This window comes from Desulfosarcina widdelii (assembly GCF_009688965.1).
Taxonomy (GTDB): domain Bacteria; phylum Desulfobacterota; class Desulfobacteria; order Desulfobacterales; family Desulfosarcinaceae; genus Desulfosarcina; species Desulfosarcina widdelii.
On sequence record NZ_AP021875.1, the window covers coordinates 6,450,878 to 6,565,583 of the forward strand.

The following is a 114,706-nucleotide window of genomic DNA, read 5'->3' on the forward strand; positions in this document are numbered from 1 at the left end:
CTTTGGGTTTGAGTGGAAACATTATCGCTGCAGGAGTATCCCGACCATGGATCGTACCAGCAATAGCCCTCAGTCGGGCCATTATGGATATTGATGTCCCCCCAGGTATAACCGACCATGGCCGAGATGAAGGGGGTGAAATTTTTATCCATGAAATAATACGTCCCATTCAGTGCAATGGTCGTCGTTTCCATTTCATTCCCATACTGGAATCTCTCACCATCACTGCGAACCACAGTGGCGTCATAAGTGCGGGAGTTCCAGTTGAACCATCCGCCCAATTGGAGGCGATTGTTGAAATTATAGCCGGCACCGAAACCAACCCCGATATCATCATTGATCTCCGCGCTGGATCCGCCCGGGCCGTCTATGGTGGTGGCCTCGGTATAGGTAATGGGCACATAGAAGTCCCATGTGCCTTCGCGATCGGCCCTGCGGATGGCGCCTCCAGCCGCCCCGGCCGTTATGGGCATGGCGAAGCCGACGGCGGCCATGAGACAGGCAATCGCCATAAATTTTTTTGCAGGGGTCATTTGTTCGTCTCCTTGTCTGGGATATTTTGGGAAGCTACCATTGTGACCGTCTGTGAAGCAGGATTTCAAACGTATTAAAACCGACAGAATGCCTATTCGAAGTTCAATATTGGATATTCGATTTTCGATGTTCATTGGTGGCTTGAATTTTGTCCTTTTCCAGGGAAGCTTCATCAAACAATACGCTCTGAGGGTGGTCGGTAATTTCTCGTCGGCATCGGGCGTCGAAACGTCAGAAGAAAGAATTCCATGCGCTGCCGACCGTGATGTAGAAGGCGGTATCTTCCGGTCCCCAGGCAACGTCAGCCCCGACTTGCATGCCGAACTTGCGTGCGATCTCGTAGCGGAAGCCAATTCCTTTGGATGAGCGCCAGTCCGCATCCGAGAAATCGACCTTTTGCCTCAGCTTGTTTTTCCCAAAGGCCTTGCCGGTGCCAATAAAACCGATCAGATGCCAGCGCTGGTAGACGCGCCAGTTCAGTTCGGCTTCGCCAACGGCCACGTGCTGCCCCTGATACCGCTTGTTGGCAATGCCGCGAATCTGCACCGAGGGATAGATGAAAAACGGGGCATCGCTGCCGACCGTATCCCCTTGCACCCTCAGCGCCAGATCGAAGTCGTCGAACAGGTGCAGGTATTTGAAGACCTTGCCGCTGTACGCCATAAAGTCATCGTCGCTGCCCAGCCAATCCGCGTAGGTTCTGGCGACCAGCTTGCCGTACATCCCCCGGGTCGGCGTGAAGATGGTGTCGCGGCTGTCGTATTCGAGAACGGCGGCCAATCCGCTTAGGGCGTAATTGCCGTTGATCAGATCCTCCACCTGCGGCAACGCTTGGTTTTCGAAGGATGCATCGAGTTTGAGGTAGAGGTAGTTGGCCCCGAGCAGGAAATCGCTTTTGCCCAGGCGCAACTTGGCTTCCTCGTAGAAGGACCAACCCTCCAGATTCACGTCGACCGTGTACTCCCTGCCGTCGATGTTTGGGTAGAAGTCCAGGTTTACGTCCGGGCGGCCTACGGCGGTGGTGGTGCGCAGGCGATCGTCGAACCAGAAGCCCAGGTTGTAAGCACCCGCAATTTTAGAACCGTTCTCGGTCGCAGCGGCGGCAACCCCGGTGATGGTAGGCGGCACATGACGACCGTTCGGGGCTACGGTCCCGGTCAGGCCGCCGTGCAGGAACATCAGGTTCAGCCCGCCGCCGGCACCGAGGGTCGGGCCGGTGATGAGAATGGGCACGGGCAGAAACCCGTGGCGGGACGCCAGAAAGTTGCTGATGTCGAACTGACCGTCCTTCTCATCGTGGAACAGGGTTGGATCCAACCATCCATGGCGTTCTTTGTCCTGGATCGCATCTGTATCCTTGCTTTCTTCGGCAGCGTCTGCGGAAATTGCTATCCAGTTCAACAGCAAGCAGACGATGCTACACAAAATAAATGTTCTCAACATACGCTCCCAGATTCTAAATCATAGGTGAGGTTGACTTGTAATGGATTTGTCCGCATTATTTTCCCTTGCATGAATTACTGCCGAGTCATGCGAACAAAGATCACGTCATAGTTCTGCCGTTGGACGGCTTGGTAATAAGTGCCGAGCAGGATGTCTTTCTCGGGATCGTAGATCAGGGTATAGGTCGAACCGGGATAACCGACGTCGCTGAGTTCAAGAAAAATTTTGAGATATCCCTTCAGCGTGGACGCGTTGGCCTGGGAGACATTGATTGTGCGCGGATTGAGATAACGGGCGTCGATGCTGCCATCCGGCTCCACCTGCCGGACATCGATTACATAACCGCCGTCGATGCGCTGCCAGCGGCCGATCAACGGACGGTAGTCGGCGGCGCAACCAATCCCGGCGGTGGCAATGAGTGCCAGCCATCCCGTGAGCAACAAGACCAACGCACGTAAAGCGCTTTTGCACCGGCATTTCATGCTAATTTCTCCTTCATTGGTTAAAGTAGGCTTTGGGATCGCTGTTCAGCTGATCGAGCTTGCTTTCCAGTTCCTTAAGCTGGTTCTCCCGCATTCCCTCGGTAAAGTTGGGACCCAGTCCTCGCGCCCGGACATTGTTCATCTCGGTTTTGAGTCGCTTGCGTTCCGCCTGTACGCGTTTGTCATCAGCAGAAGATGCCTTTTCTTCCGCCTGTTTCGCTGCCTCGCGTTGTTCTTTTTGTTTCTGCTGCACATATTCGTCCGCCTCGCGTGTCGCCTCTTCAACCATTTTGTCATAGGCTTGCCGCTGTTCATCGGCGGCGAGAAGCGGATTCACTATTCCACCAGACAGAATTGCCAGTAAGAAAAAGCCAAGACATGCCGTTGTTTTCACTGAACGCCTCCTTGATGGGATGGGTTCCTTGTCCGTTTCAGCGGCGAGTGCCTGCAGATGGGTTGGCGCACCCATCCGATTGTCTGCCTAACTGGCCGGCACGGCAAAAAGCGTGATGAAGCCCAGTGCCATTGCCACCAATAAAATATGGAATTTCTGGATCGGACTTTTACTGACGCTGAACGCCACCAGGCACTGCAGCGTGTAATAAAAGGCAAAGGCCCGGGATGCCAACGCCAGGACCGTCAACGTGTTGAAGAACGCCACCAGGATGGCGACGCCGCAGATCAGCAGATACGCGTGGCGGGGATCCACATGCTGCCTGGTGGCCTCGACCATGTTGCCCCCGCCCCCGATTGTATCCTCCACAGCAGCACTGAATTGGCTCAACACCACCGCGATGACCAGCGGCACCGGCAACAGCGCCGATGCTTTACCGGCGAGCATGATCAGGGCATTGTCCTGGACCTTTTCACCGAGGAAATGCATCAGCGGTGTCGCCAACAAAATGAAAACCACATAAACCACCGTAGAGAGGATCTGAGACAGCCGGCACGATCGGATGCGGGTGTCCGTATCGAACTCTTCCTCGAGGTAGCGCGAGGTCTCGAATCCCTGGACAACGATGAGCGTTCCACCCACAAGCGTGAGGATTTGCCACCAGCCGTGCTCCGGCATGTTGGGCATTTGAATGCCGGTTCCGTTGACGGTGTTGATATCGAAAACGGCAAAACCGGCCAGCAGGGCGACAATGATCAGCAGGGTGACCCCAAGGGCAATCTTTTCGAGGTTCTGCAGCATGTCGAGCCCTTCGGTATAGCCGACAATGCCGATGACGCCGATAACCGCTACGGTGACGATGTGCTCACCGATGGGCGTGTCCATGTCCAACCCGCCAAGCAGAAAGGATGCGAGAATTCGGATATACAGGCACACGGAAATGGCATACGCCACGACCAGCGCCAAGTCGGACGTCTTCTCCAGGAGGACGGCGCGTTCTGGCGTGGTTCCCGCTTCGAGCATGGGCTCGGTATGGCGAATGTTGAATCGAATCACACTGCCCACGGCGTAGGCCAGACCGCATACGCAGATCATGGCCAGCCAGGCATACGGTCCCACAGCGCCGGCGGAGATCGGGACAATCACCAGAAAACCGCTGCCAAAGATCGACGCCAAAGGGGTGGCCGTGGCGCTCATCATTTTTTTCGTATTTCCGATCACAGCCCCATTTCTTTTTCGGCTGCCTTTTGATCTTCCGGCGTGACAGCCTTCAAGATTCTTTTGACATGCCTGTACCGGTGTGTACCCCAAATCAAAAAAGCGCAGGCAAGACCGATAAAAATCCACCCGATCACATCGTAAGCCAGGTGATCCAGATATTTGATCAAACCGATTCCTGCAGCGCAAAACGCCAATGATGTTCTGAAAAATGCGAGCATTGTTCTATCATTGGCCATAATGGTGCGGCCAATGGTCAGAAGATTGGAAGGATCGTGTTTGGAGCTGTCTGAATTCTCCATTTTTCGCTCTGAATTTTGTAATTACCCTCCCGGCCGGCCCTTGCTTTCTCTATCTTTGTTTTGACTGCCAAGAGGTTGAAGCTGTCGGCGCGCTGCGTGGGCGGATGGTTTTACGGCGAAGCCTTGGACAGCTTCCCCATCTTATCGGTCGGGAAAGATAGCCTTCCAATCCTTCTTCATATTGACAACTGTCCAGCCATTCGCATTGGCTTTATCGAGCGCTTTGTCCAGCGTGCCGATGTGTGATTTGCGGTCGTATGCCCATTCACGGTCGGCATCGGTGTGATGGACCAGGAGCGCGAACCGCTCACCGTCTCCGGCAGTGGCCCATTGGAGCATCTGCAGATCGCCGTCGGAGTTGCCGAAGGCCGCAATGGGCCGGCGTCCGATGTGCGTGTTGATGCCGACGGGTTTGCCTTCCTTGTCGTCAATGAAGTTTATCTTCGGCAGCCGCACGAGCACCGGTCCGTCGGCACGCATCTCGAACCTGGTCTGGATGCTGCTGCCGACGACCTGCTCGGGAGGGATGCCATAGACGGCCTCGGTCCAGGGCCGCATGAACTCGATGCCGCCGCCGGAAACGATGAAGGTCTTGAAGTCGTTCGCCCGCAGGTAGCTGAGCAGTTCCAGCATGGGCTGAAAGACCATCTCGGTATAGCGCCTACCGGTTTTGGGATGCTTGGACGTGGCGATCCAGTCCTTGACGATCTTCTCGAACTCCGTCGTAGTCATCCCCGCGTGGGTGGCCATGACGATCTCGAGAATCGCTTTTTCCCCGCCGGAAAGTGCTGCCTTCACATCCCCCTTAAGAAGCGATGCAAAGGGTTCTTTGTCTTTCCATTCGGGATGCTGGGGTGCGAGTATCTTGACCCGGTCCAGGGCGAAGAACAACTGAAAATACATCGGCTGTTCGCTCCACAGCGTGCCGTCGTTGTCGAAGGTGGCGATCCGATCGGCGACAGGCACGAAGTCGGGGGATCCTGACGTCGTCACCTTTTCCACAAACCTCAAAATAGACTGTTTGGTTTGGCCGTCGTTCCAGGATGGCAGCGGGTCCGTGGCCTGGGCTACCGCCAGGCCACCACAGACAAGTATAAAAATAATAGTGAATAGACAGAATGAAGCAAGTTTCAATCTCATTGGGTTGTCGTCCTCCTCTAACGTCTTAAACATCGCTCCTGTTCAGTATGCGGGTTCCCACCTATGGAATTTTTCATGATAATCGTCCATGGTATCCAGAAACCATGTGAAGGTATTGAGCTATCCTGACGAACTCCCCCGGGTCTTCCGCCGCTCACCGGTTTCAGTAGCGATCTAAAAATTGAGCATGCGGAGAATGAAATCCATACGCCAGACATCGAAGTCGGTGGTCCCACCTGAATCCAGGTCGATCCAGCTCTTATTGTAGCTGCATTGCATACTGAAACGTTGGTTAAAATCGTACCGCACACCCAATCCCCCGCCATAACTCCAGTTGCTTTGGGTTTTGGTGGGCACATAATAGTCACATACGTAACCCCACCACGGATCCCACCAGCAATACCCCTCGGGCGGGCCGTTCTGGATATTGGTATCCACCCATGTATAGCCGAGCATGGCCGAGATAAAAGGCGTAAAATTTTTGTCTAGAATGTAGTATGTCCCGTTCATCGCGATCGTCGTTACGTCCAAGGAATTTCCGTATTGATAGCTCGACCCGTCGTTCCGGACCACCGTGGCGTCATACGAGCGGGAGTTCCAATTAAAATAGCCACCCAATTGGAAGTGATTGTTGAAATTATAGCCAGCACCAAAGCCAATTCCAAAATCATCATTGATATCCGCTCTGGATCCGCTCCCGCCATCGACGGTGGTTTCCGTGGCATAGGTAATCGGCAGCATGAAATCCCACGACCCACCTCGATCCGCTTTCCGAAGGGTGCCTTCTTCCGCTCCGACGGCCAAGGGTATGCTGCAGCAAGCCGTGATCATGACACAGACAAAAACCAAAATTTTTTTTGTAGTGTTCATTTTCCTCCTCCTCGTGTGTAAAATACGGTTGCACAAAGGCTTACGATGTCAAAGATGGTGGATTGTTCCGTAATCGTTACTGGGCCGCCTCTCTGATCAGCGTTCCGTTTTCTACGGACTCTTTTCAGTCCTTTTTCTTCTCGCTGGAGGCTATACGACGTCGACCGTATTCCTGCTACATAGCGTGTTTGTTCCAGCACTGATTTTCTCGAGCCAGGAGTCTCCTTCGACACCGTCGCCAAGGACGGATGCTGAAAAGAATCCAGGCAAACCAGACCGATAGGGTCATCCGCAGCTTTCCTCACATCAAAAGAAAGAATTCCAGGCGCTGCCAATCGTGATGTAAAAGGCAGTGTTTTCAGTCCTTCAGGCACTTCAACCCCGGTCTGTGCGCCAAACTTGAGCTCGATCTCATAGCGGAACCCGATCCCATTGGATGAGCGCCAGTCGGCGTCGGGAAACTCAACCTTTTGCTTCAGTTTTTTTGGCTAAAGGCCTTGCCAATCAGGAATGTCCGCAAACCTCAATAAAGGTTTGCGGACATTCCTTCTGCTGCAGTCCAGGCATCATCTTTGGTTCGTCACTTCAGCTTAATGACTGCCTGTTCCTGTCGATTCCAGTTGAAACAGCGCTTTCTTCACTCCGTCAACCGTGAAACTGCCGGGCAGTTGTACCGGTGGAAATTCCTTGAAGGTTGCCATCAGGCCGCCGAGTTCCTCATGCAGCGGGTAGATCAGGAAAGCATGATTGATATACCAGTCCCAGTAGGTGTTGGAGGTGATGGGCGACCGCTCGAACGGATCCATCCGCAGGTTGATGAACAGCGGGCAACGCAGGTTGCGGAATTCACGCTGCCAGATCTCCAGGGTTCCGGCCTGATCCTGGACCATGAAGTGCAGCTTCCAGTTATTGTAGCGTGCAGCCAGCAGGTCGAATTCGTCGGAGAAGTACCACATCGTGTTGCGTCGGCCTTTACTCTCCTTGCCGGTCAGGTAGGGAAGCTGGTTGTAGCCGTCCAGGTGGTTCTTGAACTTCTTGCCGCCGGCCTTGTAGCCTTTTTTCAGCTTGTCCGCGATATCGGGGTCACCGGCTGCCGCGACCAGGGTGGGGAACCAGTCCATCCCGGAAAAAATCTCGTTGGAAACCTGTCCCGGTTTGATGTGGCCGGGCCAGCGTACCATGGCCGGCACCCGGAAGCCGCCTTCCCAGCCGGAAGTCTTCTCGTTGCGGAACGGGGTCATGGCGGCGTCGGGCCAGGAGTTCATGTGTGGGCCGTTGTCCGTGCTGTAGACAACGATGGTGTTGTCCGCAATCCCCAGTTTGTCGAGGGTATCCAGGATGGCGCCCACGTTTTTGTCGTGGTCGATCATGGTGTCATGATAAAAGCCCTGGTCCGGACCCGCCTGGCCTAGGCTGGATGGCTTGGTGTGGGTACGGAAGTGCATATGGGTGTAATTTATCCACACGAAAAACGGCTTGTTGGCCTTGACCTGGCGCTTGATGAAATCCTGGGAACGGGCCTGGATGTCGTCATCTATGGTCTCCATCCGTTTTTTGGTCAGCGGACCGGTATCTTTGCAGAACTGCTTACCGACCACGCCCCACCGCGGATCCTCGGTCTTGTCGAATTTGTCGGTCGCCACACAGTCCATCACGCCGCGCGGGCCATATTTTTTCCTGAATTCAGGATTTTTCGGATAGTCGGGCAGCTCCGGCTCTTCCTCGGCATTGAGGTGGTAGAGGTTGCCGTAGAACTCGTCGAATCCGTGAACGGTCGGCAGGTATTCGTTCCGGTCGCCCAGATGGTTCTTGCCGAACTGGCCGGTGGCATACCCCATACTCTTGAGAACCTCCGCTATGGTGACCGCCAACAACCATAGAAACCAGTTGCGGACTAACGCCTGCTTTCTTAGCAATTGATACGTTGGTGACCCCTGCTTTTACTTGCCAAACCCGTATTTTTAGCTTCTGAGTCATGGTTCCCTCTCTTGATTTTACCTGCTGCCGCAATCTCAAAGCTGGAAAAAGGCCATTGAATATCCAGGCAACTCTGTGTATGTATAAACAAGATGTTTCGTAGGTAACATAATGTTGCCTTTGTGTCAACAAAAAGTTGCCTGTCCGCATTGCGTCCAAAAATCGATGGAAATGAAATAAAAACAATTTATTGGAAAGATTAAAAGCCGGAGAGCAAATAGTTTGGAAATAATAAATATCAATGAAAAGTTGCCTGCTGACGATTTTGATAAAGTTTATGGCCGGTTAAAAATGGCGTGTGGCGTCCATACGGATAAAGAGTTTGCAGACGTTCTTGGAATTAAAAGGCAGGCGATTACAGCAGCTCGAAAGCGAGAAAGTGTTCCCTCTAACTGGATTGTTGCAATTGCGGACAAGTTTTCCGTTTCTCTCGATTGGTTAAAATATGGAATTTTTCCTGAATGGAAAAGAAACACTGCACTTCAGATAGAGAGATTAAAAAAAATATGTAATGTAGAAACAGATGAACAATTTGCAAAGTTTTTAAATATTACTAAAGCAACAGTGGAAAAGGTACGGAATAATGATGAGCCTGTACCGCATAGTTGGTATCTCAAAATAACTAAAAAAACGAACGTTTCTTTCGACAGACTTACATTTGGAATTGGTCCACATTTTAGCAGTGAATTTGAGAAAGGCCTTATTGATGACGTTCTAGAAAAGGAAGAGATATTTTCATCAATTGATGTTTTACCAATCAATGAAAGTTGGATCGAAAAAATAGTGGTCCAACTTGAAAAGCGTCTGGCAGAAATGAAGTGCGCTTTGTCTCCTAAAAGAAAGGCGTATGTTATATCTGCAAGCTATGAATCATTCTGGCATGATGATCAGAAAAGAGCTGATCTAAAAGTTGTTGATGCCTGTTTAAGAACAGCATTGAAATCAGAAAATGATAGTGTGAAAAAGTAGACAGGTGGTCGGTGTTTTTCTCAAACTAAGTTTCAATAGTTCCGCAAACGGATTATTTTTCTCAAACTAAACTTCAATCTTATATGAAACGAAATTAAGATAACCGATCCCTATCAAGCGCCACTAAATACCAGTAATACCGCACGATATCCCACCTTATCCCACCACATCCCGGCCAATCCCGGCCCTCAGCGGCCCAAACCGTTGTAAATTTCCGCACAAACTCAGAAATATTTCCACACAAACTCAGAAAAATGAAAACTATTGATACCCCTGATGCCTTCAGGTGCCAATTATAGAAGGTCACCCCAAAAATTTTCTTTAAAGGATTTGTCTGATCTGACGACCACGGATGGTCGTATGTTTAATCACATCATCTATCTGGCTGCCATCTGGGAAAATGGAAGCACTCTGGGTAGGAGATGCCCGTGATATGTTACTGTAATGCCAATAAATAAAATCACGGATAGCACGGTCGTTCATAGCAGTAACATTAAATTGGCTATTCACACATGTACATTTCCTAAATCACACAAGCCTTACACCAACAATCATTGTTTTTCAGATGCTGAAGGATTTATAGCGTTTATCTGATCACTACTCATACTGTAACCAAAGGTATCCAATATTTTTTTCATGGTCTTTGTTTTTTCTTGACAATTAAGATTAAGTAACTTAACCAAAAATTGTGGTAGCAAATTTTAAAAGAATTTTGCGAATCCAATCATAAAAGGTCTTAAAAGATATATAAACATAAAAAAATGTAATAGTTGAAAAATTTTAGAAGTTCGCTAAAGGCTAATGATAGTTCGAATTAGTAGTTACGAAACTAAATTAAAAATGAAGGCATATTAATGCTATTTCGATATGTTAGAAATTAAGAATTGAGAACTTGAATAAAGGTGGACTTCACCAAATGAAAATAATTTTGATGCCAGACTATATTTCTTTGCAATAAGGAGGCGGGCGCATGTACAGCTTGGGAGCGGATATCGGATATACTTCTGTAAAAATAGTTTTGATTGATGAAAATGCTGCTGTTCAACATGTGTATTACAAAGAACATAAAGGGGACAGCATAGGTGTTGTCCAGGATTTTCTTGAGGAAATCGGAAAGGACTATCCTTGGCCGGATATTAAATACGGAGCCGTTACGGGCACCGGCGCAAAAATTTTCGATGGGAAAGATAAAATTCACAGAATAAACGAGGTGGCTGCCCTTGTCGAAGGTGCCGAAGCATCAACCGCCTGTGCCCGTTCAATTGCGGAAATTGGAGGGCAAAGTGCCAAATACATAACCGGAATCGGTGAAAAGGACAGATCTGGTATCAAGGTTGCCATGAATTCCAATTGTTCCGCTGGTACCGGATCATTTTTAGAAGAGCAGGTATCACGGCTTAAACTGAGACTGGATGATTATTCACAGTATGCTGCCAAGGCAAAAACGATTCCCCGAATCGCCGGTCGCTGCAGTGTATTTGCGAAAACAGACATCACCCACCACCAGCAGGAAGGGGTGCCGGTAGAGGACATTCTTTTGGGGCTTGCCTATGCGCTGATCCGAAATTTTCGGGCATCGGTTATCAGGAAGTTGAAAAAAGAAACCCCGATACTGTTCGCAGGAGGCGTAGCCCGCAACCAGGGCGTTGTTATTGCATTTAAAGATCTCCTGAAACTAAAAGATAATGAATTGATTGTCCCGGATCATATGGACAGTCTCGCAGCGCTGGGAGCGGCCATGATCGCCCTGCACAAGCGGATTCCTGTAGATCTTGAACAGGCTTTCTCCAACCTGGATCGGCCGGAAGCGATCATTTCTGTCGATGAAAATGAAGTGCCGCTGGAACCGCTTGCCGGCTTCGGCAGCAACGACGATCTAGGCAAACATGAAATCGCCTTAACAGACAACCGTAGCGACAAATTGTTATGCTACCTTGGCGTGGATGTCGGATCCACGAGCACGAATCTGGTGCTCTGCGACCGAGACGACCGGATCATCGACTATCGGTATTTGAGGACGTTGGGTGACCCCGTGGAAGCCGTCCAAGGGGGGCTGAAATCGCTGAAGCAAGCTTATGGTGACCGGCTTCGTATTTTAGGGGCGTGCACCACCGGTTCCGGCCGCCAGATGACAGGGCGACTGATCAGGGCGGATGTGGTCAAAGATGAAATAACGGCCCAGGCCAGGGCCGCCGTTGCCATCGATCCGGCGGTGACTGTCATTTTTGAAATCGGGGGCCAGGATTCAAAGTATATCCGCCTCCAGGAAGGCGTGGTAACAGACTTTCAAATGAACAAGGTCTGTGCCGCGGGCACAGGCTCTTTTATCGAAGAGCAGGCAAAAAAATTCGATATCCCCGTCAATAGAATTGGCGACCTGGCATTGCGTAGCCTTTCGCCCGTCAATCTGGGGGAACGATGCACCGTGTTCATGGAAACGAGCATCGCCGGCTGCTTGGCGCGTGGAACGAAAATTGAAGACATCACCGCGGGGCTTTGTTACGCCATCGTTAAAAACTATCTAAGCCGGGTCGTTGGGCAGAAACCGGTCGATGGGACCATATTTTTCCAAGGGGGTGTTGCTTATAATCAGGGGGTTGTCAACGCGTTCCGCTGCCTCACAGGGAAAAAGATCGTTGTGCCACCTTTCTTCAGTGTGACCGGCGGATACGGCGCCGCCATTCTCGCCAAAGAGGCTATGGCCGGACGACCAACCACCTTTAAAGGATTCGACCTGGAAACAAAGGAACACTTCTTACACAGCGATAAAAAGATAACAGTCGAGAAAAAGACCGTTTCGAAATTCGACACAATCATCGAAGACCTGGTTTTCGAAGGATACCGGATCAAAATCGATCCTGATCGGCAGACCATCGGCATTCCGCGGGCGCTGTTTACCTTCGGCATGTTTTCCATGTTTCACCGGATTTTCACGGAACTTGGTTTCAACGTACTACTGTCCGATCCGACCAGCGAAAAGACCATTGGCATGGGCCAGGAGTATTCTCTAGATGAGACCTGTTATCCGGTAAAGCTGATTAACGGGCATGTGGCCGAACTCGTTCAAAAAAAGGTGGATTTTATTTTCTTTCCGGATCTTTACACTGTGGATCACCCGGGATCGTCCTCGCGGAAGAACTATGGGTGCGCTTACATGCAGTTGGCGTTCAAAGTGGTCAACCAGGCCATGGACCTGTCCAGAAAAGGCATCGGCTTGTTGTCACCCACCATTGCGTTCAGTCTGGGTAAAGAATTCATGGCAAAAAGTTTTTCGGAAATGGGACGACAGCTCGGCAAAACTCAGGCAGAGACGATGCAAGCTCTCCAAAAAGGGGTTAAAGCCTTCCACAATTTCGAATCGAAGATCGAAAAAGCCGGAAAAATAGCACTGAAGAAGCTCGATCCAGACAGAAAAGTTTTCGTTATCATATCGAAGATATACGGCGTCGCAGACCCGATATTGAACATGGGCATTCCGGACAAATTGATGGAAATGGGATTTCAGGTCCTGCCTTTCTTCTTTTTACCGGAAGGGGATCTGTCTAAAACGCATCCCAATATGTATTGGCCTTTTGGGCAGCACATTCTGGAACCTGCCCAGTTCATCCGTGAACACCCCAATTTCTATGCAATTTTGCTCACCCACCATGGATGCGGTCCGGATTCTGTCCTTGCCCATTTTTTCAGGGAAGAGATGCATGGAAAATCCTACCTGCATATCGAAGTGGATGAACATACATCCGGCGTCGGCGTTATCACACGTCTGGAAGCTTTTGTTAACAGCCTGGACCATCCGGATAGACATCGTACCGAAAGCGGAGATACCGATCAAAACAAAGTTGTCCCCAAGGATGAAAATATCAAGAAAGATATCCTCGAACTAAGGCCGGACACAACGCTATTTCTGCCCCGGATGCATCCCTTTGCCGACATTTTCAAAGCGCTTCTTTTATCAAAAGGCGTATCAGCGGAGGTTCTGCCGACAACCGACCGCCATGCGGTGGACATTGGCCGGCAATTCACCATTGCCGAAGAGTATTTTTCGCTTACCGCCCTAATGGGTACGGTCTTCAGTCAATGCCGGTCTAAAACGAATGGGAATCACATGACCTTTCTCGTTCCGAGGACGGAAGGGGCTGAAGTGGATGGACAATACAGCCGCATGCTCCGGATGAAATTGGATGAAGAGGGGTATGCCGGCCTGGATATCTTTTCTCCATTTCTGGAGGATTTACTTGATCTGGAAGCGACTGCCATATACAGCCTATTTCTCGGCATTCTCGCTGGCGACGTAGTCCAAGCCGCTGCGGAACCGACCAGGCATACATATTTTCAGCGCATGCTCAGCCTCATTCGCGAAAACCGGTTGGGAATTGAATCGTTGAAAGCCATGGCCCGGGAAATTTCCAGGGAAGCAAGCCCCCGGCATGGGTTGAAACGCCTGCTCGTAGTGGGCGAGCCCATAGTTCTTTACAACGATTACATGAACGATTTTGTTTTTAAAAGCATCGAACAGAAGGGACATCGTGTTTGCTATGCACCTTTCAGCGAGGCGATGTGGCTGTTCTGGCATGACTATGCGATCCAAAACGGCAGACGCGAAGAACACATCCGCTCGCTGAACCGCTTCGCAGACGATATCCGAACCGTTTCGGATTGCTTGGGACAGGAGAGCCCGTTCGAAAAAAACATCGACTTTCTGGTGAACAGTGCGGACAATACCGTAGGATATTATTCCGGCGCATTCGGTCGCTTCCGGGCTGCCAAAGTTTCAGGTGGCCGGTGCCGTTTCGACGGGATCATAACGGTGGCCTCCACCTATGAGAATACAGGTATTTCGTTGAATATCCTTCACAATGCGTTTGCCCAAGAAGGAGCCAAGCCGGTCCTTAACCTGACATTCGACGGCAACCGCAATGAAAACGATATCACCAAATGGGATTCCTTTCTTTATTATTTATGAACAACTGAAATTTTGCTTGACATAGTAATTAAGTATCTTTACCATTTTGGATATGGAAAATAAAACAGATATGATTGATTCGATTTCGCGCCAATTGCTGCGTATTATCAACAAGCAGGGTCGCATTGAAAAGATACCGGTCCGCTTAACGGCAGGTTTCGAACTTACCCCTACCGAAGGCCATACGATCCAGGCAATTGGAGATTACGGACCGCTCAACGTAACGGATCTGGGCGCTCATTTCGGCGTTACTAAAAGTGCGGCGTCTCAAATAGTAGGCAAGCTTTCAAAAAAGGGATTTATCAAGAAAGCTTTTTCCGAGCACAACAGCAAAGAATTGAGACTGCAACTCACCCCTACAGGAAAGAAAGCCTTTGAGGCCATCAAAAAATACCGGGGCCAACATTTCAACGACATTATCAAACGGTTGGGGTCCTTTTCTCTTCCTCAGATAGCAACGGCCTCTGTTTTGCTGGATGTAATAGAAGATGTGATGAATGAACGGTTAAAACAACGTTAATTTTTTTGACCATAAAGTTAAGTAACTTTACCATATATGGTTGTAAGCGATAGGGCTGTCGAGGATATCGGCAACAGATCGTTCGGCAAACAGAAAGCCTATCGCAGTGGAAGGAACCGCCGTGCTGTCGGTAATCGATTTACAGGTCTCTGTTCGGGGCAAAAGAATACTCCACGATGTAAACCTCCACATACCGAGAGGAGAAGTGCACGCCCTCTTTGGTCCCAATGGCTCTGGCAAAAGTGTGATGATGATGACCATCATGGGATATCCTGAGTATGAAATTCGCAAAGGCCGGATTGTTTTTGACGGGCGTGATGTCACCCGGATGTCTCTTGATGAGCGGTCAAGGCTGGGGATTGGTATATCGGAACAACGCCCTCCGACGATCAAGGGGGTTAAGCTAAGCAACATGGTCAAATTGATTGCATCTGTAAAACAACTATCCGATGCCCACACTAGTTCAATTGCATCTGCTGTCGATATCAACCGGTTCCTTAATCGGGATATCAATGACGGCCTCTCCGGAGGCGAGAGCAAACAGACTGAATTGTTTCTGTTGCTACTTGCAAATCCGCAACTGCTCATACTGGATGAACCGGATTCCGGAGTGGACCCAGAGCAGCTTCTAAAAATTGGGCGATTGATCCATACCTCCCTTCGCAATAACCCGCCGGGAGGAGACAAACGAGGGGGATATCCGGATGCCCGTATAAAAGCCGGTCTGATCTCCACCCATTCGGCCGAAATTCTTGAATACGTTCAAACAGACAAGGCCCACCTGATGATGGACGGAAAGATAAAATGCAGTGGCAGCCCAAATTTGATGATGGACCACATAAGAAAGCAGGGATACGCTTATTGCGTCAGTTGTCTGGAACAAGAACAATGCAGAGACAAAAACAATTGGATCACGGAAAATTGATAGGCGGAAAGATCGTTTCCGAAGCGTATGATGCCCTTGATACGCAACATCTGGGTGACTTTCGGTTTTCACTTCGGCGTGGGGGCGATAAGGTTGGTTTAGGATCCCCGGATCATTTGGAAGATCATGAAAAAGCATCCTTATTGTCAGTAGGAATCAATTTAGACAATCAGCCAAGGGCAGGACGATTCCTTTTACATGACAGAAGCTCAATGGTTTTGCCATCTTTCATTGAAGGAATTGAAATTTTCCCTATTCAAACCGCTTTGGCACAATTTCCCGAAGTCCGGCGTGACTATTATTTCAAGGCAGTTGGCCAAAAACAAGATCGATACACCAAGGCTGTCGCGGATACCCAAACAGGCGGTTACTTTATCCGCGTTAGGAAGGGGGCCGGCACCGATATCCCGGTGGAGGCGGGTCTTTTCATGCCTGATGAAATGGGCGCCATGCGTGTTCACAACATTGTGGTGCTGGAAGAAGGCGCTCGGCTGCACTTGGTGACGGGGTGCACGGCTGGCAGGCATCTCAGGTCGGGCTTACATGTCGCCGTCAGCGAGCATTTTGTCGCGAAAGACGCTTCTTTTACCAACACGATGATCCATCGTTGGGGGCCTGAATTCATTGTCAGACCCCGAGGTGCAACTGTCGTGGCGAGCAACGGCACCTATGCGGAAAACTATTATTCGGTTCAACCGCCCAAGAGCATCGAGACGAACCCGGTCACCTATCTTAAGGGAAGAAACGCATCGGCCAGGTATACGGCAGGACTCATCTGTCTGCCCGGGACACACTGCGAGATCGGCAGTACCATCTATCTGGAAGGAGAGAGTTCAAGCGCCGAAATCGCCGCGCGGGCAGTAAACCATGGCGGCACCGTGATCCAGAAGGGGTTGCTTGTTGGCGCCGCCGAAGGGGTCAGAGCCCATGTAGATTGCTCCGGTTTAATGCTCAGCGATACGGGTGTCATAGAAGCGGTGCCCGGTCTTCGGGCCATGCATCCGGAAGCAAAGATGTCACACGAAGCAGCCATTGGTAAAATAGATACCGGTGCGGTCAATTACCTACGGGCCAAAGGGCTGACCGAGATGCAGGCTGTTTCCTTAATTGTCAGGGGGTTTCTGAATATCGATAGTGAAATTATAGGGCTGAACACCGAATTGGAACGGGCCATACGGGAAATGGCATCGATAACCAGTCACGACTGATTTACCGCCGATTTCACATGCCCAGTTCCCGGAAAGAGAAAGCCGTCTATTCTCGAAAACGATATTACAATTAACCAATAGTGAGGCTGCATGTGTATTGCAAATGCATATTTGATCCGGCATGGCACGCCAGAAATGATCATGGAAAACGTAGAAACAGTTCAGGCTATTGAAACGAATGTCTGGAACCTGTCCAGTCTTTTCGGTGAAGAGAAGCGCATTGTGGGCCGCTTGAAATGCTTGCAGTTGCTGGAGAATCAGCTTTTTTTTGAAGAATTGCCATAACAAGCCATGAAGGCGAACATCCTGGAAGATAGATCAAGCGATCACTGCAGTGATTTATCCGGGCTGTGACAAGGAGCTATGGAAATGAAAATCGCAGTGTGTGGCAAAGGTGGATGCGGCAAAAGTACTGTCGTCGCAGTCCTTGCTTATGAATTTCAGCGTCGGGACCAGCAGGTATTGGTGGTTGATTCGGATGAATCCAACTCAGGGTTGCACTGGATGTTGGGAATTGAAAACCCGCCGAAACCGCTGATTGATTTTGTGGGTGGGAAGCAAGAAATACAAAATAAAATGTTCACAGGATTCACTGCCGGATCAGGAGACGCAAGCCTATCTCTGTGGCGGCAAAATGAAATCGCCATGGACGATATTCCAGAGGCACACATTGAAGGGACGAATCGTTCCCGGCTGGTGGTAACCGGGAAGATTGGCCGGATTTTCGAAGGGTGTGCCTGTCCGATGGGTGTGGTGACGCGTGAGTTTCTTAAGAAATTGCGAATCGACGACAACGAAATGGCCATTGTGGATATGGAAGCCGGGATAGAACATTTCGGCCGGGGCATCGAATCCAGTTTGGATGCGGTGATCGTTGTTGTCGAGCCTTCTCTTGAATCATTATCGATAGCGGAAAAAACCAAGAAACTGACCGAATCCGGAGGCGCACGCTTTGCCGGGGCCGTTATCAACAAGATTCGGTCAGAAGCAAACCGGAAACGACTGATTCAGGAATTGACGCGCAGAAACATTATCGAGTTGGGTTGTCTGCAATATCATGAAGCACTTGTTGCCGATGGATTGTATGGATCACCCGTAAATTCGGAAGTAACCAAAATTGAGGCTGGCACCATTGTTGATCGTCTTCTGGATGTTATTCGAATCAACGCCCGGTCAGTTTAAAAGCAATTGGAGCTCCCACACAGAGCATGGGAGCGAGGCGCGAAATCACTGGTGCTTTTTATAGAGAAACGGATAAAAAAATGGACACAGCAGAAATAGATAAATTGAAGCAAAATCCCAGGAAAAACTTCATACAAGCAGTTCGCGAAAAAGATACTTTACGATGCCTGGTAAAGGCTGCAGAACTCCACGGCCATTTCTGCCCGGGAATTGCACTCGGCGTCATGGCATCCGTCTACGGCCTGTGGGAACTAGGCGTACAATCGATATATTTTGACGGCATCATGGAGGATCTCGTGGCGATTGTGGAGGTAAACGCCTGTTTTGCCGATGGCGTGCAGGCCGTGTCCGGATGTACCCTCGGAAATAATGCGCTCGTTTACCGGGATCTTGGACGCCTTGCCGTAACTTTCGCCAGAAGAGGAAAGGAAACAGGCGTACGCGTTCGAGTCGGGCACGATTTCGTTTCCTTGGTAGCACAAGCCGCCCCCTCGTTTTACTCGTTACTGGAAAAAGTGATTAAAAACAGGGAAGGCAGCAATGAGGATATGGACGCGTTCAGGGAGCAGGCCAAGACGGCTGCATTTTCGCTCGTGCAGGAATCCTTTGAAAAACTGTTGGTTGCGGAACCGGTTAAACCAATGCTTCCGGCAATGGCACCGGTAAAACCGAGCAGTGTCTGCCCTGCGTGTGGCGAGGAAATCATGGGAACTAAAATTGTGCGGGAAGGGCAGGATCAGGGACTCTGTTTCACCTGCGGCCATCATCCGTATTTTGAAGTGGAGGGTCGGGGAATCGTGAAAATCGATAACAATTGTACCCCAACTCGAGAAAGAGCGGTCGTTGAATGAATCCCGAACATAGAAACGATTGTCCGCAGGCGCATCATGGTAGAAAAGGGCGCAACGGCCGCGGTCCCAGCAGCGCATGGTTGCATGAACCCCAAGTGGTGCTAGGCCGTCTACCGCTAAGCGCCGGAGATGTGTTTGTCGATTTGGGTTGCGGTGCCGGTGATTACACAATCGAGGCGGCAAAAATCGTCGGCCCCGGTGGCAAAGTCTATGCGTTCGACAAATGGCAATATCTGATCGATGGCCTGGCGAAGATCGCAACCTCTCTGGGGCTCAGCAATATTGTGGCCTTGACCGCGGATATTACCTCCCCGTTGCCGATGCAGAATAGTAGTGTGGATGTCGTGTTTGTCTCCACGGTGCTTCATATTTTCGAACTAAAAAAAACGGGGCCGTCAATTTTTTCAGAGGTATCCAGAATACTCAAACCGGAAGGCTGTCTGGCTATTGTCGAGTGTAAAAAGGAGGAACAATCCTTTGGTCCGCCCAAGCACATGAGAAATACCCCTGATGAAGTCGAAGCGGTGGCGGTCTCCTGCGGTTTTAGAAAAATCGACTACACTGACCTGGGATACAATTACATGCTTCAGTTCGCCCCTTCGGAAAAAGAGTCGATGTCGGGGAGATAATTATCATGAAAGAAGGACCCGTTGAATATAAACATGCAAGCATAATGGACATCACCGCGACCATGGAGGACTATCTGAAAGTTATTTTTGATTTGAATAAAACCAAAAAAATCGTCCGCGTGAAGGACATCGCAAAAGTACTGGGCGTAAAGATGTCATCTGTGACCAGTATGCTCAAGAAACTAGCGAAGTACGAACTCGTGAGATACAGGAAATACGAATATGTGGAGTTGGAAGAAACGGGAATGTATTTTGCCCAAGAGGTGTGTAAGCGGCATATGATATTGGTACGATTCCTTTCGGACATCTTGACGGTTGATAAGAAAACAGCTGCAAAAGAGGCGTGTAAGATGGAACATTTACTTAGCCCAGAGACCCTTGGCAACCTGAATGATTTTACGAATTTTGTGGAATCCTGCCCTAACGATCGCGTAAGTTGGCCGGTTCGATTCAAAAAGTATCGTGAAAACGGATGCAGACTTGGTTTGTGCAAACAGCCAGGTACGAACGCAACAAACACATAGGCAGTGTTTTAATTTTCTATTCTGACAAGGGAATCCGAGAAATAAAATTAGTCAGGAGGTGTTGTATGAAATGCAATCGTTGCGGTGTTGAAATAGCACCCGGTGAAGAAAGAGAGCATTTAGATCAGATAATTTGTGAAGATTGTTATATGGATGCCCTATCACCGATGCGCACTTGCGATCCATGGGCGGTGCATAGTGCCAAATCATTCGAGAAGCATTCTGGCGGCAAGGAGGTATTGACACCGGTACAATCAAAGATTCTTAGTCTTCTAAAAGAGACTGGAGGGTTAGAGTCTTGTGCGTTACTGGAGGCGCTTGACGTCAAAATGACAAGTAAAGAACTTGAACGGGAAATTGCTGCTTTGCGACACATGGAAAAAATCGGGGGCGAGAGAAAGAAAGACCGTATCATCTGGCGGTTATATGAAGCGGTATCGAGTTAATCTGATGTCGTTGGATACCTGAGCCACTCGTTGGCCGCAGGCGGCTCTTGTTTGGGACATAAAAGCAGATATTTACACAAGATGACGCTAACCGCATGAATGGGCCGCCTTCCCTCTGCGTCTAGTACGCCTTTGCTCGAGACGCGATGTGGAATACCGTAAAATGGGATAATCGCCGTATCTCCATCTATCTGAATACCGAGGCGTTTGCCTGCGAGACTCAGATCGATCGCAGATACTTCAGTGAGGTAATTCTTATAAATTTCGTCGAAAACCGGTGCTTGTTTCATAACGCCTCCCCGTTACCACAATCTCCAAAGGACCTTTTCTCCCTGTTTTTCGCCTCGTACCTTTTCCATATGCCGAAGCGTGGCGAATTCGCGCTCCAGATCTTTGATTTGTAGGTCTGAACCCAATTCGACGAGCAACTGTGCAGGCTCCATGGCTCCCTTTTCTTCCAGAAGCTTCAACATCTGCGATTGAATCGGCGTCAGCGTGCGATTTTTCCCAGCGCTTTTTTCGAAATTCTTGGCACTGTGAACCGCCCATGGATCACAGGTTTTCAAAGGCGAAAGCGCGATCATGCAGCAATCCTCGCAAAGCGTTTTTCCAAGATGTTCATGCTCGTCTCCGGGCTTGATATCCTGCTTGCATCGATCACACTCCATTTTGACCTCCAGTGTTGGCGTTGTTCAGTTCGTCCATCAGGTATAAGGCGCAGTAGGCGGCCGTGGGGCCGCCACCGATCAGGATCGCCACGCCGGCGGCTTCCAGAATTTCTTCACGGCTGGCACCCAGTTGCAATGCTCCTTTGACCTGCTCCCTCATGCATGGCTCACAACGAAGCGCGGCAGTTACCGCAACCATCATGAGCTTTTTGGTTTTCGCATCCAGCACACCATTAGCTGTTGCGGCTGCCTGCAGACTGCGGAAAGCGCCCATTACATCGGGAAGCTCTTTATCCAGTGTTTCCAAGGCATTTTTCAATTCCGGTTTCATAGACAATCCCTCCAAAAAAAAAGACCATCAAGCCAATTGGCCGTGATGACCTTCGTGGTCAAGGGTTGGAATAACAAAACGGCGTCAACGTTATTAATGATGCATCAAAAGGAATTCAGCCTCTTCGATGACATCGAACCGGTGCTCCTGTAGGGCCTTGAATCGTATGGCCATGCCCGGTCCCAGTTCATGGATCTGCCCGCCAACGGACATTTTTATTCTGCCGGAGAGAACTAGGCAGACTTCGGCTGTGTTTTCATGATGCTCGGGTTCCGCGATCTTCCAGGCGCCACTTTTGGCCTGGACTCGAAAGATCTCGAAATCGGGAAACCAGATATGGGAAACCTCGATTCCCTTTTGTCGGAATGTTTTGACGGTGGGCTGCTCACAGTGGGCCACTTCTCCAAGCCGAATTAATTCGCTCGCTGTAAGATGGAAAACACGGCTAAGTGATTCGATGGTTTCCAATGTCGGGTTTCCGACGCCGCCCTCGATCTTCGTGACCGTCGCCCTTGTAATACCGGCCTTCGTGGCCAACTGTTCTGCGGTTAAACCCCGCTTCAGGCGTAGGGTGCGAATGACTGAAAAATCGAATCTTGTTGAATCTGCCACCAGTCCCTCCGTTTTTGGCTATTTTAATAGTCCTTTTGTAAACTTTAGTCAACACTGTGTTGAAGGGAGAATATTTTACGAAGTGGCGACGGGGTCGGTCATCTTAATGTAGCTCTTTATCTGATATTCATCTTACATACTTAAATTACATATAATTATTCCAATATCTAGAAATGCATTGTTTAAAAATAAAGCTTGACATCGCCACTGAAGTTGTCTAATCATGCCAATCAGATCCAAAATTGGATCCAAAATCGGAATCTAACAAAGGATCTATAACGCCACACCAAAAAAGGGAGGGAAAGATGAGACGAATCGCTTGGTTAACCTGTTTTGTTGTTGTTCTTGCAATGGCTTACGTTCCTTCGGTTATGGCAAAAGAATCCGCACCGCTTGACCTCGACACGAAAAACGCAGCTTTACTAATTTTGCACTATCAGAATGATATCGTGCATCCAAAAGGCAAAATCGCTTCCTCATATGCCCAAAGGATTTCCGATGCCGGGAATGTCACTCACACGAAAGCAGTTCTCAACGCATGTCGACAGAAAGGTGTTCCGGTGATCCACGTCAGATTCGCCCTTAGACCTGGAGCCCCGGAGGTTTCTCAAAAACCAGGTCCCTTATTCTCAGCATTCACAAAAGCTGGGGTCCTTGTAGATGGAACATGGGGCGCAGAAATTATCGATGAGTTGAAGCCAATTGATGGTGAGCCGGTCGTTTCACATGCATCCAAAAATGGATTTTGGGGGACCGACTTAGATATCATTTTGCATTCAATGGGCGTCACCGATGTTATGATGGCAGGCATTGCAACCGCACGTTATGTCGTTTTGGCTACAACGCTTGCAGCTAGTGACAGACAATATTATCCAATCGTTCTGCAAGACTGTTGCAATGACGCCTCTGACGAACTCCATGATTGGATTATCGATAACGTTTTAAGCTATATTGCGATAATTTCAGATTCAAAAGAAGTGGTTGAAAAAATAAACACATCAAAATAAACGGAAACAATTCCCTTGGAGACGAAGGGTTTAAAAGAAGATAAGAAACGGTCCATGAGAATGTTAGAACATAAGGCGAGAAACAGCAAAGAATCGGTTTTGGAGACGGACGTTGTCATCGTAGGGGCAGGAATCATCGGTATGAGCCTCGCACGTGAATTAGCACGTTATCACGTTAACGTCACCGTGATAGAAAAAGAAGCCGATGTCGCAATGGGAATCAGCAAAACCGCTGGCTCTCTAGTTTATATGGGTTTATTTCAAGCTTTATCGCTGGTGATAAAAGACCTTGGACAAGGCATGGATCTTGAGGAAGAAACCAAAACCGAACGTATGAAATTGCTCTGGGAAGGGTTCCAAGAGTTCGACACCATCGCTCATGACTTGGACATTTCCCATAAGCACGTTGGGGTTCTTTTAATCGCTCGAAATGAAGCCGAATTAAAGAAATTGAGAAAACTCGAGCAACTTGCGCAATATGTCCCCGGTGGTACGGTGCGCAAAGTCGAGCGATCAGAGCTTTTCGAGTTGGAACCCAACCTTACCCCAGACGCAATCGAAGGTTTACACGATTCAACTGGTACAATTTCCATGTTTGGGCCAGAGTATGTGATCGCAATTTACGAAAACGCTTGCGAGAACGGTGCACGTGTTCTTTTTAACACAGAATGTTTGAACATTGAGAAAGACAATGAGTACCATTTAGTACAAACTAGTTCGGCCAAAATACGAACTCGCTACATAGTTAATTGTGCTGGTAAGTACGTGGACAATATTGCGGACATGGCCAATGCCCGAACGGGATGGAACCTGCTGTTTTATCGCAGCCAGGCATTGCTGCTTGACAAGAAATTGGCTGGAACCATCAATCATATTGTTGGAATACCCCCGGACGCCGGCAAGATAGATTTTATTTACCCTATGGGAGAAGGAAATCTTCATGTTTATGGAGGATACTATGATCCCATAAAGGATAGAGAGTATACAGATACCACAGAAGAAAATTTTGATGATGCTATAAATCGAATGAAGCAGTTGATCCCTTGCCTGTCCGAAAGGGATATTATCACCTCTTATGTGGGCGTGCGGACGTTCAACGACAAGGAATTCGAAGAGAATTTGATTGAACATTCACCACACGATCCAACATTCATTAACGTATTAGTTAGGATGCCGGGGTTTACTCCATCTCCAAGAATTGCAGTTAAGGTCGCCGGAATGCTGGCCAATGCAGGCTTAGAACTGAAAGAAAAAGAAAAAATTATAACTACAAGACAAGCTATTCCGCGCTTTCGATTTCTTTCGGACTCTGAAAAAGAGAATCTAATTGCAAAGGATAAGCGTTACGGTCGAGTTGTTTGTAAATGTGAAACTGTCACTGAAGGTGAAATAGTGGAAGCGATCCGCCGAGGAGCGACAACCTTGCAAGGTGTTATGTTTAGGACTCGTTCGGGAATGGGTAGATGCCAGCGCAATTGGTGCGGACCAAAAATTTTAGAAATTTTAGCCCGCGAATCAGGAAAGCCGAAAGAATGCGTCACCTTCAAAGGTGAAGGGTGCAGCCTTTTGACCGGTTTAGTCTAATAAGGAGGAGTCATGAAAAAAGGAATGACCATTTGGATGTGTTTCATTTCAGCCATTGTCTTAATTTCATGGGTAGGCATGGTATCAATTGCACAGGCCAAGACTTTGAAATACTCGAGTCCGTATGGTGAAACCAATCCCATGACAAGTTCAATGCAGTGGTTTGGTAAGGAACTGGAAAAGCGTACCAACGGTGAATATAAGGCCAAGTTCTTTTTTTCAGGAACAATGGGAAAGGCTCCTGATATGCCGGAGATGTGTAAGAATAGAGCCGTAGACTTTATTTTCACTGGAATGGGCTACACGCCGCATATTTTCAAGCTAAATCGCGGATTTGAATTAATGTATATCACTGAAAATCCCCATGCCAATGGCGCTGCTCTCTGGGATTTATACCATAATTACAAGCCAATCCGGGACGAGTGGGAAAATAATGGTTTGATGATGGTGTTTCCGGCAGGTATCGATATTATGGCCTGTCAAGGGAGGAAAGCAACGCGTAGTGTAGACGATTTAAAGGGTCAAAAACTACGAAGCTACGCAGGTGTAGCCGAGATGATCAAGCTTTGGGACGGCAACCCAATAGCGCTATCTTATGCAGAAATATATGATGCTTTGAACAGGGGTGTTCTCGATGGGGCTTTTGGGATCCCTTCATTGAACGTGTATGCTTCACGCTTTTGGGAAGTTGCACCACACTTGTACAACACTGGTGCCGGAATTTATGCTTGTACCTACTTTGCCATGTCGAAAAAAACATACGATAGCTTTCCAGAGAATGTCAAAAAAGTTGTCGAGGATTTAAGAATTGAAGGAATGGCTCGGCACCGCGAATGGATGGCCCAAACAGAGAAAGAAGTATTCGAAAAGCTGAAGCAGGAAAAGACAATTCAAATTATCAACTGGAGCCCAGAGGAAAAGGCTAAAGGGAAGAAACTGGCCGTCCCTGGAATTTGGCAGGCTTGGCTTGACGAGATGGAAAAAGGGGGTTTGCCAGGGAAGGAATTCATAGAGAAATACCGCAACTTAGTTCAAAAGTACGAAAAGAAATATCCGTATCAGAATCCTTACGATTTTTAATGCGAATACAAACTGTCCACCTCGATGGCTTTTATTTCCGGAAGGGTGGACAGTAAGCCTATCCTTTGAAAAGGAAAGGTTAAGTGAATAATTTTCGGATATGGGTGAATGCTTTTAGGAAATGCAGTATTCGATTCTTGACTTGCTATCTGGACTGGACCTGAATCATGAAAATCATTTATTCCATAACAAAAAGCGTAATAGTGTCCTGCCTGGCGTTAATGGTGGTCCTCGTCGTCATTGACGTTGCTGGCAGAAGCATGACGGGTTCGGGACTTCCAGGGACTGTAGAAATTAACGAATATCTGCTTGTGGTCGTGGGTTTTATGGGGATTTTTCAAACCCACCACGAAAAAGGGCATGTGGACGTTAACCTCCTGTTTTCAAAATTTCCCCTAAAACTACAAGTTCTAATGGATAGATTTAATAATATTCTGATCATCCTATTTAGTATGCTTTTTATTTATGCGGGAGTTGAACGGCTTTGGGGCGCTTTTCAATCTGGAGAAACCAATTGGTTCGGCGCCTATGTTCTGCCAGTATGGTTTGTTAGGATCGTTGTTCCTATCGGCTTTTTTGCCACAGGCCTGCAAAGCTTGATCAATCTCTTATCACCTAATATCTCGAGCGATGAATTCGGTTCTTCTTGATAGTCAAATATTGGGTGATGCCAACATAACATACATATCTCAAACTATATTATCAGAGAAGAATAAAAGCCATGGGGCCGATTGAAATTAGTATAATAGGTATTTGCGGATTGCTCATCCTGCTGGCGATACGTGTCCCGATTGCTTTTGCTTTATGCATTGCGGGCATTGTAGGAATCATGGCACTGGACGGCTGGACTGTAGGAATATTTAGCCTGGGTAACTATCCATTTGCTTTTTTGAAGAGCTGGCTTCTTGTGGCGGTGCCTCTGTTTATTTTGATGGGATATTTGGCTTCTTCAGCCGGAGTAACCACGCATGCGTTTACCACCGCCTACCGTTGGCTGGGGGAATTGCCCGGCGGGCTGGCAATGGCAAGTATTGCCGCGTGCGCGGCCTTTGCGGCGACTTCGGGTTCCAGTGTCGCAACCGCCGGAATGCTCGGTGCAGTTGCTATTCCCGAAATGCAAAAATATGGTTATGACCGAAAACTGGCTTCGGCTTCAGTGGCAGCGGGGGGACTTCTCGGAATTCTAATCCCGCCTAGCATTGTGTTGGTGATATATGGATTCATAACAAGAACCTCTGTAGCGAAACTGCTGTTGGCTGGAATTCTGCCTGGTATTCTTACGGCACTGACATACTTTGTCGGTATTTATTTGATGGTGAAATACCGCCCTTCTATCGCTCCCAAAGCTATGAAATTCACGTGGACGGAACGCATAAGGTCCCTACCCAAAATGTGGGGTGTATTTGTGCTCTTCTTGGCGGTTGTCATCGGCATCTATGCTGGCATTTTTACACCTACCGAAGCCGCCGCAGTAGGTACGTTCATTGCTTTTTTGATGAGCTTGCTAAAAAACTTCCGTTCGCCGGTGAATATAATCAAGGCTTTCGCAGATACAGGAAGAACCACTGGGATGATCCTGGCCATTTGTGTAGGAGCATCTTTGTTCACACAGTTTATTACCCTATCAGGCCTTCCGGATTTGGTGGCCGAGAAAGTGGCCAGTATTCAGGTGGCCCCCATTTGGATTATGCTGACCATGTTGGCAATTTATTTGCCACTGGGGTTGTTCCTGGATACCATTTCGATGCTTCTCATAACGGTACCGATATTTTTTCCTATCGTTGTAAGTCTTGGTTATGATCCAATTGTCTTCGGAATACTGGTCGTAAAAATGGAGGAGATTTCCCTTATTACACCACCAGTGGGGCTGAATGTATACGTCATCAAAGGTGTAGCACCTGAAATTCCATTAAGCGATATTTTTATCGGGATTGTGCCGTTTCTGATTATGGAGTTTGTTGTAATGGCGATTTTGATTGCATTCCCAGAAGTGGTAATGTTTTTGCCTAATTCCATGATTGCTAACTAATCGAGTACTTCCTGGAACACTAAGGAGCAAAGTTTGACTGCATTAGAAAAACATGTTGATGTTGCGGTGATTGGGGGCGGCCCGGCTGGCATTTCAGCTTGCTTGGAGTTGGTTAAAGTCCCGGGAATTCGAATTGCCCTGTTTGAAAGTGAGGCCGAGTTGGGTGGAATGCCACGATGTTGCCACGTTTTTTTCGGCATGCGGGACATGAAACGATTATACAGCGGGCCACAATATGCTCGCAAGCTATCCCAATTGGTGAGAAAGACGCGAGTTGATATCCACACCAACGCAACTGCCTTGCAAATCATAGAAGGAAAAGAGAAATCAAGGCATTTAGTAAAAATCGCAACTCCAGAAGGGCTGATTACATGCAAATGCAAATATCTGCTTTTGGCAACTGGATGTTTCGAGAGCTCACGTGAATCTCGCAGAATTCCGGGGACAAGACCGGCGGGTATTTATACTACCGGCTCGTTGCAGCAGGTGGTTAATCTGCAAAAACTAAAACCTGGCCGAAAGGCTCTCATTCTTGGAAGCGAGAACGTCGCCTTTTCGGCTGCTCTCACCTTGCATCGTGCCGGAATAAAGATAGCTGGTCTGGTTAGCGAGGATTCCCGTTTGCAAACTTATCCCTTGGCTGCAAAGGCTATAAGTATCGCAATGGGCTTCAAAATATTTGATGACACTGATATAGAAAACATATTCGGCAAAAAACGTGTTGAAGGCGCAACATTAATCCGACGAAGCGACCGTCGATCTTTCGAGATTGATTGTGATACCGTAGTTTGCACGGGAAAATTCCGTCCTGATGCAGCTCTGATTTATCAAACCTCTATCGCTGAGGATCAGGATAGTAGAGGACCGCTGGTGGATATGAACTACATGACTAGCTCGCCGCGAATTTTTGCTGCCGGCAATGTACTGCGTGGGGCTGATATGCACGATATCTGTGCCCTGGAAGGCCGCCAGGTTGCGGTAAGAATTCTTGATCATCGGAGAGGAAACGAATTAAATGATACCAACCGTGTCACACTCAGTGTAAGTGCACCATTAAGATATGCAGTACCGCAGGTTATTTTTCTAAACAGGGCGCGAACTACCAGAACTTCCTGTTGGAGTCCAGGAGTATCAGTGCAGTCAGCCTTAACGCTCAAGCGTGTAACTATCGAGGCTTGGTCCGGAGACAGAAAGCTATATTCCAAGCGCTGTTCGCGGTTAATTGCAAACAGCCGGTTCCCGCTGCAAGTTGAAAGATTTGATTGGGAAAAGGCTGACCTTTCCAAACCAATAATGATTAAGGTTGTCGAAGATCAATTTTAAACAAGGACTAATTCATGGCAGCTAAAGACCGACACGAAAATGCTTACGATGCCATTAAGGAATTACTTTTCCGGAGGGTGATCAATCCAGGCCAAAAATTGCCTTATAAGGATTTGTGCCAGTTGATCGGCCTAAGTAAGACCCCTATCATTAATGCCTTAAACCGTTTGGTGTATGAGGGATTTGTTTCTTACGAGCCAAACAAAGGGTATCGTATTACTCCTATCGATGAAAAATCGATTTCCCATCTCTTCGAAATCCGGCTTGAACTCGAATGTTTAAACGTACGCAATGCGGTCAAGAATTTTACCCCTGAAGGATATGCCAAGTTACAGGAAAGATATAATCAACTACAAGGCTATACTCCTGAATTTACAGATAGAAAAAAATTGAGTTTTGATATGGAGGTCCACCTCGAAATTGCTCGTATGGGTGGAAATCCCTACTCTTTGACGTTCCTTAAGACCGTTCTGGAGCATATCTTTTTCATGTATCAACTGGAAAGGGGTGTGGAGAGAAGGAAGGAGAAAATCGAGTACGAACATAGCAAGGTGGTAGAAAACATAGGAAAGCAAGACATCGTAGCTGCCGAAAAACATATGCGCAAGCATATCGAGGCATTGCACAGGCTGATGCTTGATTATCTTAAGGAATTGAAACAGAACGAAGAAAATTTTTGGGTGTGAAGACCTTTAATAAAGGATTTGAAATAATTTTACATTCTAACTGAAAATAAATGTGAAGATACTTACTATTTAGGTGAATATGGAGGTTTAAAGTGAGCAAGGAATTGAGTACTGATCAAGTTGCTTATGCAAAGGGACTCATCGAAAAGTCTCAGTCGGCAATGGAAAAGATTGCAGATTATACACAGGAAAAGGTCGACAGGTTGTGCCAGGCTGTTGGTTGGGCAATCTCAAATGAGATCACATTTACACGTTTGGCGCAAATGGGGGTTACGGAAAGCGGCATTGGGGATTTTGAAGGCCGTCCAAATAAACGTTTCAAGGTTCATGGGGTATTGAGGGATTGTCTACGACAGAAAAGTGTCGGAGTTATTGAGGAAATCCCGGAGAAAGGTCTTGTAAAATATGCCAAACCAGCTGGAGTGGTTGTGTCCTTGGTTCCTACAACCAATCCGGCTATGACGCCGGCGACGACTGCCGTTTTTGCCGTAAAGGCCAAGGATGGCGTCATTTTTTGCCCACACCCACGAGCAAAGAAAACTATACGACAAACAGTACAAGTCTTGCGCGACGCGCTGGAAAAACAAGGAGCACCCCCTGATTTGTTCCAGTGTGTCGAACAACCAAGTTTTGCTCTTACCCATGAATTGATGGCACGTTGTGATTTGGTTATGGCTACTGGTGGACCTGCGATGGTAAAGGCAGCCTATAGCTCTGGGACTCCAGCTTTTGGGGTCGGTGCCGGGAATGCAACAATAATTATTGATGAAACTGCAGACATCGAGACTGCAGCCAATTATGTAAAAACCAGCAAAATGAACGATAACGGATCTGGCTGTTCGGCCGATGGGAATGTACTGGTTGCTGACCAAATTTACGACAAATTTTTAATAGCATTACAAAATGAGGGTGGTTACCTCGCAACTGACTCAGATAAGGCAAAGCTGCTAGAGACCATGTGGGATTCGCAAGGACACAGAACGATCGATACTGTCGCCTGCCCGGCAAGACAGATTGCAGAGCGGGCCGGATTTGATTTGCCGTCAGATAAACAATTCATAGCCGTCAAGCAGAAAGAGGTTGGACCGCAGCATCGTTTTTGCGGCGAGAAACTATCTCCGGTTCTTGCAATCTACAAATTTTCAAATTTCCAAAAGGCTCTCGAAATGATGCAAGGCATTTTCCGTGTAGGAGGTCGCGGGCATTCTTGTAGTATCTACTCGCACGATGATGAACATATACATTTGTTGGCTTCCTCGGCCCCCGTAAGCAGAATCATGGTTCGACAGCCAACCTCCTTGGCGAATTCAGGATCGTTCACCAACGGAATGCCGATGACCGCCAGCTTAGGATGTGGTATATTGGGAAATAATATTACTAATGAAAATATACATTTAAAGCATTATTTGAATGTAACCTGGGTGAGCCGACCGATACCTGAAGATCGTCCTGCAGAGAAAGAGCTTTTTGGAGATTTTTATCAAACCGAGGTTTTTTAAGTGATTAAAGGGCTAGACCATATTAACATCGTTGTCAGTGACTTGGAGCGTTCCCAAAAGTTTTTTGAATGCTTCGGGATGGTTGTAATTGATTCTTCTGAACTGTCTGGCTCATGGATCTCTTCGATAGTAAGACTTCCGGAGGTTTCTGCACGGTATGTACGTTTGGGATTGCCTGGAACGGAAACAAAAATCGAATTGATCTCATACGATTATCCTCCCTCTGGAAAAAGTAATGAGGTTAGCCAGGCCAATCGAATCGGGTATCGACATCTGGCTTTTGAGGTTATTGATATTGAAAAAATCGTCTATAATTTCAAGGAACAAGGTATAGAATTTCTTAGCGAAATTTTTGTATACGAAAAGCTTGGAAAGAAACTTGTATATTTCTATGGACCAGATGGCATACTGCTGGAGCTATGCGAATATGTAAAAGCTAAGTAATGAGCCCTCTTGCAGGATTGTAAGACATCAAGTTGCGTTGATTGCTAAGCAGGATTTTTAATATATTTTAGCTACCGCCATTTGGAGCATTTTCCTGAGAAAAGCAAGTTTGGACCTCACAGGCATAATCCTCTTATTTTAGAGATGCGAACTGTACTAGTTTAGGCAATTATTAAGGATCTCAAGATGTCTATAGATCGAACAGTCACTATACGTGAAGTCGGGTTGAGAGACGGCCTGCAATCTGAGACGGTTTTCGTTCCAACCGTTAAAAAACTTGAGCTGGTCAAGGATCTCTCACGGGCAGGAATTAAAATCCTTGAAACAACGTCCTTTGTTAATCCAAAGGCGATACCGCAGCTGGCAGACGCTGCTGAATTGATGGCTCAGGTGGATCGTGAGGGAATTAAGCACGAAATCATGGTGCCCAACCTTAAAGGTGCCCAACGGGCTCTTGAGGCTGGTGCTGACCGGTTGGTCGTCTTCATTTCCGCTACGGATGCCCATAACCAGGCTAACGTGAAACGTAGCGTCAAAGCCTCTCTAACAGATTTGGAGGGTATTTTTAACCTTGCTCGGGAAGGGAATGTTCCTGTCACTGGAGTTATCGCGGTGGCATTCGGCTGTCCCTATCAAGGCCGGGTTCCAGTCGTGGATGTACTTTCCATTACTGAAAATTTTATCAGTCGTGGGGCCGATCGCATCAGCCTTGCTGATACAACTGGGATGGCAAACCCATACCAGATTCGTTCTATGGTGAAGGAAATGCAAAACAAATTGTCCACTGATTCCTTGTGCTTGCATCTACACAATAACCGCGGTATTGCCATCGCTAATCTTTATGCTGGATATTTGGCAGGCGTTCGAATGTTCGATGCTTCAATCGGGGGCATTGGTGGGTGCCCGAACGTTCCTCAGGCGGCCGGAAATTTAGCTACAGAAGACGTAGCATTTATGTTTGAAGCCATGGGCATTGAGACTGGTCTGAACCTAATCAAATTAATCCGGTGCGCCCATGAGATGGAGAAGCTATTACAACATCCTTTACCCGGCCAAGTGATGAAAAGTGGCCCGGTAGATCCCCAGTGCGATCGTGAGAATTGCAGCATTAGATCATGAGTCTAATTAATTGCGGGACAAGCCATCCAGGCACCTCCTCCTTCCCGCCATGGACCGAGATAGTCTTAACGTTCAACAGATTGTCTCGGTCCTTTTAAATTTTGAACTGAGTCTACCGATATTTAAGATCTTATACTATCAGCTGATTCAGGATAGATGACAAAAACTCAATCTATTCGGTCCAATTCTTTTGCCAAGTTGTTTTCCGCGCCTTGAAAAAAGGATCTTACGACGTCGAGTTGCAGATATGAAAAGGAGAGATGGTGGATTGGTCAGACAGAGTGGAGCCAAAATTATTGGCCACCCTGCCTGACATTAGAGTAGGAAACTACGGTAGATTTTTACTCGGCTTGAATGTCACAACGCTGCGCCCTTTGATTTTAATCGCTTCGCCGGTCTGTGGATTGCGACCCATCCGGGTTTTCCGATAAACGTTTTTAAACGTCCCGAATCCAACCAAAGTGACCTTGCTGTTCCTTTTCTTGAGTCCTTGCTTGATGCCACCCAGTGCAGAATCAAAAGCCACTTTGGCTGTGGCTTTGGGGATGTCGGCATCCTTGGCGATTTTTTCGATGAGTTCGGCTTTGGTCATGTTGTCTCCTCGGTTGGGGTTGATGGTTATCGGATCGCCTCTTGTTCGAGGCATGAAAGGCAACAGACGACACGGGGCTTTTAGAATTCAACGGTCGACCCGTTCCTTCAATTCCTTGCCCGCTTTGAAGAACGGCAGCTTTTTCGGCTGGATCTTGACGTTCTCTCCGGTTTTGGGATTCCGGCCAATGTAGGATTTATAGTCCTTCACGAAAAACGAACAGAATCCTCGGATTTCAACCCGTTCCCCCTTTGCCAGTGCATCGGTCATTTCATTGAATAAAGTTTCCACGACGGCAGTTGCTTTGGCTTTGGTTATATCGGCAGTGTCTTGCAGGTTTTGAATCAACTCGATCTTGTTCATGGGGATGAGGGGCTCCTTGTTATCTACAGGCCTAGTAAATGGCTTTTGGCAATTTTGGACAAAATAGACCGAAAAGGAAAACGATGTCAAGAAATCTGTTTGATTTCAAAAGGATGGGTGTATGGCCAAAACGAAGGAACACATTTCAGATATACTTCTCAATAGTTCGTGACCACCAATTCCCGCCCCTTGATCTGCTTTCCTTTCGAAACCGTGTACTTCAGGCTGATCGGCCGGACCTTGAATTCACCGAACACCTCCCGGATATCCGGATGGTCGTTGATACTCAAAATGAACTTGCTTTTGATCCCGGCCAGCACCTCGGCCATTCGTTGAAAATCCGCCAGATCGAGGTTATGGGCGTAAAACGGCTTTTTGTAATAGGGCGGATCGCAATAGAACAGCGTCCCGGGCTTGTCATAACGCCGGATGAAATCCTCCCAGGGCAGATGCTCGATGGTGACCCCCACCAAACGCAGGTGCACCGCGGACAACTCCTCCTCTAACCGCAACAGGTTGATCCGGGGAGCGTGCATCGGTGCCGTGCCGTATACCCTTCCTTTGACCCTGCCCCCGAAACACAGCCGCTGCAGGTAATAGTACCGCGCCGCCCGCTGGATGTCGGTGAGACCACCGGCGGTCTGCTGGCGCATAAAATCCTCGAACTGCTCCCGTGAAGACAGCAGCCACTTGAACTGGCGCAAGAATTCCTCGAGATGATTCTGCAGCACCCGGTAAAACACCACCAGGTCCGAGTCCAGATCGTTGATCACTTCAAATTTGGAAGTCGGTTTTCGGAAAAATACCCAGGCAGCGCCGGCGAATACCTCGCAGTAGGCTTTATGAGGGGGGATCATGTCGATGATGGTGGAAGACAGTTTGGACTTTCCGCCGATATAGGCAAGTGGGCTGTTCACGGACGCCTCCTTGTGCGTAAAACGCCATCTGTGATAATAGCCCTGTTGCTATTTCCCGTAGCAGGGCCGTCTGATATCAGATGTCTGGTTGTGCTCCGTGCAGCCATTCGCCCCGGGGATGTTCGCTGCATCCACCGGGGCGGCCCTTAGTTTTTCTTTTTTTCTCCCGAATTGCTCATTGCTCCGGCCGTAATTTGCTCAGAACCGCGTTTAAATCGGCCCAGGATCGTTTAACGCCTTCGAGAACGACCCGATACCCGTCCCAAAGAGAGATCGTCCGAATCTGGGCCTCTCAGGCCGAATTCACGATAGACCGGATCCAGGTGACCGTCAAACCATACTTGTGGGCCAGCTCGCGATGGTTGCGACCGGTAAACTCCTTGCGGATGGCCCGGTCTCGTGCCGCTCTTAGTACCTTCTCCGGCTTGGGGATATACAGCCCCTCGCCACCGCGGGCTTCGATCAGCTTCACGGTGACCTCGAAACCGATGGTCTCGGCCAGTTCCTGGAAATCGGCCGGCAAATCCTCGAACTCGATATGGTTCATGTCCAGCATGGGTGTGCCTTTCATTACCGCTTAATCCCCAGAATCTTTCTCTTGATCTCCTCGGCGGCATCGTCACTGAGACCTTTTTGCTTGACCGACGAACCGGCCACCTTTGCCGCCGCCTCCAATGCCTGGCGCCGGATCTGTTCGTCGCGCCTGACATTCTCACTGGCTGCTTTTTCCAGCTTCTCGATGGCTACGGCCAGATCCCGGAGCATTTTGGGCTCCACCGGATCGTCCTGGTCGGCCATGGCCAGGGTGGCGTCGAAGGCCAGGTTACGCACCATCTCGTTGAGCAGCTTGCCCACTTCCCCCTGGGGCTCGGCCCCCAGCTTGCCGATCCACATGCGGGCGACCTCCCGGCTCTGTTTCAGGCGGGCGCCGATTTTGTCCATGCGCAGCTTGTATCTGTTGACTGCGCTGTAGCTCAGCCGCTGTGGGTGACCATCCTCTTCGAGGATGGCATTGATCTTTTCTCTAACCGCCACCTGGGTGAGGCGCGGATCCCGGAGCATGGCCATCAACTGATCCCTTATGGACTCGGGCAGCCGGTCGATGCTCGATTGCTGGTCTTTGGGCATGGCTATCCTTTCGGACGGGGACGCTTGACCCCGTCGATCCATGCCCGGCCGCTGGCTACCTCGATCCCCCGGCCGGTCAGATTGGCCACCAACACCCCGGACACGTCCTCAATGACCACCAGACCCTGCTCCTCGAGCCAGCGCATCTCAGTGCGCACCCGGTCCCGGGTCACCATGTGGCCGTACAATTCCAGGACCGACTGCAGCATGGACTCGTTGAGGGAATACCCGTCGTCGGCGATGCTGCGCAGCATCGCCAGCCGCATGTCACTGGTTTTCAGATCCTTGAAGTTCATGAGGTCTTGCCACCCTGTTTGATGAGAAATTCGTTGATCAGGTCCACCGCCCGGTTGATACCGGATAACCTGCCGTTGAGTTCGCTCAAGGTCCCGTGCAAAAGATCGATGCGCCCGGACAACTCCTTGATGTCCCGATGCGTGGGCAGATGTTCGATCTTCAGTTCCTGGGCCTGGTCGGAACGCTCCAGTGCGGCGATGGCCTTTGCCTGCCGGTCCATGCCGGTATCGATGCCGGTATGGCGTTTGTCACAGCGTTCCCGGATCTGTTCCCGGTGATCGGACAAGGCCAGGAAGATACCGGCCTCGATCTTTTCGAAGCGCTTGTCCAAAGCCTTTTTCCGGGTCATGAAATAGACGTACACTCCGATCAGGATGGTACCGACGGACTGGGCTACGTCGAACCAGAATTTCCAGGCGGCATAATCCATGGTCGACATCGGCTATTGCTCCGTCAGGCGAACTTCCTGCCGGATCGCATTGACCAGCAGCATGGCGGATTTTGTCGGATCGGCGGCAATGGTTTTGGCCACGGCCTTGATGGAAACATCCGGATCCGCCCCGGCCACCTCCCGCATGATGGTTTCAACCAGAGCTTTCTCATCGGCCACCACCGGTGCCACGGCTTTGACCCGCAGCAGCATTCTTTTCAGGGTTCGATTCACGGCATCTTCTCCCGGCAAAAAAAAGGCCCGGCCTTCCGAAAAGGATCGGAAGACCGGGCCGGATACACAAGACAAGCCCTTGTCAAATCAGGCGGGGCCGGAAACGCGGACAAGCCCCTTATGTTGCTTAATTTCTATAAAAACAGGCTGGTTTTGTCAACCGGTTTTTACTTCCAAAAAAAGCTGTCGATCGCACAGTAATGCCTGTAGCTACAAACTCTTAGATAGCCAGTTGAAATATTAATATGGATAGAACTTGAGGGTAGGTATTGGTATATGTACCGGGGCCTTGAATGAATTAGGACGAACGAAATGTGGATATATGTAATCGGGACTGATTGGTAATTCGTTTGAGATTTCTTTACCTGCTCACTTTACATGGGGTTGTCTTTAGCGAGAACAAACATGCAATCTGAACATGGCCACATTTGCCGAGTCGAATCGAAAGATATGGTAGTAGCCAGATACAACGTCTTATATGTCGGAGGTGATTTTCATATCAGGATACAATTCTTTTATACATTTTGGGCAGAGGCTATGGCTAAATTGGGCATCGGATCTGTCCTCAATATATTTCTCGATTTTTTGCCAGTAGCCCTTATCATCCCGAATGTTTTTGCAGTTCGCACAAATTGGAATAAAGCCCCGTAGTGTTTTTATTTCTGACATTGCATTTTGCAGTTCCTTGATAATTTTCTCACGTTCTATTTCGAGCCTTTTTTGTTCAGTGATGTCGATAAGAAATAGGTTTATCCCTATAATCTCGCCATCTTCATTTAAGGTTGGATTGTAATGGTCCAAATAATATCTGCGCGAAACAGATTCGTCTCCGTATTCTTCCAAAAGCACGAATGATTCGCCTGACAAGGTACGGTCAAAATTGTTTTTGGCTTTCACGCGGTCCTCTGGGTTATTGATGTATTCGAGCATACTGTTGCCTATGGCGATATCCACCCCCCAGATTCGCTTCATGGTTTGATAGTGAATCCTATTGAAGGCTAAGTATCGATACTGACGATCAAGAGCAAAGATGACCACATCCTTGGAGCTTTCCAAAATACCATTCAAAAGGGCGTATGATTTTTTTAAGGATTGAAGAAGGTTGCCATCGGATATAGACCTTTTTTTCTCGCTCATAGGCATCTTTCAACACATTCAAATCATTCAAAATAATTTTGGGCAGATACCCGCTTTGTTTCCGGTATCGGTCGTTTCTTTATAAACTAAAGGATATAAAGTAGGAAAAACGGGCAAAATGGCAATGAGTCAGTTATGAAGAGCAATTTTACGTTTGGCAACTATATAGGGTGCGGCCCCAGAAAGGAGTGGCTGGATCTGGTGATTAAATGGATACCTGCCGTTTCAGGGCACCCCGAAAACGTTTATCCGCGTCTATCTGACATAAATGTCACTTTGTGGTAATAGCCATACCAAATCCAGATATGGGGCGAATTTAATTGTAGGTATTGGTACCTGTCGTTTTAGCCTTGTCGGATTATTTCAGGATTGGAATGGTTTCAAACAGTGTTGATAGAAAAAAGGCGCAAACGGGATATATGCTTTTTAGACCGCTTGCGCCTATTAATATATGAATCCCAGCTATATTAGAATTCTATGGCCAGTTGCGCGATGAAAGCATCTTCTTCGTCATTGTTTTCATATTCGCTGTGGGAGTATTCAACGGCCAGGTTTGTATACTTGAAGATCTCCAGGCCGAAGGTGCCCAAGTAGCGGGTCTCGGGAAGGCGATTTTGGGCATTATCCGTTCCCTGCAAGGCAACTGCGGCCGCGGCCTCTCTTTCCCCGATGGCGAAGGCGTACCCCACCTCCAAGTTCCAGGCGGAGATTTCGCCTTCATTGATCCGGGCATCGGTCCCGTCGATCCACTTGATATCATCCAGGGCAGTGATGTATTCACCGATAAACGTTATCGGACCGACACCGACGATGGCATAGGTCCCAACACCGGCGGCATACTCGTCGAGCGTCAATCCTTCCTCATCGATCACATCCCCCCAGTTGTCCGCATCCACCAGATTGTTGATGTAGCTGATCCCGGTATAGATGGTGAAGGTGTCGGTTTCCATGGTGTAGCCGGCATTGGCCCCGAAGTTGTCGATGTGATTGTCGTCTTCGCCGGCCTCGTCCACGTCGCCGTTGAAGATAAAGGCCGAACCATAGAATCCGCCGGTTTCCATGCCCACCTGGATGGCGGATTCACGGGTTTCGGCAATTGTCTGCGTCAGCGGATCGGAGATCATGTGGGTTTCAAAGTTGCCGAAGGGGACATACATCTTCCCGGCCGTCAGATAGGCGGGAACCACGTCTTCACCGCTGAAGGTAATGGTGGCTTCATCTACAAATACATCTTCGTCGTCTTCGTATTTAAACAAGACATGTCCGAAAACATGTTTGACGACCTTGGCATTGATGCCCAGTTCCACGGAGGATACGGCAATGTCGCTTTCGTCGGTGCTGTCGCCAACTGCAGGGTCCGTGCTGACATAGCCGGCTTCCAACTCGATAAGGCCGCTCAGGGCGATGCGTTCACTCCACTTGTCCGGCAGAATCCCGCCTTCTTTGCCCATTTTCTTTTCCAGTTGTTCAACCCGCATGGACAATTCCTCGTTGGACAGTGTTTCTGCATAAATAGTAGATGTACAAAAAACCATGCCCATAACCAGAACTGCGAATACTAAAACTCCTTTTTTCATCCATCTTCTCCTTTTGAAAATAAATATTAACGACAGTATTAAAAACAATTTTAAAAAATTGTCACCGAGCTGGAGGTAAAGGCAACTCGTTCTATGTGTGTAAAATTTTAGCCTTAGAAATGCCCTAAAGGGCCGCCCACATGGTCTACCCAGATATCAACGAATTCAGCGAATTCAGCGGTTCCCTTGAGAATGGGGACACATTTGATGCCTGCCTGTGTGAAGATGGATTGCCAGGAGTCTTCTTCGTCGCCGGCCATGTCATTCTTGGCATGGTCACCGGCCACGGACATGAAAGGGACCAGGTAGGCCTTTTTGATCTTTTTCTTGAGCATCATGCTTTTAATCAACTCGACATCCGGGTATCCTTCGACGGTCCCGACGAAAATATTGGAATCCTTGAGTTGCAGTTGAAACATCAAAGCGGCGTAAAAGGCATTGGAAGGGTGGTGGGTGCCATGCCCCATGAGCACCACGGCCTCGTTCTTTTCCCGTTTTTTCGGAAGGGTCGCCAAAATGGCATCCACGGTACGCTCCATGTCTTTTTGGGTGGCCATTAGGGGGTAACCCAAAATTACCTTCTGGAATCCGTCCATGCTCTTGAAAGCGCCTACTGTTTTTCGCAAGTCATGGTACTCCGCACCGCCGATAGTATGCAGGGATTGGACGGCAACATGGGTAAACTTCTCGTCCAGCATTTTGGCAAGAGCAACTTCAGGTGAGTCCAGTTGCTTTCCCTGTTTGGCGAGTTTCTCACGGATGATATGAGAGGTGTAGGCCCAGCGCACGGGAATGCTTGGGTAGGCGGCCTTAACCTTTTTGTCTATATTTTCGAAGGAAACCTGCGCCGACGCTTCGCTGGATCCAAAAGCGACTAATAAAATACCGACCTTTTTTGGGTCCTTGTGTCCATGTCCGCTGGACGCCAAGGCAATACCAGCTGTTAGAAAAACACTCATAACCAAAACCATCCAACTCCACTTTTTCATGATTTACGCCTCCATTAAGATAATTGTGTGTGATGCCCCATGGCATAAAAAAACCCTTCATGCAGAAAGTAGCATGAAGGGTTGCACCCAGTTTTCTTGGCCCAATCAAATATGTTACCGTCCCCTTCCATCGGGGGAATTACGGCTTTCCTAAAGGCAGGTCTTCTGGCTTTCGGATCGTCCTACTTTCCGCGCCTTCCCATTTCGTTCACCATCGAAACAGTGGCATTACGGATTTCGTCCCCGATTACAGCGGCGGGACCGCTCCCGATTCAAACGGGATTCCCTATTAAGCCCCTGATGGGCACCTTACGAGAATAAGTTCATATCCAATTGAATTGTCCTTGTCAATTGTTTGTCTTTTTTATTAAGGATTGCGCCCCTGTGTGAGGGCCTTTATCGTGTTTGTTGTAAACCCTGAAGAATGGTTTTTCATGCCTTATAAGACGATAATCATTTGAAATCATAGAAGACACTTGGCCAGTCTTCGAATTTCCAAAAAAATGGGTGATGCCAGTCCTTGCATGAAGATGATATTGATAGATAATCGAAATTTCATCAGGTTGTAACGCGGATGCTTCTTCGGGAGTTAATTCGAATAAAGGTACTTTTACTCCAAATCATATTAAAGATTAATTGAGATAATCCCACGTATTGCCTAACTTGAGATAGGTAAATGGATACCTGCCTATCACGCCCGTCTCGAAAATGTGCTATTACCAACAGCTACTTGGTGGTATCGTGAGTACGAGCACCCCAGGGATAGGTACCCATAAAGTAAGGGTTTCCAGTCCTAATACTGATTCCAGTTACCAATTTCCTGGTTAAACCTTTTAATCACAGCGCCGCCAGATCCAATGCCACAGGCACCCACCGGTCATCGGCCGACGCCCGCTCATAAACCCGCAGATAGGTTTTGGAACCCACCACCTGCATGCTATCACTGATCGCCTCCATGGCCTTGAGCCAGTTGGAATCATCGATGGCCAGGCGGCGTAAACCAATGATCCGTCCGGTATTGAGCTTGCCCTCTTTGTCCACCTGGAAGGCGTCCATGACAATGGTCTTGATTTCGTCCCGGCTGCCCTCGGCCCAGGCGGTGATGCACTCGTCAATGAGGGCCTTGGCCGCCTTGAGACGCTCGTCAAAGGTCAGGTGCTCGTTGATGGCAATCTGGACCTTGAGCCGGCCGTCGAAAGAGACCAGACTGGTATTGCCTTTGCGGCCGCCTAAAACGACATCGTACTTTTCGGCAGACAGATCCACGAACGCCTGTACATCGCCCATGGCCCGGGCCTTGAACTCCACCATGGCCTTCTGAAGATTCTTGGCCGCATCGACAATCTCGTTCACCAGATCATGGCGCTCCCGGTCGATCTCCGGGATCATGGTTTTGGGTACCAGACGCCCGCGGGCGTCCATCATGAAATCGTCCATCTTCAATGTTTCGGACATGACTGTCCTCCTTGTGAAAGACGCTGCCTGCGCCGTTGTCTGTCGATCCAGTTCTGGCGGGAGAGCACCGACACGGCCACATTCCGGCAGGTGTCGACACTGATCACCAGATCCCAATCCGGATGCCAGTACAACGCCAGACGCTTGTAGGGCCGGCCATCCTCGAGCTGGAACACCCGGCAATCCTGCAACGGAACGCTCTCCTCGATGATGGCCTGTACCGTCGGCTCGAGCGGTTCCCCTCCAACCCGGATGCGCCAGTTATCGCAAAAATGCTTCGATAACTGCATTACCGTCCAGCCTCGGCCCGCTTGCGTTTCTGATGATAACTCAACGCCGCCACCAGCTTGTGCAGCTGTTTGGCGTCCAGCCAGCGGTAAGTAGGAATGCCGAACATGTTACGGGCCATGCCGTTGACATACTTTTCGGTCAAGCCCAGCTCATTGCAGATGGCCGATATCTTGGCGATCAGCCGGGTCTTGCTTCCGGCCGGGCGATAAAACTTCGTATCCGGAACAAACCCCAGACGCTTAAAATGATCGAGCACGGCAACGAAAGTGCGGTCATTGAGATCACGGCTGCTCTGGGCGCCGTTACCATAAGTACCCAGGATATCCAGGTACTCGGCATCGGTCAGACCCAGCCGGGATTTGGCAACATGAATGAGGGCTTTTTTGCCCTTGCTGATGGTCATGGGTATTACTCCTCCTCGATAGCGGCAACGGCAGCGACAGCCCTGTCCAAACTCTCCCGAACCGACGAAAGCGCCTCTTCGGCCAGGGCCTTGGCTTCGCGCAGCCTTTTCAACTTCTCGGCGTTGGCTTCGTTTCTGAGCAGGTTGGGACCCGGATCGTGGATCATCATGAATTTGGCCGGCGCAAGACCCGGCCTTTCGATCCGGCGCAAGACTCCGCGCTTAACCAAAACTCGCAGGTATTCCCGGGCGGTGGACTTAGTGACACGACAATTGGCTACCAGATCGTTGATCGTTACACTGCCGCTCCGGTTGGCCCGGATCAGCTTGAACATGCAACGGGTCTTATCAGCCGGCCGCACCTCGTACTCCCGGTCCCGATAAGAAAGCAGCCCCGGTTTAATACGCACCACTTCACCGCGCTTCAAAAAGTCCAGCATGGCTTTGTAGAGCCGTCTTCTCTCACCACCGGAAACCATGTCCAACCGCAGGGCGATGTCGTCATAGGTAAACGTCTCCCTGTCTTTTAGATCGATGCGCATGATGTCCCGGATCTGCTGGGCGAATGTCTTTGCCATGGCAACCTCTTATCTTTTGGCCCACCTGATGGCGGAGTCGACCGCGCTCTTGGCAATCTCCGGGGTGACCTCCCCGGTGTTTTTGGCATTGGCATACTGAACCGAATACAGCAGCGCCCGTTTGACCAAACGGAAATTGCCGTCCGTAGTCCTTTTGGTTCGGGTGCGGTGCAAGATGGCAGCAATGTCCGCACCCATGCGGATACCGGCGGCCTCCCGGGCATAGATGATCACGTCGCTGGGCTTCATGGGGGTGAACATCACCGGCCGGAACGTGCGCGTCCAGACCCGCTCGTTTCTCTGCATGAACGGGATCAGCTTGCTCTCGCCGATCAGAATGATCGGGCACATGGTCATGCGGGTGATGTCCCGCATCAGCTCCAAATGCATGTTTTTGAGCCGGTCGACCTCATCGATGAAGATGACAGTTTCGGGATTGTCATAAAGATGATCGACGATATCGCGAAAGCAGGGGCCTTTTCTGTGGGCGATATCCTCCATGCCCAGCTCGCGGCATAAGTCTCTCAAGAACTCCAGCTCGGAGGAATACCAGATGGCCGTGGACTCCAGGTAAACCGTATGCTTGTGATTGGCGTGGTACCATTTAACGCTTTCGGACTTGCCCAGCCCGGCGCCGCCGCAGATCACACCGAATCGGCCCTCGCCGAGATCCATGCGGATATCGTCCATCATTAGAACGACATTACGAACGTTCTGGGTCTGAATGAATTGCGATCGGGACATATTCAATGCAGCCATGGGGACTCCTTTCAGTTCCGATTCATCAAGAGCGCCTGCTTGCGCTGCCTCATCTCATGGATGGCTTCCTGCAGCTTGCCGATGGCGATCTGACGGATCTGGTCGGAAGTGGCCACCCGGGCGCCCTCGGGGCCGATGATCACCTCGGCCGGCAAGAGACTGCCGGTGATGTGATGGATGGCGAACAGGTAGTAGGCCGGGATTGGGTACTGGCGCGGCTTGCTCAGGTAGTGATTGAACATGTGCAAACTGAGCGGTTTGCGGCAGAGCGAAGGATCCGCGTCGGCACCATCGACGCTGCGACTAAAATAGTCGTTGATGGCATCCACCACCTGGTCGCGGCTCAGGTCGGTTTTGCGGATGGCCTGTTTGATGGCGAGGGCAACAGCCTCGCAGGCCTCGAACTCGTTTTTTTCGGGTTGCTGGTTCATACTGTCCTCCTGTTACATGGCCTCGGTCATGACGATCTCGTTGGTGCGCACCTGCTCCCAGTAGCCGCTCTCCTCCAATCTCATGTACTGGGGAGTCTGCTCGAAGTAGCGCATGAAGGCGGCCCACTTTTTAGGGATCATCACGCCGCGGGCGTCGAAGCGGACCAGCTGTTCGTAGCGGTCGGGCTCGTCGAGCTGGTCCAGGCCGATAAATGGTTTGGGAGTTTCTCGATCCTGACGGTCAAAGTATTGGGCCGCTTCCTTCTCGATGAGCCGTTCGTCGGCCTTGGTGAGCTTTTTGGGCTCGGGCTCTTTGACCGGTCCGGTGGCCGTGACCCCGTCCCGGGCCAGACGCTTTTGATGGGCCGGCAGGATCTCGGACTCCAAAAGTTTTCTGGAAAGGCCGCCGGCAATCTTCTCCTGGCGGCGCTTGATCTCGCAGTATTGGGAGAGCAGTTCCCGGTCCTGATCGGTACCCAGGTAATTGGCCATGGGGTGGACCTGGTCCTGCTCCGGGGCCATGCAAAGAAAGTTGCCGTCCTCATAGACGGCGATGTAACCTGGATCCTGAAGATCGTAGCGGACTTCCACTTTATGATGGCGGCCGTAAAGTTCGTCGTGATAATAGTACCGTCCCATGTGGGAGATGCGGCTGGCCCGGATCACGGCATCCTTTTTGGCCCACATCAACGCGGTGAGAGCCACCGGATCTACTCCATCACCCCGTTCTGGTTCGAACAAATCCTTGGGCGCCCAGCCCTTGAGATACTTGCTGCGCGGCTGGGGCCGGGAGACGTACTCGTCGAACCAGGCCGCCACAACACGGTGAGCCATCTCCAGGGTGACGGTTTCTCCGCCGACCACTTTCTCGTAGACTTTGCGGTGCAGCTTTTCTCCACGGTTCAGCCGGGGAGGTTTCTTTTCGATGCTGGTGCCGGTATAGGAAGGGGACTTACGCTCCAGTTCGGCCAGGGTGCCGAAAAAACGCTCAACGGTTTTTGACTGACCGTGATACGCCCAGGCGAACACGGTCTGAATGCCCAACTGCTGGTACAACCCGTGCAGTCCGGACTGCTCCAGGTCGGTATTCTCGAAATATTTGGATCGGAAGGCCTTGCCGTTGTCGAGATAAATTACACGGGGGAGCTTACCTAAAACCAGTATGGCCCGTCGCAAAGCTGCAGAAATGGCTGCCGTGTTCTCCGTGGGCATGATCTCCCAGCCGCAGGGATAATTGGAGCGCATATCGAAAAAGGTGATCAAAATCATGCGCTGGGGCTTGCCGGTCCACGGATTGAGGATGTTGAAATTGAGTTTGTGGCCGTCGGCCACAAGAACGTCGCCCACTCGGATCAGATCGGGATCGCGCTCGATGGCCAGACAGCACTCGTCGTTCCACCGTTTTTTACCGCCGCGCTGAAAACACCAGATATCGTAATTGTGGGTTTTGAAATCCTGCAGCCAGCGCCGGTACGTCGAAGGGCTATGGCCGTTGTCGATCCCTGCCGCGGACATGCGCTGTGTCGCCTCCCGGATAATCTCGGTAACCAGCAGGGCGTTGGGATGCAAGGCCACTTCTAACAAGATCCTGGCCTGCTGTGCGGTTACGATGGATTGGCCCCGTTTCCACTTGCCGCGCTGGTCGGAAAGACTGCCGCCATCACGAAGGGTGCGCTTCCAGCCCTCGATGGTCTTCCATGAGACCTCCCCCAAAACGCTATAGATTTGTTGCAGAATCAGGCCGCTATTATAGGCCAGCACAAAGTTCTCACGGGCCTTGGCCTTGTTGCCGTGTCCGGCGGCATCCAGGGTGCGCAGGTAGTGCAATAGCAGGTCGGTTTTGGCTGAGAACTTTTCTCGCTGGCTATCGTCCATAGTCGTGAGACTGGGTGATTTGGGGGCAGGGACGGGGACGGTGGAGAGTGAAGGAGAGGGGCGTTCGGTCGAATGTTTATAATAAAGGTGACGGACTTTTTTTGGAACTTCATCCAAAATATAGTCTTTTTGATTTCCTCCGCTTCCTTTTCTAATAAGAAATGGCCAGTTTTCTTTTACAGCGATTCTGGCGACGGATCTTGGAGTAATACCGAGCAGTTTCGCGATTTGTCGCTTAGTGATGGTAGATACATCCGCCATTTTAATCTTCCAAAAGATTAAGCAATCCCTGCAGACGGGCGCGCAGTTCGTTCCTGACGGCTCTGGAGATCTTATTTGAGCGGGCTTCGCGAACATGCTCGATAAGCTGCCACACCAGTTCCTTGAGGTAATCGGGCATGGTTTTTGACTGGCGAGTCTTGTCCTGTTCGGACTTTGCCCGCTTCCGGATCTGTTCGCCGAGAATGTCAGCTACCACCTTGGCCACGTGAGATGCGGTCACCTTGCCGTCAGGGGCCGTGTCGACAATCATCTCCCAAACTTCTATCTGCCGGGTCTCCTCCAGCTTGGATAGTGGGAGAACGTGCGACTCCCTGGCAGGAAGGATTTCAATTTGTGCGTAATTACGCACATTCTCAAATATCGATGCGGCCTCGATGTGCTGATAGGCGGTCCTTCTGGCGATATCGAAACGATCGCGAACATATTTTTCGAAGGTGTCGTGAGTCTCGCGGTAAAGGCGTTCATCCCGGATGGATCTCAACGCCATACCCACAGTGACAAATGCCGACAGATTTTTTTCCACAATGGCTTCCAGTTCATTGCGTCGATCGATCTCCTGCCGGGTGATTGGCTCGGTGATTTCCATATTCTCAGCCTCTATTAATAAAGGTGTCCCTGTTGATCGCCTAACCGGCAGCCTTCATGGGAGGAAGGGTCGGAAGATGAAAACGGCGGCATTGTGTAGACATTGCCGATTCCGGAACTCCAACCAAATGACGCGCCATATCCAGACACCCTTCGCAGCCGGTCTGACAGCCGAACAGAAGATTGACGTAAATGCGATTGGCATTTGCACCGTCGATGCTTTTGATCCTGTCTTCCAGTTTTGCCTGGCATTCTCCGCACGGCACGTTCCATGGGGCATCGTCAAAGACGTCCGCGTCCTCTTTCCTGAACCTGAAGACGGAAGTCGTGCGGCAAACCGGACAGATATTGATGATCTCGATCATTGCTGGACCTCCTTTTCGGGCCAGAACGTTTCTCCCAGACGCTTTTCGATGTGGCTGCGGATCCGCTGATTTTTGCGGGTCCCTTTCACAACCTGGTAGATGTACTGGCGGGATACCCCCAGTTCGCGAGCCCACAGGGCCATATTCTGGTCGGCGACCATGGCCATGACCCGGATCCTGTAACTGGTGGGCAGATTGTCGAGCTGTAAAACGCAACTGTCTTGTCCATTGGTGTCCATTTAAAGCTCCGATTCGATTTTACGGATTCTGCGGCCCTGTTCCTTGACGACCATTTTGGCCTTGGCCCAGGCTAACAATTTCTGATCCCGGTCTCCGATCACCCGCAGCCCCATGGGCCGGGTCAACACATCCATAGCGGAACATTGACCCACCGCAGCGCAGAACACCGGCAGGGCCTTTAAGGGGATCTGCCGCTTCAGGTCGTTGGGGTTGAGCCACTTTTCGAAAATCTCGATGGTCAACCGGCGATTATTGCCCCGCGCCAGGTTCACGCCATAGCGTTCGGCAAACATGTTCATCCGGTCGACGATCTGTTCTCTGGAAAGGCCGCTGGCGCGCACATCATCATTCAATGCTTCTTTGACAGGACGGGCGACGTTCAAGGTGGGCTCGTCAAACAGGCTGAGTTGGATCGCTCGAGGCATTTTGTCCGGCCATTCGCTTTGGATTGTCCGAAATTACAACGAAATCGGACGTTGACATGGCAAGCTAAGCCGTTTTAATCTGCGGCTGAAATACGTTACCTTGTTATCATTGATACTAAATAATAATTAATTTGTCAATATAAACCACTTGAAAAATTTAGTTGAGTAAAGTGGTTTTCTGAGGCGCTTTATCTAAACGTTTAGACATAAACGGTTATAAATAAACGTTAAACATGAATTTAGGCTATTAAATCAATGACAAAGAAGACTTTTTCAGAACGATTAAACTATATAATTACAAAGTCGGACGTTACAAAAAAAGATTTTGCGAGGAAATGTGGAAAAAGTGAGCCGCAACTATATGCTTATTTGAATGGAGCGCAGTTGCCTGGGACGGATTTTTATCGAAAACTGAAGGAGGAATACCCACAAGTAAATCTCAACTGGCTTATTTCTGAAGAGGGCATGCCATTAATAGAACACATGAATGTTGAAAACTCCCTACCTATCGATCCCGCAGTAAGTTTTGTTTTTGAAGTAGAGAATGAGTTAGGTATTGAACTGAAAGATAAGCAGAGACAGGCCGTGCTGGCTATTTTGCGACGAGATGTGAATCGCTGTTTGAAGGAGCAAAAGAGCGATATTTTAAACCTAATTTCATCCTTCTCAGAAGAGCAATTGGAAGACCAAGAAAGGAATTCCCAATAAAAAAGCAGTATGTGAAAACTGTTTTAAGGTTACCGAAGAAAAGCAACTCGCCTTGATATTTTCCTGAAACGTAGCTGTCCAACGTCATCTTTCCTATATAGTTTTGTATAAGTGTAACATATAGATATTACACCGACATTCCTGTCTGTCCAACGTTGGAAAAACGTGTCCAACGTTCTGTCCAACCTTTATAAGGAACGTTGGACATAGGATTTATCAGAAGTAGGAGGGAATTTATTTAAACAACAGAAGGTTATGATAATTTTTGGCAATTCAAATTTCTGATTTTGTGTGGAAATGGTTATAGTCTTTGGTTGCTTCGCCACGATTTTTCTGATTCTTAAAAATCATCTAAAAATCGTTCTCCAAAATGCACGCTTGAACCCACAACTACCAAGAATCACGTCGAATTCTAACCACTCATCACCGCGAATAACCGGCAATCACCGCCCAAAAGTTTTTTCTGAGTTTGTGTGGCAACCCATAATTGGTTCGGGTCAGTTTTGGGAAAAAGTCTCACACAGACTCTCACACAGAAAGAAAAAGGGGTTAACCCTTTCGAGCTAACCCCTTGTTTTGTTTGGCTCCCCAGCACGGACTCGAACCGCGGACCCAGTGGTTAACAGGCATTGCCTCCAAGTTTCCTACATTCCTCAAAATAAAGTATCTTACAGAAATAACAGGACATTACGATTATCAAGTTTAAGCGATAATAATCAGTTTTATCCGATTTTTTCATAAAAACCCCACACAAAACCCCACACAAAGATCATCCCGCCTTTGTTCCCACCAATAAATCGAGCATTCACTCTAAACCTTTCCGCCTAACCGCCGATACAACCAAAGTAGCCAACCATCAAGTTCCATAGCCACCAACTCAAAATGCCGAGGGGTGCTATGCTCGACAAAGTCAAAGTTGAAGAAGTGCCGGCAGTTGTCGCCCTGCCAGATGACCTCGCAAACCCCGATCACATCACAATCATCAAGGGTTCAACTGACATCCTGCTCATTGCCCCTCACGCTTGCATCCGAGACGGTAAACCCAAGGACGATGAAAACACGGGACCCATTACCGAAGCGGTGGCCAGACAAATCGGGTGTTCCGCCATCATCAACACGCACTATCACAAGCCCGACAAGAAGAAATACCGTAAGGGCCACAAGCCCAAAATCGACGAATACCCATACGGCTCGGAATACGACAACCTAAATCTGAATGTCATTGCCCATGCCGAGCAGGTACCGGGCTACTTGGGTGCCATTCGCGATGTAGTTGGCGAACCTGGACGGCCTGGTAAAACAACAGTGATCTGGATTCACGGGGCTGATGACATAAAAGCCAAGGTAGTGGCTGACGCAGGCACATACGATTCCCCGCCGGCAGAAATCGATGCCTTCATTGGCTACGGACAAGGCGACGAACCAAAGACGAAAACCGGTGGGGATCGGCATACAGCCGAACCGGAAACGGTAGAGCGATTTCGAAAGGCCCTCATCAGCAACGGAATGAACGCAGTTCCTACCGATGATAATGCCGACAACTACCGGGGCCGTAGCGAAGCGGGAATGAACCAGTGGTTTAGGAATGAAGGTTATACCTTTGGCCAAGTGGAATCCATCCAGCTGGAAATCCGCAAAGGTGGTTTTCGGGACCTTCATCATAACATCGAAAAAACGGCTGGCATCCTGATCGAGGCATTGAGCCAGGAAATTTTGGTTCCAAATAACCAAAAGGAAATCAAAGCCGACGAACGCCTGGTGGAAGTCGCCTTTACCCATCTTCAAGGCATTTTCGCCAAGCACATTCACGAGGCGATGCTACATGGCGGCCGGTATTTGGTGCGGACCTTTTACGGTTCTTACAAGAATGCCCGAGAAAACAATAAGATTCGTAAAGAATCACTCCACCAGTTGATACAGAAGTTGAGCGAGGTTTCCGGCAAGGCCCCGAAGAAAACCTGGATTTATGACGCGGTCAAACTTGCGGTTGACGATCACCACTTTCGGTCCACAAAATTCCGTTTGTACGGAAAGATTGGACATTCCCATAAGGTTCTGCTTACCCGTGTGCCTGAAATAACGAGAAAAAAACGATTGGTGAAGGAGATCGCCAAAGCCAACGGGGTATACACTGTCGAAAAACTTCGTCAACGTATCAAGGAAACTGCTAAAACCAATCGGGTCTTCATCACGCCTGAAAATGTACCGGCCGACGCGACATTGGAACAACAGGAACGAAAAAAGTTGGAGGAGTTGTTAGGAAACCTGGATCAGCGTATTGCCAACCGCCAGAATGAACTTGTCCGATACAATGCCGATAGGGAACGAGTAGATCGGATAATCAAATCCAAACCAAAAGATAAACGGAAACCTCGAAAAGTCGGTTTCAGAGATTGGACCGATCCTTCCTGTAATGTCAACATCCAAACCGGATGCTCGAATAACTGTCGCTATTGTTATGCCAAGACACAGGCATACCGCCGGGAGCAAGTGGCACTCGGCAGTTGGGCAGACCAATTCATTCGCAGGCACGACGTTGATAAGCATCGCAACCTATACCACGGACTGGTTGGGTTCCCTTCGACACACGACATCACACCAAAAAACTTGGACGAGTATCTGTATGTCCTGGGAAAGTTGCTGCGGGCGGGCAATGAAGTCCTGATCGTATCCAAGCCCCGTCTGAAATGTATAAAGGAAATCTGTGATGCCTGCCGGTTCTTCAAGGATAAAATCCTGTTCCGTTTCACCATCGGGGCGATGGAAAATGACATTCTCCGGTTCTGGGAACCAAACGCCCCGGCTTACGAGGAACGCAAGGAGTGCCTGGAATATGCCTATGACAAAGATTTCAGAACGTCCCTGAGTATGGAACCTTTGTTGGCGATGAACCAGGCAGACCAGATGATAGCAGACCTTTATTTTTCAGTAAGCGAGGACATCTGGATTGGGCCGATGAACCATCTAAATGAGATGAAAAAAGACGCAGATACGGACCTGTTGGCCGAAATCGCAACGATAGAAACCGGACAGACAGCGGAAGCACTCCGAACACTGTACGATTCCTACAAAGGCGATCCGCTTATCAAGTGGAAAACGGGAGCACGGGACCTTATCAAGCCCGATGAAATGTAATCGTGCTGGCCGTCATCAAAGATTACCGTGTGTAGAAACGACCCGCTTATCAAGTAAAAAACAGAAGCGTTGAAAATAATCACAGACCAAAACTAAACGAAAGGAAAACCAATGGGTGATTATTCAGATTTGGAGACCATTTATTATGCTTACAGAGACGCCAGGGATTATATTGAACAAGCCGACGCAAAAATAAAGGAACTTGAAGACCGCTTTGGCAATAAAGATGTCATCAAATCAATCTACAAGCATAATGAATTGTTGAGGAAAATCGCACATAATTTGGCTCATTTTTTTGAAGAAATGGAAGAGGAAGGTGAAGGGCAATACCAAGAAATAATCCCTATAAAAGACATAGAAGAACACCTCAAAGGCGTAGTCCTTTGGGGATAACGTTTTTAGCCAAATTTTTAGGAACCGTGATTCGAAAAACGATTACACCACAGAGTGCGTGTCACCGGTACCCGTGACAGTGTAATAACAAGCGTCACGAAAAGTGTAATGAAACGGCCTAATAGTGTAATAGTATAATGATTACAGAATAATAGCGATTACACTTTGAAAGCCGTGGCGTTCGCTATTCATTACGGCACCTGTCGCAATAAATGGCCGTAAAACCCATTGAAATAGCATAGAAAATACACCGAAAAGCCTGACCTGCTATGGTTGGGCTTTTCGTTTTTCAAAATCATTTGACAAATGATAGCAGCAAATGTTACTATGTTACAAAAATTCATAAAGGAGGGCATCATGAGTCAAGTGATTCGAATACCTGAGCATCTATACAAGAGATTGGAAACACACGCAAAAGGATTTGATACGCCAGCGGGTGTGATTGAAAGGGTTTTGAGCTTTTATGAAAAACATCGCGGACAAGAGATAGGATACGACAATAGTCTAGAGTCTAGTACGCCAGATGTAACTAGACGTGAAACTAGTTCTGCTATATTTAAAAGAAAAAATAGTAGTGCTTGTGCCACCGAAAGGTTCAGGCGTGAGATTGAAAATGGAATTTACACTATTACAAGCCCAGGTGGTATTTCAAAGTCATTTAACCTTCCTAATGTAAATGATAAACAAGCAATACAAGAACTTACTCATAGAGTAGAAGATTTTGTCAAAGATCAAGGTGGAAAGATCGGGCAAATAACTTCTGCTAGGAAGAAACTCACTGAATTTGGATATCACATTACAAAACAATAAAGAGTCAATACGATTGTACTGGCAGTGTTTAGAGGAGGAAAAAATGATAAGAGCATTTCAAATAAGGCGGATTATCTATAATCGGATGCCAAAAAACCGCTGGGTATCAATAAGAGAAATTTACCATCTTGTTGAAAAATTTGGTGATTTGGATAATGAGGATTTTTACCCCTCCGCCCCTGATAATAACGAGCCAAAGTGGAAACGAAATGTCAGAAATGTTCTTTTGGCGGATAAAAGAAATGAAAGATTATCTTGGAAGGTTGGCGAAGAAAAATACCGTCTTTCTGGATAATCGGACCGCCTTTCAAAGATTTATAGGAACTACCTTATCCTTAGTTTCAAAAATATAGCTTCCTAGTCCCGAAATGTAGTGCTATTTGTTCAATACCACAGTGAATAATGTAAAAATCAAAGGAGAGTGAAAATGGAAAACGAAAGATTGATTAGATTAATTTCTTTGGCTAATCTGGCTGGGTTACCAATCATTGATGTGCGAGATGATATAATAAGAAATTTTAACGATTCTGAAACTCGGGGAAGAATTTTAAGAAATCTGGAAAAAATCCACAAGGCAATATTAAATATCCCTCGTGATTTGGACAAAGAAAAAATTTCTGAATTTGAATATGAATGGCCACATTCTACCATATGACGTCTCTATACAATCTAATATAGATGCTATACTCACTATCTTTTAAATATATAGGGATACTAATGAAAATAAAAAACGTTATTATATTTCTTTCCCTTTTTATTATTCCAATACAAACGGTGAATGCTGATACTCCAACAATTGATAATAAAGGATGGAAAGGTAGAAAAACTTACGCAATACTATTAATGAAGCATATTGAAAAAATCGACCAATGCTTTCCAGAACTAACACCTGATGAAAAGCAATGGTTAGATCACGAGTTTGAAGAATATAAAAAAAACAATAATGTCAAAAGGTTTTATTTAAATGTAAAAAAAAGTAAAATTTTTAAAATTCACAAAATTAAAGAATGTAATAAAATAATGAACTCCGCTTTACACACAATATGTGATGAAACGCTCCCTGAAATAAATGAAATTAAAATTTGGCTAATAATTGCCAGTTCTCTGATGGAATCAGAATACTGGCAATTCATTTATGATTTTACAATTGATGGTATTATTGAAAAAGAAATTACATTTAATAATGAATTTACTGAATTCGCTATATACGACAAAGAAACTGTTTATCATAATAATGGGATTGTTCCATCAAGGAAAATTCTACAGGCGATTTTTACAAATTATTAGAAATTTATAGGAATTAAAATGATAGTTTGCCAACATAAAAAATCAAAAAAATATTTTATTGTTGTCAAAGACGATGGCTCACCCAACAAAACATTTATTACCCCAGAAGGAAATATTAGGACTGGCATAGATATTAATTTCTTCCAAGAAGAATTCGAAGTCGGCAATAATTTACCAATGCCTAACCAATACATCAATGAAAAGCAATTAAAATCTTACGTATTTTACAACTGTTGTATTAATGAAGAACCCATCGAAAAATATGAGATATTAATCGATGAGATGACAGATGGTGAACGTAGGATTCTGATTAACCAACTTAAGCACAAACTTGGTAAAAAATAAATGCTATTTTATGGTAATAATCTAATCGTGGTCATCAATAAAATCAGTCCATATTGATAGCCGATTCCTCCCTATGAATGTGGCAGGGGGGTAATGGCCCTGTCGTATTTTATAGCCCGCCGGCACCCCTATTTCCATCGCCCACACTGTCCAACCATCCGTAACAGTTCCTGTCCACAATAACGGAAAGCACACACAGCCCAATCCCGTCCAAATAGCGTTCTCCCACTGTCGGTGAGTTTTTCCACACACCCAATCGTAAAATCAATCCATAAGCGGTCTGCCGTATCGGTAGGTCGCCGTTTCAACATTCACAGGAGGTCATCTATGCCAAAGGCCGTGGAAATCCGTCAGTTCGTAGCCAGTTCGATAAGCCATACCACCTGGAACATTCCCCGAATCCGTGCTGGTGATGGTAATCGCTGGCGGAACATCAAAAACGCTCATCTGGTCGAGAACCGATCTCATCTCAACGGGCACGATTATTACGAAGACGCCATTTTTCGTGCCCAGCGGATCATGGAACAGCGTGGCTGGATCACCGAGATTTCGGACCACAAGGAGCCGTGCCACGAGCACCTGTATTACCACCATTATCGATTGAGGTGCTGGAAATAGCATAACCATCCAAGTGTTTTTCCGTACGTACGGACAAAAGCACCTTACCCACAAATCGAGCCAGCAGAGAGGGCAGTTGCCGGTTTTACCCGCCGGGACTGCCCTTTTTGCGTTGGGCGGGAAGGAAATCCTCATGACCAAAGAGCAAGAACAGCTTTATCAAGAGCCAGACGAGTTGAGACGCCTACTGGAAAAAGTTTTGACCGGCCGGAAGTTCAAGTTGGACTGCGGGCACCATTTCACCGGCGGGACCTTTCTTGGCAACGACATCACCATTCGCAACGGTAAGCATTTCAAAATCACGTGTAGCCAGTGCGGGTATTAGCAGGCCCACTGTATCAATCATCGACGATAACCATTTGTCCGGGGGGCAGATGGTTTTTCTGTTTCTGGACCCAATGAAAGGAGAAATTCCAATGAGACCGAAAGTGAAGGAAACGTTGGACAAGATCATCGCACGCTTTGAATCTGGCGACATCCCCGAAGCTGTTGCTTACGCAATGTATCCCATCCCTGAAATACCGTGCTCCGGGTGGAGCCTGCTGAACCGGACTCTTGTTTTCCTGTCCGGCACTATGGACGCTCGTGGAATCCGCCAGTGGAACAGCGTCAATCGCTACGTGAAGAAAGGCACCAAGTGCCTTTACATTCTGGTTCCGTACTTCAAGCACGTTGAGGATGACCTTGGTGAAAATGAGACCAAACTGTTGGGCTTCGGTGTTTCCCCGGTGTTCCGAATTGAAGACACAGACGGCGAACCATTGGAATACGAAAACCTCGAAGTCCCCGATCTGCCGTTGATGGACCGTGCTCGTGATTGGGGCATTTCTGTAAAGGCCATCCCCGGAAATTTTAGATACTACGGCTATTATTCATCCGGCCGGCAGGAAATTTGTTTGGCCACCAATCAGGAGTGCGTTTTTTTCCACGAGCTGGCCCACGCTAGCCACCACATCGTAAAGGGAAATCTCCGGCCCGGCCAAGATCCTCTCCAAGAGATTGTCGCTGAACTGTCAGCAAGTGCTTTGGCACAGATCGTGGGGAAAAGCATAGAAGACACCACCGGTAATAACTTTCGCTACATCGAGCGGTATGCCACCCAGTTGGGGATGAGCGTCCATTCTGCCTGCCTGAAAGTGCTGGCCGATACAGAGAAGGTGCTGAACCTGATTCTCTACAACAATGTGGAAGAGTTGGTTCTCCCTGATAAAATGGTCGCGTGAGACAAACGTAAGGCTGTTTAGTGAGAAAATCTGGCCATCCCATCAAACAAACCGGGAAGGCGTCTTGTTGGGCTTCTACGGCCCTCTGGACGCCTTTTCCTGTCATAGGAGTAGAACAATGACCTATCGTATCGTGTGTGCCTGGTGTGGGAAAGACCTTGGTAAGAAAGAGGCCCCTTCATCATCAGACCAAACATTAGCGGAGCCCATTACCCATTCGATGTGTACCGAATGTTTTGAAAAGATACTCGACAGCCTTTCGTCAGATCCCGATGAAATCTATAAAACCAACGATCATTAGGAAGGAAACAGCCATGGACGATTGTTTTGACGATTTTAACGGCCCGGACTGGGAGGATTGGATGATTATTGGTCCCCTGTCCGAGGACATCGCCAGGGAAAAACGGGAACAAGACCGCATCCAGAGGGAGCAGGACGATGCGGACGATGATTACTGGGAAATGATAAACCGGAAATGGTGATAAAAGGACAAAATCTCAATCCGAAAGGTAGGTTGAAAATGACATCCAAAGCAGTCGAAACGATTGTGTGCCCGAAATGTCGGTTCCGGCAGGACACCGAACTATACGAAACGATAAACGCCGTCGAGGACCCTGAACTCGTAGACCGTCTGTTCGCCAGGGAGATAAACGTATTCACCTGTGTCAGATGCGGACATAAAGCGAAGGTCGAGGCACCCCTTCTGTTTAGCGATTTGAAGACAGAGGTAAAGATTCAGTATTTTCCGGCCATTTGGCTCGACGAAAATCCGGCCGGCTTTTGCCAGCATTATCGGGAGATGAAAGCCCAGTTGAAGGCCTTCCAGGCCGATTTCGGTTTCATGGCCAAATCCATCCGAGAGCAGGAAATTCGTGTCGTTTTTTCGATGGAAGAGATGATCGCTCAAATCAAGTTCAAGCGACATCCCCGAGAACGTAGCCAAGCAAGATCATGATTTTCAATGGCCAAGCACCTTTTGACACAAATCATCAATCGGTCTGGCGTATTGGCCTATTCGCTGGCCATCCTTCCCCATTGAGTTCCTTCGGTATCCCCAATCATCCTTATAGATTCGATTGCTGTGGGGCAAATCGATAAAATCCCTACCGTCTTTTGCCGTATTTGCTTTCGCTTCAAAAGCCACTCCGCTGCCGGTTGTTTGTAATCCGCTAATGGTCCTCAATGGTTGTTTTGATAATTCAGTGAAAACTTCTCGAAACGTACAAACCAGTGGTGGATCAATAGGGTCTCTACCCATGTTCGACCTCCCTTGAATGATTCAAATCCATTATTTCATTCATTATCAGCAAATCTCCTAACTGGCAAGAATGTTGGGAAATACCCCTGACCTTCCGGTTATGACACTGACGTGAATAAACTGACCTCATAGTAGTAGAGGGGGTGCATTGTTTCTCCTCAATAAATCAAACAGGAGGTACTCAAATGAGAACTCAACACACTTACTCCATCGGAGAAACATCAGCAATGACAGGCATCAGCCTGCGACAACTGCGGGATTGGGAGGGGAAATACATCCCGGAACCCGCCAGGATTTCGGTCGGTGATCGGCTTTATCGACGCTACACACCGGATGACATCCGCCTGTTGAAGAAAATCAACGAGAACCTGGACAAGGGTTTCACCCTATCCGCCGCCGCCGAGAAAGCGACCGGTGAAATGAAGCAAGAGGAGACCGGCCATGAAGAATAACGTATTTTCGCCCATTCAGACCCGATTGACCGGGGTCACCTTTGATGATTGCCAGGCAAACATCCGCAAGTGGGGATGCCCCGACATTGGCACTTACGCCCTGGTCCGCGAACCGGAAAATCCCCACGACCCTAACGCGGTGCGGGTAAGCCTCTTCGGCATTTACGAAATGGGCTATTTGCCCAGGTGGCTGGCCAAGGACATCGCCCCGCAGATGGACGCCGGCAGAACCTTTATTGCCGAGTTTATCTGTCGCAACGAATATGGGGCTTACGAAAACATCGGTATAACGGTCCGCATCGTCGAGACCGTTGGATAGAAGGCACGGGATTGCCTCGTTTCATTTCGAGGCGGGGCACGCCTAAAAAACATTATAGGAACCCGTTTCCTGAAAACGGAGGAAGGAGAATGGATAAAGAACGAAAAGCGTATAAATCACCAAAATGGATTGCCACCCAAAAGGCTTATTTCAACAAGGACCTGCGGTATGGATTGAACTCTGACACCGAAAACTTGTTGTATTCCGTTGCCGACCGAACCACCATCCGCAAGAACTACGACCAGATGGAAGAGGCCTTTTCCTGCATCCTGGCCAACCTGCTTCACGCCGACGCGATTGACGCCCCGATCGTTTATAGTCGCAGTAGCAACGATTATGTCATCGAACGGAAACGCTATGGCTATGGGTTCTATACGTTCAGGATGATGATTCGGCTGATAGATGCCATGTATGGGATGGGACTGGTTCAAGGTGTCAAGGGTCGCAAGTATCCAACCGGACGTTGCCGGCCATCCAAACTTTGGGCCACCGATGAATTGTTGGACCCGCTTTATTCGTCAATCGACGCTGTCTTTATCAAGCCCAACGATGAAGTCCTCTATCTGAAAGACACTGAAAAGCGACTGATCGATTATGACGAATCCGACCTGACCCGTGCCATGAGGAACCAGATCCACGAACTCAACGAGATGCTCGGCTCCCTCGACATCACCTTCACGTTCGATTACGACGACCTGGCCGAGAAACCACGAGCCCGTGTCAATAAATTCTATAAGTTCATCAGTACGATATTCAGTAATCAAGTGTTTATCCTACCAGGTAGTATCCCGGTAAGTAAGATAGTCAGTGTGAGAGAACATAAGAGATTACTCACGAAATACTATACCGATTTCGACCACGATGCCATTTTATCAAGAAAGTTCGGTGAGTTATCTATAAATTGTGCCATCAATCCCGTTGCGAACACCCTGCGACGGGTATTCAATGTCGATTGGTGCCATGGTGGGCGATTTTACCATGCCCCGCACATCACCTTGCCGTCAGCCTGCCGGAAAACGATGACAATCAATGGAGAGCCCACGGAAGAGTTGGATTATTCCGGGCTTCACGTCCGAATGCTCTACAATCATCTTGGCATCGATTACCGCAATGAATGCTACGTTTATCTGAAATCCGACAAGGCTAACAGGGATGACCGCGAGCGGATGAAGCTGGCGTCGCTCATCGTCATCAATTCCGGCGACAGGGAAAAAGCCATCAAAGCAATCCACAACCAGTGCCGTAAAAAGGGCATCCATTATCCTGCCGGCCAGTTCGGTCGTTATGGTGCCCTGATAGAATGTTTTCAAGATTACCACTCACGGATAAAGAAATTCCTTTTGTCTGGGAAAGGCCTGGAACTCCAATATCAGGACAGCGTCATTATGGCGTCCATCCTGGAACGAATGATGTGGAAGGGCATCCCCGCGTTGCCGGTACACGACAGTATTATTTGTCCCGCCCGCTACAAGGAGTTTCTGCGACAGGTAATGATGGAAGAGTACGAAAAAGAGATGGGCTTTGAACCCATCATCGATGAGAAAGGGAAATAATAAAAAAACAGGCCCAACCACCTCGGGCCTGAACAGGAGTCGGGTTTATTCCCCGGCTCCACAAGGTTGCCTCAACAGGCAACTGGGCACCGTCCTGAACGGCACAGAGCCAAACATCAAGCAGGGCCTGCCATACAAAATTTATTGAGGTGAGATGGATGAACAACAACGGAAAGGAGCAAAGCCATCAAGAGAAGCAGAGCGTAGCCAATGATTTTTGGCCGGCGGCTGATAATTTTGTTGCTTCAGCAGACACGCCACTCTCGGCGTTGGACCTGAACAATGAATTGACAGCGACCGACCAAAAAAGGATGATGTCCGTCGAGGAAACAGCCCAGTATCTGCGTAAAAGCCCGTCATGGGTATACAGACACGCAAAAGAATTGGGCGGTAGGAAGCTCGGAGGTTCTCTGTTTTTCCCCTCAAAGGAGGATCTCTATGAGCTTGTATTTTGTAGAAGGGAAGGGGTGGCGGTACGAATTCGAACACAAGAAAGTTCGATACACCAAAGCCTGGTTCAAAAAGAAAAGCGAGGCCAAAGCAGCAGAGGCCGAAAGACGAAAGGAGGTGAAAAATCCAACACCGGAGCCGATGATCCCAATCGATACGGACTTCTTGACGTTGGTTAATAGACGCCTTGATTATGTAAAGACCTATAATTCTGAAGGCCATTTCAAAGATGTTCTATACCACTGCCGGCGATGGGTGAAAGAATGGCAAGATCTAAAATGTAGCGAAATCACTCATACAATGATCGAGGATTACATAATTAAACGTTCGAAGGCGTCACCCATTGTTGCCAACAAAGAGTTGCAGTATCTGAGGGCGTTGTTCAACTACGGCATAAAAAGAAAGATGATAGAAAATAACCCTACGGACCAGATTGGATTCCTGCCAGTTGAAAAACGCAAAAAGTACATACCACCAAAGGATGATGTCGTTCGGGTTATTTCGATGGCAGACCCTGACACCCAGCATTATTTGTGGACAATCGTATTGACAGCCGGGAGAGTTAACGAGGTGAATAGCCTGACCTGGGACGATGTTTCATTTACTGATCGTTCGATTACCCTGTGGACACGAAAAAGGAAAAATGGAAATAAGGAGCCGAGAGAGGTTCCTATGGTTCCAAAACTTTATGAAATCCTTCACCACAGGTTCCAGCAGCGAAAAGACGAACTCCCATGGGTTTTTTGGCACGAATACTGGTGTCGGAACACTCGGCAATGGGTCAGAGCTCCCTACAAGGACAGGAAGAAAATAATGGGGACGCTGTGCGAGCGGGCCAATGTGAGGTATTTTCGTTATCACGCTATGCGTCACCTTACGGCTTCAATTCTTGATGAAATGGGAATTCCCATCGGTACCATCCAACGCATACTGGGTCACCAAAATCGAAAGACGACGGAAATCTACTTGCATTCCATTGGTGATGCTGAACGCAAGGCGATGAACAAATTGCAGCAGGTCGACGGCTTTTCAAGGATTGACGCTACTCTCCTTGACAAATCGGTGAACATGAGCAGGTCTTTTTGGAAGCGAAAAGTGAAACGTCCGTCACTTGAAATATTGATGTCCGAAATCAACAACCTGGGTTTCTCGGCGGTTGGACGCAAGTATGGGGTAAGCGACAACGCCGTCAGGAAGTGGATGAAGGGCTACAAGGGATAAAAACGTGAATTTATTATGTCTGCGGTGGAAAAGTCCCACACAAAACCCCACACAAAAAGAAAAAGGGGTTAGCCCTTTCGAGCTAACCCCTTGTTTTGTTTGGCTCCCCAGCACGGACTCGAACCGCGGACCCAGTGGTTAACAGCCACTTGCTCTGCCGACTGAGCTACTGGGGATTAGAAGGTTTCTTCAGCGTGGCGGCGCTAAAGAAGCGTCTTAAATAGTCGACGGCATATTGAAAGTCAAGATTTTTTTTGTTGGCTGCATGCCCGGAGTAGCTTGCTGGATTCGTTTTTAGCGGCATCCATTATTATGTATTTAAAAAACGGTTGACGTATAGAAGGGAAGGGCTTACAAATGAAATTAAGCACATAAATACATACAAAAGTCCAAATTTGCCGGCTTGCAACCAATTCGTTACGTACAGCAGAAAATAAATTTCCCCAACGGAGGCCACCATGAATCTAACCCTTCCCGAAAAAATTCAGCTTTTACGCAAGCGAATGGGGTTGAACCAGGGGCAGTTCGGTGCCAAAGCGTTTAATTTGAGCGAAGAAACCGGACGGACAAAAATCAAGAACATTGAACTGGGAAAACAGAAGCCAACGGCCGACGATCTGGTCCAAATGGCCCGTGCGCTGAATGTTCCGGAGTCCGTTCTCGGGCAGGTGTCCTCCACCGGCCAAAGCGAACAGGGAACGTCTTTGTCCCAGGGGCTCTTTGTCGATCAGGCAGTTCTGGATCGCTTTCACCAGTTAAAGGATTATCTGGAAATGCTTAACCGCGCCGTTTCGATCGATGACGAGGAGTTGATCGAGTACATTGCCGGCAAGCTTTCGGATGTTTTTACCTACAGCGGACAACTCAAGGCCATTAACAATTAACGGAGGTCGCTGTGGAACCTGTCAACCGAGACTACCATGGCATGCGCGACCAATATCTTGAACTGCTTTGGTCCGCCCAGAAAGTAGAGGATCGCCGGCTGACCGAATTGATCCTCCGAAGGCTCAGGGACATGGCCTTTGAGATAGCCATTTCCCCGGCACCGGCATGCGAGATCATCCCCTTTCCGAATATCGTTGCCCAGCCGCTGGGACCGGCATCCGAAGATGATCTTGCCCATCCATGGCCCAAACAGCCCTTGCGGCATCTGCTCTCTTTTGCCTGCGGGTACTTCGTGGTCGTCCTGTTTTTCGGGCTGTTCGGCCTCTCTCCAGCCTGAAACAGGCGATTCGCCTTTCTTGGAAAATAGAGAAGGGCTGTGAATACCTGCGATCTTACCGCCAACCCCCGCCCTGTTTCGATTTCACCTTTCTTGATAGCCCGCAAACCAATTGAATTTGGTCCATTGATGTCATTTCCGCAAAGATCGAAGGTATTGCTGTCTGAAAATCATGGATAGCGCTAAAGCTTCTCTGCGTGCGCCCGCTTTCGCGGGAATGACATGCCTGGTGGCTTCCTGCGAGTTTGTCATTCCCGGATCTTCGTCTTTTTGTCTTCGGTCGGCAAGAAGGTGCCTGCCCCCCTGAAACACCCTATTCACCCATAAAAGCATTCCAGCCGGATGTCCATTACAATTAAAATGTACGTAAAAATAGTTGACAAAAGTATATTAGTACAATATTTAGTACATATGTCCTTCTTCCGTGCCGAGGGCCCGCCACAGGCAAGGTGCCGCCAATGGCTTTTGGCTCCGGGGTGGCACCTTGCCATGGCTCTCAACGAAACAGGCCGTTGCACCACGGGCACGGCGGTCGCTTACCTGCAAACCATACACGGGAGGGCCTTGCCATGAGTGGAACAACCTGGGTTTACATCATGTTGGGGATCTACATCGTCTACTGTTTTTACTGGGGGCTGAAAGGCTACTTTACGGAAAAGACGTCGTCCGGCTACGCCATCGCCGGCCGGTCGATTCCCTTTATTGCCTTTCTGATGGCCGCCACGGCGGCATCGTTTTCCGGATGGACATTTGTGGGGCATCCGGGGCAGATTTGGAGCCAGGGCATGGCATATGCCTTTTGTTCATTTTACGTCCTGACCATTCCCATCACCGGAGCCTTTTTCGCCAAGCGCAACTGGCTGCTGGGCAAGCGCTACGGCTTCGTGACGCCGGGCGATATGTTCGGCTATTACTACAACAACGAAGCCGTCCGCTGGCTGACGGTGATCACGGCCTTTTTGTACTCCATGTTCTACTCGGGACTCCAGTTGATATCTGCGGCGGCGCTGTTTTACTGGGTGGCCGGCGTACCACAGACCATCGGTCTGATCTTCATGGCCTTCATTGTCTGGTTCTATGTGGTTACCGGCGGACTCAAAGCCAGCACCTGGGTGGGGGTCATTCAATTTCTGTTGCTGGTGGGCGGCATCTGCCTGTTGGGATATTTCGTGATCACGTCCGATATCATCGGCGGATGGAGCGCCTTTTCCAAGAAGATCATGGCGTTGGAGGACCGCTACACCCAGGTGCCGGGTCTGATTCATTTCGGACTTGGCGGGGGCTGGACGGCTGCCATGATCCTGACCTACATGTTCTCCCTGATGGGCATCCAGAGTTCGCCGGCTTTCACCTTGTGGAACTTCGGAATCAAATCCCCGAAGCCCCTGGCCTGGCAGCAGGTGTTCATGTCGACCTTTGTCGTGGGCGTCGCGCTTTTCTTTTTTGCCACTTTCCAGGGAATGGGCGCCAAGATTCTTGAACTGGAAGGGGTCATCGCGCCCAAGGTTGACGGCGATGTGGTGCCCATGCTGATGATCCAGTTCCTGCCAGGTCCCGCGTTGGGACTTGTTTTTGTGGGCGCCATCGCCGCGATCCATTCGACGGCGGCGCCTTACATCGGTACAGGAGGAACGATTCTGCTGCGCGACGTCTACTGGCGCTACATCCGGAAACAGAATGTCAGTCATGCGGAACAGATCTGGGTCAACCGGGCCCTGGCCACGGCGGTGACAGTCGCGGCCGTGGTTGTGAGCCTGACCGCCCGGGATGCCATCGTCATGATCGGCGGGTTTGCCACTGCGTTTGGATTTCTCATGTATCTGCTTCTTCTCGGCGTGCACTGGGGGTGGCGGATTCCAAGCATCGGCGCCACACTGGGCATGGTGGCCGGCATTGTCGCCTGTTTTCTCACCTATTACGTATGGCGATACCCGCTCTCCATGCACACGGCCTTTTGGGGGCTGTTTGCGGGTTTGACGGTGGCCTATCTGTGCCGCGGACTGGGCGCCAGGGACAGCGAGGAGACGCGCAAGCGGCAGGAGGAGGTGCGGGGGTGGCTGGACAGCGTGGACGCTCCGTCCGAAAGCGGCAGAAAATGGCGCTCCTGGATGAAAATTATTGTACCCATCTGGTTCTTTTTCGCCATCGGACCCGCGTGTCTGCTGGGTAACAAGGCGTTTTCTTTCTGTGGTTTTTCTTCGCTGTGGTCCTGGCAGATCGTCTGGTGGATTCTGGGAATTATCATGATGTGGGCGCTGTGCTTCAAGGCCGAGATGGCGACCACCAGCGAAGAGCAGATCCGCAGGGCGGATGAGGAGACGATGGAGGTGGTTAAAGAGGTTTAGCCATTCTCCATCCATAGACAGAAATTTTTGGCCCAGGCCGGATAGATATTCGATCGGCAGAAGTTTTTTGAACGTCGAAAATTGAACATCGAACGTCCAACATCGAATGCTGTGGATCGCTTCGCTCAACCGTTTGGCTAAAGGATTTGATCGGTAATTTTTTACCATTGGAGCGGGTTTTAAAAACTATCCAAACCGGCAGAATGCCTTTTTCAAAGTAAGAATTTTGACGTTCGATGTTCGACGTTCATTGTGTGGATTTTCTCATCTAACGATAGGAGGTTCCCGTGAAAAAAGAAGACGTGTGGCTCATCATCGTGGTGGCGTTTTCCATCGCCTGGACGATGGCCTTCGGCTGGGGAATTTTCGGATAACGAATCGATTCATAATCACAAAAAGACACAGGCGCAGATGGAGAAGATAAGCCTTCTGCGCCTGGTTTCGTCTGGGTAAATTCTGCTGCCAAAATGAAGACAGCCGAATAGTGGCGCTAAACGTGATCGTCTCGTAAAAAGTTGCTTGTCAGACGACTTCGTAAAAGGCCCGAGATCCCCCGCTAAATACCAGACGGGACAGGAAGGCTTGCGACGCCCGAGGAAGGAGGCGTACCTAAACGTACATCGCACTGACGAGGGCGAAGCGTAACGCAGATATCGGGTTTTTTACGCAGTCGTCAAACTTTCCGGAAGTACAGGACCAGACTCTTGCCTAACAGGGGATTGAGCAGGCGATCGATAGACCGCGTAATCCAGGGCTTCTGCATGATGTCCCAGGTCAGCAGGCGGTGGTAGAGGTTCACCGCCGTCGAATCGGTGCGGGTCGGCCCCACCAGGCACTTGAGCCACCAGTAGGGCGAATGGATGCTGTGGGCGTAGTGATGGTCCAGGAAACGGGTGCCGGTCCGCTCCAGGTGCCGGATCAGGTCTTTTTTGCGATAGATGCGCACATGGCCCTGGTTGGCATTGAAGTATTCATCGGAAAGGGTCCAGCAGATGCGCTCGGGCAGCCAGCGGGGCACGCTGACAACCAGCGGTTTGCCCGGTTTGAGCACCCGGACGATTTCTCCCATGGCCTTGCCGTGATCCGGGATGTGCTCCAGGACCTCGCTGCAGATCACCAGGTCGAAGGATTCGTCGGCAAAGGGCAGGCGGGTGACGTCGGCCGCCGAAAGACTCCAGGTGCCGCCCCCGTGTTCGCCCAACTGGTCGTGGTATTCCAGACGGCCGCGAGCTTCAAGCAGGTCCCGGGGGTTGAGGTCCGCACCGGTGACCTGGATCTCTTTCAGGCGATAGGCCTCGCAGGTATGACGGCCCGATCCGCAGCCGATATCCAGGATGCGGCTGCCGGGCTGAACGTTCAGGCGTGAGAAATCAACGGTAATCATCGATGGTTTTCCGGTAGGCATCCACCGTTTTCTCGGCGGCGCGCCGCCATGTGAAGTGGCGCTGGACCCGCTGGTATCCAAGGCGGCCCAGTTCGGCGGCTTTGTCTGGGTGGTCCAGCATGTTTGTGATGGCGCCGGCCAGGGCCTGGCTGTCTTTGGGCGGGACCAGCACGCCCGCATCTCCCACCACCTCGGGCAGGGCCCCGCCGGTGGTGCTGATCACCGGCACGCCGCAGGCCATGGCCTCTCCAGCCGGAAGGCCGAATCCCTCGTACACGGATGCAACGACGGCCATGGCAGCCCGGGCATACTGACGGACGAATTCCTCGTCGCTGACGCGGCCGGTAAAGGTGATCCTGTCGCCGATGCCCAGCCGACGGATCAGGCGGGTAATGCCGCCGTTTTTCTTGGGCGTGCCGATGACCACCAGCCGGATGTCTCTTTTGGCGGCCACCTGGGTCACGGCGTGCAGCAGATAGTAAAGGCCCTTGAGCGGCACGTCGGAGCTGTTGGTCACGATGATGCGGCCCGGCTCCCGGGGAATCTCGGGCAAGGGATAGAAAAGATCGGTGTTGATGCCGTTGGGCACCACCGAAAACCGGTCGCGAGAGATCTTAAAGTCCTTGGCAATGTCCTCCCGGGCGCATTCGGAGACGGTGATAATTCGGCGCAGGGTGCGCGAGACCCGCTTCTGCATGCCGATGAAGGAAAACCAGCGCAGGTGTTTGAGCTTTTTCCAGAACGGCCGGACCGAGCGCACGGCGATGTCCCGGTCCACCGTGATCGGGTGGTGAATGGTGGCAACGGTGGGGATTTGCTTGGCAATGGACCAGATGCCGTAGGAGAGGCTCTGGTTGTCGTGAACGATGTCGTAGCGCCCCATGCGGGTGCGCAGAAAACGCTGGGCGCGAATCCCGAAGGTAAACGGTTCGGGAAACCCCATGGTGGACACCCCCGCCCACTCCATGACATTGACCGGGTCCGACAGCTCTTTGAGGGTCGGTACCCGAAACAGGTTTTCCGGGTTGTACAGGTCCAGGCAGGCCGGGCGATGGACGGTAATATCGTCGTCCAGCATGGGGTCCGGCGGTCCGGAAACCACCTCCACATGGTGGCCGATATCAGCAAGCGCCCGGCTCAGGTTTTTCAGGTAGACGCCCTGGCCCCCGCAGTGGGGGTTGCTCCGGTAGCTCAACAGGCATATGTTCAAGGGACGGTCATGACCGCCATGATTCGGCATCGAACGGTACTTCCTTCTTTCCAGCCCATCCGTAAATGATCGATCCATCGCTTGTTGTTTTTGCTCGCCGAATGGACGTCGATCGACAAAAACGACTTAAATAGCGCCGGCCGGTATGGAAGGTCAAGTATTTTCATCCCAGCCCTTAAGGTAACCGCATTTGGAATCCGTATTGCTGCTTTGACGTAACGTAGGTGCGCGGTTCACCCGCGCCCGGTTAGCAAACGGGGATAAACCCGAAGGCGGGGATAAACACCGCCATGACACTCAAGGTTTATCGTGACAAACGGCCCGTGGATGTGTATCCACAAAAAGGCGGCAAATTGACAACCTTCCTAAAATCAGGAGGCCCGGTGAACGGAGAGAAACCAAAAACGGTGACACTGGTGGAAGTGGGTCCGCGCGACGGCTTTCAGTTCGAAAAGACCGTGGTTCCCACCGAGCGCAAACTCGACGTCATCGCGCGTCTGGCGGCTGCCGGTTTGCGCCGGATTCAAGTGACCTCTTTCGTCCACCCGGCAAAGGTGCCCCAGATGGCCGACGCCGAAACCCTGGTGGCGCGTCTCCCGAAAGAAGGCCCGGTGGCCTATTCGGCCCTGGTGCTCAACGAAAGGGGACTGGCTCGGGCTCTGGCCTGCGGTATCGCCAATGTGGAAATTTCCCTGTCGGCCAGCGATGCGCACAGCCGCAAGAATGCCGGAATGCCCCATGCCGAGGCCCTGACCCGGGGATTGACGATGATCGACCGGGCGGTGTCGGCCGGGGTTCATGTTCGCGCCAGTATCCAATGCGCCTTCGGCTGCGTCGAAGAAGGGGCCATTCCCGCGGAACGAATTGCAGAAACGATCCGCCGGTTCATTGATCACGGCGCCCATGAACTGTCCCTTGCGGACACCACCGGGATGGGATCGCCGCCGGCGATCAGAAACATCCTCGACACCGTGCGGCCTCTGTCCGGCGGCCTGCCCCTGGCGCTGCACCTTCACGACACCCGAGGTCTGGGACTGGTGAACCTGATGGCGGCGATGGACTGCGGCGTAGCCATCTTCGACACCTCCCTGGCCGGCATGGGGGGATGCCCCTTCGTTTCCGGTGCAGCCGGCAATATCGCCACCGAAGATACAGCCTACCTGCTGTCCAGCCTGGGGATTGACACCGGTGTGGACGTCGACCGGGTGGGCGCGATTTCCCGCGAACTGGAGACCTTTTTCAATACCACCTTTTCCGGGCGGATCCACCGTCTGTCAGCCCATTTTCCCCTTTAGCACTCAGTCTCCCGGACCGTTTTTCCCCAAAGCAGGCGTTTCGCCTTTTTTGAAAAATAGAATAAGAAATTGATTTTATGAAGTTATTTATCTCAAAAGGCGAAACCGCTCCGGGATTGCCGATCTCACCCCATATTGGGCGTTAGCCGTCGCGGTACAGGTAAGGACGACCGGCCGGTCGCCCCTAGCACGACGGCCGCCTTGAATCAGCGGCAGGCTCGACAATCGCCTGCTTCAGGTTTTTTAAGTACGGCTGAACGGATTTTCTTTAGTTTATTAGGGACCTGCCGATATCAGGGACATGGCGGAAGTGCTCACCGAATGCCGACGTTCGGTAGCCATAAGAAAAAAAAGAATTTATATAATACCAGATACTTAAAAGAATTGATGACCGACACGCCCAAAGCAACCTTACTGTTCGTGGACGACGAGGAGAGCATCCTGGAAGTGGCCTCGGAATATTTCAAGGCCAAGGGATACCATATTCTCACCGCCGGAAACGGCCGCATCGCCACCGAGATTATCGCCAGCCAGAAAATCGACTGCTGCTTCACGGACATTAACATGCCCGAAATGGACGGGCTGGAACTGGCCGAACACATTCGCAAGGTGGACAACACCATCCCGGTGATCATCATGACCGGGTATCCTTCACTGGAAAACACGATCCGCACCCTGAAAAACGGTGTGGTGGATTTTCTGATCAAGCCGGTCAACCTCAATCAACTGGAGATCTGTGTTCAACGGGTGCTGCGGGAACGGGAGCTGTTCATCAAGAACATCTTTCTGTCCAAAGAGGTGGAGAGCAAGAAGCGCATCGAGCAGCTCAACCGGGAACTGACCTATAAAGTCGAGGAACTCAACACCCTCAACCGCATCATGACCGAATTCACCACCATCGGTACGAGTTTCGACCTGTTCAAACATGTGGTGGATCTGTCCACCGAATTGACCCATGCCGACGAGGCCTGTTTTTACGTGATCAACGAAACGATCGGAAAGCCGGTACAGGTTGCCTGCTCCATTGCCGGTGGAAACGGCAGCGGAAAACTGGCTCCGTTGACCATCGACCATACAGCCGGTGACAGGGTCTGCAACGGCAACGGGGATATCGGCCAACTGATTCTGGAGAATTGTGACGAGAACAAGCCGCTGCTGATCCGGGAAAACAACCACGTGGCCGGTCTTCCCGAAGACATCCGATCCATGATGCTGGTTCCGTTGACCATCCGCGAAAAAGTGTTCGGCGTGCTGGCCGTTTCGGTATTCCACGGGGATAACCGGTTTTCCGAAAAAGATCTGTACTACATGTCGTTCATGACCAACAAAGCGGCCTACGCCATCGAAAATATCGCCCTTTACGAAAACATATACGAGAATCTCTTCGCCACGCTCTACGCTTTCGTAAAGGCCATCGAAGCGCGCGACCCTTATACCGAACAGCATTCCAACCGGGTCACCCGGATCGCCATGGAGCTTTGCCGGGCCATGGGCGGCACCCAGGAGGAGCAGGACATCCTGAACGTGGCCGGCCAGCTCCACGATATCGGAAAAATCGGCATCCGGGACGACATCCTGCTCAAACCCGGACGGCTGACAGACGAGGAATTTCGCATCATCAAGGAACATCCGGTGATCGGCGCCAGTATTGTCGAACGCCTGGGTCTCTGGGATCGGGAAAAAAACATCATCAAGTGCCACCACGAACGCTTCGATGGAAAGGGTTACCCCGACGGTCTGGCCGGCGAACGGATTCCCGTGCTGGCCCGCATCCTTTCCGTTGCCGACGTGTACGACGCCATTGCCTCCGATCGTGCCTACCGCAAGAAAATGGAAGAAGAAAAAATTCTCCACATTATGTACAGCGGTTCGGGAACCCAGTTCGACCCAGACGTTATCAAAACCTTCCGGTCTCTTTACGAACAGGGTTGTCTCAAAGCGATCATCGACAGCACGAACTAGCCTCTTCCTTCATTCCTTCATAGATCCTGCACTGATAATCAACTGCATTCCGGTCGCGCCGGGTGACCGCATCCGAGATCCGTATTGTTGCTCTGACGCATGGGCGAAAAATTTTTCGCCCCTACAACCCCTGCGAATTGCGGCGGGAAGGACAGCACCCGATCGACAAAGGCGGGGCTAAACCCCGCCACTATCCCCCCCGGCAACCCACAGCTAATCGGTTTCCAAATCTGTACCATCCCGGACATGACCGCGAAAAGCGGAAAACAAATCCAAATGCGGTTTCCCTGTCCGGCGGCGATGCCGGGCTTTATCAATTTGTCCGAATGGTGTAAAAGGCGGGCAATGAAAGTCCGGCGGCTTTTTCCAAAGTCGCCGCTATCGCCGAACCACGGTGAGGAAGATTGTATGCCGGCCTGGTCGCAACCACAGGACATCCATTCTTGGATCGCGCGGGGATTGAGTTTCCGGGGCGCCGCACTATTGCTGGCGGTTTTCGCCATACTGATCTCCGAAATGCGCTTCAGTTGGGTGGAGATTTTAGTGGGACGGTACCTTGCGGTTACCAACGCCTATCGGCCGGAATCGGGCAATGTCTGGGAGCAGGGCCGTTTGAAGCAGGTGGCCACCCGGACGCTGGAGCAGATGGTCACCCGGCAGTTGACCGCCCAGCGCGAGGCTCGCGAGGCCGCCTCTTTGAATCAGCTTATCGAAGGCCTTACCGCCTCGTCGGGGATTATGATTTCGGCGGAGCAGTTTCGCAGCCTTTACAGCAAGATTCCCGAAAGCCTCGCCCGCACCCTGTTTTCCCCCATATTCATGCTGCGCATCAGTGCGGAAAAGAGCTGGGAACGAGTCTACCTGGAGCGGGAGAACGGTCAGGTGGGCATCTACCTGCTGGATCGGGGCAACAACGTGCTCAGCTACACCACCGTGGCCGACCGGCAGTTGCAGTCTGCGGGCGGCGAGTCGTCTTTTATTTCCGGAACCCTGGACGGGCAGCCGGAATTCGCCGGACGCATTTTTCCCGCCGACCGCTTTTTCATGGCCCTGGACACCCTTTCCCCGGAAATCCAGCAGGGGGTGCTGGCCCATCCGGGTGCCGTGCTGGGCGCCGAAGGGACTCCCGTTCGTGTCGGGTTCAGCGATGAAGTCCATGCCGATACGATTCGCATCGGCATCGAAATGGACACCCCCGCAGGACGCCGCATCCTTCTGACCTCGGGGCAGGAGTGGGCCGTCTGGCAGGTGCGCGCGCTGCTGGATCCCCTTGTCTCCAGGCCCGCGTCCCGGAAGCTGGGGTGGCCGGCCAGCCGGGTGGATCCATGACACCGGGACTGCGATTTTTCCGGGCCCTGACGACCCTGGCGTTTATCCTGATCAGTGCCGTGGGAGTAGCGGCCATTGGGCTCTTCTGCTTTTTTCTGGTAGCAGCCAAGGACCTGCCCCGGGTCCCCGAACCCATCGGACGCATCAACGATACGCCGGCCACCGAAATATTCAGTGCCGACGGCCAGCGCATCCTGACCATCGGCGGCAGGGAAACGGTTGCCCTGGACGACGTTTCCTATCCTTTCATCCAGGCCATTTTAGCCACCGAAGACCACCGTTTCTGGGAACATCGCGGCATCAACAAGCTGCGGACCCTCAAGGCCCTGTGGGTTACCCTGTTCGAAGCGGGCAAGGTTCAGGGGGCCTCCACCATCACCCAGCAGTTGGCCAAGAATCTTTTTTTCAGCTTCGAGCGCACCTACATGAGAAAGTTTCGGGAGCTGCTGGTCGCGCTGCAGATCGAAGCCCAATTTACCAAGCAGGAGATTCTGGAAGCCTACATCAACCAGATTCCCTTCGGCGTTGGGGCTTACGGCATTGGCGAGGCGTCGCGCACGTTCTTCGGCAAATCCGCCGGCGAACTGAACCTGGCGGAAGCATCGCTTCTTGCCGGGCTGCCCAAATCCCCCACCCGCTACAACCCGTTCCGGTATCCCGAGCGCGCCCGCAAGCGTCAGCAGGTGGTGCTCCAGCGCATGGTGGCCACCGGCATGATCAGCAGCCAGGAGGCCGAAGCGGCCAGCGCCGCGTCGGCCGAACTGCGCACTCAGACCCGGCCCCTGCGGGTGGACAGCTATTTTCTGGATGCGGTCATGAAGTCGCTGGAGGAAACCTACAGCCCCGAGGTGGTTTACCACGGGGGACTGCGGGTGTACACGACCCTGGATCCGGGCATGCAGCAGCAGGCCGAAACCGCGCTTCAGGATGGGATCGCCCGGTTGGAGACTCAGATGCCGGAAGGCGACCTTTCCGAAGAAGCCGACAGCGGTCTTCAGGGCGCCCTGGTGGCCGTGGATGTCAACACCGGCGCCGTCAAAGCGCTGGTCGGCGGGCGCGATTTCTTTCAGACGCCGTACAATCGCGCCTTGCAGAACAACCGGCAGCCCGGGTCCGCATTCAAGCCCTTTCTTTATTACGCGGCGCTGGAAGATGCGGGTCGATCGCCGGCCGATGTGATGGTGGACAAGCCGGTCTCCATCCCCGTGGCCGGCAAGCCGACGTGGAAGCCCCGCAACTTCGAGCGCTCCTACCAGGGCGCCATGGTGCTGAAAAAAGCCTTTACCGAATCGGTCAATACCGTGGCGGCCCAACTGGTCGAAGCCATCGGACCCGAGGCGGTGATCGAAACCGCCCGGCGCTGCGGCATTACCAGTCCGCTCAATCCGGTCTATTCCGTGGCTCTGGGGACATCGGGGGTCAGTCCCCTGGAGATGGCGGGCGCCTACGCGACCTTTGCCTCGGGAGGGGTCCGGCACCAACCCTACTGGATCAGGCGGGTGGAGGATGTGAGCGGCCGGGTGCTGGAGGAGCACATCATCACCGGGGAGCGGGTGCTGAACGAATCGATCGCCTATCAGGTGGTGGACATGATGGCCGGGGTGATCGAGGACGGGACCGGCAAGGTGGTCCGGAAAATGGGATTCACATTGCCGGCTGCCGGCAAAACCGGTACCACCAACGAATACAACGATGCCTGGTTCACCGGCTTTACCCCCAATTTGAGCACCGCGGTATGGGTGGGATTCGACCGCGGCCAGGGCATGCGGGACAAAAACGGTGCGGGCATTACCGGTGGACGCGGTGCCGCACCGATCTGGACCCGCTTCATGAAGGCGGCCACCGAGGGGGAACCGCCCAAGGCATTTCTGGTTCCGCCGGACATCTACATCAAAAAGGTGAACCCGGAAACCGGCTCGTGGGCCGGCTTCTGGACGCGCGACCCGGTTTCCGTGGCGCTGAGGAAAACCGATTAGTTGCAATATGTTAACTAAAGTAAAGAGATGCAATTTTTGGGAGCCGGTTGTGTAAGAAGTTCGAGATCAAGGCTTGCGGGTCCCGAGGAGCGAGGGTTAGATGATACTCCGCAGTGACGAGGGATACGCGTAACGAAGATATCGGGCTTCTTACACAACCGGCAAGTGGAAATGGGATACCTGTTCAAACATCTGACCGTCCGCCTGTGGACGACGCTGACATTCGGCAGCATTGTATGCCTGGTGGCCCTGCCGCCTCTGGCCGCTGTCCTGGGACCGGACTGGATGGTCGTTCCGGGACTGATCCTGTTTATCCTGGCGTTCTGGTTGACAGGGGCAGGATTGGCCGCACTGGGACGCCGGCGGATGGCTCGCCTTTTGGAAGAGGCCACCGTCTGGGACCGAGCCGGCATGCATCGGGAGGCGCGTCAGGCGTTTGCCCGGGCTACGGATACGGTGAACAGCTTTCTTTTTTCCCCATTTTCAAGAAAAGTCCCGGCCGAACGGCTGCTGGCCAAGATGGCCCGCTTCCAGTTGGCCCAGGCCGCACCCGAAGCGTCCTGCGATGCCACCGTAGACGCTTACCTGCGTCATTTCCCCCGTGACCGGGAAGCGGCCGTCAAATGGCTGGAAAGAATCCTGGGCGGAAGGGAGCCGTCCCCGACCTCCCATGAGATCGCTTCCCGCATCGGGGCGGCCCATTCCGAAGACACAGCCATCCAGCGGATGCTGGCCCGGTTTTATCTTGCCGAAGGGCGGTGCGATTACGCCGCCTTGCAGGCCTATCAATACATAGTGAAATTCGACAAGTCGCCGGGAGACGACCTGCTCGGACCCATGGCAGAGCTTTTCCTGGCCCAGTCCCGTGCGGATTTTCTGGCCCTGATGGTTTACCTGGCGCGGGTGGACGGCGGTGATCGCGACCCACGCCTGCTTTCGGCAATCGCCGCCTGCCAGCAAGTGATCCCCCCCGGTCCAGAGAATCTGCCGACACTGGAAAAGGCCGAAGCCGTGTTAGCGGACCTGGACACGTCCCGGCGTCGCCGGTTGGCGGCGGAGTTCATGCCCCGGATTTCCGATTCCGGTATGGAACCATCCGCAAAACGGGCGTCCAGGCGGTGGAAGGCGGTGGGAAACGGCCTGCGCAATGGTATGAATGGGGCCTTGCGGGCGTTTTGCGCGGTGGGGCGGGGTATGCGGCGCTTGCGGGCAGTGTTTTCGACCGGTCCGGCAAAATCGATGCTCAAATGGTCGGTCATGGGTATTTTTGTCGTGGGCTTAGGCTGGATGGTGGTCAACACCGCGGTTCACCTGATCGCCGATAATCAAACCGAGGAAACAGTGCCGCAACCGGTTGCCGCTCCGGTGACCGATCCGTTTACCCTGCAGGTAGCGGCCTATTTGAAGGAAGTCGATGCCCGGCGTTATGCGGACCAGTTGAAAGGCAAGGACCTGGATGCCTATTGGACCCGTGCCTCCAGTGGCAGCAAAACCTGGTATCAGGTGCGCATTTCCCATTTTCCGACCAAGGCCGAGGCCAGGAGTGTTGGCGAAGACCTGAAAAAACGGGGCTGGATCGGCGATTATTATGTTGCCAATTACAAACGGCCCGACGTACCATAGCCTCCACTTACAAAATGACCGACCTTTCCGTTGGAATCGAACTTCTCTACCTGAACTGAATCTGTGCGAAGGAATTCGAAAATGAACGCATCAACCATGACCCAAATCATCGACCAATGTTTCCGGATGGACAGCCATGCCAGTCGCCTTTACGCGAGCCTGGCCCGCAATGCCGGCAGCAAGGATCTGAAAGCGTTCTGGCAGGATATCGCCACGCAGAACGAAACCCATCTGATCTATTGGAATCGTATGCAAAAATGGGCCGAAAAGGGAATGCTCAACAATCTTTTCGACGATTCCCGACAGGTGCTCAAGGAGTTGACCGCCCTGCAGGAGAAGGTAAACGAACTGGCGGACGGCTGCCTGAAAATTCGCCGTAAGGAAAAAGCCTTCACCATGGCCTTCAAGCTCGAATTTTACCTGCTTCACCCGGCCTTCGAAACCCTTTCCCAGTATGTGGCGACCTTTAACGGCGATTCCGATGCAGGTTCTTCCTGCGAGCGGTTTGTCAGCCGCCTGTTCGATGCCCTTCAAAAGAATGAATTGAGCACCCTGGAACTGGAACTGGTGGGAGAGGTCATTCATCGTCTCTGGAAGGAGAACCGGCGGATGGCTTTTTTGAGCAACTACGACGAACTGACCGGCGTGTTCAATCGCCGGGGTCTGTTCAACGCCATCACCCATCTGGCCCACCTGGCCCAGCGCAATGGACACACCGTCAGCGCCCTGATGATCGACATCGACCGTTTCAAAGCCGTCAACGACACCTATGGCCACCAGTTCGGAGACGAGGTCCTGCGCCGGGTGGCCGATTGCATCCGTGAAAGCGTCCGTGCGTCGGATGTCCTGGGCCGCTACGGCGGCGAGGAATTCCTTGTCTTCCTGCCCCATGTCGAGGCCGTGTCCCTCAACGACGTGGGGGAAAAAATCAGAAAGGGCATCGAGACCATGCCCGACAATCCGGCGGAAGTTACGGTCAGCATCGGCATCGCCCATGGTCTCGTGGGCCGGGAGGTGGACGCGGACGTGAAGAAGCTCATCAACACCGCCGATGAGAGATTGCTGAAAGCCAAGGCCAAGGGCCGCAATTGCATTCAACTATAACGAATGAATTCGCAAAACGCCCGATATCTGCGATACGCTCATCCCTCGTCAGTGCGGAGTGCGTTTAGGTGCGGCGCCTCCCTCCTCGGGATTCGCAAGCCTTCTTGTCCCGTCTGGTGTTCAGCGGGAGATCTCGGACGTTTTGCGAAGTCGCTCAAAACGAGGCTTTACACAAGGTCGCATCCGTAAAAAGGGGTTGTCAGCCCCGCCCAAAGCGTTTAAACTGTTTGACATCTGGATACGGGATTGGCCGATTGCCATAACCAAAGGGAGGAGACAGACATGGAAAAAGAAGATGTCATCAGGATTGCCGAAGGGTTGCGACTGATCGAAGAAGGTGTGGAAACCATTCAGGCCGTGATGAAAGAGAAAAAAATCAAATCCCTTAAAGACGTAGCCGAAGAGCTGATTCCCTTTTTCAAGAAAGACGACGATTCGCTCACCGACTCCATTATCAGCCATCTGGGATAGTGCGATAGGTTAAATCGCATCGAATAATGAAAATGCCGGACTTTCGCTTTGTGAAAGCCCGGCATTTTAGTTTAATGGTGCCGAAAAAAAAATAACAAATTTTATTTCCTCGTCATTCCGGCGCAGGCCGGAATCCAGTAAATTTAATAAGTTCTGGATTCCGGATTAAATCCGGCATGACGATTCAGGGGCTTTTCACGAGCCCCTCTCTTTTGATCGTAACGCATATATCGGACGAAATAATCGTTTCTGAGCTTTATTTGTAGTCCTCGCGCAGTTGTTTTTTATTAATCTTCCCCACACTGGTCTTGGCGATGGAATCCACGATCAGTACCTTGTCCGGGACGCCATATTTGGGGATGACGCCGTCTTCGGCGTATTTGGCAAAAAAGGCCTTGAGTTCCTCCTCGCTGGTTTCCGCTTCGGCTCCGGGTTTGAGCACCACCAAAGCCAGGGGACGCTCGGCCCATTTGGGATCGGGGACGCCGATCACCGCCGCCTCGCTCACCGCATCGTGACGGCTGATGATGTCCTCCAGTTCAAGCGAGGAGATCCACTCGCCACCGGTTTTTATCACATCCTTGACCCGGTCGGTAATCTGCAGGTAGCCCTCGGGATCGATGAAGCCGATGTCGCCGGTGTGCAGCCAGCCGTTGGCCCAAAGCTCTTCGCTCTTCTCCTCGTCGCCGACATATCCCTGGGTCAGCCATGGAGAGCGGACCACCACTTCGCCGGCGCTTTTGCCGTCGTGGGGCAGCGGATTGCCTTCCGTGTCCACCACCTCGAGCAGAACATTGGGCACGGGCAGGCCGGTGCGGCAGCGCATCTCCACCTGACGCTCGGCATCCCACTGGAACATGTGGGGCTTGAGGTTGGCCACGGTGAGCAGCGGACAGGTTTCGCTCATGCCGTAGGCCGTGTACAGATTGATGCCGTTTTCCAGGCCGGCCTTGCACAGGCCCCGGGGCAGGGCGCTGCCGCCGATGACCACCTTCCAGCGGGACAGGTCCAGCTGCTTGATGGCGGGGCTGGAGACCAGCATGTGAATAATGGTCGGCACGCAGTGGGAGAAGGTGACCTTCTGGGAGACGATCAGCTTGAGCAGCATTTCCGGCTCGTACTTGCCCGGATACACCTGCTTGGTACCCAGCATGGTGCACAGGTAGGGAATGCCCCAGGCGTGGACGTGAAACATGGGCGTCAGGGGCATGTAGACATCCCCGGAATTGATGCCGGCCTGGGCCTCGTAGGCGCACAGCCCGGACATGAGCCCGTAGGTGTGCAGCACGATCTGACGGTGGCTGAAATAGACGCCCTTGGGCAGACCCGTGGTGCCTGTGGTGTAGAAGGTCGTAGCCATGGCGTTTTCGTCGAAATCGGGAAATTCGTACGCCGGTTCGGAACCGGCCAGAAGATTTTCGTATTCGTCGTCCAGGTTCAGGGGCGTATCCGGTGTACCGTCTTTGTCGTTGAGAAGAATGATTTTCTTCACGGTTTTCATCTGGTCCTTGACCGCCGCCAGCAGGGGCAGGAAATCGGCGTTGACCAGGATGACGTCGTCCTTGGCATGGTTGATGGTGTAGATGAGCTGCTCCGGAGACAGGCGGATGTTGATGGTATGCAGCACGGCCCCCATCATGGGCACGGCAAAAAAGCACTCCAGGTAGCGGTGGCTGTCCCAGTCCATCACCGCCACCGTATCTCCCTGTTTGACGCCCATCTTCTCAAGGGCGTTGGCCAGGCGCTGGATGCGCTGATTCAGCTCCACATAAGTGTAGGTCATTTTGTCGCGATAGACGATTTCGCGATCGGGATAATAGGCCAGCGGCGTGCGCAGGATGTTTTTGATCAGCAGGGGAAAACCATAGGCGGACGGGGTCCTGGGGATGAGTCGGACGGACATGGCATACCTCCTTTGAGTGAAACCGTTAACGGATTGAAAAGATCGTTGTAAGCGTAACGCAAGCTGTTTTGAACATTAGCGCACTTCTCACAAAAGAACAATCGGTCGCCCAACTTTTTTCTTGTAGGTTTTGCACCTACAGCGCGGTTAATGCACGGCCGATGGGCCCATGTCATTTTTTCAGGTCGAATAATCGGATGAACCGCGTCCGATGGTCAGGCGACGGGTCAGTCCCCTGGCGTCCAGCACGTCACCGATTCGTTTCAGTGCGGCCGGGCATCGGGAACCTCAAGAAAAAGGGTCACCACCCCCCGGGCGTACCGGCCCCCTCGCCAGCGACCGTTTTTGCGGTCACCCAACGCTTTTTCCAGGCTGATGGACAGCTCATGGCGGAAGCGGGACATGTCGGGGTCTCCGGTACAGCGATCTTTCGAGAAATCGAAATGCAGCGTTAGCGTTTCCATGGCATCTTTGATACCATGGCGGTGTGACAGATCCGGTCACAGTCCGCAGTTCCGGTCTAATACGATCCAAATGACTACTGTATAACGGGAGCGCAAGCAATGACCAAAGGCCAATTCAGCACAACACCACAGGAGCGATACCTGGAAGACTACGTGGAAGGCGCGGTCCATGAAATGGGACCAATTTCGGTAACTGAAGAGGAGATCGTCGATTTCGCGAAAAAGTTCGATCCACAGGTCTTTCACACGGACCCGGAGAAGGCCCGGGAAACGGTCTACGGCGGCCTCATCGCCAGCGGCTGGCACACCTGCGCGCTGTTCATGCGGCTGTTCGTGGAGCACTACCTGCCGGATCGGGCCAGCCTGGGAAGCCCTGGCGTGGACGAACTGCGCTGGCTCAAGCCGGTGCGTCCCGGCGACCGACTCACCCTGCGGATCACCGTGCACAAGGTCAAGCCCTCCCGCAGCAAGCCGGACCGGGGGGTGCTGTTTTCCTTTTGCGAGATGGTCAATCACACCGGCGAGGTGGTGGCCAGCATGATGGCCATGAACCTGATCCGGTACCGGGGGCGCCATTGTCCCCAAGAGCGTTGATTTTAACTGGAGAAATCGCATCATGAACCGTGACGCATCCGTCAAACAAGCCATCCACGAACTGCTGCGGCAGCAGCAGTTGGGTGTCCTCTCAACCATGGATGACGAAGCGCCTTATGCCAGCCTGGTGGCCTTCGCCGTCTCCGATGACGACCGCTGTCTCTATTTTGCCACCCCTCGAGCCACGCGCAAGTTCGCCAATATAACGGCCAATGCCGGGGTGGCCCTGCTCGTCAACAACAGTGTCAACCTTCCGGAAGATTTCCATCGGGCCAAAGCGGTCACGGCTGTCGGAATCGCCCGGGCGTTGACCGACGGGCGGCTGGATGCTGCCCGCAGCCACTACCTGGACAAACATCCCTACCTGGAGTCGTTTGCCCACTCGCCCAGCTGCGTGTTTTTAGAAATTCGAGTGCAGCGATACATCCTGGTGGAGCGCTTCCAAAATGTCAGCGAATATCGGATCGACCATGCAATGGATTCAACCCCTTGAGACCCTGCCTTCGGGCGATACCCGCGACATTGGCGGCAAAGGCGCCGCATTGCACCGCCTGTGGGCTGGCCGCATCCGTGTTCCCAAAACATTGTGCGTCACCACCCGGGCCTACCGGGATTTCGTAAACCACGCCGGGCTGAGGGAAAAAATTTATCTCGAACTCAGCCGCAAAGAATTTGCCGAAATGCGCTGGGAAGAGATTTGGGATGCCGCCCAGCGGCTGCGGCTGCTTTTTTTGCGATCCTCCCTGCCGCTGGAGATGGCCTCCAGCATGCGCCAGGCGATCACCCAAGCCTTTGGCGAACGGATGATGGTGGTGCGCTCATCGTCACCGGAAGAGGACCTAAGCGGGCACAGTTTTGCCGGTCTGCACGCTTCCTACACCCATTTGCAGGGCTGCGAGGACGTGATGCACCACATCCGGCTTGTCTGGGCCTCCCTGTGGTCCGACGCCGCCCTGTTGTACAGACAGGAATTGGGGTTGGATGCCCTGACCAGCACCATGGCGGTTTTGGTCCAGGAGATGATTCCCGGACAGGTGTCCGGTATCTGTTTCACCCGGGACCCAACCGGCCTGGAATGCGGCGTCATCGAAGCGGTCCACGGGATGAATCCACCATTGGTCGACGGCAAGATAACTCCCGATCGCAGGATGATAGATACCGCCACCGGTGCCGTCATCGAACACAGGGCCCCTGCGTCGAGGAAGCAATGGCAGCAGCCGACGGCGACAGCCGGCGCCGCCCCCCTTTCAGCACTTCCAGATTTTCTGCAGGACCAGCCTCCTTTGACGCCGGCCCAGGTCGACCGCCTGTGGACAACAGCCGTCCGCGTCGCGGCCATGGCCGCTGCTCCACAGGATATCGAGTGGACATTCGACAAAGAGGAACTGGTGCTGCTGCAGGCGCGTCCCATCACCACGGTATCTCGACCGGCGGAGGGTGACAACCGGTCCTGGTATCTCAGTCTGCATCGAAGCTTGGAGAATCTGCTGGAATTGCGTCGGCGGATCGAAGAGGAGTGGATTCCCCGCATGCGGCAAACCGCGGATGAAGTGGCGGACATCGATCCGGGAGCACTCGACGATGCGGATCTGGCCGCCGAAATCCGGCGCCGCTGGGAAATCAATCAGCACTGGACGGCGATTTATTGGGAGGATTTCATTCCCTTTGCCCACGGCATGAGGCTGTTCGGCCAAGTCTACAACGAGACGATGGTGCCGGACGATCCTTATGAATTCATGCTGCTGCTTCGCCACCAGGATCTGATCAGTGTCCGCAGGAATCGACAACTGGCGGATCTGGCGGCAGCCGTGCGACAGCGACCCCAGCGTGCGCGAGCCTTGGAAAGAGGCGATTTCAATGCCCTGGATGCGGCCTTTCGCGAGCGTCTGGATGCATTTGTTTTACGCTACGGCGATCTGAGCTGTCCGGTGACCGGTGCGGTTGAATGCGCCCCCGACACCGGCGCACTGGCCAACATTCTGCTTGAAATGGCCACCCTGCCGGAAACGGTGCCCACGAATGGTGGCGACCTGCCGTCCGCGGCCCTGGAAGCGGCCTTTCTCGATGCCTGCCCGGCCGGATCCATGGAAGACTGCCGACAGCTGCTCTCCCTGGCGCGTTCCAGCTATCGGCTCAGAGACGACGACAATATTCTGCTGGGCGCCATCGAAGCACGCCTGATCGCTGCCGCACAGGAGGGTCGCAAGCGGTCCCGGGACAACAGTGCCGGGCTGTCCGAAGTTCTGGCTGAACTGGGCCTGGACACCGCCGATCATGCCCCCCGGGCAAAGGCCGGAGCACCCCCTCCGGCCGTCAGCGAACGCCAGATTACCGGCCAGCCGGCAGGGCCGGGCCTGGTCCGCGGTCGTGCCCGGGTGATTGTCGAGCACAGCGATATCGCCCAGTTCAAAAGAGGAGAGATCATTGTCTGCGACGGTGTGGATCCCAACATGACCTTCGTCATGCCCCTGGCCGCCGGGATCGTCGAGCGACGCGGCGGCATGCTGATCCATGGGGCCATCATCGCCCGGGAATACGGGCTGCCCTGCGTCACCGGTGTGGCCGATGCCACCACGCGCATCACCACGGGTCAAACGATTACGGTAGACGGGTATTTGGGCATCGTTACCATCGGAGAAAAATAAGCTTGACGGACTCCTAAAACGGCCGATATCGGCCTTACCCTTCTTCAGCAGAAGTTGCAGATCATGCTGTCTTGGGGAACAAAGTTCCGGTACTTTCTGGCGGCGGTTTTTGCCAGGTAGCCGGGAACGGCCATACCGGAATCGTACTCGGCATAATTGACGAAGGTGCGCCCGTCGATGCGGACTTTCATGCCTTTCTGCGGTGCGTTCAGGGGAATAATGGCGCACGCGGTTCGCAATTTCTTTTCGAGATCCGCAAACCCCATTTTGCGGGCCTGTTCGGATAAGTTTACTTCCAGATAGTGGCGCCCGCCACGCTGCAGTTTACCGCTATAAGTTTCTTCTACATGTTCGAGAAGTTCATCGATTCGGGTATCCATATTTTTTCTCCTTGCCATTCTATTGTCTTTCCAATCCATCGGGTTTCAGGAAGCGTTTTGCAATCCACAGGCTTCCGCCTGCGGTGGCAGCGGTGAGGACGGTTCCCCAAACCATGTCCACGAGGGCAACGATAACCGGCCATCCATCGAGCAGTGCCAACGCCGTCAGATCGAAGGTGCCATAGGCAAACAGGCCCAGCAGACCTCCCATCAGGGCGGTTTGGGGAACCCCGGAACCGCCTTTGAGTGCGGGGGCCAGCACAAAGACGACGATACCGCCGATGTAAAAAAAATAGAACATCAACGCCGCCGGCCAGTTAACCGAATCGCGCAGCAGGCCGCCGATGGTTCGGGTATAAAAATCCTGCGCCACCACACCGATCCAGACCAGATCGATTAGGAAAAACACGATGGTTGTGATACCATAAATCCATCCAAATCTGCTGACATGGTCGTTCATGGTTCCCCCCTTTTTTGCTGCGGACCGGTACCTCTAAAAATCCTTGTGGATAAGATGCCCACCGGTTGAAAAGTTGCAATGGCAAGTGCCAACGAGGCTTATGGTAGGAAAAACCTATAAGCCAAATCCGTTTGCCTGGTGGGGCTGTTTCATGGGTTGTTCATGTATCGTCGTTTCCCTCGGACCGTCACCATAAGGGAGTTCCGCTGTTGAGACCGCCCAACCGACACCGCAACATCACGGTGAAACGACTGCTTCTGGATGGCTTCCAGTTTATTCGTTGTCAGTCATGGGTCAGACGCCGTCTTGGCAAGCCCTTCCACTGCAGCCGCAGGTACGTCGAAATTGACATCACCTACAAATGCAACCTGAAATGCATCAACTGCAACCGCTCCTGCAACCAGGCGCCGAGCGAGTTGGAGATGCCGGTGTCGACCATCGAAGCTTTCCTCGCCCAGAGTGTCGAACAAAAGCTATCCTGGGAGCGGATCCGGATTCTGGGGGGAGAACCCACACTTCACAGTCGGTTTTTCGATATCGTCGACCGTTTAATGGACTATCAGCGGGTCCACAATCCATCGGTTCGGCTGGTGGTGGGCACCCACTTCCATGGCCGACGGGTTCGCCGGGTACTGGAACAACTGCCGCCTTCCGTCATTGTTAAAAGTACGCTCAAGACATCGCGTTCAAACCTCTTCCGGCCTTTCAACGTGGCGCCCGTGGATAGGCCTTTCCACCGGTTTATGGATTTCACCTGCGGCTGCCGCATCATCGAGGACTGCGGTTTGGGGTTGACGCCTACCGGGTATTACATGTGCGCCGTCGCCGGTGGCATCGACCGGATTTTCGGCTATCATTTAGGCTGGTCGAACCTGCCGGATCCACAGGATGACTTTGCTGACCAGATGGCGGCCTTTTGCCCGCTATGCGGACATTTCGGCTTTCAGTGGCCCACCCGCAAGAGCAGGCAGTCCAAAACCTGGCGCCAAGCCTATGCCGATGCAGCTTTGAGGGCGAAACAACCGATATGAGGGCTTTACATCCATTTTATTTTGGAAACAAAGGAGGCCATGCGCGCCAATGACCGCTCTTCGCATATTGCACGTTCTTGGACAGCGTCCTGAAATGACCGGAAGCGGAATCTATCTGGAGGCCCTGATCGGGGAATCTCGCAAGCACGGGATATCCTGTTTCCGGGTGGTAGGAATCCCGGCAGGCAGTTTGGAACCCTTGGCGGCTGGGTCTTCCGTCGACACAGAATCCGTTCTTTTTGATTCGGTCCCCCTCGATTTTCCGGTTGTCGGAATGTCCGATGTCATGCCGTATCGAAGTTCCCTGTTCAGCGAATTAAAAGGCCGACGGCTGACGGCCTACAAGGCGGAGTTCATCCGCGTGCTGGAGGCGGCCGTGAATCGATTTCATCCCCATCTCCTTCACACCAACCACCTCTTCCTGTTGTCGGCGCTCGCCAGAAAACGCTTTCCGAATCTGCCTATGGTTACCACCTGCCACGGTACCGACCTGCGACAGGTCGAGCTGTGCCCTCATCTGAGATCCTTCGTAAGGCGGTATTGCCGGCGGATCGATAAGATCATCGCGCTAAGTGCCGATCAAAAAGCCGACATCCAACAGGTGTATGACGTCTCTGAAAAGAGCATTGCGGTTATCGGCGGCGGGTATGATGACACCATTTTCACCCGTGGTCCGCAGCGCTCGACCGAAGGGGTTGAATTGCTTTATGCCGGTAAATTGAACCGGAGCAAAGGCGTTCCCTGGCTGCTGCGGTCCCTCATGAAGATTACCGATCTGGACTGGCACCTGCATTTGGCGGGAAGCGGAAGCGGGCCGGAGTACGACGAATGCATCGAATTGACCCGGCATTTGGGCGACCGTGTGTCGCTTCATGGATACATCAGTCACCGCTGTCTGGCCGATCTGATGAAACGCGTCCACATTCAGATTCTCCCTTCTTTTTTCGAAGGACTGCCCCTGGTACTTTTCGAAGGGCTGGCCTCGGGATGCCGGGTCATTGCCACCGAATTGCCTGGTTTCCGTGAGATTTTTGGAAAAACCCGAAGAGATACGGTTCGTCTGGTTCCCTTGCCGCCTTTGGAAACCATCGACCGGCCCTATCAAAAAGACGAGCCCGGTCTTGTCGAGGTGCTTTCCAACAGCCTTGTCGATATGATCGCCACGGTGAACCGATTTCCCGATGTCGATGATCCCCAAGCCGAGGCCATTGCAGCCGATTATACCTGGTCGCGTGTTTTTGAACGTACCTTTTCCGTTTACAAAGAAATGGTTTCGCCATGAATCAGCGAAAGCAGATCCGCTGCGCGGCAATGGGAAGTAAACCGGCGACGCGTGGCCGGCGTATTACGTTTTTAATGGATCGGCGACTTCCCGACCCTGTTTCATCAGGGCGATGCTCTCCACGATGCGCCGGTGAATCGCCGGAGAGATGGGAAAAGCCAGGGCAATGGCAAAAGCGGCCGCATTGCACACACTGGGAACCAGGGCATAGAGCACCTTGAGGGTCTGGATCACTTCGGGCGGCTGCACCTGGCCCGGCGTATATCCGGCCATGCCCAGCAGGGTCAGGCCGGTTCCAACGCCCAGGGCGGCGGCCAGTTTCTTGACGACCGACCAGATGCCGATATACCAGCCCTCCTGGCGACGGCCGGTGAGAAATTCATCGTAGTCGATGACGTCAGCCTGAATGGCCGAGGGCAGTGCAAGGGTGGCACCGAAGCCCATTCCGGAGATCACCACCAGAACGGCATAGGCCCACTCGTCGCCGGCACCCAGGAAGTATACCCCGCTGAAGGCCAGGGTGTTGATGGCCATGGAGGCCAACCAGGCGTTCTTTTTGCCGATGCGCCGCGAGACGCCGATCCACGCAGGCAGCATCAGAATGCCGGAAGCGAAGTAAAGGAACAGAAAGAGATCGGCCCGGCTGGATTCGAGTACATACTGGACATAATAGAGAATCAGGGTTGCAGGAAGATTGCTCCCCAAAGCCCCGATCATATAGGCGGTCAACAGGATCCAGAAAGGCCGGTTGCGCCCAACGCTCCTGAGATTACTGATGGTCAACGTGGTGGAAGACTCTTTGCCGTCCTCCTTCTCACGAATGCGAAGCACGCACCACAGGCAGGTTCCGATCAGCAGAGGGGCATAGAGAAGAGCGATCCAGAGAAACTTCTGGCGCTGGGCGGCGGCCGTGGCAGCGTTTCCCTGCAGGCCTTCGATCAGCACCGGTGATGCCGCCGCCAGAAGGGTTCCCGCAATCAGCAATCCGTCCCGCCAGGCAAAAAGGGAGGTCCGCTCGGTGTAGTCTCGGGTCAGTGCCGGACCCAAGGCTTCATAGGGTACCGTTACCACCGTCCAGAAGGCGAACAGGGCCACGATGGTCATTGCGAACCAGGCGATGGCCGCAAATCCTGTAACATGGGGAGGCACAAAGAGCAGAAACGTCGCCGCGGCAAGACCGACACTGCCCCACAGCATAAAGGGCCTGCGACGTCCCATGCGGGTGTGTGTACGATCCGAAACAACCCCCATCAGCGGATCGGAAAAGGCGTCGAACAGTCTTACCCCCATGAGAATGGCACCGACCCAGGCGATGTTGACGCCGATAACGTCGGTGTAGAATTTGGGGATGTGGACATACACGGGAATCCCCACCATGGCCAGGGCAAACGCCGGCAGACCATAGGAAATCTTTCGGCCCAGATGCAGCCGATCCTGTGGGCGGTTTGTCTTCATGATACCCCCAGGAGCGTATCCCTGAACGTCTCATCGATGGGATGATCGCCCAGCCAGATGGAAAAAACGGCGCCGGCAAAGTCATCGCCGGGAATAAGGCCCAGGTCTTCCCCGTTCAGGGAAAGGCGGGTGCCTTTACCCGGAAGGTAGGTCAGTGCATAGCGGTCGCCGGGTTTTACATCTCGATACATCGCGGCAAGGCGGTCGATCCGGGCACGCAGCTTCTCGGCCTGTTCCGCATTTACATTGTCATGAATCTTGGCCCGGGTGGCCTTGGCGAAATCTTCGCTGCCAATGGCATGGTAGTAGGCCAGTTCCAGCCGCTTGGCTACCGGCGCCAGCACCGGATCGGACGGTGCCGAATCCGGCAGATATAGGGCACCGGCGTAAGCCTTGATAAACACCATATACCGCAGCAGACCGGCACCTTTCAGCTTCAGACGCTGGTCCTGAATGTCCACCGTTTTGGTGAAGCGAAAGTCGTCCACCACCACAGTCGTTTCGGCCTTGGAGCCAGGCGCTGTCAGAAGTATTGTAAAAAGCAAAAATGCGAATATCGGTTTCATCGTTTTCCCCTCTTTCTCTGGGTGCAGGAGAAAATTCCAGGTTTGTTTCAGATCATAAAAGTAAAGTAATTTCTGCCTGCTGTTTGACAAGCCGCAAGAGCAGACAAAGATTGAGTTAATCTTGGGTAGTAAATGATAGGTTCTGCCAACCAGTGCAACGAAAGGCGGGGCGCATGACCAACCAATGGCGAATCACCAAAACGATCGATACGGACCAGCCTGCCGATCGACTCTTCGACTATTTGAGCCGCTGGGACAACGTGGTGGAATGGGATCCTACCGCCTTTTTCGGACGCAAGCTGTCCCCCGGCGAACCGGCCGTGGGCAGCCGTTTTGTCATCACGCTGCGTTTCGGATGGCGGCCCGTGCCCATGACCTACACCATCGTCCGCATGGAGCGCCCCCGCTTGCTGGAACTTGAGGGCCGGGGCGCCCATTTTCGTGCCCTGGATCACATTCGCCTGACAGACACCGCCTCGGGTTGCCGCCTGACCTACGAAGTCGTGATCCGATTCGACCGTCACCAGAACCCGGTGGCCAGCCGCATCGGCCGGTACCTGTTTGACCGCTATGCCCGGACAACCATCCGACGGCTTCAACGGATGATCGACGGTTCCGCCAGCCCACCGGCACTAAGCCCGGTGACGCGCATGGCCGACCGGGCCATTTTACCCGGATTGATCGGCTTTACCCGCCTGGGCCACATCCTGGGCAAACGCCGGCGGCCGGTGGCCTCGGCCCTGTACGTCGGCCGCACCATGGTGCTTACCGGCGGCACCTCGGGCATCGGCCGGGCCGCCGCCCGCGAACTGGTGCATCGGGGGGCAAATCTGGTGGTGGTGGGGCGCGACGGGGAAAAGTTAAAAGGATTGCTGGATGAACTGGGACGCCTGAAAAACGGCGGATGGATTGAAACCGAGCGGGCCGATCTCAGTCTGATGGCGGAAGTGCGCAGGCTGGCCGACCGTCTGATGCGGCGCCACAAGCGGATCGATGTCTTGATCAACAACGCCGGCGCCCTGTTTAACCGCTACGGCCAGACCGACGAAGGCGTTGAACGAACCATGGCGACCGACCTGGTCAGCCCCTATCTGCTGACCGTTTTGCTGCTGCCGGCCTTAAAAGCGGCCGGATCGGCACGGGTCGTCAATGTCGCCTCCGGGGGCATGTATACCCAGGGCATGCGTGCCGGTATGCTGGACGCAGAGCCGGCCGACTACGACGGACCGACGGCCTATGCCAGGGCCAAACGGGGCCTGGTTATGCTCACCGAAGATTGGGGCAACCGATGGGCCGATTTCGGAATCGGTGCGCATGCCATGCATCCGGGCTGGGTGGATACCCCCGGTCTGGAAGCCTCTCTGCCGGCCTTCCACCGGCAAGTGGCCCCTTTGCTGCGGACCCCGGAGCAGGGCGCCGACACCATTGTCTGGCTGGCCGCCTCGCCGGACGCCCAGCGGGCATCCGGCCGTTTCTGGCTGGATCGAAAAATCCGCGCCACCCACGTGTTCCGCCACACGGCGAACAGCGGCAAAGACCGCCGCGACCTGATCCGGGCGTTGGACACCCTGACAGGTATGGCCGCAAAAACATGATCCTTGCAAGGTTTGAAGGTTCTGCAAAAATTCGATTTTCAGACGGCTTCGTAAAAAGCCCGAGATCAACGCTTGCGAATTCCGAGGAGGGAGGCGTACCAAAACGTACTCCGCACTGACGAGGGATGAGCGTAACGAAGATATCGGGTTTTTTACGAAGCCGTCAATTTGGCATTGCCCTCCCGGGTCAGAACCAGCTGCAGGTTGCCCAGCACCCGCTGCCGGAATCCCGCCTCGCAGCTTCCCAAATAATACGCCCATTTGCGTTGAAAAGTGCGGTCGAAACCCAGTTGGGCGACCCGATCCCGGTTGGAATTGAAACGCCGATGCCAGTGGGCCAGGGTGGTGGCGTAGTGGTTGCCGATATTCTCCGCATGATCGATCATCAGGCTGGAGTGGCGGGTCATGGCGCGGGTCAGGACCGTCAGGGACGGCAGCAGACCGCCCGGAAAGATGTGCTTCTGAATCCAGTCGTGGCTTTTGCGATAGACCTCGTAGCGCTGATCGGGAATGGTGATGGTCTGGATGACGGCAATGCCGTTGGGGGCCAGCAAACGATCCAACTGACGGAAGAAGGTGCCGAAATAGGCGTGCCCCACCGCCTCCAACATTTCTATGGAAACGATCTTATCGAAGCGCCCGTACATCTTGCGGTAATCGCGAAAAAGAATGCGGATGCGGTCCTGCAACCCGGCCTCGCGAACCCGCTGACGGGCCATTGAATACTGCTCTTTGGAAATGGTGATACCGGTGACCCGGCATCCGGTCCGTCGTACGGCTTCAATGGCGAACCCACCCCAGCCGCAGCCGATCTCCAGCAGGTGATCATCGGCGGCCAGACGGGCTTTGTCCATGATGGCGTGGTACTTGTTCTTCTGGGCCGTTTCGAGGGAATCGCCGTCATTTTTGAAAATGGCGCACGAATAGGCCATGGATTCGTCCAGAAAGGTCTGGAAGAAATCGTTGGACAGATCGTAGTGCCGTCCGATGTTGCGGCGGCTGCCGGCCAGGGTGTTGGCCTGGGTGAGAAAGCGCAGTTTTTCCAGCAGGCGCGTCAGGATGGATTCCTTGAAATCGCCGTCATTGAGCCTGTTGCGGTTGCGGATGAAAAAATCGATCACGGCCGCGATGTCCTCGGTCTCCCATTCGGCGGCCATGTAAGATTCGCCCAGACCGATGTCCGATCCCAGCACGACCCGCGAAAAAAAGCGGTGATCGTTGACGCTCAGGCGGGCCTGAATTTCTTCCTTCTCATCGCCGAATGCCCTGACTGTACCGTCCGGCAGGGTCATCTGCAGATGACCCTTTCCGGACCTGGAGAGAACGTCCAGCATCAGCTTGGTGCAGTAGCGTTGAACCGTGGTGGGCGGCAGCCGGCGGACGGTCATGGGGCTTTGGGGAACCGGCTTGTCGTGATAGTCCAGCTTGCGCTGGAAGTAGAGTTTAAAGGCTTCCCAGTAGATCCTGGGAATGGTCAGCCGCGGCTGCAAGGGGTGGCGCAAAACAGTTTTCAAATGGCTAAGCGGGGTCAGTGGCCGGGGGGCGCCTTTCAGGCAGGCCTGCAGGATATGTCGGCCCTCACGGTGCAGATCGATGCGGATGTCCATCTCCCGGCGGATGTCGGACAATTGGAAGCTATAGGTGCCGTCCATGGTGTTGAAAGGCGACACGTGGAAAGTCTTGTTTGCCCGGTAGTGGGCCGGAAAGCCCTCATGCGCACCCCCGTCTCCCGGCAGGACATAAACATGCTTTTCGCCGAAAGTGTTGTTCACCTCCGCCACGACCGCTGTCAGCTCCCGGCCGCTGTCGAAGCAGTAGTAAAAGCTCACCGGATTGAATGCCCGGCCCAGCAGCCGGGGAGAGGTGACCATGATCACCTGCGCCAGGTCTGCTGCCGGGATGTGCGCTGCCAGGGCCGCTTCCAGCTTTTGCCGGATGGTGCCGGCTTTCGGGGCCAGATAGTCCCGGTCGTGCAGGGATACCGGTCGCGGACGGTTGTAGCCGAACAGGGGCAGGCGGCGGTCAAGCCGTTCCAGTTCGGCAAGGTCGAGGGCATAGACGTAAAGCCTGTAGCGCAGCTGATGGCCGACCGGATGGAATCGTTCGTGGGTCACCTCGCCAACGTATAGTTTAGAATCCATGTCGTCCTCCCAAAGCGGCCGCCACCTGGACGCCGGATCGGGCCGCGTCTTCGTGAAAACCGTATCCGAAATAGCTGCCGCAAAAAAAGGTGTGGCGCACACCGTTTAAAGCTGGAAGCTCGGCCTGGGTCCCGAGGCTTTCGAAGGTGTATATCGGATGGGTGTAGGTCATTTCGGCGATGATCTTTTCATCGGCGATGGGTCTGAACGGATTCAGGGTCACCAGATAAGGGGTGCGTGTTTGCAGCCGCTGGAGGCGGTTCATGTGGTAGGTCAGGGTAACGGGGGCATGGTCTGGAGACCGCTTGGCCCGAAACACATTCCATGACGCCCAGGCCTTGGGATTGGACGGCATCCAGGTCGGGTCCGTGTGCAGAACGGTTCGGTTCCGGCTGTAGCGCCAGGCACCCAAAAGGCGGCGTTCGTCATCGGACGGGTCGTCCAGCAGCTTAAAGGCCTCGTCCGCGTGGGTGGCGATCACTGCCTTGTCGAACGAGCGGGTGCTGCCGTCGGCCATTTTCAGGATGACGCCTTCTTCCTGCCGCTGCATGGACAGTAATGGCGTGCCGGTGAAAACCTCGCCATTGAAACGATCCAGAAACGCGTTGACGTAGCTGTGGCTGCCGCCGGCAACGTAATACCACTGCGGGTGGCGGTATGTACTCAGCAGGCCGTGATTGTTGAAAAAACGAGCCAGGGTGAGCAGTGGAAAGCGATTCACCTCCAGGTCCGGGGCCGACCAGATGGCCGCCACCATGGGAAACAGATACTGCTCCCGGAATCGGGCGGTGAAGCGGTGGCGGCGCAAGAACTGGCCCAGGGTGGTATTCTCCAGCGCTCCCCGGGCCAAACCACGCAGCACCAATTGGTTAAAACGCAGAATCTGTGCCAGAACGCCCCAATAGCCGGGGTCGACCAGATTGCGGCGCTGGGCGAATAGGCTGTCGAGATTGCTGCTGGCGTATTGAAAGCCGTTTTTCTCGTCATAATAGCCGAACGACATGTCGCTTTTGGCGATGGCCACGCCAAGTTCGCGAAAGAAGCCATTCAAGATGGGATAGGTCCGGTCGTTGAAGACGATAAAGCCGGTGTCCACGGGCGTGCCGGCGTCGGGACCGCTGGGGATCACGATGGTGTGCGTGTGACCGCCGACATAGTCGTTTTTCTCGTAGAGCGTAACCTGGTGCTTCTCCTGAAGCAGATGGGCGGCGGTGATACCGGCCACGCCTCCGCCGATGACGGCAATGCGCATGGTAAAGTCTCCTTTGCTCCTGTTATCCTTTGCTCAGGCAGAAAGTAAGCGATTTTGCCGCTTCGGCAAATCGGCAACTGGAACGATCTACGAAAGAGACGATGTTGGTGCTCCGGGCTAATGCCCTGTTATACTATCATTTTAGAACAGCTATGCTTTTTCGGTGGTAGTTTTTGCCTGCCATAGAATGCCCATTTGACTCTTTGTCCCACCCCCTGGCCGATATAGAAAAGGAGTCGCGGTGGCTCTCGATGCGGTGCGATCAATCAATGCGGGTTGTTTATCAGGCGTCGGCAAAAGGCAGACCGGTCTGCTCGACCGTTTGCCGGGGTATTATGTTCGGATGCCGTACTTTTTCATTTTGCGCCACAAGGTGGTTCTTTCCATGCCGAGCAGGCGGGCCGCTTTCTGGCGATGGCCGCCTGCTTTTTCCAGCGCCGACAGAATTCTGCGGTGTTCCCGGTCAAGTCTTTGCTCCGGCAGCGGAGACGGAGCTCTGCCCGCAACGGGTTCCTGAACCTGGCGGACATAATCGGGCAGGTGCTCGGGGCGGACCATGCGCTGACGGCAGATGATCAGGGCATGTTCCAGGATGTTTTCCAGCTCGCGGACGTTGCCCGGATAGTCGTAGTTGAGCAGAATCTGCATGGTGTCTTCGGAAATCGCCGTTGGTGTCACCCCCCTGGCGGCGCAGAGGCTGCGGACGATGTGGCGGATGAGCAGAGGCAAATCGCCGCGCCGTTCCTTCAGTGGGGGCAGTTCGATTCGCATGACGTTGAGCCGGTAAAACAGGTCCTCGCGAAACAACCCCTGGTCCACAAGACTCCTGAGCTGCCGATTGGTGGCCGAGACGATGCGCACATCCACCTTTTGCGTATGGCGGGAACCCAGCGGATAAAATTCCTTGTCCTCCAGAACCCGCAGCAGTTTCGCCTGCAGGCTGAGGGGCAGGTCTCCGATTTCGTCCAGAAAAATGGTGCCGCCCTGGGCCTCGCTAAAGCGGCCCGGCTTGTCACGGTCAGCGCCGGTAAAGGCGCCCTTGACGTAGCCGAAAACTTCGGACTCGATGAGATTTTCCGGTATGGCCGCGCAATTAACCTTTACCATGGGATTGGTCCGGCGGGGGCTGGCTGAGTGGATGACCTTGGCCAGCAGATCCTTGCCGGTGCCGGTGGCGCCCTCGATCAGTACGGTCGCTACGCTCGGTGCCACCACCGAGACCATTTCGAAGATTTTGCGCATGGCCGGCTCCTTGCCGATCATGTCGTGAAAGGTATAGCGGTTGCTGATGGCCCGGTTGAGCTGGTGGGCCAGGGTCATGTCGTGGAACGTGGCCAGCCCGCCGACAATGACGTCTTTCTCGTTTCTCAGGGCGATGTAATTGGCCCGGATGGGAATGGTGACCCCGTCCCGGTCGACCATGGATCCCTGGCGGCTGGACCGGGTTTCGCCCGAGGCGATGGAATCTTTCAGCAACCGGAGATCGGCGGCGTCCTCGCCTGAGAAGACCATGGCGCAGGGCTGGCCCAGCACCTGGTGCCGGTCATAACCGGTAACGGTTTCCGCCGCCCGGTTGAAGAAATTGATCAGTCCGCCCCGGTTGACCGTAAAAATGCCCACATCCAGGTTGTTCAGGATAATCTTGAGACTTCTCTCCTCATAGTGCAGCCGGTCGATGAGTTGGGTGATGGGCGAGTGGTCCTGCAAGATGGTCATGCAGCCGCTGATTTCGCCGCGCCCGTTGTAGATGGGTGTGGCCATGCGGGTGATCAGGTGCCGTCGGTTCTCTTCATCGGTCACCTCCAGGTCCGGGTCATGGGTCCCGGCGGCCTCTGGGTGATGGATGACGCAGTCCACCGTGCAGGGGACGCCGGTGAAAACCTCACGGCAGTCCCTGCGGACGACCTCGTTTTCGCGCAGCCCCAAAAGTGCCTGGGCGCTCAGGTTCATGGCCGTGATCCGCCGGTGCCGGTCGGCCACGAAGGCGCCGATGTTCAGCTCATCCATGACATTCAGCCAGTGGTCGCAGCGAATGCCCAGGCGGCGGTGAGACAAAATTGCATCTTTGGTCATGCATTTCCTCCCGGCCTTTTCGGGATGTCGGCCTCAACCGGCAGTCGGATTTCGAACGTCGTACCCTTGCCCGGCTGGCTGACGGCGGACAGGCTGCCGCCGTGGCGTTCAATGATGCCGTAGGTGGTGGACAGGCCCAGACCTACGCCGTAGCCTTCCTTCTTGGTGGTGAAAAAGGGTTCGAAGATGTGTTCCAGCGAATCTTTTTCAATTCCTGTTCCGGTATCCGTTACGGTCAGCACGACGGTCGGCGGCTCTTCTTCCAGGGCCGACGCCAGCGTCAGGCGCCCGCCTTGGGGCATGGCGTCCACGGCATTGAACATCAGGTTGAGCAGGCATTGCTGAAGCTGGTTGGCATCGCCGCGGATTTCGGGCAGATCGTTTTGAACCCGGTTGTCCAGGGTTACGTTGGCCATTTCCAGCCGGTGCCCGGCCAGCACGATGCTGCGCTCGACGACGGCGTTGACGGAGACCGGTCCCACGGATATCGGCGAACGACGGGAGAAGGTGAGCAGGCTGGAGACGATGGTCGAGCAGCGATCGGTTTCCGACTCCACCAGCTCCAGATAGCCGCAAAACTGTTTCTGCTTGTCGGCCGGCAGGGGGCCTTTTTGAAAGGTGCGCAGCATCAGCCGGATGTAGTTGAGAATTCCGGAGAGGGGATTGTTGATCTCGTGGGCCACACTGGCTGCCAGCCGTCCCAGGGACATCATTTTGTCCTGATGCAGCAGCCGGGCCTGGTCGGCCATTTCCCGCTCCAGGCGATGGATGCGGCGCAGGTCGCGGAAAAAGCAGACCAGACCGGATTTGCGGTCGTCTTCCATGAGCACCGCGGCCGAAAGCTGCACCGGCACGGGCTTGTGTTGGCGATCCAGCAGGCGGGTTTCATAGAGCATCAGGCGGTTGACTCCGCCATGACCGCTGGCTTGCATGTCCGTCTGAAGCCGCTCGTATTCGGAACTGCCGAAAAGGTCTTTCAGGGCCAGTCGCCCGATGGCCTCGGCGCGGTCGATGCCCACCATCTTTTCCATGCTGCGGTTGAAAGTCGCCACCTTGCCATCGGCATCGCAGCCCAGAATGCCGTCCATGGAGCTTTCGATGAGCCGCTGCTGGTAGGCGACGGTTTCCTCCAATTGACGGCTGGTGCGGGAAAGCCCCTGTTCGAGCTGGCGGGTGTAGGCTTTGATCTGCTGCCGGTTCGTGTAGCGCTGGCGGGCCCGCTCCAGGGCCACCATCAGGGCTTCAGTATGGATCGGTTTGGTGATGAAGTCCGAGGCGTCCAGCTGCAGGGCGCGGATGGCGGTTTCCATTTCCCCGAAGGCGGTGGCCACGATGACCTCGGTATCGGGAAAACGCAGTTTGATGGCCTCCAGCACCTGGATGCCGTCCATGCCGGGCATGCGGATATCGGTGATGACGATCTGCGGGAGGTTCGACTGAAAGAAATCCAGCCCCGATTTGCCGTCGGCGACGGTTTCCACCCGGTAGCCGGCATCGGTCAGGGCCATGGCCGTAACCTCGCGGATGTCCTGCTCGTCATCGATGATCAGAACGGACCACTTGTCGTTGTCGGCGGGTGTCATCGGGACCTGCTTTCGCTTCCTGACCGTGAATGTGCTTTCGGGAACGACGGTATTGGGTCGCGTTTCGGCAACGCCTGCTCATCATAGGCAAATCCGGTCGGATCGTCAATATGGCTCGACTGAAACTGCCGGCTGTGGCAGACAAGGCTTGACTGTCAATCCGATCTCATCTATCTTTTCATTACTGCACATGATCCCACGGAGCGTATTTCGCGACCGATTCCAAGGTTTCCACACTTCCCTGCTGACCCGGACAAGAGCGCTTTTTCTGCTGGCACACCCCCAATTGAAAGAGGGGGCCTTCTCGACCGGTTCCAACGCACCTCGATGACATAAGGGTGCCCATGAGGCCCGCTGACAAGGGCTCAGCGAAATGAATGCCGTAATCGTCACTGTTTGAAACAACGAACTGTTGGATTCAATGGCGGATAAACCGGCTCAGCGGAAGATTTCGACCGTAAAAGATTTCGTTTTGTTCAAACTTAAACCGGACTTATTCGTGGCCATCATCGACAGCAACGACAAACATCTTCATATCGAGGACAAAACCTTCAACCCGTCGTTGGCCAAATAGAAAACCTCAGTATCGAAATAAACGGCACCTTAAACATAAAGGAGGTCCAAATGGCTGAAAGTAAACGTCAACATGGCATGGGTTGGCTTCCAGATCTTCCGGATTTCAGAGATTACTCCATTACTCATAAGGATATCCCTGCGCGGCTAAGAGGGCAGACAGGCAACCGCCCAATTAAGTCGATGCTCAACAAAACAGGGGTCACCCAAAAAAAGAAAGTAGCACTGTCGGATAGCGTCGATTTAACTCCCTGGTGTTCACCGATAGAAAATCAGGGACAGCTTGGATCATGTACTGCCAATGCTGGCGCAGGTTTGATTGAGTATTTCGAACGACGCGCTTTCGGAAAGCATCTCGACGCCTCAAGATTGTTTTTATACAAGGTGACACGCAATATGTTGCATTTGACAGGTGATACAGGGGCTTACCTGCGTACGACCATGGCCGCCATGACCATATTCGGCGTGCCTCCCAGCGAATATTGGCCTTACGACCCAGCGTCATTTGACGACGAACCACCTGCATTCTGTTATGCTTTTGCCCAAAACTACCAGTCCATTCAATTTTACCGGCTTGATACGATGGGAATCACCGGTCAGGTTCTGCTTGATCGCATCAAGCTGTTTCTGGCTGCAGGTTTGCCGTCCATGTTTGGGTTCACCGTTTACAGTTCGTTTATAGAGGCGGGAGAAAGCGGTAAAATTCCCTTCCCCAGTCACGGTGACCGCGTCGAGGGAGGACATGCTGTAGTTGCTGTTGGTTACGATGATAACTTGACAGTGAAAGCTAAAAATCCTCTGGCCCCTGAGACTACAGGGGCGCTGCGGATCCGAAATTCCTGGGGCTCTGATTGGGGTGACAAGGGGTATGGCTGGCTACCCTATGAGTATGTTCGTCAGGGTATTGCCGTCGATTGGTGGTCTCTGTTGAAAAATGAGTGGATTGATACTGACCAGTTCAAAATCGATGACCGCAGCTAATTTGCAGGTGCGTTTAAACAATCCGAAAAATATCAACATCGGTGCTTTTGGACTCAAGCTGTGGATTGTCTATAACGGTCAGCAGACCTTTTTGGTGGGATAACGACTTCAACGCCGGCAGGCTGTATGCATATATTCATCCACTTGGATTATGCGTGTTGAATTTATTAAACCCATATTTGTCTTGACAACTTTACAAATATAGAGGATAAAAAGCCGTCGGGCCTGAAGAACGAGAACTAAAGGGCTGAGCGGTGACCGATAAATCGCTAAATAGGGAATGGAGACCGAGAACCAAGGACCATAAACCCGAGACCAAATTTTTTCGATGCTTAACACTCAATCCCCCATACCCCTGTACCGCCAACTGGCCGACATTCTCATGGAGGCCATCCACGGCGGCGACAATCCGCCCGGAAGCCGCATCCCCTCCGAGCCGCAGTTGGCCAAGGAATACGGCATCGGCCGGCCCACCGTGCGCCAGGCCATCGACGTGTTGGTGCGCAAAGGCATGCTCGAACGGCGCAGGGGATCGGGCACTTATGTGCGCCGGACGGAACAGGAGGTCGATCTATTTTCCCTGGCCGGCACCAGCTCGGCATTTCTTAAAAAGGGGATTGCCGTGGCAGTGGAACTGCTGCAGCCGGTTGGCCGCATCCAGGTGGCAGACGATGCCCACAACCCCTTTTCCGGAGGCGCGGCGTTTTTTCTGTCCCGCCTGAACCGGGTGGACGGCAAGCCGGTGCTCTTGGAGGAGATTTTTCTCCATCCGGTGCTGTTCAAGGGCATCGAAACCATGGACCTGCGCGAGCGATCCCTTTCCCAGGTGGTGGAATCCCGATTTTACATGCGGCCTACCGGCGGCAGGCAGTCCTTTCGCATCACCAGGCCCGACGCCGCCAGGCGAGCAGCCATGGAACTGGCGGACCGCAAGCCGGTCCTGGAAGTCCATCGCTATCTGAATTTCAAACAGGCGGACAACGCCGTTTTTTCGGTGTTGATCTGCAACACCGAGACGTTTGTCTTTTCCCAACAGATTGGAGGCTTGATCCATGATTAAGCGCGGTTATTACGGCGACTTCGGCGGGGCCTTCCTGCCCGAGATTCTGGTCGCCACCTTCGACGAACTGGAGCGGGTCTATACCGAGGCCAGAAACGACCCCATTTTCTGGCACGATTACGAGCAGCTCATGTCCAGCTATTCCTGCCGGCCCACGCCGATCACCTTTGCCGGCAATCTGACCCGCCATTTCGGCGGGGCCCGGATCTTCATCAAGCGCGAGGACCTCAACCACACCGGAGCCCACAAGGCCAACAATGTCATGGGCCAGGGGCTTTTGGTCAAACGCATGGGCAAGACCCGGGTGATCGCCGAGACCGGGGCCGGCCAACACGGTGTGGCCACGGCCACCATGGCGGCGCGTTTCGGCTTCGACTGTACCATCTACATGGGGGAGGTGGATGTCGAGCGCCAGCGACCCAACGTTTTCTGGATGGAGCAACTGGGCGCCACGGTGGTGCCGGTGACCGACGGCACCCGCATCCTCAAAGACGCCATCAACGAGGCCTTCCGGGACTGGGTGACGAATATGGACACCACCCACTACGTGCTGGGCACCGCCTGCGGCCCGCATCCCTTTCCGGAAATGGTTTCCTGGTTCCAGTCCATCGTGGGCAAGGAGGCCCGCCGGCAGTTCATGGAAAAGGAAGACCGGCTGCCCGCAAAGGTATTTGCCTGTGTGGGGGGCGGGTCCAACGCCATGGGCGTATTCAGCGGTTTTTTCGAAGACGATGTGGAGTTGATCGGGGTGGAGGCCGCCGGCCGGGGACTCGATTCCGGCGCGCACGCCGCACGGCTGTGCTCCCAGGACGCCAGTGTGGGGGTCGCCCAGGGATACAAGACCTATTTCCTGCAAAACGACGACGGCCAGATGCGTGAAACCCACTCCATTGCCGCGGGGCTGGATTATGTGGGCGTATCCCCGATCCTGTCCGATTTAAAAGAGAAGGGCAGGGTGCGCTTCGAAGGCGCCACGGACAGCCAGGTGATCGAGGCGGTGCGTCTGACCATGAGAAAAGAGGGGGTTATCCCGGCCCTGGAGTCGGCCCACGCCTTTGCCCGGGCCTTCAAGGAGGCGCCGCAGATGTCGGCCGACGAGATGATCCTGATCAACCAGTCCGGCCGGGGCGACAAGGACATCTTCACCATTGCCGATGCTTTCGACGATCCCAAATGGAAACAATTCATCATTGAAAAGGCGAACCGATACCATGCTTGAATCCTACATCCGTTCACGGCTGGCCGAGAAAAAGATCCTGCTGATGACCCACATTGTCATCGGCTACCCGTCCCTTGACGCCTCCCTGGAAATCGTTCGAACCATGGTCGAGGCCGGGGTGGACCTGATGGAGCTGCAGATTCCCTTTTCCGAACCCATTGCCGACGGTCCGGTAATTCTCAAGGCCAACCAGCGAGCCCTGGCCAACGGCGTCACTGTAAAGCAGTGCCTCGATTTCGGCAGTCGGGTGGCTGGCCGCTTTCCCATTCCCTTTCTTTACATGACCTATTTCAACATTCTTTTCAAATTCGGCGTGGACCGCTTTGCCGAACACATGCAAAAGGCCGGACTGCACGGCGCCATCGTGCCCGATCTGCCGCCGGAGGAGGCCGGAGACTATCTTAAGGCCATGGGAGAAAAACACCTGGCCCCCGTTTTCATCTACTCGCCAACCACCCCGACGGATCGTTTGAACGCCATTGCCGACGTGGCCGACGGATTCATTTACTGCGTGGCCCGCAAGGGCGTTACCGGGGGCCAAACCGAGTTCTCCCTGCAGCTCGACGGCTACCTGGCGCGCTGCCGCGCAGCCACTTCTCTTCCGCTGGCCTTAGGATTCGGGGTCAAGGATCGTTCGGATATCAAGTTTCTCGAAGGAAAGGCCGATATTGCGGTCATTGGCACCCAGGCCCTGCGGTTGATGGAGGATGGGGGCGTCGATGCGGTGGGGAACTTTATCCGCGAACTGCAACGCTGACGAAGTCGCCTGAGAACTCGTATAACGGTGAGGATATGCAATCATGCTGATCGTACCCGTTTCCGGAAAAATCGGATGGAAGAATCCACCCATCGTCACCCTGCTGCTGGTGGCGATCAACTGCCTGGTGTTTTTTTTGTTCCAGACGGGCGATGGCACATCCCGAATGACAGCGGAGGCCTTTTACCTGGAATCCGGGCTGGCGCAAATCGAGGTGCCTTACTACCTCGACTATCTGGAAGCCACCGGAAAGAAGAACGACAGCCATCCGTCACCTGAAGATCTGGATGAAGAGGCGTTGATGACGCTGCATTTCGAGATGGAAGCCGATGCCCGTTTTCTCGATCATCTGGAACAGGGCAAGGTGATTGCGCCCGAAGACCCACAATACGAGAAATGGAGCCATCTACGCCAATCCTATGAAGAGAAGCGCGACCAAAGTATCGCTTTCTCCTGGGGCCTGCGTCCCGCGTATCAAAGGGTCCTTAATTACTTTTCATATATGTTCCTGCACGGCGGCGTCGACCACCTGGTGGGCAATATGGTCTTTTTGTGGATTCTGGGGTGCATGCTGGAAATCGGTTCCGGCCGACTCCTGTTCATCGTTATCTACCTGATAGGGGGCCTGGCGGCAGCCGGACTGTTCTGTCTGATCTACCCGTCGAGCACCATCCCGCTGGTGGGCGCCTCCGGGGCCATTGCCGCGCTCATGGGCGCCTACACGGTGCTTTACGGCATCAAGCGGGTCACTGTTTTTTTCTCGCTGGGTTTTTATTTTGACACCGTCACCGTTCCGGCCATTGTCCTGCTGCCCGCCTGGCTGGTCAACGAATGCTACCAGTTGTTTTTCTCCGGTGCCAGCCACGTTGCCTATGTCGCCCACATCGGCGGACTGGCCGGCGGCGCCCTGCTGGCCTTTATCGGAGAACGTCTGGTGGGCGTGGATCGGGACAGCTTCGAAGCCGCCCCGGAAGACAAGGTGGGACCGCTGATGGATCGGGCCCTGGAACATATGGGCAATTTGGAAATGAATCAAGCCCGAGAACTGCTTGAAGAAGTGCTTGCGCTGTCCCCGGATAATATCGAGGCCCTGACGCATCTGTTCAACATCCATAAGCTGAAGCCCGAATCGGAAGATTTCCATGGCACGGCCAAACATCTGCTGGGCGTTCTCATCCGGGATGCGGCCAACCCGGAAAAAGCGCTGGGCGTCTTTAAAATCTATGTCGGCGTTGCCGGCCGGCCCAAATTGTCGATTCCGTTATACCTGCAGGTAGCCGGGATCATGGCAGCTTCCGGAGACGTCGAAGCTGCCGAGAAAATCGTCATGGCGGTTTTCAAGCGCAAGCCGGATGCACCGGCCCTTCCCGCGACCCTGGCCAAGCTTGCCGAAGCCTTTCGTAAAAAGGGCCGCACAAACCGTTGGCAGCGCTGCCGGCAGTTGATCTGCAAACATTTTCCGGATTCGGCCGAGGCGGCCATGATACTCCAGTCGGATTCCTCCACCTGAACGTTTGACGGGCTCGTAAAAAGACCGATATCGGCGTTACGCTCATCCTTCGTCACTGCGACGTACCCTTAAGTACGCCTCCTTCCTCAGGATTCGCAAGCCTTGATCTCGGCCTTTTTACGAGCCCGTCGGAAATGCGAGTTTTGGGAGTCCATCAACGTTGGGACGATTCAACAGTGCTCGATCACCCCATTTGCTGCAAGTAGCGCTGGGCAAAAGGAACGATGTCGTGGCCGGGATATTTTTTCAGCAGGCCGGTCAGTATCTTTTTCGCCCTTTGGGGATTCGTCAAGCGTTCGTTGAATATCTGCGCGGCACGAAAATAGGATTTCGGGACCAAGGGGTCGCCGGGGTGCTTTTTGGTCAGTTTGTTGAACGCTCCGATGGCCTCCTTGCTTTTCCCGGCCTCGTCCAGCCATGCCCCCGTTTTAAACAGGGCTCTGGCCGAAGGGGAAAAATTCGGGTCCACCGCCAGGCATTGCAGGTACACATCCACCGCTTCGGTTTTATTCTCGTCGCGCACCAGCAGATCCAGGTGCCTGCGGCCGTGGGTCGGCAGCTTGTCCTTGGCTCCGGTCATGGCCAGCAGCGTGAAATAACGCTGCGAAAGCAGGGAATCGGTTATGCTTTCCTCTCCGGTTTCGCTTTCGATGACGTTTATGGCCCCTTCGTGGTCACCCTCTTTAATAAGTTGATTGATGCGCCTGAGCAGCAGGCTGTCGGGGTCGTCCAGTGCGGGCGAAGCCGCGTCGGTTTCCGCGCGCTCGTCTTTAAAATCCTCGAAATCCACCTGATAGCCGATATCCTGGTGATATTGGAGAATGACATACCCCATGAGGTGATAAGCGATAAACGTGTAATAAATTTTCACAAAAGTGAACAAAAAGACATGCATTGCCGGCGGGAGGTACTGGATCACATGACGGCCGAGAAGCGCCGGTGCGCCGCCGAGGATGGAATAGAAAAAGTACATCAGCAGGTAGCCCCACCCGATTCTCACCGCAAGACTGACGAACATCATCGGGTTGATTGCCTGAATCAACGATTCGGTGGTCACCAACAGGATGATCATCGCAGGCAAAAAGATCGTGGCCAAAACGATAAAGCCAATCCCTAAAGCCATTCCCAGTTTTGCGAACACGATTCCGGCCAAGAAAAAGATGGCGACATAGATGCCCACCTGTTTGATCACGGGGCCGAAATTTTCATATAGCGTCCGACCGTCGAGCTTCGGTGCGGTTAAATTCCCGCTGGCCGTGGATTGCAGTACGGCATAGGCATATTTAAAAGCAATGCCCCAAACCGCAACGGCGGTAAACAGACCGAAGATTCCCGAACCCGATAACAATGCAGCCAGAACGGACAGGACGACCATCAGCAACAACGGGCGCGTGGTGAAAGGATAGAGAAAAAAACGCGGCAGTCGTTTCCAGAATGGATCGATGATGTTTCCCACGCCCAGCCAGGTTACGGGCCGGTTGCATTGGGGACACATATGCAGCTTTTCACCCTGATGGTAGCCGCCCATCTCCCTGGCCTCCACACACTCCGGGCATCGCGCCGTTTCACAATGGTCGCAATACCAATGGGCCGCTCGCGTCGGATGGTACTTGCAGGTTTGCTTCATTTTCCTTCTCCCGTCTTTTGACTTTTCAAAATAATTTGTGTAGCATCCTTGCCGCATTCGGTCGAAAATCGTGTCGATCCCAAATCGAGAAAATAAATGCAATATATATACCAGTTTGCACCTATGCCTGGGGTGGCTTCCGGTCCGGGAGTCGTTGAGCGATCGGGTAAATTTACCGCTGCCTTTGGCCGCAAGGCACTGCTGATCACCGGGGCCAGTTCCCTGGAGCGCAGCGGAAGTCTTGCCCGAATCCTTAAGGCGCTTGAAGAAGCGGGCCTGACGGTCCATCATTGCCGCATTGACGGTGAGCCGTCCCCCGCCATGATCGATGCAGCGGTGAACGATAGCCGGGACAAAGCGCCGGCAGTGGTGCTGGCTGTCGGCGGCGGCAGTGTTCTGGATGCGGGCAAGGCCGTTGCCGCCATGCTGAAAGAGACGGGTTCCGTGCTCGATTTTCTGGAAGGAGTGGGAGCGAAGACGCCGTCCGGGCAATCGCTGCCGGTGATTGCCGTACCCACCACGTCGGGAACCGGCAGCGAGGCCACCAAGAACGCAGTAATTTCTGAGGTGGGCAGGCACGGATTTAAAAAATCCCTGCGGCACGACAACTATATCCCCAAACTGGCCATCCTGGACCCGATATTATGCCTTTCGACACCGCCGTCGGTCACGGCTGCCTGCGGCATGGACGCCCTGACCCAACTGATCGAGTCTTATGTCTCCACCCGGGCCTCCGTATTGACCGATGCTCTGGCGCTGGACGGTCTGCGACACCTGATCCCCGCCCTGCCCGAGGCCTGCGACAAGGGGGGCGCGGATATCGACTGCCGGGCCAGTGTGGCCTACGGCGCCTTTTTGTCCGGCGTCACCCTGGCCAATGCCGGTTTGGGGGTGGTTCACGGCGTGGCCGGGCCCATGGGGGGGATTGTCGATATTCCCCATGGCGTGGCCTGTGCCAATCTGTTGCCCTTTGCCGTAAAGGCCACCGTTGAAAATTTGACAGCGTCGGATACTGCGGAATCCAAGAGATCCATTGAAAAGTTTGCCCGCATCGCCGAACTGTTCGGCGCCTCCCACAACAACGCCGTGGATCGCTGCCGGCATCTGACCGATTCACTGTATCGGTGGTTGGAAGACCTGTCCATTGCTCGCCTGGGGCGATTCGGCCTGACCGACGACGACGTGGAGAGCATCGTCGAGAGCGCGTCCAACAAGTGCAATCCCCTACCGCTGACCGCAGAACAGATGGCCCGGATGATCCGGGACCGCTGCTGAACCTCTATGCGCTGCAAGGCCCACTTCATGCATTTTTGGCGCTATTTTTTTCGGTTGCCCACGGTTTGCTGGACAGTTTTCTGTATCCTTACCCTTCCATGGGCCGGCCATGCTCTCACACCCGAAGAGATTATTGTCGTTGCCAACGAAAAGTCCGACCAGGGGGTCGAACTGGCCCGCTACTACGCCCGCCTGCGCGGGATCCCGGAATCCAATGTGATTTTGCTAAGCGTGCCGGTTGGCGAGACCTGCAGCCGGGAGGTCTATGAACGGCAGATTGCCGGGCCGATGCGCAGGGTTTTGGCGACCATCCAGCCTTCCTGGCGCATCCGCTGCCTCGTGCTGATATATGGTCTGCCGCTGCGGGTGAAGCCGCCACTCCAGAGCGCCGATGCCGAGGTCGAGGCGCTGCGGTCCCAGAAGCAGGCTCTGGAGAAGCAGATGGAAAAAGGGAGTGAAAGTGAACCCAACCTTTTTGCTTCGACTGTTGCCGAGGAACTGGAGGATGTCCACAACAGGCTGAATCAGCTTAAAATCAGCAGTGACTCCCGGGCATCGCTGGATTCGGAACTCAGCGTCGTGAAGGCCGCCGATGCCCCCATCGGCGGTTGGATCGAAAATCCTTTTTACATCGGGTTCAGCAAGCGGCAACCATCTATTTCCAAAGCGAAAGTAATGATGGTCAGCCGCCTGGACGGCCCCGATGCGGCCAGTGTAAAACGAATCATCGACGATTCCATTGCCGCCGAAAAAAAAGGCCTGACCGGTGTGGCCTATTTCGACGCCCGCTGGCCCATGGAAGACACTGCCACGAGTTCAGCCTACCGGCTCTACGACCGCGCCATTCAACGGGCGGCCCGGCGGGTTAAAGAGAGCGGCCGCCTGCCTGTAGTCATCGATACTGCCGGGACGCTCTTCCAATCGGGGCAATGCCCGAGAGCAGCGCTGTACTGCGGTTGGTACAGCCTGGCGAACTATGTGGACGCATTCGAATGGCAAAAAGGCGCCGTGGGTTTCCATGTCGCCAGCAGCGAATGCACGACTTTGAAAAAGGAAAACAGCCAGGTATGGTGCAAACGCATGATCGAAGACGGCGTATGCGCCACCGTAGGACCGGTTGGAGAGCCTTACCTGCAGTCTTTTCCCGAGCCGGAAGTGTTTTTCGGGCTTCTGGCCGAAGGTGTGCTGTCGCTTGCCGAATGCTATACGGTCAGCCTTCCTTATCTTTCGTGGAAAATGGTGTTGATCGGCGATCCCCTCTACCGTCCTTTCTTCACTTCTCAGCGGTGACAACGCCGTAAAAAGCTTTTCAAGGCCACGCCTGCTCAGGCGTCGGGATGAAAAGGACATGTCTCCCGATACTTGTATTGGGCTTCATCCCCTGCCACTGCGATCTGTGCAAATTGAGGTGGAGAAGTCAATGAAGAGCCCGAAATCTGCGCAGGCGTCAAGGTTTTGACATTTTCAATGAGATTAAGATAGTTGGAATTAATTTGAAAAACAAATGGTTATGCTTCTATTTTGTTTTGGTATGTTCCTTGCTGTGAGTGTCGACGGGAGTGAGAACTCAGGCGGCGGCCTCGGCAGCCATCGACCGGAAGGGAGGTGACAAGAGGTGAACAACCATATGGCAGCAAGGATCGGTGATGATTTCCTGGAGTCCGAGAAACGGGAATCCCTTTCCAGAAAAAAGGACAGGGCCGATGTTATTTTTTTGGGAGAGGACGAAATCGGGCTTCTGGATATCGTTCTGATGGATGCAATTTCAACCAATAACGGTGCCGTCAACGGGTGAACGAAAAAATTCCTTCAATTCAATTTATTATATTGATCTGTCCGCCGTTACTCGATAATTTCAAGTACTGTTCGTTTCTTCATCTTTGAAGACACGGCACTCAAAATCGTCCGGATCGCTTGGGCGGTTCGTCCCTGTTTTCCGATGACTTTTCCCAGATCTTCTTTTGCTACCGTCAGTTCCAAAACCGTGGTCTGGTTTCCTTCGACTTCCTCTACGGTAACGAGTTCGGGTTTGTCCACCAGTGAACGTGCAATATTGGCAACCAATTCTTTCATTATCTTCTCCTTTCAGATTCTGCATCCATTGCGTTCAACAAACTTAAAGCCGTTTCGCCGTAAGCTTGCGGCAGCCCGATGTAGCCAGAGGAGGCCGTATCCGTTCAAGTTGAGTTCAAGGGAAATAGCAATTTAAATAACCTTATAGCAAGTGATTGAAAATCCCAATACTAAAAAAATATGTATTAACCACCTGTAAAATACAAGTATTGAATTTCCTGCCACCTCAAAAGCTTTTTACCAACCTTCTGGTCCCGATTACCGGAAAGCCGGCCGTTTATCGGTTTTCGCCCCCATGTTAGGACTTGTTTCCATCAAACCGGGGTGATAAATCAGTTTTTTAAAACTTGCAGCCAGCTGTTCGGCGCTTATATTATCGAAATTAGAAAGAATTTCGGTTCTCAGGAACGGGAGCCATTAAAAATGATGCAGGCGGGTATCTATCCATGCAGTCGCGGTGTTTATATCCTTTGATTCTGTTTGCGTGCATCATGATGTTGACTGCCTGCAGTCCGTTTGAACCGGCTGCCAGGCCGGATGCACCCGGTGAACTGCCCGACGGCTACTCCCTTTACAGTGTGGAAGCGAGATCCCCGTTGCCGTGGTGGGATGAAATGGGTTCGCCGGAACTCAACCGCCTGATCGATGTGGCCCTGACGGATAATTTTTCCCTAAGCGAGTCCTGGTCTCGGCTGCAGCAGGCCAGGGCTGCTGCAGTTCAGGCCGGCGCCGGCCTCTATCCGGAGCTGGAAGCATTCGGGTCCGCAGAAACCACCCGGAAGGATACAGCCGGCGGATCGAGCGGTTCTGTGGGGAATCAAAGCTATGAACTCGGTTTGACCGCCAGCTATGAGATTGATCTCTGGGGGCGCGTGAGAAGCCAGCGGGAAGCCGCGCTGCTGGATGTGAAGGCGACCGAGGCTGATCTGCATGCAGCCGCCGTGTCACTGGCTGCCGAGGTAGCCCTGCGATGGGTGCAAATTCTCTCCCAGAGGCTTCAGAAACAACTGCTGGAAAAACAGCTTTCCAGCAATTCGACTTTCCTGGAACTCATCGAACTGCGGTTCAGAAAAGCCATGGTTTCGGCCCTGGACGTCTATCAGCAGAAACAGGTGGTCGAAAACGTGCGGGCCAAAATTCCGTTGGTCGAAGCCGAGATACAATTGCTCATGCATGAACTGGCCGTGCTGCTTGGGCGGCCGCCCAAGTCAAATCTAAAATTGAATCAGAAAACGATGCCGACTATCGGCCAGCTTCCCCCGCTCGGCCTGCCGGCCGACCTTCTGGCGGCCCGACCCGATGTCCGGGCCGCCGGCATGCGACTTCAGGCTGCCGACTGGCAACTGGCCGAAGCGCGCGCCAATCGCCTCCCGGCGCTTCGTGTCGGCGCCGGAGCCCAGTACGGCCCCGAAGAACTGGACCTGCTTTTCGACACCTGGCTGCTGAGCCTGGCCGCCAATTTGACGGCGCCAATTTTCGACGCTGGCCGGCGTGCGGCCGAAGTAGATCGGATACAGGCTACCGTGGATGAAAACCTATGGGCCTATCGGCGCGTCGTACTGACGGCGGTCAAAGAGGTTGAGGACGCTTTGGAACGCGAGATCCGCCAGCGGGAGCACATTGAGGCGCTGAAAGCGGTGATGACCGCCGCCCAAAGGGGATTTGAAGAGGCTCTTGCCCGCTACCGGCGCGGCTTGAGCGATTACCTGCCGGTGTTGACCCAACTCATTGCCGTTCAGGATCTCGAACGGGACATGATAGAACAGCGTGAAGCATTGGTTCGATATCGTATCGGCCTTTACCGGGTGCTTGGCGGCAGCTGGGCAGGCATGTCCGATACGAATTCGATAGACCGCAGTCCAGAGGTTGCTGGACAAGGATAAAAGAAAATGAACGCACCCAATGAAGGCCATTGTGGGCCGAATGAAAGGCCGCCGGTCCGTCAGCTCGTTTGGTTGCGGACCCTGATCGTTTGTGTCATCATCCTTGCCATAGGGATCGCCGGGGCCGGTTATATTCGCAAAACGGCGCCCCGAGCCCAGAAGCGGCCGCCCCAAAGGACCATCCCCCTGGTCCGTACGCAACCGCTGGTCAAAGATAACCATCAGGTGAGTGTGGCGGCCATGGGGTCGGTGATTCCGGCCCGGGAGATCACGCTGAAGACCCGCGTGGCCGGAGAGATTCAATCCATAAGCCCGGAGTTTGTCGAAGGAGGATTGATCCGCTCCGGTGAAAAGATCGTGAAAATCGACGACGAAGATTATCGGCTGGCGATCACCCGGCAGGAGAGCGCCGTAGTCGATGCCGAGTATGCCCTGAAGGTGGAAATGGGGTATCAGGATGTGGCCCGGCGCGAGTGGTCCCTGCTCAATCCAGGGCAATCGGCGGATGCCCAGGATGCGGAACTGGCCTTGCGCAAACCCCATCTGGCCAAAGCCCAGTCCGATCTGGTCGCCGCCCGGGCCGAACTTGAACAGGCCCGATTGGATCTGGCGAGGACCGATGTGATTGCGCCGTTCAACGCCATCGTTCGGGAAAAGCATGTGGCCATCGGCTCGCAGGTTTCTACCCAGGATGCCCTGGCCGAACTGGTGGGTACCGACGAATACTGGGTCCAGGTTTCGCTGCCGATCGAGCGACTGGCCTGGATCCGGGTTCCCCGCAGTCGAACGGAAAAGGGGGCTGCGGTTACCGTCTTCTACCGGGGCCACCGGCGCAGGGGAACCGTGGCCCGACTGCTCAGTGACCTGGAAACCGAAGGCCGCATGGCCCGTATTCTGGTTTCGGTCGAAGATCCCCTGGGGCTGAAGGGCGACCATCCGCCAAGCGGGCCTCCCATGCTGATCGGCGAATATGTCCGGGTCGAGATCCAGGGACGGACCATCGACGATGTCTATCGCATTCCCCGGGCCGCCCTGCGCGATAACAGCAGCATCTGGATTCTTGGCGAGGACAACGCGTTGCGCATCATCCCGGTAGAGACCATATGGCGGGATGCCGATCATGTGCTGGTGCAAGACAGCATCGAAGCCGGCGACCGGTTGATCGTGTCGGATCTTTCCACGCCGGTGGCCGGTATGCAGCTTAAGGAGAGTCCTGCCGACGCCGACGGGTCCGCGGTCGAGTCCGCTCGACCAAAAAGCCGGGAGCGCACTGATGGATAGGCAGCAGCTTTTCCCCGAAGCCGAAGGCAACCGCCGGCAGTCCGGGCCGATCTCATGGATGGCCGGGCATACGGTCGCCGCCAACCTGCTGATGGTTGTTTTTCTGGTGGGGGGGCTGATTTTTTCCGGCAAGATTAAAAAAGAGGTCTTTCCTGATTTTGAGCTGGATACCGTAACCATCAGTATGCCCTATCCCGGGGCCAGCCCCGAAGAGGTGGAGCGGGGAATCATTCTGGCCATCGAAGAGGCCATCCAGGGACTTGACGACATCAAGGAAGTGACCGCCGTGGCCAGCGAGGGCAGCGCCAGGATTACCGTGGAGGTTGTCGAAGGCAAAAACATCCAGCGCGTGGCCCAGGATATTCAAAACGCCGTGGACCGGATCACTTCTTTCCCCGAAGAGGCCGAAGATGCCCGGATCGCCATCGCCCAGCGCCGGCGTTACGTGGTTTCGCTGGCGCTGTTCGGCAACCAGGGGGAGCATATCCTGCGGGAAACGGCAGAGACGGTGCGTGACCGCTTGCTGCAGGATCCGGGCATTACCCAGGTGGAACTGTCCGGGATCCGGGATTATGAGATCAGCGTCTCCGTTCCCCAGTCCACCTTGAGGGCGTACGGACTGACACTTGAAGAGATCGCCGGGATCATTCGGCGTGCCGCCGTTGAGCTTCCCGGCGGTTCCATCAAAACCGACAGCGGCGATGTGCTGGTGCGCATGACTGAGCGCCGGGATTACGGCCCCCAGTTCGCACGTATCCCCATCATCACCACCAATGACGGCAGCCGGGTCCTGCTCGGAGATATCGCAGAAGTGGTGGACGGGTTCGAGGACACGGACAGCTTCGCCACTTACAACGGCCAAGAGGCCATCCTGATCGATGTCTACCGGGTCGGTTCGCAGACGCCCCTTGAAGTTTCCGATATCGTCCGAGAAAAACTGATCGAAATCCGGCAGGATCTCCCTCCGGGCATCAGCCTGGTGCCCCGCAACGACCGATCCGACATCTATCGCCAGCGTATGGACCTCATGCTGCGCAACGGCTATTTCGGGCTTGGCCTGGTTTTCGTCCTGCTGGCCATTTTTCTCGAACCGCGTCTTGCCTTCTGGGTCAGCATGGGAATTCCCATCTCCATTCTCGGCTCGCTCTTTTTCCTGCCCGCGGCGGGGGTGAGCATCAATGTGATGTCCATGTTCGCCTTCATCGTTACCCTGGGAATCGTGGTCGACGATGCCATTGTGGCCGGGGAGAACATGTATCACCACCGTCAAGAGGGAAAACCCTGGCTTGCGGCGGCCATCGCCGGAACCCGCGAAATTGCCATGCCGGTGACCTTCAGCGTATTGACCAATATCGTGGCCTTCACCCCGCTTTTTTTCGTCTCCGGCATCATGGGCAAAGTCTTCCGCCAGATCCCCGTGGTCGTGGTGGCGGTTTTCGCCATCTCGCTTATCGAAAGCCTGCTGATCTTGCCGGCCCATATCGGCCATCGCAAGCCTCGCCCGGAAACCGGTTTGTTCGGCTGGATCCTGAAACAGCAGGAACGTTTCAGCAACCATTTTGCCCATTTCGTGCGCACCCGCTACGGCCCTCTGCTCGATTTTGCACTCCGGCAGCGCTACATCGTCATCACCATTGGTGCCGTGGTCCTGATGCTCACGGTCAGTTTCGTCAAAAGTGGCCGCATGGGCTTTGAACTGTTCCCCAAGATCGAATCCGATTATGCTCTGGCCACGGCGGTGCTGCCGTACGGCACTGCCGTTCAGAAAACCAAAGCTGTCCAGCAGATGCTGGTCCAGGCGGCCCGCGAGACGGCTGCCGAAAACGGCGGCGAGCGTCTTGTGGAGGGGATTTTCGCCATTGTGGACGGCAATGAAACCACGGTGAGAGTTTACCTGACCCCACCCGGACAGCGGCCCATCTCTACGGCGAAATTGACGGGTTTGTGGCGGGAGCGGGTGGGTGCCATCGCAGGGCTGGAATGGCTCAAGTTCGAGTCCGACGCTGGCGGGCCGGGACGTGGCGCCGCCATCTCCGTGGAATTGAGCCACCGCCGAGTGGATATCCTTGCCCGTGCCAGTGCCGAAGTGGCCGAAACCTTGGGCTTCTACCCCAATGTCAGTGACATTGACGACGGCTATTCACCGGGCAAACGTCAGCTTGATTTCAAGATCCGGCCGGAAGCGCGGAGCCTGGGGCTGCGGGCCCAGGACGTGGCCCGGCAACTGAGATACGCCTACTACGGTGCCGAGGCCCTGCGGCAGCAACGGGGACGCAATGAAGTCAAGGTGATGGTGCGGCTGCCCAAAAGCGAACGCGTCTCTGAAAACGACCTGGAGCAGATGATTCTCATGACGCCGGCCGGCAAGGAAATACCGCTGTTGGAGGCCGTCGACATTCGTCAGGGCCGGGCGTATACTACGATTGATCGCCGCAACGGTCGCCGGGTTGTTACCGTAAGCGCCGATGTCCGGCCGCGCAGCCAGGCGGATCGGGTGATGGCCTCGTTGATGGAGGAGACCCTTCCTTCTTTGCAGGAGAAGTATCCGGGGCTGACCTACAGCTTTGAAGGTCGGCAGGCAGACCGGCGGGAAAGCATGCAGAGCCTGATGACCGGGCTCTTGTTTGCCCTGCTGGTGATCTACGCCATGCTGGCCGTTCCCTTTAACAGTTTTATTCAGCCGGTCATCATCATGGTTGCCATTCCTTTCGGCATTGTGGGTGCGGTCATCGGCCATATGATCATGGGGTACAGCCTGAGCGTGATGAGCATGTTCGGCGTGGTGGCGCTGTCGGGCGTGGTGATCAACGACTCGCTGGTGCTGATTGATTTCGCCAACCGGCGTCGGATGGGCGGCAACAATGCCCATGATGCCATCCATAATGCCGGGATTCACCGTTTTCGCCCGATTTTGCTGACCACCCTGACCACCTTCGGCGGGTTGGCACCAATGATTTTCGAGACTTCCCGGCAGGCTCGATTTCTCATCCCCATGGCGGTTTCGCTGGGGTTCGGGATTCTCTTCGCCACGGTGATCA

General features: G+C 52.7%; 119 protein-coding genes, 1 tRNA gene and 1 riboswitch (2 of these 121 cut by a window edge). Of the genes, 67 read left to right on the top strand and 53 right to left on the bottom strand.

Annotated elements, in window-relative coordinates; translation table 11 throughout:
- From GN111_RS29445 to GN111_RS29485, 9 genes are all read right to left on the bottom strand, one after another.
- Window positions 1-707, bottom strand: the 5' portion of a protein-coding gene (locus GN111_RS29445) for an outer membrane protein (RefSeq protein ID WP_170302513.1). The gene continues 157 nt to the left of window position 1, outside the view; the window shows 707 of its 864 coding nt (coding positions 1-707); the start codon lies at window positions 705-707; its stop codon lies beyond the left edge, outside the window.
- Between the two features lie 58 nt (window positions 708-765).
- Entirely contained in the window at window positions 766-1,977 is a 1,212-nt protein-coding gene (locus tag GN111_RS29450) for a BamA/TamA family outer membrane protein (RefSeq protein ID WP_155307169.1), read from the bottom strand.
- 74 nt (window positions 1,978-2,051) lie between these two features.
- Entirely contained in the window at window positions 2,052-2,459 is a 408-nt protein-coding gene (locus GN111_RS29455) for a hypothetical protein (protein WP_197740456.1), read from the bottom strand.
- Between the two features lie 13 nt (window positions 2,460-2,472).
- A complete protein-coding gene (locus tag GN111_RS29460) occupies window positions 2,473-2,853 on the bottom strand; it encodes a hypothetical protein (RefSeq protein WP_155307170.1) in 381 nt (126 codons plus the stop codon).
- Between the two features lie 87 nt (window positions 2,854-2,940).
- On the bottom strand, window positions 2,941-4,074 hold the full coding sequence (locus GN111_RS29465) for an Aq_097 family APC-type transporter (RefSeq protein ID WP_155307171.1): 1,134 nt from the start codon (window positions 4,072-4,074) through the stop codon (window positions 2,941-2,943).
- On the bottom strand, window positions 4,071-4,373 hold the full coding sequence (locus GN111_RS29470; protein ID WP_155307172.1) for a DUF202 domain-containing protein: 303 nt from the start codon (window positions 4,371-4,373) through the stop codon (window positions 4,071-4,073). The genes GN111_RS29465 and GN111_RS29470 overlap by 4 nt, the downstream gene beginning before the upstream one ends.
- A 141-nt stretch (window positions 4,374-4,514) precedes the next feature.
- A complete protein-coding gene (locus tag GN111_RS29475; protein ID WP_155307173.1) occupies window positions 4,515-5,513 on the bottom strand; it encodes an HAD family hydrolase in 999 nt (332 codons plus the stop codon).
- A 174-nt stretch (window positions 5,514-5,687) separates the two neighbouring features.
- Window positions 5,688-6,383, bottom strand: a complete 696-nt coding sequence (locus tag GN111_RS29480) for an outer membrane beta-barrel protein (RefSeq protein WP_155307174.1) — start codon at window positions 6,381-6,383, stop codon at window positions 5,688-5,690.
- Window positions 6,384-6,973: 590 nt separating this feature from the next.
- Window positions 6,974-8,299: a sulfatase-like hydrolase/transferase gene (locus GN111_RS29485; protein WP_331457694.1), complete on the bottom strand. Its 1,326-nt coding sequence runs from the start codon at window positions 8,297-8,299 to the stop codon at window positions 6,974-6,976.
- A 283-nt stretch (window positions 8,300-8,582) separates the two neighbouring features.
- Here GN111_RS29485 and GN111_RS29490 point away from each other — a divergent pair, with 283 nt between their 5' ends.
- From GN111_RS29490 to GN111_RS29540, 11 genes are all read left to right on the top strand, one after another.
- Window positions 8,583-9,329, top strand: a complete 747-nt coding sequence (locus GN111_RS29490; protein ID WP_155307176.1) for a helix-turn-helix domain-containing protein — start codon at window positions 8,583-8,585, stop codon at window positions 9,327-9,329.
- 970 nt (window positions 9,330-10,299) lie between these two features.
- A complete protein-coding gene (locus GN111_RS29495) occupies window positions 10,300-14,292 on the top strand; it encodes an acyl-CoA dehydratase activase (protein ID WP_155307177.1) in 3,993 nt (1,330 codons plus the stop codon).
- Window positions 14,293-14,362: 70 nt separating this feature from the next.
- The gene (locus tag GN111_RS29500) at window positions 14,363-14,812 is read left to right on the top strand and encodes a MarR family winged helix-turn-helix transcriptional regulator (protein WP_197740457.1); all 450 of its coding nucleotides are present in this window, start codon (window positions 14,363-14,365) and stop codon (window positions 14,810-14,812) included.
- Between the two features lie 121 nt (window positions 14,813-14,933).
- Window positions 14,934-15,737: an ABC transporter ATP-binding protein gene (locus GN111_RS29505; protein WP_170302514.1), complete on the top strand. Its 804-nt coding sequence runs from the start codon at window positions 14,934-14,936 to the stop codon at window positions 15,735-15,737.
- Window positions 15,701-16,945 (top strand): SufD family Fe-S cluster assembly protein, encoded by a 1,245-nt coding sequence (locus tag GN111_RS29510; protein ID WP_170302515.1) that lies wholly within the window; start codon window positions 15,701-15,703, stop codon window positions 16,943-16,945. The genes GN111_RS29505 and GN111_RS29510 overlap by 37 nt, the downstream gene beginning before the upstream one ends.
- Window positions 16,946-17,035: 90 nt before the next feature.
- Window positions 17,036-17,230 carry a CooT family nickel-binding protein gene (locus tag GN111_RS29515; protein ID WP_155307181.1) on the top strand — a complete coding sequence of 65 codons (195 nt, stop codon included), beginning with the start codon at window positions 17,036-17,038 and terminating at the stop codon, window positions 17,228-17,230.
- An 84-nt stretch (window positions 17,231-17,314) separates the two neighbouring features.
- Window positions 17,315-18,127 (top strand): ATP-binding protein, encoded by an 813-nt coding sequence (locus tag GN111_RS29520; RefSeq protein WP_170302516.1) that lies wholly within the window; start codon window positions 17,315-17,317, stop codon window positions 18,125-18,127.
- A gap of 80 nt (window positions 18,128-18,207) precedes the next feature.
- A complete protein-coding gene (locus tag GN111_RS29525) occupies window positions 18,208-18,978 on the top strand; it encodes an FmdE family protein (RefSeq protein ID WP_155307183.1) in 771 nt (256 codons plus the stop codon).
- Complete coding sequence (locus GN111_RS29530) at window positions 18,975-19,607, top strand: class I SAM-dependent methyltransferase (protein ID WP_155307184.1); 633 nt, start codon at window positions 18,975-18,977, stop codon at window positions 19,605-19,607. Before GN111_RS29525 ends, GN111_RS29530 begins: the two co-directional genes overlap by 4 nt.
- Before the next feature lie 5 nt (window positions 19,608-19,612).
- Window positions 19,613-20,131, top strand: a complete 519-nt coding sequence (locus tag GN111_RS29535; protein WP_155307185.1) for a metal-dependent transcriptional regulator — start codon at window positions 19,613-19,615, stop codon at window positions 20,129-20,131.
- Between the two features lie 65 nt (window positions 20,132-20,196).
- Window positions 20,197-20,577: a hypothetical protein gene (locus GN111_RS29540; protein ID WP_155307186.1), complete on the top strand. Its 381-nt coding sequence runs from the start codon at window positions 20,197-20,199 to the stop codon at window positions 20,575-20,577.
- Here GN111_RS29540 and GN111_RS29545 read toward each other — a convergent pair.
- The 4 genes from GN111_RS29545 to GN111_RS29560 form a co-directional block, all read right to left on the bottom strand.
- Entirely contained in the window at window positions 20,574-20,867 is a 294-nt protein-coding gene (locus GN111_RS29545) for a DUF3786 domain-containing protein (protein WP_155307187.1), read from the bottom strand. The genes GN111_RS29540 and GN111_RS29545 overlap by 4 nt on opposite strands.
- 12 nt (window positions 20,868-20,879) lie before the next feature.
- Window positions 20,880-21,245, bottom strand: a complete 366-nt coding sequence (locus tag GN111_RS29550) for a hypothetical protein (protein WP_155307188.1) — start codon at window positions 21,243-21,245, stop codon at window positions 20,880-20,882.
- Window positions 21,235-21,576, bottom strand: a complete 342-nt coding sequence (locus GN111_RS29555) for a carboxymuconolactone decarboxylase family protein (protein ID WP_155307189.1) — start codon at window positions 21,574-21,576, stop codon at window positions 21,235-21,237. Before GN111_RS29555 ends, GN111_RS29550 begins: the two co-directional genes overlap by 11 nt.
- Window positions 21,577-21,669: 93 nt before the next feature.
- Window positions 21,670-22,188 carry an XRE family transcriptional regulator gene (locus GN111_RS29560; RefSeq protein ID WP_155307190.1) on the bottom strand — a complete coding sequence of 173 codons (519 nt, stop codon included), beginning with the start codon at window positions 22,186-22,188 and terminating at the stop codon, window positions 21,670-21,672.
- Between the two features lie 305 nt (window positions 22,189-22,493).
- Here GN111_RS29560 and GN111_RS29565 point away from each other — a divergent pair, with 305 nt between their 5' ends.
- From GN111_RS29565 to GN111_RS29610, 10 genes are all read left to right on the top strand, one after another.
- Window positions 22,494-23,195, top strand: a complete 702-nt coding sequence (locus GN111_RS29565) for a cysteine hydrolase family protein (protein ID WP_155307191.1) — start codon at window positions 22,494-22,496, stop codon at window positions 23,193-23,195.
- A 15-nt stretch (window positions 23,196-23,210) separates the two neighbouring features.
- A complete protein-coding gene (locus GN111_RS29570; RefSeq protein ID WP_269433798.1) occupies window positions 23,211-24,779 on the top strand; it encodes an NAD(P)/FAD-dependent oxidoreductase in 1,569 nt (522 codons plus the stop codon).
- A gap of 12 nt (window positions 24,780-24,791) precedes the next feature.
- Window positions 24,792-25,859, top strand: a complete 1,068-nt coding sequence (locus tag GN111_RS29575) for a TRAP transporter substrate-binding protein (protein WP_155307193.1) — start codon at window positions 24,792-24,794, stop codon at window positions 25,857-25,859.
- A gap of 167 nt (window positions 25,860-26,026) precedes the next feature.
- Window positions 26,027-26,509 carry a TRAP transporter small permease gene (locus GN111_RS29580; RefSeq protein ID WP_155307194.1) on the top strand — a complete coding sequence of 161 codons (483 nt, stop codon included), beginning with the start codon at window positions 26,027-26,029 and terminating at the stop codon, window positions 26,507-26,509.
- A 71-nt stretch (window positions 26,510-26,580) separates the two neighbouring features.
- Window positions 26,581-27,888, top strand: a complete 1,308-nt coding sequence (locus tag GN111_RS29585; RefSeq protein ID WP_155307195.1) for a TRAP transporter large permease — start codon at window positions 26,581-26,583, stop codon at window positions 27,886-27,888.
- 33 nt (window positions 27,889-27,921) lie between these two features.
- Window positions 27,922-29,211, top strand: coding sequence for an NAD(P)/FAD-dependent oxidoreductase (locus tag GN111_RS29590; RefSeq protein ID WP_155307196.1), 1,290 nt, complete (start codon window positions 27,922-27,924; stop codon window positions 29,209-29,211).
- 14 nt (window positions 29,212-29,225) lie between these two features.
- Window positions 29,226-29,897: a GntR family transcriptional regulator gene (locus tag GN111_RS29595; RefSeq protein ID WP_155307197.1), complete on the top strand. Its 672-nt coding sequence runs from the start codon at window positions 29,226-29,228 to the stop codon at window positions 29,895-29,897.
- A 92-nt stretch (window positions 29,898-29,989) separates the two neighbouring features.
- Window positions 29,990-31,396, top strand: a complete 1,407-nt coding sequence (locus GN111_RS29600) for an aldehyde dehydrogenase family protein (RefSeq protein WP_155307198.1) — start codon at window positions 29,990-29,992, stop codon at window positions 31,394-31,396.
- On the top strand, window positions 31,397-31,840 hold the full coding sequence (locus tag GN111_RS29605; protein WP_155307199.1) for a VOC family protein: 444 nt from the start codon (window positions 31,397-31,399) through the stop codon (window positions 31,838-31,840).
- A 186-nt stretch (window positions 31,841-32,026) separates the two neighbouring features.
- Window positions 32,027-32,959 (top strand): hydroxymethylglutaryl-CoA lyase, encoded by a 933-nt coding sequence (locus tag GN111_RS29610; protein WP_155307200.1) that lies wholly within the window; start codon window positions 32,027-32,029, stop codon window positions 32,957-32,959.
- 328 nt (window positions 32,960-33,287) lie between these two features.
- On the opposite strand, the gene GN111_RS29615 is transcribed toward GN111_RS29610, so the two are convergent.
- From GN111_RS29615 to GN111_RS29720, 22 genes are all read right to left on the bottom strand, one after another.
- A complete protein-coding gene (locus tag GN111_RS29615; RefSeq protein WP_155307201.1) occupies window positions 33,288-33,551 on the bottom strand; it encodes an HU family DNA-binding protein in 264 nt (87 codons plus the stop codon).
- Between the two features lie 87 nt (window positions 33,552-33,638).
- Complete coding sequence (locus GN111_RS29620; RefSeq protein WP_155307202.1) at window positions 33,639-33,914, bottom strand: HU family DNA-binding protein; 276 nt, start codon at window positions 33,912-33,914, stop codon at window positions 33,639-33,641.
- Between the two features lie 158 nt (window positions 33,915-34,072).
- On the bottom strand, window positions 34,073-34,831 hold the full coding sequence (locus tag GN111_RS29625) for a DNA adenine methylase (RefSeq protein ID WP_155307203.1): 759 nt from the start codon (window positions 34,829-34,831) through the stop codon (window positions 34,073-34,075).
- A gap of 292 nt (window positions 34,832-35,123) precedes the next feature.
- Window positions 35,124-35,402, bottom strand: coding sequence for a Mor transcription activator family protein (locus GN111_RS29630; RefSeq protein WP_155307204.1), 279 nt, complete (start codon window positions 35,400-35,402; stop codon window positions 35,124-35,126).
- A complete protein-coding gene (locus GN111_RS29635) occupies window positions 35,402-35,959 on the bottom strand; it encodes a DUF3486 family protein (protein WP_155307205.1) in 558 nt (185 codons plus the stop codon). The genes GN111_RS29630 and GN111_RS29635 overlap by 1 nt, the downstream gene beginning before the upstream one ends.
- A gap of 2 nt (window positions 35,960-35,961) precedes the next feature.
- The gene (locus GN111_RS29640; RefSeq protein WP_155307206.1) at window positions 35,962-36,255 is read right to left on the bottom strand and encodes a VpaChn25_0724 family phage protein; all 294 of its coding nucleotides are present in this window, start codon (window positions 36,253-36,255) and stop codon (window positions 35,962-35,964) included.
- Window positions 36,252-36,695: a DUF2730 family protein gene (locus GN111_RS29645; protein ID WP_155307207.1), complete on the bottom strand. Its 444-nt coding sequence runs from the start codon at window positions 36,693-36,695 to the stop codon at window positions 36,252-36,254. Before GN111_RS29645 ends, GN111_RS29640 begins: the two co-directional genes overlap by 4 nt.
- 3 nt (window positions 36,696-36,698) lie before the next feature.
- Window positions 36,699-36,920 (bottom strand): hypothetical protein, encoded by a 222-nt coding sequence (locus tag GN111_RS29650; protein ID WP_155307208.1) that lies wholly within the window; start codon window positions 36,918-36,920, stop codon window positions 36,699-36,701.
- 474 nt (window positions 36,921-37,394) lie between these two features.
- Window positions 37,395-38,057: a PAS domain-containing protein gene (locus GN111_RS29655; RefSeq protein WP_170302517.1), complete on the bottom strand. Its 663-nt coding sequence runs from the start codon at window positions 38,055-38,057 to the stop codon at window positions 37,395-37,397.
- Window positions 38,058-38,524: 467 nt separating this feature from the next.
- Window positions 38,525-39,634, bottom strand: a complete 1,110-nt coding sequence (locus tag GN111_RS29660; protein ID WP_155307210.1) for an LbtU family siderophore porin — start codon at window positions 39,632-39,634, stop codon at window positions 38,525-38,527.
- Window positions 39,635-39,747: 113 nt separating this feature from the next.
- Entirely contained in the window at window positions 39,748-40,623 is an 876-nt protein-coding gene (locus GN111_RS29665; RefSeq protein WP_155307211.1) for a sirohydrochlorin cobaltochelatase, read from the bottom strand.
- Between the two features lie 138 nt (window positions 40,624-40,761).
- A riboswitch (cobalamin riboswitch) is annotated at window positions 40,762-40,950 on the bottom strand.
- A gap of 510 nt (window positions 40,951-41,460) precedes the next feature.
- A complete protein-coding gene (locus GN111_RS29670) occupies window positions 41,461-42,078 on the bottom strand; it encodes a DUF3164 family protein (protein ID WP_155307212.1) in 618 nt (205 codons plus the stop codon).
- Window positions 42,063-42,368 (bottom strand): hypothetical protein, encoded by a 306-nt coding sequence (locus GN111_RS29675; RefSeq protein WP_155307213.1) that lies wholly within the window; start codon window positions 42,366-42,368, stop codon window positions 42,063-42,065. The genes GN111_RS29670 and GN111_RS29675 overlap by 16 nt, the downstream gene beginning before the upstream one ends.
- On the bottom strand, window positions 42,368-42,772 hold the full coding sequence (locus GN111_RS29680) for a regulatory protein GemA (protein WP_155307214.1): 405 nt from the start codon (window positions 42,770-42,772) through the stop codon (window positions 42,368-42,370). Before GN111_RS29680 ends, GN111_RS29675 begins: the two co-directional genes overlap by 1 nt.
- A 5-nt stretch (window positions 42,773-42,777) precedes the next feature.
- Window positions 42,778-43,350, bottom strand: a complete 573-nt coding sequence (locus tag GN111_RS29685; RefSeq protein WP_155307215.1) for a helix-turn-helix domain-containing protein — start codon at window positions 43,348-43,350, stop codon at window positions 42,778-42,780.
- Between the two features lie 9 nt (window positions 43,351-43,359).
- On the bottom strand, window positions 43,360-44,109 hold the full coding sequence (locus tag GN111_RS29690; RefSeq protein WP_155307216.1) for an AAA family ATPase: 750 nt from the start codon (window positions 44,107-44,109) through the stop codon (window positions 43,360-43,362).
- An 11-nt stretch (window positions 44,110-44,120) separates the two neighbouring features.
- Window positions 44,121-44,540 carry a hypothetical protein gene (locus GN111_RS29695; protein WP_155307217.1) on the bottom strand — a complete coding sequence of 140 codons (420 nt, stop codon included), beginning with the start codon at window positions 44,538-44,540 and terminating at the stop codon, window positions 44,121-44,123.
- Window positions 44,541-44,552: 12 nt separating this feature from the next.
- On the bottom strand, window positions 44,553-46,415 hold the full coding sequence (locus GN111_RS29700; protein WP_170302518.1) for a Mu transposase C-terminal domain-containing protein: 1,863 nt from the start codon (window positions 46,413-46,415) through the stop codon (window positions 44,553-44,555).
- 262 nt (window positions 46,416-46,677) lie between these two features.
- Entirely contained in the window at window positions 46,678-47,283 is a 606-nt protein-coding gene (locus GN111_RS29705; protein WP_155307219.1) for a hypothetical protein, read from the bottom strand.
- Window positions 47,284-47,323: 40 nt separating this feature from the next.
- Window positions 47,324-47,647 carry a hypothetical protein gene (locus tag GN111_RS29710; RefSeq protein ID WP_155307220.1) on the bottom strand — a complete coding sequence of 108 codons (324 nt, stop codon included), beginning with the start codon at window positions 47,645-47,647 and terminating at the stop codon, window positions 47,324-47,326.
- Window positions 47,644-47,886, bottom strand: a complete 243-nt coding sequence (locus tag GN111_RS29715) for a helix-turn-helix domain-containing protein (RefSeq protein WP_155307221.1) — start codon at window positions 47,884-47,886, stop codon at window positions 47,644-47,646. The genes GN111_RS29710 and GN111_RS29715 overlap by 4 nt, the downstream gene beginning before the upstream one ends.
- Window positions 47,887-48,312 (bottom strand): hypothetical protein, encoded by a 426-nt coding sequence (locus GN111_RS29720; RefSeq protein ID WP_155307222.1) that lies wholly within the window; start codon window positions 48,310-48,312, stop codon window positions 47,887-47,889.
- A gap of 255 nt (window positions 48,313-48,567) precedes the next feature.
- Here GN111_RS29720 and GN111_RS29725 point away from each other — a divergent pair, with 255 nt between their 5' ends.
- From GN111_RS29725 to GN111_RS29785, 14 genes are all read left to right on the top strand, one after another.
- Window positions 48,568-49,020: a helix-turn-helix domain-containing protein gene (locus tag GN111_RS29725; RefSeq protein WP_155307223.1), complete on the top strand. Its 453-nt coding sequence runs from the start codon at window positions 48,568-48,570 to the stop codon at window positions 49,018-49,020.
- An 897-nt stretch (window positions 49,021-49,917) separates the two neighbouring features.
- A complete protein-coding gene (locus GN111_RS29730; protein ID WP_155307224.1) occupies window positions 49,918-52,155 on the top strand; it encodes a radical SAM family protein in 2,238 nt (745 codons plus the stop codon).
- Between the two features lie 111 nt (window positions 52,156-52,266).
- Window positions 52,267-52,548 (top strand): hypothetical protein, encoded by a 282-nt coding sequence (locus GN111_RS29735; protein ID WP_155307225.1) that lies wholly within the window; start codon window positions 52,267-52,269, stop codon window positions 52,546-52,548.
- A gap of 357 nt (window positions 52,549-52,905) precedes the next feature.
- Window positions 52,906-53,358, top strand: a complete 453-nt coding sequence (locus GN111_RS29740) for a hypothetical protein (protein WP_155307226.1) — start codon at window positions 52,906-52,908, stop codon at window positions 53,356-53,358.
- Between the two features lie 43 nt (window positions 53,359-53,401).
- Window positions 53,402-53,653, top strand: a complete 252-nt coding sequence (locus tag GN111_RS29745) for a hypothetical protein (RefSeq protein ID WP_155307227.1) — start codon at window positions 53,402-53,404, stop codon at window positions 53,651-53,653.
- Between the two features lie 132 nt (window positions 53,654-53,785).
- Window positions 53,786-54,013, top strand: coding sequence for a hypothetical protein (locus GN111_RS29750; protein ID WP_155307228.1), 228 nt, complete (start codon window positions 53,786-53,788; stop codon window positions 54,011-54,013).
- 62 nt (window positions 54,014-54,075) lie between these two features.
- A complete protein-coding gene (locus GN111_RS29755) occupies window positions 54,076-54,645 on the top strand; it encodes a hypothetical protein (protein ID WP_155307229.1) in 570 nt (189 codons plus the stop codon).
- 18 nt (window positions 54,646-54,663) lie between these two features.
- On the top strand, window positions 54,664-54,990 hold the full coding sequence (locus GN111_RS29760) for a hypothetical protein (RefSeq protein WP_155307230.1): 327 nt from the start codon (window positions 54,664-54,666) through the stop codon (window positions 54,988-54,990).
- A gap of 327 nt (window positions 54,991-55,317) precedes the next feature.
- Entirely contained in the window at window positions 55,318-55,608 is a 291-nt protein-coding gene (locus tag GN111_RS29765) for a hypothetical protein (protein ID WP_155307231.1), read from the top strand.
- A gap of 133 nt (window positions 55,609-55,741) precedes the next feature.
- Window positions 55,742-55,933: a hypothetical protein gene (locus tag GN111_RS29770; RefSeq protein ID WP_155307232.1), complete on the top strand. Its 192-nt coding sequence runs from the start codon at window positions 55,742-55,744 to the stop codon at window positions 55,931-55,933.
- Between the two features lie 91 nt (window positions 55,934-56,024).
- Window positions 56,025-56,831, top strand: coding sequence for a zincin-like metallopeptidase domain-containing protein (locus GN111_RS29775; RefSeq protein ID WP_155307233.1), 807 nt, complete (start codon window positions 56,025-56,027; stop codon window positions 56,829-56,831).
- A gap of 118 nt (window positions 56,832-56,949) precedes the next feature.
- Window positions 56,950-57,132 carry a hypothetical protein gene (locus tag GN111_RS29780; RefSeq protein ID WP_155307234.1) on the top strand — a complete coding sequence of 61 codons (183 nt, stop codon included), beginning with the start codon at window positions 56,950-56,952 and terminating at the stop codon, window positions 57,130-57,132.
- Between the two features lie 13 nt (window positions 57,133-57,145).
- The gene (locus GN111_RS33475) at window positions 57,146-57,313 is read left to right on the top strand and encodes a hypothetical protein (protein ID WP_170302519.1); all 168 of its coding nucleotides are present in this window, start codon (window positions 57,146-57,148) and stop codon (window positions 57,311-57,313) included.
- Between the two features lie 38 nt (window positions 57,314-57,351).
- Window positions 57,352-57,786, top strand: a complete 435-nt coding sequence (locus tag GN111_RS29785; protein WP_170302520.1) for a CpXC domain-containing protein — start codon at window positions 57,352-57,354, stop codon at window positions 57,784-57,786.
- A 3-nt stretch (window positions 57,787-57,789) separates the two neighbouring features.
- Here the strand turns inward: GN111_RS29785 and GN111_RS29790 are convergent, their stop codons facing one another.
- Window positions 57,790-58,089: a hypothetical protein gene (locus GN111_RS29790; RefSeq protein WP_155307236.1), complete on the bottom strand. Its 300-nt coding sequence runs from the start codon at window positions 58,087-58,089 to the stop codon at window positions 57,790-57,792.
- A gap of 185 nt (window positions 58,090-58,274) precedes the next feature.
- Between GN111_RS29790 and GN111_RS29795 the strand changes: the two genes are divergently transcribed.
- From GN111_RS29795 to GN111_RS29810, 4 genes are all read left to right on the top strand, one after another.
- Window positions 58,275-58,541 carry a MerR family transcriptional regulator gene (locus GN111_RS29795; RefSeq protein WP_155307237.1) on the top strand — a complete coding sequence of 89 codons (267 nt, stop codon included), beginning with the start codon at window positions 58,275-58,277 and terminating at the stop codon, window positions 58,539-58,541.
- Window positions 58,531-58,860: an HIRAN domain-containing protein gene (locus GN111_RS29800; protein WP_155307238.1), complete on the top strand. Its 330-nt coding sequence runs from the start codon at window positions 58,531-58,533 to the stop codon at window positions 58,858-58,860. Before GN111_RS29795 ends, GN111_RS29800 begins: the two co-directional genes overlap by 11 nt.
- An 89-nt stretch (window positions 58,861-58,949) precedes the next feature.
- Window positions 58,950-60,413, top strand: coding sequence for a hypothetical protein (locus GN111_RS29805; protein WP_155307239.1), 1,464 nt, complete (start codon window positions 58,950-58,952; stop codon window positions 60,411-60,413).
- 438 nt (window positions 60,414-60,851) lie between these two features.
- Window positions 60,852-62,084, top strand: a complete 1,233-nt coding sequence (locus GN111_RS29810; RefSeq protein WP_155307240.1) for a tyrosine-type recombinase/integrase — start codon at window positions 60,852-60,854, stop codon at window positions 62,082-62,084.
- Window positions 62,085-62,184: 100 nt separating this feature from the next.
- On the opposite strand, the gene GN111_RS29815 is transcribed toward GN111_RS29810, so the two are convergent.
- Window positions 62,185-62,260: transfer RNA gene (locus tag GN111_RS29815), tRNA-Asn, on the bottom strand.
- Between the two features lie 282 nt (window positions 62,261-62,542).
- On the opposite strand from GN111_RS29815, the gene GN111_RS29820 reads away from it, so the two are divergent.
- From GN111_RS29820 to GN111_RS29830, 3 genes are all read left to right on the top strand, one after another.
- Window positions 62,543-62,968, top strand: a complete 426-nt coding sequence (locus GN111_RS29820; protein ID WP_155307241.1) for a helix-turn-helix transcriptional regulator — start codon at window positions 62,543-62,545, stop codon at window positions 62,966-62,968.
- A gap of 11 nt (window positions 62,969-62,979) precedes the next feature.
- The gene (locus tag GN111_RS29825) at window positions 62,980-63,306 is read left to right on the top strand and encodes a hypothetical protein (RefSeq protein WP_155307242.1); all 327 of its coding nucleotides are present in this window, start codon (window positions 62,980-62,982) and stop codon (window positions 63,304-63,306) included.
- 569 nt (window positions 63,307-63,875) lie between these two features.
- Window positions 63,876-65,651, top strand: coding sequence for a sodium:solute symporter family protein (locus tag GN111_RS29830; RefSeq protein WP_155307243.1), 1,776 nt, complete (start codon window positions 63,876-63,878; stop codon window positions 65,649-65,651).
- Between the two features lie 268 nt (window positions 65,652-65,919).
- Here GN111_RS29830 and GN111_RS29835 read toward each other — a convergent pair whose 3' ends face one another.
- The 3 genes from GN111_RS29835 to GN111_RS29845 all read right to left on the bottom strand — a co-directional run bounded on the left by GN111_RS29835 (window position 65,920) and on the right by GN111_RS29845 (window position 68,275).
- Window positions 65,920-66,117: a hypothetical protein gene (locus tag GN111_RS29835; RefSeq protein ID WP_155307244.1), complete on the bottom strand. Its 198-nt coding sequence runs from the start codon at window positions 66,115-66,117 to the stop codon at window positions 65,920-65,922.
- Window positions 66,118-66,324: 207 nt separating this feature from the next.
- Window positions 66,325-67,035 (bottom strand): class I SAM-dependent methyltransferase, encoded by a 711-nt coding sequence (locus tag GN111_RS29840; RefSeq protein ID WP_155307245.1) that lies wholly within the window; start codon window positions 67,033-67,035, stop codon window positions 66,325-66,327.
- A complete protein-coding gene (locus tag GN111_RS29845; protein ID WP_155307246.1) occupies window positions 67,022-68,275 on the bottom strand; it encodes a glycosyltransferase family 4 protein in 1,254 nt (417 codons plus the stop codon). The genes GN111_RS29840 and GN111_RS29845 overlap by 14 nt, the downstream gene beginning before the upstream one ends.
- A gap of 353 nt (window positions 68,276-68,628) precedes the next feature.
- On the opposite strand from GN111_RS29845, the gene GN111_RS29850 reads away from it, so the two are divergent.
- Both GN111_RS29850 and GN111_RS29855 read left to right on the top strand, forming a co-directional pair.
- Window positions 68,629-69,540 carry a hydroxymethylglutaryl-CoA lyase gene (locus tag GN111_RS29850; RefSeq protein WP_231715600.1) on the top strand — a complete coding sequence of 304 codons (912 nt, stop codon included), beginning with the start codon at window positions 68,629-68,631 and terminating at the stop codon, window positions 69,538-69,540.
- Window positions 69,541-69,927: 387 nt separating this feature from the next.
- Window positions 69,928-71,502 carry an HD domain-containing phosphohydrolase gene (locus GN111_RS29855; protein ID WP_155307248.1) on the top strand — a complete coding sequence of 525 codons (1,575 nt, stop codon included), beginning with the start codon at window positions 69,928-69,930 and terminating at the stop codon, window positions 71,500-71,502.
- A 38-nt stretch (window positions 71,503-71,540) separates the two neighbouring features.
- Here the strand turns inward: GN111_RS29855 and GN111_RS29860 are convergent, their stop codons facing one another.
- Complete coding sequence (locus GN111_RS29860) at window positions 71,541-72,005, bottom strand: hypothetical protein (RefSeq protein ID WP_155307249.1); 465 nt, start codon at window positions 72,003-72,005, stop codon at window positions 71,541-71,543.
- Between the two features lie 40 nt (window positions 72,006-72,045).
- Here GN111_RS29860 and GN111_RS29865 point away from each other — a divergent pair, with 40 nt between their 5' ends.
- The 5 genes from GN111_RS29865 to GN111_RS29885 all read left to right on the top strand — a co-directional run bounded on the left by GN111_RS29865 (window position 72,046) and on the right by GN111_RS29885 (window position 78,005).
- Complete coding sequence (locus GN111_RS29865; protein WP_155307250.1) at window positions 72,046-72,831, top strand: hypothetical protein; 786 nt, start codon at window positions 72,046-72,048, stop codon at window positions 72,829-72,831.
- Complete coding sequence (locus GN111_RS29870) at window positions 72,828-74,807, top strand: transglycosylase domain-containing protein (RefSeq protein ID WP_155307251.1); 1,980 nt, start codon at window positions 72,828-72,830, stop codon at window positions 74,805-74,807. The genes GN111_RS29865 and GN111_RS29870 overlap by 4 nt, the downstream gene beginning before the upstream one ends.
- 171 nt (window positions 74,808-74,978) lie before the next feature.
- Entirely contained in the window at window positions 74,979-76,430 is a 1,452-nt protein-coding gene (locus tag GN111_RS29875; protein WP_155307252.1) for an SPOR domain-containing protein, read from the top strand.
- Between the two features lie 81 nt (window positions 76,431-76,511).
- Window positions 76,512-77,534 (top strand): GGDEF domain-containing protein, encoded by a 1,023-nt coding sequence (locus GN111_RS29880; RefSeq protein WP_155307253.1) that lies wholly within the window; start codon window positions 76,512-76,514, stop codon window positions 77,532-77,534.
- Between the two features lie 282 nt (window positions 77,535-77,816).
- A complete protein-coding gene (locus GN111_RS29885; RefSeq protein ID WP_155307254.1) occupies window positions 77,817-78,005 on the top strand; it encodes a hypothetical protein in 189 nt (62 codons plus the stop codon).
- A 256-nt stretch (window positions 78,006-78,261) separates the two neighbouring features.
- Here GN111_RS29885 and GN111_RS29890 read toward each other — a convergent pair whose 3' ends face one another.
- Window positions 78,262-79,908: a fatty acid--CoA ligase gene (locus GN111_RS29890; protein ID WP_155307255.1), complete on the bottom strand. Its 1,647-nt coding sequence runs from the start codon at window positions 79,906-79,908 to the stop codon at window positions 78,262-78,264.
- A 263-nt stretch (window positions 79,909-80,171) separates the two neighbouring features.
- Complete coding sequence (locus tag GN111_RS29895; protein ID WP_155307256.1) at window positions 80,172-80,372, bottom strand: hypothetical protein; 201 nt, start codon at window positions 80,370-80,372, stop codon at window positions 80,172-80,174.
- Window positions 80,373-80,471: 99 nt separating this feature from the next.
- Between GN111_RS29895 and GN111_RS29900 the strand changes: the two genes are divergently transcribed.
- From GN111_RS29900 to GN111_RS29910, 3 genes are read left to right on the top strand one after another with little or no spacing between them, the layout of a single operon-like run.
- Window positions 80,472-80,966, top strand: a complete 495-nt coding sequence (locus GN111_RS29900; RefSeq protein WP_155307257.1) for a MaoC family dehydratase — start codon at window positions 80,472-80,474, stop codon at window positions 80,964-80,966.
- Between the two features lie 22 nt (window positions 80,967-80,988).
- A complete protein-coding gene (locus GN111_RS29905) occupies window positions 80,989-81,459 on the top strand; it encodes a pyridoxamine 5'-phosphate oxidase family protein (RefSeq protein WP_155307258.1) in 471 nt (156 codons plus the stop codon).
- Window positions 81,413-83,611: a PEP/pyruvate-binding domain-containing protein gene (locus GN111_RS29910; protein ID WP_155307259.1), complete on the top strand. Its 2,199-nt coding sequence runs from the start codon at window positions 81,413-81,415 to the stop codon at window positions 83,609-83,611. Before GN111_RS29905 ends, GN111_RS29910 begins: the two co-directional genes overlap by 47 nt.
- A gap of 44 nt (window positions 83,612-83,655) precedes the next feature.
- Here the strand turns inward: GN111_RS29910 and GN111_RS29915 are convergent, their stop codons facing one another.
- Together GN111_RS29915 and GN111_RS29920 are read right to left on the bottom strand one after the other, a co-directional pair.
- Window positions 83,656-83,991: a hypothetical protein gene (locus GN111_RS29915; RefSeq protein ID WP_155307260.1), complete on the bottom strand. Its 336-nt coding sequence runs from the start codon at window positions 83,989-83,991 to the stop codon at window positions 83,656-83,658.
- 19 nt (window positions 83,992-84,010) lie between these two features.
- Window positions 84,011-84,451, bottom strand: coding sequence for a DUF2177 family protein (locus GN111_RS29920; RefSeq protein ID WP_155307261.1), 441 nt, complete (start codon window positions 84,449-84,451; stop codon window positions 84,011-84,013).
- A 209-nt stretch (window positions 84,452-84,660) separates the two neighbouring features.
- Here GN111_RS29920 and GN111_RS29925 point away from each other — a divergent pair, with 209 nt between their 5' ends.
- Entirely contained in the window at window positions 84,661-85,482 is an 822-nt protein-coding gene (locus GN111_RS29925) for a radical SAM protein (RefSeq protein WP_155307262.1), read from the top strand.
- A gap of 49 nt (window positions 85,483-85,531) precedes the next feature.
- Entirely contained in the window at window positions 85,532-86,764 is a 1,233-nt protein-coding gene (locus GN111_RS29930; RefSeq protein ID WP_155307263.1) for a glycosyltransferase family 4 protein, read from the top strand.
- A 63-nt stretch (window positions 86,765-86,827) separates the two neighbouring features.
- Here the strand turns inward: GN111_RS29930 and GN111_RS29935 are convergent, their stop codons facing one another.
- Window positions 86,828-88,219, bottom strand: a complete 1,392-nt coding sequence (locus tag GN111_RS29935; protein ID WP_155307264.1) for an MFS transporter — start codon at window positions 88,217-88,219, stop codon at window positions 86,828-86,830.
- Complete coding sequence (locus GN111_RS29940) at window positions 88,216-88,785, bottom strand: chalcone isomerase family protein (RefSeq protein WP_155307265.1); 570 nt, start codon at window positions 88,783-88,785, stop codon at window positions 88,216-88,218. Before GN111_RS29940 ends, GN111_RS29935 begins: the two co-directional genes overlap by 4 nt.
- Before the next feature lie 173 nt (window positions 88,786-88,958).
- Here GN111_RS29940 and GN111_RS29945 point away from each other — a divergent pair, with 173 nt between their 5' ends.
- Window positions 88,959-90,380, top strand: coding sequence for an SDR family NAD(P)-dependent oxidoreductase (locus tag GN111_RS29945; RefSeq protein ID WP_155307266.1), 1,422 nt, complete (start codon window positions 88,959-88,961; stop codon window positions 90,378-90,380).
- Window positions 90,381-90,532: 152 nt separating this feature from the next.
- Here GN111_RS29945 and GN111_RS29950 read toward each other — a convergent pair whose 3' ends face one another.
- From GN111_RS29950 to GN111_RS29965, 4 genes are all read right to left on the bottom strand, one after another.
- Entirely contained in the window at window positions 90,533-92,521 is a 1,989-nt protein-coding gene (locus tag GN111_RS29950) for a DUF1365 family protein (protein WP_155307267.1), read from the bottom strand.
- The gene (locus tag GN111_RS29955) at window positions 92,511-93,773 is read right to left on the bottom strand and encodes an NAD(P)/FAD-dependent oxidoreductase (RefSeq protein WP_155307268.1); all 1,263 of its coding nucleotides are present in this window, start codon (window positions 93,771-93,773) and stop codon (window positions 92,511-92,513) included. Before GN111_RS29955 ends, GN111_RS29950 begins: the two co-directional genes overlap by 11 nt.
- 333 nt (window positions 93,774-94,106) lie before the next feature.
- The gene (locus GN111_RS29960) at window positions 94,107-95,846 is read right to left on the bottom strand and encodes a sigma 54-interacting transcriptional regulator (RefSeq protein WP_155307269.1); all 1,740 of its coding nucleotides are present in this window, start codon (window positions 95,844-95,846) and stop codon (window positions 94,107-94,109) included.
- A complete protein-coding gene (locus GN111_RS29965) occupies window positions 95,843-97,429 on the bottom strand; it encodes a hybrid sensor histidine kinase/response regulator (protein WP_155307270.1) in 1,587 nt (528 codons plus the stop codon). The genes GN111_RS29960 and GN111_RS29965 overlap by 4 nt, the downstream gene beginning before the upstream one ends.
- A 421-nt stretch (window positions 97,430-97,850) precedes the next feature.
- Here GN111_RS29965 and GN111_RS29970 point away from each other — a divergent pair, with 421 nt between their 5' ends.
- From GN111_RS29970 to GN111_RS29995, 6 genes are all read left to right on the top strand, one after another.
- Complete coding sequence (locus tag GN111_RS29970; RefSeq protein WP_155307271.1) at window positions 97,851-98,003, top strand: hypothetical protein; 153 nt, start codon at window positions 97,851-97,853, stop codon at window positions 98,001-98,003.
- Window positions 98,004-98,053: 50 nt separating this feature from the next.
- Window positions 98,054-98,983, top strand: coding sequence for a C1 family peptidase (locus GN111_RS29975; protein WP_155307272.1), 930 nt, complete (start codon window positions 98,054-98,056; stop codon window positions 98,981-98,983).
- A gap of 328 nt (window positions 98,984-99,311) precedes the next feature.
- Entirely contained in the window at window positions 99,312-100,043 is a 732-nt protein-coding gene (locus GN111_RS29980) for a GntR family transcriptional regulator (protein WP_155307273.1), read from the top strand.
- The gene (gene trpB / locus GN111_RS29985; protein WP_155307274.1) at window positions 100,036-101,262 is read left to right on the top strand and encodes a tryptophan synthase subunit beta; all 1,227 of its coding nucleotides are present in this window, start codon (window positions 100,036-100,038) and stop codon (window positions 101,260-101,262) included. Before GN111_RS29980 ends, trpB begins: the two co-directional genes overlap by 8 nt.
- Window positions 101,255-102,019: a tryptophan synthase subunit alpha gene (gene trpA, locus GN111_RS29990; RefSeq protein WP_155307275.1), complete on the top strand. Its 765-nt coding sequence runs from the start codon at window positions 101,255-101,257 to the stop codon at window positions 102,017-102,019. Before trpB ends, trpA begins: the two co-directional genes overlap by 8 nt.
- Window positions 102,020-102,062: 43 nt before the next feature.
- Window positions 102,063-103,529: a rhomboid family intramembrane serine protease gene (locus tag GN111_RS29995; RefSeq protein WP_155307276.1), complete on the top strand. Its 1,467-nt coding sequence runs from the start codon at window positions 102,063-102,065 to the stop codon at window positions 103,527-103,529.
- A 184-nt stretch (window positions 103,530-103,713) separates the two neighbouring features.
- Here the strand turns inward: GN111_RS29995 and GN111_RS30000 are convergent, their stop codons facing one another.
- Window positions 103,714-105,156 carry a tetratricopeptide repeat protein gene (locus GN111_RS30000; RefSeq protein WP_170302521.1) on the bottom strand — a complete coding sequence of 481 codons (1,443 nt, stop codon included), beginning with the start codon at window positions 105,154-105,156 and terminating at the stop codon, window positions 103,714-103,716.
- A gap of 96 nt (window positions 105,157-105,252) precedes the next feature.
- Here GN111_RS30000 and GN111_RS30005 point away from each other — a divergent pair, with 96 nt between their 5' ends.
- From GN111_RS30005 to GN111_RS30015, 3 genes are all read left to right on the top strand, one after another.
- Window positions 105,253-106,431 carry an iron-containing alcohol dehydrogenase gene (locus tag GN111_RS30005; protein WP_155307278.1) on the top strand — a complete coding sequence of 393 codons (1,179 nt, stop codon included), beginning with the start codon at window positions 105,253-105,255 and terminating at the stop codon, window positions 106,429-106,431.
- 27 nt (window positions 106,432-106,458) lie between these two features.
- Entirely contained in the window at window positions 106,459-107,721 is a 1,263-nt protein-coding gene (locus GN111_RS30010; protein WP_155307279.1) for a TIGR03790 family protein, read from the top strand.
- Between the two features lie 337 nt (window positions 107,722-108,058).
- Window positions 108,059-108,226 carry a hypothetical protein gene (locus tag GN111_RS30015; RefSeq protein WP_155307280.1) on the top strand — a complete coding sequence of 56 codons (168 nt, stop codon included), beginning with the start codon at window positions 108,059-108,061 and terminating at the stop codon, window positions 108,224-108,226.
- 47 nt (window positions 108,227-108,273) lie between these two features.
- Here the strand turns inward: GN111_RS30015 and GN111_RS30020 are convergent, their stop codons facing one another.
- Window positions 108,274-108,504 (bottom strand): KH domain-containing protein, encoded by a 231-nt coding sequence (locus tag GN111_RS30020; RefSeq protein ID WP_170302522.1) that lies wholly within the window; start codon window positions 108,502-108,504, stop codon window positions 108,274-108,276.
- A gap of 491 nt (window positions 108,505-108,995) precedes the next feature.
- On the opposite strand from GN111_RS30020, the gene GN111_RS30025 reads away from it, so the two are divergent.
- The 3 genes in view from GN111_RS30025 to GN111_RS30035 are tightly spaced (at most 6 nt apart) and all read left to right on the top strand, a layout consistent with a single transcriptional unit that may run on beyond the window.
- Complete coding sequence (locus GN111_RS30025) at window positions 108,996-110,387, top strand: efflux transporter outer membrane subunit (RefSeq protein ID WP_170302523.1); 1,392 nt, start codon at window positions 108,996-108,998, stop codon at window positions 110,385-110,387.
- A 6-nt stretch (window positions 110,388-110,393) separates the two neighbouring features.
- Window positions 110,394-111,668, top strand: coding sequence for an efflux RND transporter periplasmic adaptor subunit (locus tag GN111_RS30030; protein ID WP_155307283.1), 1,275 nt, complete (start codon window positions 110,394-110,396; stop codon window positions 111,666-111,668).
- Window positions 111,661-114,706 carry the 5' portion of an efflux RND transporter permease subunit gene (locus tag GN111_RS30035; protein ID WP_155307284.1) on the top strand. Its footprint extends 116 nt past the window's final position, so the window shows 3,046 of its 3,162 coding nt (coding positions 1-3,046); it begins with the start codon at window positions 111,661-111,663; its stop codon lies off the right edge, out of view. Before GN111_RS30030 ends, GN111_RS30035 begins: the two co-directional genes overlap by 8 nt.

Bases quoted from the DNA above. Each gene is read 5' to 3' on its own strand.
- GN111_RS29450 (WP_155307169.1), bottom strand. From the start codon at position 1,977: ATGTTGAGAACATTTATTTTGTGTAGCATCGTCTGCTTGCTGTTGAAC.
- GN111_RS29455 (WP_197740456.1), bottom strand. From the start codon at position 2,459: ATGAAATGCCGGTGCAAAAGCGCTTTACGTGCGTTGGTCTTGTTGCTC.
- GN111_RS29470 (WP_155307172.1), bottom strand. From the start codon at position 4,373: ATGGAGAATTCAGACAGCTCCAAACACGATCCTTCCAATCTTCTGACC.
- GN111_RS29475 (WP_155307173.1), bottom strand. From the start codon at position 5,513: ATGAGATTGAAACTTGCTTCATTCTGTCTATTCACTATTATTTTTATA.
- GN111_RS29480 (WP_155307174.1), bottom strand. From the start codon at position 6,383: ATGAACACTACAAAAAAAATTTTGGTTTTTGTCTGTGTCATGATCACG.
- GN111_RS29495 (WP_155307177.1), top strand. From the start codon at position 10,300: ATGTACAGCTTGGGAGCGGATATCGGATATACTTCTGTAAAAATAGTT.
- GN111_RS29500 (WP_197740457.1), top strand. From the start codon at position 14,363: ATGATTGATTCGATTTCGCGCCAATTGCTGCGTATTATCAACAAGCAG.
- GN111_RS29510 (WP_170302515.1), top strand. From the start codon at position 15,701: ATGCAGAGACAAAAACAATTGGATCACGGAAAATTGATAGGCGGAAAG.
- GN111_RS29515 (WP_155307181.1), top strand. From the start codon at position 17,036: ATGTGTATTGCAAATGCATATTTGATCCGGCATGGCACGCCAGAAATG.
- GN111_RS29520 (WP_170302516.1), top strand. From the start codon at position 17,315: ATGAAAATCGCAGTGTGTGGCAAAGGTGGATGCGGCAAAAGTACTGTC.
- GN111_RS29525 (WP_155307183.1), top strand. From the start codon at position 18,208: ATGGACACAGCAGAAATAGATAAATTGAAGCAAAATCCCAGGAAAAAC.
- GN111_RS29530 (WP_155307184.1), top strand. From the start codon at position 18,975: ATGAATCCCGAACATAGAAACGATTGTCCGCAGGCGCATCATGGTAGA.
- GN111_RS29535 (WP_155307185.1), top strand. From the start codon at position 19,613: ATGAAAGAAGGACCCGTTGAATATAAACATGCAAGCATAATGGACATC.
- GN111_RS29540 (WP_155307186.1), top strand. From the start codon at position 20,197: ATGAAATGCAATCGTTGCGGTGTTGAAATAGCACCCGGTGAAGAAAGA.
- GN111_RS29545 (WP_155307187.1), bottom strand. From the start codon at position 20,867: ATGAAACAAGCACCGGTTTTCGACGAAATTTATAAGAATTACCTCACT.
- GN111_RS29550 (WP_155307188.1), bottom strand. From the start codon at position 21,245: ATGGAGTGTGATCGATGCAAGCAGGATATCAAGCCCGGAGACGAGCAT.
- GN111_RS29555 (WP_155307189.1), bottom strand. From the start codon at position 21,576: ATGAAACCGGAATTGAAAAATGCCTTGGAAACACTGGATAAAGAGCTT.
- GN111_RS29565 (WP_155307191.1), top strand. From the start codon at position 22,494: ATGAGACGAATCGCTTGGTTAACCTGTTTTGTTGTTGTTCTTGCAATG.
- GN111_RS29575 (WP_155307193.1), top strand. From the start codon at position 24,792: ATGAAAAAAGGAATGACCATTTGGATGTGTTTCATTTCAGCCATTGTC.
- GN111_RS29580 (WP_155307194.1), top strand. From the start codon at position 26,027: ATGAAAATCATTTATTCCATAACAAAAAGCGTAATAGTGTCCTGCCTG.
- GN111_RS29585 (WP_155307195.1), top strand. From the start codon at position 26,581: ATGGGGCCGATTGAAATTAGTATAATAGGTATTTGCGGATTGCTCATC.
- GN111_RS29595 (WP_155307197.1), top strand. From the start codon at position 29,226: ATGGCAGCTAAAGACCGACACGAAAATGCTTACGATGCCATTAAGGAA.
- GN111_RS29610 (WP_155307200.1), top strand. From the start codon at position 32,027: ATGTCTATAGATCGAACAGTCACTATACGTGAAGTCGGGTTGAGAGAC.
- GN111_RS29615 (WP_155307201.1), bottom strand. From the start codon at position 33,551: ATGACCAAAGCCGAACTCATCGAAAAAATCGCCAAGGATGCCGACATC.
- GN111_RS29620 (WP_155307202.1), bottom strand. From the start codon at position 33,914: ATGAACAAGATCGAGTTGATTCAAAACCTGCAAGACACTGCCGATATA.
- GN111_RS29630 (WP_155307204.1), bottom strand. From the start codon at position 35,402: ATGAAAGGCACACCCATGCTGGACATGAACCATATCGAGTTCGAGGAT.
- GN111_RS29635 (WP_155307205.1), bottom strand. From the start codon at position 35,959: ATGCCCAAAGACCAGCAATCGAGCATCGACCGGCTGCCCGAGTCCATA.
- GN111_RS29640 (WP_155307206.1), bottom strand. From the start codon at position 36,255: ATGAACTTCAAGGATCTGAAAACCAGTGACATGCGGCTGGCGATGCTG.
- GN111_RS29645 (WP_155307207.1), bottom strand. From the start codon at position 36,695: ATGTCGACCATGGATTATGCCGCCTGGAAATTCTGGTTCGACGTAGCC.
- GN111_RS29655 (WP_170302517.1), bottom strand. From the start codon at position 38,057: ATGAGCGAGAAAAAAAGGTCTATATCCGATGGCAACCTTCTTCAATCC.
- GN111_RS29660 (WP_155307210.1), bottom strand. From the start codon at position 39,634: ATGAAAAAAGGAGTTTTAGTATTCGCAGTTCTGGTTATGGGCATGGTT.
- GN111_RS29665 (WP_155307211.1), bottom strand. From the start codon at position 40,623: ATGAAAAAGTGGAGTTGGATGGTTTTGGTTATGAGTGTTTTTCTAACA.
- GN111_RS29670 (WP_155307212.1), bottom strand. From the start codon at position 42,078: ATGTCCGAAACATTGAAGATGGACGATTTCATGATGGACGCCCGCGGG.
- GN111_RS29675 (WP_155307213.1), bottom strand. From the start codon at position 42,368: ATGCAGTTATCGAAGCATTTTTGCGATAACTGGCGCATCCGGGTTGGA.
- GN111_RS29680 (WP_155307214.1), bottom strand. From the start codon at position 42,772: ATGACCATCAGCAAGGGCAAAAAAGCCCTCATTCATGTTGCCAAATCC.
- GN111_RS29685 (WP_155307215.1), bottom strand. From the start codon at position 43,350: ATGGCAAAGACATTCGCCCAGCAGATCCGGGACATCATGCGCATCGAT.
- GN111_RS29690 (WP_155307216.1), bottom strand. From the start codon at position 44,109: ATGGCTGCATTGAATATGTCCCGATCGCAATTCATTCAGACCCAGAAC.
- GN111_RS29695 (WP_155307217.1), bottom strand. From the start codon at position 44,540: ATGAACCAGCAACCCGAAAAAAACGAGTTCGAGGCCTGCGAGGCTGTT.
- GN111_RS29700 (WP_170302518.1), bottom strand. From the start codon at position 46,415: ATGGACGATAGCCAGCGAGAAAAGTTCTCAGCCAAAACCGACCTGCTA.
- GN111_RS29705 (WP_155307219.1), bottom strand. From the start codon at position 47,283: ATGGAAATCACCGAGCCAATCACCCGGCAGGAGATCGATCGACGCAAT.
- GN111_RS29710 (WP_155307220.1), bottom strand. From the start codon at position 47,647: ATGATCGAGATCATCAATATCTGTCCGGTTTGCCGCACGACTTCCGTC.
- GN111_RS29715 (WP_155307221.1), bottom strand. From the start codon at position 47,886: ATGGACACCAATGGACAAGACAGTTGCGTTTTACAGCTCGACAATCTG.
- GN111_RS29720 (WP_155307222.1), bottom strand. From the start codon at position 48,312: ATGCCTCGAGCGATCCAACTCAGCCTGTTTGACGAGCCCACCTTGAAC.
- GN111_RS29725 (WP_155307223.1), top strand. From the start codon at position 48,568: ATGACAAAGAAGACTTTTTCAGAACGATTAAACTATATAATTACAAAG.
- GN111_RS29730 (WP_155307224.1), top strand. From the start codon at position 49,918: ATGCTCGACAAAGTCAAAGTTGAAGAAGTGCCGGCAGTTGTCGCCCTG.
- GN111_RS29735 (WP_155307225.1), top strand. From the start codon at position 52,267: ATGGGTGATTATTCAGATTTGGAGACCATTTATTATGCTTACAGAGAC.
- GN111_RS29740 (WP_155307226.1), top strand. From the start codon at position 52,906: ATGAGTCAAGTGATTCGAATACCTGAGCATCTATACAAGAGATTGGAA.
- GN111_RS29745 (WP_155307227.1), top strand. From the start codon at position 53,402: ATGATAAGAGCATTTCAAATAAGGCGGATTATCTATAATCGGATGCCA.
- GN111_RS29750 (WP_155307228.1), top strand. From the start codon at position 53,786: ATGGAAAACGAAAGATTGATTAGATTAATTTCTTTGGCTAATCTGGCT.
- GN111_RS29755 (WP_155307229.1), top strand. From the start codon at position 54,076: ATGAAAATAAAAAACGTTATTATATTTCTTTCCCTTTTTATTATTCCA.
- GN111_RS29760 (WP_155307230.1), top strand. From the start codon at position 54,664: ATGATAGTTTGCCAACATAAAAAATCAAAAAAATATTTTATTGTTGTC.
- GN111_RS29765 (WP_155307231.1), top strand. From the start codon at position 55,318: ATGCCAAAGGCCGTGGAAATCCGTCAGTTCGTAGCCAGTTCGATAAGC.
- GN111_RS29770 (WP_155307232.1), top strand. From the start codon at position 55,742: ATGACCAAAGAGCAAGAACAGCTTTATCAAGAGCCAGACGAGTTGAGA.
- GN111_RS29775 (WP_155307233.1), top strand. From the start codon at position 56,025: ATGAGACCGAAAGTGAAGGAAACGTTGGACAAGATCATCGCACGCTTT.
- GN111_RS29780 (WP_155307234.1), top strand. From the start codon at position 56,950: ATGACCTATCGTATCGTGTGTGCCTGGTGTGGGAAAGACCTTGGTAAG.
- GN111_RS33475 (WP_170302519.1), top strand. From the start codon at position 57,146: ATGGACGATTGTTTTGACGATTTTAACGGCCCGGACTGGGAGGATTGG.
- GN111_RS29785 (WP_170302520.1), top strand. From the start codon at position 57,352: ATGACATCCAAAGCAGTCGAAACGATTGTGTGCCCGAAATGTCGGTTC.
- GN111_RS29790 (WP_155307236.1), bottom strand. From the start codon at position 58,089: ATGGGTAGAGACCCTATTGATCCACCACTGGTTTGTACGTTTCGAGAA.
- GN111_RS29795 (WP_155307237.1), top strand. From the start codon at position 58,275: ATGAGAACTCAACACACTTACTCCATCGGAGAAACATCAGCAATGACA.
- GN111_RS29800 (WP_155307238.1), top strand. From the start codon at position 58,531: ATGAAGAATAACGTATTTTCGCCCATTCAGACCCGATTGACCGGGGTC.
- GN111_RS29805 (WP_155307239.1), top strand. From the start codon at position 58,950: ATGGATAAAGAACGAAAAGCGTATAAATCACCAAAATGGATTGCCACC.
- GN111_RS29810 (WP_155307240.1), top strand. From the start codon at position 60,852: ATGAGCTTGTATTTTGTAGAAGGGAAGGGGTGGCGGTACGAATTCGAA.
- GN111_RS29820 (WP_155307241.1), top strand. From the start codon at position 62,543: ATGAATCTAACCCTTCCCGAAAAAATTCAGCTTTTACGCAAGCGAATG.
- GN111_RS29830 (WP_155307243.1), top strand. From the start codon at position 63,876: ATGAGTGGAACAACCTGGGTTTACATCATGTTGGGGATCTACATCGTC.
- GN111_RS29840 (WP_155307245.1), bottom strand. From the start codon at position 67,035: ATGATTACCGTTGATTTCTCACGCCTGAACGTTCAGCCCGGCAGCCGC.
- GN111_RS29845 (WP_155307246.1), bottom strand. From the start codon at position 68,275: ATGCCGAATCATGGCGGTCATGACCGTCCCTTGAACATATGCCTGTTG.
- GN111_RS29855 (WP_155307248.1), top strand. From the start codon at position 69,928: ATGACCGACACGCCCAAAGCAACCTTACTGTTCGTGGACGACGAGGAG.
- GN111_RS29860 (WP_155307249.1), bottom strand. From the start codon at position 72,005: ATGGCGAAAACCGCCAGCAATAGTGCGGCGCCCCGGAAACTCAATCCC.
- GN111_RS29870 (WP_155307251.1), top strand. From the start codon at position 72,828: ATGACACCGGGACTGCGATTTTTCCGGGCCCTGACGACCCTGGCGTTT.
- GN111_RS29875 (WP_155307252.1), top strand. From the start codon at position 74,979: ATGGGATACCTGTTCAAACATCTGACCGTCCGCCTGTGGACGACGCTG.
- GN111_RS29880 (WP_155307253.1), top strand. From the start codon at position 76,512: ATGAACGCATCAACCATGACCCAAATCATCGACCAATGTTTCCGGATG.
- GN111_RS29885 (WP_155307254.1), top strand. From the start codon at position 77,817: ATGGAAAAAGAAGATGTCATCAGGATTGCCGAAGGGTTGCGACTGATC.
- GN111_RS29890 (WP_155307255.1), bottom strand. From the start codon at position 79,908: ATGTCCGTCCGACTCATCCCCAGGACCCCGTCCGCCTATGGTTTTCCC.
- GN111_RS29895 (WP_155307256.1), bottom strand. From the start codon at position 80,372: ATGGAAACGCTAACGCTGCATTTCGATTTCTCGAAAGATCGCTGTACC.
- GN111_RS29900 (WP_155307257.1), top strand. From the start codon at position 80,472: ATGACCAAAGGCCAATTCAGCACAACACCACAGGAGCGATACCTGGAA.
- GN111_RS29905 (WP_155307258.1), top strand. From the start codon at position 80,989: ATGAACCGTGACGCATCCGTCAAACAAGCCATCCACGAACTGCTGCGG.
- GN111_RS29910 (WP_155307259.1), top strand. From the start codon at position 81,413: ATGTCAGCGAATATCGGATCGACCATGCAATGGATTCAACCCCTTGAG.
- GN111_RS29915 (WP_155307260.1), bottom strand. From the start codon at position 83,991: ATGGATACCCGAATCGATGAACTTCTCGAACATGTAGAAGAAACTTAT.
- GN111_RS29920 (WP_155307261.1), bottom strand. From the start codon at position 84,451: ATGAACGACCATGTCAGCAGATTTGGATGGATTTATGGTATCACAACC.
- GN111_RS29930 (WP_155307263.1), top strand. From the start codon at position 85,532: ATGACCGCTCTTCGCATATTGCACGTTCTTGGACAGCGTCCTGAAATG.
- GN111_RS29935 (WP_155307264.1), bottom strand. From the start codon at position 88,219: ATGAAGACAAACCGCCCACAGGATCGGCTGCATCTGGGCCGAAAGATT.
- GN111_RS29940 (WP_155307265.1), bottom strand. From the start codon at position 88,785: ATGAAACCGATATTCGCATTTTTGCTTTTTACAATACTTCTGACAGCG.
- GN111_RS29945 (WP_155307266.1), top strand. From the start codon at position 88,959: ATGACCAACCAATGGCGAATCACCAAAACGATCGATACGGACCAGCCT.
- GN111_RS29950 (WP_155307267.1), bottom strand. From the start codon at position 92,521: ATGGATTCTAAACTATACGTTGGCGAGGTGACCCACGAACGATTCCAT.
- GN111_RS29955 (WP_155307268.1), bottom strand. From the start codon at position 93,773: ATGCGCATTGCCGTCATCGGCGGAGGCGTGGCCGGTATCACCGCCGCC.
- GN111_RS29960 (WP_155307269.1), bottom strand. From the start codon at position 95,846: ATGACCAAAGATGCAATTTTGTCTCACCGCCGCCTGGGCATTCGCTGC.
- GN111_RS29965 (WP_155307270.1), bottom strand. From the start codon at position 97,429: ATGACACCCGCCGACAACGACAAGTGGTCCGTTCTGATCATCGATGAC.
- GN111_RS29970 (WP_155307271.1), top strand. From the start codon at position 97,851: ATGGCGGATAAACCGGCTCAGCGGAAGATTTCGACCGTAAAAGATTTC.
- GN111_RS29975 (WP_155307272.1), top strand. From the start codon at position 98,054: ATGGCTGAAAGTAAACGTCAACATGGCATGGGTTGGCTTCCAGATCTT.
- GN111_RS29980 (WP_155307273.1), top strand. From the start codon at position 99,312: ATGCTTAACACTCAATCCCCCATACCCCTGTACCGCCAACTGGCCGAC.
- trpB (WP_155307274.1), top strand. From the start codon at position 100,036: ATGATTAAGCGCGGTTATTACGGCGACTTCGGCGGGGCCTTCCTGCCC.
- trpA (WP_155307275.1), top strand. From the start codon at position 101,255: ATGCTTGAATCCTACATCCGTTCACGGCTGGCCGAGAAAAAGATCCTG.
- GN111_RS29995 (WP_155307276.1), top strand. From the start codon at position 102,063: ATGCTGATCGTACCCGTTTCCGGAAAAATCGGATGGAAGAATCCACCC.
- GN111_RS30000 (WP_170302521.1), bottom strand. From the start codon at position 105,156: ATGAAGCAAACCTGCAAGTACCATCCGACGCGAGCGGCCCATTGGTAT.
- GN111_RS30005 (WP_155307278.1), top strand. From the start codon at position 105,253: ATGCAATATATATACCAGTTTGCACCTATGCCTGGGGTGGCTTCCGGT.
- GN111_RS30010 (WP_155307279.1), top strand. From the start codon at position 106,459: ATGCATTTTTGGCGCTATTTTTTTCGGTTGCCCACGGTTTGCTGGACA.
- GN111_RS30015 (WP_155307280.1), top strand. From the start codon at position 108,059: ATGGCAGCAAGGATCGGTGATGATTTCCTGGAGTCCGAGAAACGGGAA.
- GN111_RS30020 (WP_170302522.1), bottom strand. From the start codon at position 108,504: ATGAAAGAATTGGTTGCCAATATTGCACGTTCACTGGTGGACAAACCC.
- GN111_RS30025 (WP_170302523.1), top strand. From the start codon at position 108,996: ATGATGTTGACTGCCTGCAGTCCGTTTGAACCGGCTGCCAGGCCGGAT.
- GN111_RS30030 (WP_155307283.1), top strand. From the start codon at position 110,394: ATGAACGCACCCAATGAAGGCCATTGTGGGCCGAATGAAAGGCCGCCG.